The organism is Salmonella sp. 2020_1395, assembly GCF_043848115.1.
Lineage (GTDB): Bacteria > Pseudomonadota > Gammaproteobacteria > Enterobacterales > Enterobacteriaceae > Salmonella > Salmonella enterica.
Map to the genome: position 1 here is coordinate 1 of NZ_JBCMFH010000008.1, position 113,840 is coordinate 113,840.

111 protein-coding genes, 1 tRNA gene, 3 pseudogenes and 1 riboswitch (1 of these 116 running past the window's edge) are annotated in these 113,840 nt (G+C 50.8%); of the genes and pseudogenes, 67 read left to right on the forward strand and 48 right to left on the reverse strand.

The genetic code is table 11. From position 1 onward, the window contains the following. Positions 1–776 (forward strand): cytochrome c-type biogenesis protein CcmH (locus ACH0WD_RS14165; protein ID WP_109183567.1); only part of this gene is annotated, 776 nt, incomplete at its 5' end. A 43-nt stretch (positions 777–819) separates the two neighbouring features. Here ACH0WD_RS14165 and narP read toward each other — a convergent pair. Beyond that, positions 820–1,467, reverse strand: coding sequence for a nitrate/nitrite response regulator protein NarP (gene narP, locus ACH0WD_RS14170; RefSeq protein ID WP_001115500.1), 648 nt, complete (start codon positions 1,465–1,467; stop codon positions 820–822). An 818-nt stretch (positions 1,468–2,285) separates the two neighbouring features. On the opposite strand from narP, the gene pagL reads away from it, so the two are divergent. After that, a complete protein-coding gene (gene pagL / locus ACH0WD_RS14175; RefSeq protein WP_000281870.1) occupies positions 2,286–2,849 on the forward strand; it encodes a lipid A 3-O-deacylase PagL in 564 nt (187 codons plus the stop codon). Between the two features lie 184 nt (positions 2,850–3,033). Here the strand turns inward: pagL and ACH0WD_RS14180 are convergent, their stop codons facing one another. From ACH0WD_RS14180 to ACH0WD_RS14200, 5 genes and pseudogenes are all read right to left on the reverse strand, one after another. After that, a complete protein-coding gene (locus ACH0WD_RS14180; protein WP_001110926.1) occupies positions 3,034–3,189 on the reverse strand; it encodes a hypothetical protein in 156 nt (51 codons plus the stop codon). After that, positions 3,183–3,275: pseudogene (locus tag ACH0WD_RS14185) on the reverse strand (hypothetical protein); the annotation flags it as partial. The pseudogene ACH0WD_RS14185 and the gene ACH0WD_RS14180, both read right to left, overlap by 7 nt. Next, a tRNA-Pro gene (locus ACH0WD_RS14190) sits at positions 3,231–3,307 on the reverse strand. The gene ACH0WD_RS14190 and the pseudogene ACH0WD_RS14185, both read right to left, overlap by 45 nt. 73 nt (positions 3,308–3,380) lie before the next feature. Next, the gene (gene yejM / locus ACH0WD_RS14195) at positions 3,381–5,141 is read right to left on the reverse strand and encodes an LPS biosynthesis-modulating metalloenzyme YejM (protein ID WP_000256147.1); all 1,761 of its coding nucleotides are present in this window, start codon (positions 5,139–5,141) and stop codon (positions 3,381–3,383) included. Positions 5,142–5,172: 31 nt separating this feature from the next. Then, positions 5,173–5,400, reverse strand: coding sequence for a YejL family protein (locus tag ACH0WD_RS14200; RefSeq protein ID WP_001135904.1), 228 nt, complete (start codon positions 5,398–5,400; stop codon positions 5,173–5,175). A gap of 179 nt (positions 5,401–5,579) precedes the next feature. Here ACH0WD_RS14200 and yejK point away from each other — a divergent pair, with 179 nt between their 5' ends. Beyond that, on the forward strand, positions 5,580–6,587 hold the full coding sequence (gene yejK / locus ACH0WD_RS14205) for a nucleoid-associated protein YejK (protein WP_000050806.1): 1,008 nt from the start codon (positions 5,580–5,582) through the stop codon (positions 6,585–6,587). 27 nt (positions 6,588–6,614) lie between these two features. Further along, entirely contained in the window at positions 6,615–7,235 is a 621-nt protein-coding gene (locus tag ACH0WD_RS14210) for a hypothetical protein (RefSeq protein WP_000033435.1), read from the forward strand. Positions 7,236–7,343: 108 nt separating this feature from the next. Here ACH0WD_RS14210 and rplY read toward each other — a convergent pair whose 3' ends face one another. Both rplY and ACH0WD_RS14220 read right to left on the reverse strand, forming a co-directional pair. Continuing rightward, positions 7,344–7,628: a 50S ribosomal protein L25 gene (gene rplY / locus ACH0WD_RS14215; RefSeq protein ID WP_000494192.1), complete on the reverse strand. Its 285-nt coding sequence runs from the start codon at positions 7,626–7,628 to the stop codon at positions 7,344–7,346. Positions 7,629–7,752: 124 nt separating this feature from the next. After that, positions 7,753–9,513 carry a DEAD/DEAH box helicase gene (locus ACH0WD_RS14220; RefSeq protein ID WP_000578126.1) on the reverse strand — a complete coding sequence of 587 codons (1,761 nt, stop codon included), beginning with the start codon at positions 9,511–9,513 and terminating at the stop codon, positions 7,753–7,755. A 151-nt stretch (positions 9,514–9,664) separates the two neighbouring features. On the opposite strand from ACH0WD_RS14220, the gene rsuA reads away from it, so the two are divergent. The 3 genes from rsuA (at position 9,665) to ACH0WD_RS14235 (ending at position 12,313) form a co-directional block, all read left to right on the forward strand. Continuing rightward, positions 9,665–10,360 carry a 16S rRNA pseudouridine(516) synthase RsuA gene (gene rsuA, locus ACH0WD_RS14225; protein WP_001234836.1) on the forward strand — a complete coding sequence of 232 codons (696 nt, stop codon included), beginning with the start codon at positions 9,665–9,667 and terminating at the stop codon, positions 10,358–10,360. 27 nt (positions 10,361–10,387) lie between these two features. Then, positions 10,388–11,578 (forward strand): Bcr/CflA family multidrug efflux MFS transporter, encoded by a 1,191-nt coding sequence (locus ACH0WD_RS14230; protein WP_000213348.1) that lies wholly within the window; start codon positions 10,388–10,390, stop codon positions 11,576–11,578. Positions 11,579–11,968: 390 nt separating this feature from the next. Then, a complete protein-coding gene (locus ACH0WD_RS14235) occupies positions 11,969–12,313 on the forward strand; it encodes a YejG family protein (protein ID WP_001094639.1) in 345 nt (114 codons plus the stop codon). 3 nt (positions 12,314–12,316) lie between these two features. Here ACH0WD_RS14235 and yejF read toward each other — a convergent pair whose 3' ends face one another. The 9 genes from yejF to yeiP form a co-directional block, all read right to left on the reverse strand. Next, positions 12,317–13,906 carry a microcin C ABC transporter ATP-binding protein YejF gene (gene yejF / locus ACH0WD_RS14240; protein ID WP_000203619.1) on the reverse strand — a complete coding sequence of 530 codons (1,590 nt, stop codon included), beginning with the start codon at positions 13,904–13,906 and terminating at the stop codon, positions 12,317–12,319. Position 13,907: 1 nt separating this feature from the next. Beyond that, positions 13,908–14,933 (reverse strand): ABC transporter permease, encoded by a 1,026-nt coding sequence (locus ACH0WD_RS14245; RefSeq protein ID WP_001137754.1) that lies wholly within the window; start codon positions 14,931–14,933, stop codon positions 13,908–13,910. Beyond that, the gene (locus ACH0WD_RS14250) at positions 14,933–16,027 is read right to left on the reverse strand and encodes a microcin C ABC transporter permease YejB (RefSeq protein ID WP_000501623.1); all 1,095 of its coding nucleotides are present in this window, start codon (positions 16,025–16,027) and stop codon (positions 14,933–14,935) included. Before ACH0WD_RS14250 ends, ACH0WD_RS14245 begins: the two co-directional genes overlap by 1 nt. Positions 16,028–16,036: 9 nt before the next feature. Next, the gene (locus ACH0WD_RS14255) at positions 16,037–17,842 is read right to left on the reverse strand and encodes an extracellular solute-binding protein (RefSeq protein WP_000561743.1); all 1,806 of its coding nucleotides are present in this window, start codon (positions 17,840–17,842) and stop codon (positions 16,037–16,039) included. 106 nt (positions 17,843–17,948) lie between these two features. Beyond that, a complete protein-coding gene (locus ACH0WD_RS14260) occupies positions 17,949–19,505 on the reverse strand; it encodes a cyclic di-GMP phosphodiesterase (RefSeq protein WP_000957763.1) in 1,557 nt (518 codons plus the stop codon). Between the two features lie 325 nt (positions 19,506–19,830). After that, positions 19,831–20,403, reverse strand: coding sequence for a bifunctional murein DD-endopeptidase/murein LD-carboxypeptidase (mepS, locus tag ACH0WD_RS14265; RefSeq protein WP_000241015.1), 573 nt, complete (start codon positions 20,401–20,403; stop codon positions 19,831–19,833). Between the two features lie 413 nt (positions 20,404–20,816). After that, positions 20,817–21,536, reverse strand: a complete 720-nt coding sequence (locus ACH0WD_RS14270) for a phosphatase PAP2 family protein (RefSeq protein WP_000178091.1) — start codon at positions 21,534–21,536, stop codon at positions 20,817–20,819. A 29-nt stretch (positions 21,537–21,565) separates the two neighbouring features. Further along, positions 21,566–22,552, reverse strand: coding sequence for a GTP-binding protein (locus ACH0WD_RS14275; RefSeq protein WP_000169353.1), 987 nt, complete (start codon positions 22,550–22,552; stop codon positions 21,566–21,568). 211 nt (positions 22,553–22,763) lie between these two features. After that, the gene (gene yeiP, locus ACH0WD_RS14280; protein ID WP_001136822.1) at positions 22,764–23,336 is read right to left on the reverse strand and encodes an elongation factor P-like protein YeiP; all 573 of its coding nucleotides are present in this window, start codon (positions 23,334–23,336) and stop codon (positions 22,764–22,766) included. A 323-nt stretch (positions 23,337–23,659) separates the two neighbouring features. Here yeiP and ACH0WD_RS14285 point away from each other — a divergent pair, with 323 nt between their 5' ends. From ACH0WD_RS14285 to ACH0WD_RS14295, 3 genes are all read left to right on the forward strand, one after another. Then, positions 23,660–23,914 (forward strand): YkgJ family cysteine cluster protein, encoded by a 255-nt coding sequence (locus tag ACH0WD_RS14285; RefSeq protein ID WP_001523448.1) that lies wholly within the window; start codon positions 23,660–23,662, stop codon positions 23,912–23,914. Positions 23,915–24,301: 387 nt separating this feature from the next. Then, entirely contained in the window at positions 24,302–24,424 is a 123-nt protein-coding gene (locus tag ACH0WD_RS14290) for a membrane protein (protein WP_001519564.1), read from the forward strand. Between the two features lies 1 nt (position 24,425). Continuing rightward, complete coding sequence (locus tag ACH0WD_RS14295) at positions 24,426–25,091, forward strand: GNVR domain-containing protein (RefSeq protein WP_001213884.1); 666 nt, start codon at positions 24,426–24,428, stop codon at positions 25,089–25,091. A 64-nt stretch (positions 25,092–25,155) separates the two neighbouring features. Here ACH0WD_RS14295 and setB read toward each other — a convergent pair whose 3' ends face one another. Then, entirely contained in the window at positions 25,156–26,337 is a 1,182-nt protein-coding gene (gene setB / locus ACH0WD_RS14300; protein ID WP_000551926.1) for a sugar efflux transporter SetB, read from the reverse strand. 369 nt (positions 26,338–26,706) lie between these two features. Here setB and fruB point away from each other — a divergent pair, with 369 nt between their 5' ends. The 3 genes from fruB to fruA are packed head-to-tail and all read left to right on the forward strand — an operon-like array spanning position 26,707 to position 30,480. Further along, complete coding sequence (gene fruB, locus ACH0WD_RS14305; protein WP_000487291.1) at positions 26,707–27,837, forward strand: fused PTS fructose transporter subunit IIA/HPr protein; 1,131 nt, start codon at positions 26,707–26,709, stop codon at positions 27,835–27,837. Further along, the gene (fruK, locus tag ACH0WD_RS14310) at positions 27,837–28,775 is read left to right on the forward strand and encodes a 1-phosphofructokinase (RefSeq protein ID WP_000091249.1); all 939 of its coding nucleotides are present in this window, start codon (positions 27,837–27,839) and stop codon (positions 28,773–28,775) included. The genes fruB and fruK overlap by 1 nt, the downstream gene beginning before the upstream one ends. A 16-nt stretch (positions 28,776–28,791) precedes the next feature. After that, positions 28,792–30,480, forward strand: coding sequence for a PTS fructose transporter subunit IIBC (gene fruA, locus ACH0WD_RS14315; protein WP_000854412.1), 1,689 nt, complete (start codon positions 28,792–28,794; stop codon positions 30,478–30,480). A gap of 64 nt (positions 30,481–30,544) precedes the next feature. Here the strand turns inward: fruA and nfo are convergent, their stop codons facing one another. Continuing rightward, positions 30,545–31,402 carry a deoxyribonuclease IV gene (gene nfo, locus ACH0WD_RS14320; protein WP_000873914.1) on the reverse strand — a complete coding sequence of 286 codons (858 nt, stop codon included), beginning with the start codon at positions 31,400–31,402 and terminating at the stop codon, positions 30,545–30,547. Positions 31,403–31,480: 78 nt separating this feature from the next. Next, positions 31,481–32,530 carry a YeiH family protein gene (locus ACH0WD_RS14325; RefSeq protein WP_000137966.1) on the reverse strand — a complete coding sequence of 350 codons (1,050 nt, stop codon included), beginning with the start codon at positions 32,528–32,530 and terminating at the stop codon, positions 31,481–31,483. Between the two features lie 120 nt (positions 32,531–32,650). On the opposite strand from ACH0WD_RS14325, the gene yieE reads away from it, so the two are divergent. From yieE to cirA, 3 genes are all read left to right on the forward strand, one after another. Next, the gene (yieE, locus tag ACH0WD_RS14330) at positions 32,651–33,514 is read left to right on the forward strand and encodes a DNA-binding transcriptional regulator YeiE (protein ID WP_000548316.1); all 864 of its coding nucleotides are present in this window, start codon (positions 32,651–32,653) and stop codon (positions 33,512–33,514) included. A 189-nt stretch (positions 33,515–33,703) separates the two neighbouring features. Beyond that, positions 33,704–35,173: a lysine-specific permease gene (gene lysP, locus ACH0WD_RS14335; protein ID WP_000535000.1), complete on the forward strand. Its 1,470-nt coding sequence runs from the start codon at positions 33,704–33,706 to the stop codon at positions 35,171–35,173. A gap of 345 nt (positions 35,174–35,518) precedes the next feature. Continuing rightward, positions 35,519–37,510 (forward strand): catecholate siderophore receptor CirA, encoded by a 1,992-nt coding sequence (gene cirA / locus ACH0WD_RS14340; RefSeq protein ID WP_000488251.1) that lies wholly within the window; start codon positions 35,519–35,521, stop codon positions 37,508–37,510. Between the two features lie 43 nt (positions 37,511–37,553). Here cirA and ACH0WD_RS14345 read toward each other — a convergent pair whose 3' ends face one another. After that, positions 37,554–38,876, reverse strand: a complete 1,323-nt coding sequence (locus tag ACH0WD_RS14345; protein ID WP_000023806.1) for an MFS transporter — start codon at positions 38,874–38,876, stop codon at positions 37,554–37,556. 32 nt (positions 38,877–38,908) lie between these two features. After that, complete coding sequence (gene serB, locus ACH0WD_RS14350; protein WP_000022914.1) at positions 38,909–39,796, reverse strand: phosphoserine phosphatase SerB; 888 nt, start codon at positions 39,794–39,796, stop codon at positions 38,909–38,911. A 216-nt stretch (positions 39,797–40,012) separates the two neighbouring features. Here serB and ACH0WD_RS14355 point away from each other — a divergent pair, with 216 nt between their 5' ends. Both ACH0WD_RS14355 and ACH0WD_RS14360 read left to right on the forward strand, forming a co-directional pair. Then, positions 40,013–41,380, forward strand: coding sequence for an L-serine ammonia-lyase (locus tag ACH0WD_RS14355; protein ID WP_001518989.1), 1,368 nt, complete (start codon positions 40,013–40,015; stop codon positions 41,378–41,380). Positions 41,381–41,384: 4 nt separating this feature from the next. Continuing rightward, complete coding sequence (locus ACH0WD_RS14360; RefSeq protein ID WP_000876817.1) at positions 41,385–41,774, forward strand: helix-turn-helix domain-containing protein; 390 nt, start codon at positions 41,385–41,387, stop codon at positions 41,772–41,774. On the opposite strand, the gene fghA is transcribed toward ACH0WD_RS14360, so the two are convergent. Next, a complete protein-coding gene (gene fghA, locus ACH0WD_RS14365) occupies positions 41,763–42,620 on the reverse strand; it encodes an S-formylglutathione hydrolase (RefSeq protein WP_000425488.1) in 858 nt (285 codons plus the stop codon). The genes ACH0WD_RS14360 and fghA overlap by 12 nt on opposite strands. Before the next feature lie 329 nt (positions 42,621–42,949). Between fghA and folE the strand changes: the two genes are divergently transcribed. The 6 genes from folE (at position 42,950) to mglC (ending at position 50,124) form a co-directional block, all read left to right on the forward strand. After that, positions 42,950–43,618: a GTP cyclohydrolase I FolE gene (gene folE, locus ACH0WD_RS14370; protein ID WP_001139611.1), complete on the forward strand. Its 669-nt coding sequence runs from the start codon at positions 42,950–42,952 to the stop codon at positions 43,616–43,618. Between the two features lie 14 nt (positions 43,619–43,632). Then, on the forward strand, positions 43,633–44,775 hold the full coding sequence (yeiB, locus tag ACH0WD_RS14375) for a DUF418 domain-containing protein YeiB (protein WP_001518079.1): 1,143 nt from the start codon (positions 43,633–43,635) through the stop codon (positions 44,773–44,775). A gap of 149 nt (positions 44,776–44,924) precedes the next feature. After that, entirely contained in the window at positions 44,925–45,947 is a 1,023-nt protein-coding gene (gene galS, locus ACH0WD_RS14380) for an HTH-type transcriptional regulator GalS (protein WP_000628624.1), read from the forward strand. 498 nt (positions 45,948–46,445) lie between these two features. Beyond that, positions 46,446–47,444, forward strand: coding sequence for a galactose/glucose ABC transporter substrate-binding protein MglB (mglB, locus tag ACH0WD_RS14385; protein ID WP_001036943.1), 999 nt, complete (start codon positions 46,446–46,448; stop codon positions 47,442–47,444). 133 nt (positions 47,445–47,577) lie between these two features. After that, positions 47,578–49,098: a galactose/methyl galactoside ABC transporter ATP-binding protein MglA gene (mglA, locus tag ACH0WD_RS14390; protein ID WP_000535907.1), complete on the forward strand. Its 1,521-nt coding sequence runs from the start codon at positions 47,578–47,580 to the stop codon at positions 49,096–49,098. Between the two features lie 15 nt (positions 49,099–49,113). After that, the gene (gene mglC / locus ACH0WD_RS14395) at positions 49,114–50,124 is read left to right on the forward strand and encodes a galactose/methyl galactoside ABC transporter permease MglC (RefSeq protein WP_001275101.1); all 1,011 of its coding nucleotides are present in this window, start codon (positions 49,114–49,116) and stop codon (positions 50,122–50,124) included. A 74-nt stretch (positions 50,125–50,198) separates the two neighbouring features. Here mglC and preA read toward each other — a convergent pair whose 3' ends face one another. From preA to ACH0WD_RS14435, 8 genes are all read right to left on the reverse strand, one after another. Beyond that, complete coding sequence (gene preA / locus ACH0WD_RS14400) at positions 50,199–51,434, reverse strand: NAD-dependent dihydropyrimidine dehydrogenase subunit PreA (RefSeq protein WP_000956095.1); 1,236 nt, start codon at positions 51,432–51,434, stop codon at positions 50,199–50,201. Continuing rightward, positions 51,428–52,669, reverse strand: a complete 1,242-nt coding sequence (locus ACH0WD_RS14405; RefSeq protein ID WP_001136401.1) for an NAD(P)-dependent oxidoreductase — start codon at positions 52,667–52,669, stop codon at positions 51,428–51,430. Before ACH0WD_RS14405 ends, preA begins: the two co-directional genes overlap by 7 nt. A 204-nt stretch (positions 52,670–52,873) precedes the next feature. Next, the gene (locus ACH0WD_RS14410; RefSeq protein ID WP_000605187.1) at positions 52,874–53,119 is read right to left on the reverse strand and encodes a DUF2542 family protein; all 246 of its coding nucleotides are present in this window, start codon (positions 53,117–53,119) and stop codon (positions 52,874–52,876) included. Continuing rightward, entirely contained in the window at positions 53,116–53,835 is a 720-nt protein-coding gene (sanA, locus tag ACH0WD_RS14415; protein WP_000920081.1) for an outer membrane permeability protein SanA, read from the reverse strand. Before sanA ends, ACH0WD_RS14410 begins: the two co-directional genes overlap by 4 nt. Before the next feature lie 176 nt (positions 53,836–54,011). Next, positions 54,012–54,896 carry a cytidine deaminase gene (gene cdd, locus ACH0WD_RS14420; protein WP_000553527.1) on the reverse strand — a complete coding sequence of 295 codons (885 nt, stop codon included), beginning with the start codon at positions 54,894–54,896 and terminating at the stop codon, positions 54,012–54,014. A 153-nt stretch (positions 54,897–55,049) separates the two neighbouring features. Then, the gene (locus tag ACH0WD_RS14425; RefSeq protein ID WP_000989296.1) at positions 55,050–55,745 is read right to left on the reverse strand and encodes a CidB/LrgB family autolysis modulator; all 696 of its coding nucleotides are present in this window, start codon (positions 55,743–55,745) and stop codon (positions 55,050–55,052) included. Beyond that, complete coding sequence (locus ACH0WD_RS14430) at positions 55,742–56,140, reverse strand: CidA/LrgA family protein (RefSeq protein ID WP_000045719.1); 399 nt, start codon at positions 56,138–56,140, stop codon at positions 55,742–55,744. The genes ACH0WD_RS14425 and ACH0WD_RS14430 overlap by 4 nt, the downstream gene beginning before the upstream one ends. Positions 56,141–56,271: 131 nt before the next feature. After that, complete coding sequence (locus tag ACH0WD_RS14435) at positions 56,272–57,180, reverse strand: LysR substrate-binding domain-containing protein (protein ID WP_000024658.1); 909 nt, start codon at positions 57,178–57,180, stop codon at positions 56,272–56,274. Between the two features lie 125 nt (positions 57,181–57,305). Here ACH0WD_RS14435 and ACH0WD_RS14440 point away from each other — a divergent pair, with 125 nt between their 5' ends. The 6 genes from ACH0WD_RS14440 (at position 57,306) to dusC (ending at position 63,338) form a co-directional block, all read left to right on the forward strand. Next, positions 57,306–58,664, forward strand: a complete 1,359-nt coding sequence (locus ACH0WD_RS14440; RefSeq protein WP_000194222.1) for an aromatic acid/H+ symport family MFS transporter — start codon at positions 57,306–57,308, stop codon at positions 58,662–58,664. Between the two features lie 11 nt (positions 58,665–58,675). Continuing rightward, on the forward strand, positions 58,676–59,713 hold the full coding sequence (gene gtdA / locus ACH0WD_RS14445) for a gentisate 1,2-dioxygenase (RefSeq protein WP_001289857.1): 1,038 nt from the start codon (positions 58,676–58,678) through the stop codon (positions 59,711–59,713). Positions 59,714–59,728: 15 nt separating this feature from the next. Beyond that, the gene (locus tag ACH0WD_RS14450; protein ID WP_000170621.1) at positions 59,729–60,430 is read left to right on the forward strand and encodes a fumarylacetoacetate hydrolase family protein; all 702 of its coding nucleotides are present in this window, start codon (positions 59,729–59,731) and stop codon (positions 60,428–60,430) included. An 8-nt stretch (positions 60,431–60,438) separates the two neighbouring features. Next, a complete protein-coding gene (gene maiA / locus ACH0WD_RS14455; RefSeq protein WP_000781183.1) occupies positions 60,439–61,083 on the forward strand; it encodes a maleylacetoacetate isomerase in 645 nt (214 codons plus the stop codon). Positions 61,084–61,097: 14 nt separating this feature from the next. Continuing rightward, positions 61,098–62,291, forward strand: a complete 1,194-nt coding sequence (locus ACH0WD_RS14460) for a 3-hydroxybenzoate 6-monooxygenase (RefSeq protein ID WP_000150103.1) — start codon at positions 61,098–61,100, stop codon at positions 62,289–62,291. A 108-nt stretch (positions 62,292–62,399) separates the two neighbouring features. After that, on the forward strand, positions 62,400–63,338 hold the full coding sequence (gene dusC / locus ACH0WD_RS14465) for a tRNA dihydrouridine(16) synthase DusC (protein WP_001264843.1): 939 nt from the start codon (positions 62,400–62,402) through the stop codon (positions 63,336–63,338). Positions 63,339–63,395: 57 nt separating this feature from the next. Here the strand turns inward: dusC and yohP are convergent, their stop codons facing one another. Beyond that, on the reverse strand, positions 63,396–63,479 hold the full coding sequence (gene yohP / locus ACH0WD_RS14470; RefSeq protein ID WP_000698460.1) for a small membrane protein YohP: 84 nt from the start codon (positions 63,477–63,479) through the stop codon (positions 63,396–63,398). A 317-nt stretch (positions 63,480–63,796) separates the two neighbouring features. Between yohP and mdtQ the strand changes: the two genes are divergently transcribed. Both mdtQ and ACH0WD_RS14480 read left to right on the forward strand, forming a co-directional pair. Then, positions 63,797–65,233: a multidrug resistance outer membrane protein MdtQ gene (mdtQ, locus tag ACH0WD_RS14475; RefSeq protein ID WP_172480761.1), complete on the forward strand. Its 1,437-nt coding sequence runs from the start codon at positions 63,797–63,799 to the stop codon at positions 65,231–65,233. Positions 65,234–65,298: 65 nt separating this feature from the next. Further along, positions 65,299–66,060: an SDR family oxidoreductase gene (locus tag ACH0WD_RS14480; protein ID WP_000169608.1), complete on the forward strand. Its 762-nt coding sequence runs from the start codon at positions 65,299–65,301 to the stop codon at positions 66,058–66,060. 48 nt (positions 66,061–66,108) lie between these two features. On the opposite strand, the gene ACH0WD_RS14485 is transcribed toward ACH0WD_RS14480, so the two are convergent. Further along, positions 66,109–66,678 (reverse strand): DedA family protein, encoded by a 570-nt coding sequence (locus ACH0WD_RS14485; protein WP_001523476.1) that lies wholly within the window; start codon positions 66,676–66,678, stop codon positions 66,109–66,111. Positions 66,679–66,836: 158 nt separating this feature from the next. Here ACH0WD_RS14485 and ACH0WD_RS14490 point away from each other — a divergent pair, with 158 nt between their 5' ends. Both ACH0WD_RS14490 and pbpG read left to right on the forward strand, forming a co-directional pair. Next, positions 66,837–67,424 (forward strand): Yip1 family protein, encoded by a 588-nt coding sequence (locus ACH0WD_RS14490; RefSeq protein WP_001017057.1) that lies wholly within the window; start codon positions 66,837–66,839, stop codon positions 67,422–67,424. A 165-nt stretch (positions 67,425–67,589) separates the two neighbouring features. Then, complete coding sequence (gene pbpG / locus ACH0WD_RS14495; protein WP_000911555.1) at positions 67,590–68,537, forward strand: D-alanyl-D-alanine endopeptidase; 948 nt, start codon at positions 67,590–67,592, stop codon at positions 68,535–68,537. 58 nt (positions 68,538–68,595) lie between these two features. Here the strand turns inward: pbpG and dld are convergent, their stop codons facing one another. Next, complete coding sequence (gene dld, locus ACH0WD_RS14500) at positions 68,596–70,326, reverse strand: D-lactate dehydrogenase (RefSeq protein WP_000095234.1); 1,731 nt, start codon at positions 70,324–70,326, stop codon at positions 68,596–68,598. Between the two features lie 266 nt (positions 70,327–70,592). Here dld and bglX point away from each other — a divergent pair, with 266 nt between their 5' ends. The 5 genes from bglX (at position 70,593) to ACH0WD_RS14525 (ending at position 76,816) form a co-directional block, all read left to right on the forward strand. Then, on the forward strand, positions 70,593–72,890 hold the full coding sequence (gene bglX / locus ACH0WD_RS14505) for a beta-glucosidase BglX (RefSeq protein ID WP_000871527.1): 2,298 nt from the start codon (positions 70,593–70,595) through the stop codon (positions 72,888–72,890). Positions 72,891–73,070: 180 nt separating this feature from the next. Beyond that, a complete protein-coding gene (locus ACH0WD_RS14510) occupies positions 73,071–73,988 on the forward strand; it encodes an ABC transporter substrate-binding protein (RefSeq protein ID WP_000155876.1) in 918 nt (305 codons plus the stop codon). Between the two features lie 3 nt (positions 73,989–73,991). Beyond that, positions 73,992–75,161 carry an ABC transporter permease gene (locus tag ACH0WD_RS14515; RefSeq protein ID WP_001278109.1) on the forward strand — a complete coding sequence of 390 codons (1,170 nt, stop codon included), beginning with the start codon at positions 73,992–73,994 and terminating at the stop codon, positions 75,159–75,161. Beyond that, positions 75,154–76,101: an ABC transporter ATP-binding protein gene (locus ACH0WD_RS14520; RefSeq protein ID WP_000569166.1), complete on the forward strand. Its 948-nt coding sequence runs from the start codon at positions 75,154–75,156 to the stop codon at positions 76,099–76,101. The genes ACH0WD_RS14515 and ACH0WD_RS14520 overlap by 8 nt, the downstream gene beginning before the upstream one ends. Continuing rightward, a complete protein-coding gene (locus ACH0WD_RS14525) occupies positions 76,085–76,816 on the forward strand; it encodes an ABC transporter permease (protein WP_000824850.1) in 732 nt (243 codons plus the stop codon). The genes ACH0WD_RS14520 and ACH0WD_RS14525 overlap by 17 nt, the downstream gene beginning before the upstream one ends. Here ACH0WD_RS14525 and ACH0WD_RS14530 read toward each other — a convergent pair. After that, positions 76,797–76,904, reverse strand: a complete 108-nt coding sequence (locus ACH0WD_RS14530) for a protein YohO (protein ID WP_001261696.1) — start codon at positions 76,902–76,904, stop codon at positions 76,797–76,799. The two genes, ACH0WD_RS14525 and ACH0WD_RS14530, sit on opposite strands and share 20 nt — an antisense overlap. A 59-nt stretch (positions 76,905–76,963) precedes the next feature. Beyond that, entirely contained in the window at positions 76,964–77,695 is a 732-nt protein-coding gene (gene mlrA, locus ACH0WD_RS14535; RefSeq protein WP_001240418.1) for an HTH-type transcriptional regulator MlrA, read from the reverse strand. A 222-nt stretch (positions 77,696–77,917) separates the two neighbouring features. On the opposite strand from mlrA, the gene ACH0WD_RS14540 reads away from it, so the two are divergent. Genes ACH0WD_RS14540 through ACH0WD_RS14550 form a run of 3 tightly spaced genes read left to right on the forward strand, consistent with a single transcriptional unit; the run spans position 77,918 to position 80,833 of the window. After that, positions 77,918–79,603, forward strand: coding sequence for a sensor histidine kinase (locus ACH0WD_RS14540; protein WP_000272851.1), 1,686 nt, complete (start codon positions 77,918–77,920; stop codon positions 79,601–79,603). Further along, on the forward strand, positions 79,600–80,319 hold the full coding sequence (btsR, locus tag ACH0WD_RS14545; protein WP_000598637.1) for a two-component system response regulator BtsR: 720 nt from the start codon (positions 79,600–79,602) through the stop codon (positions 80,317–80,319). The genes ACH0WD_RS14540 and btsR overlap by 4 nt, the downstream gene beginning before the upstream one ends. Positions 80,320–80,365: 46 nt before the next feature. Next, entirely contained in the window at positions 80,366–80,833 is a 468-nt protein-coding gene (locus tag ACH0WD_RS14550) for a DUF1456 family protein (protein WP_000950413.1), read from the forward strand. 56 nt (positions 80,834–80,889) lie between these two features. Here ACH0WD_RS14550 and ACH0WD_RS14555 read toward each other — a convergent pair whose 3' ends face one another. The 3 genes from ACH0WD_RS14555 to metG all read right to left on the reverse strand — a co-directional run bounded on the left by ACH0WD_RS14555 (position 80,890) and on the right by metG (position 84,324). After that, entirely contained in the window at positions 80,890–81,420 is a 531-nt protein-coding gene (locus tag ACH0WD_RS14555; protein WP_001197951.1) for a YehR family lipoprotein, read from the reverse strand. Between the two features lie 171 nt (positions 81,421–81,591). Next, complete coding sequence (locus tag ACH0WD_RS14560) at positions 81,592–82,050, reverse strand: YehR family lipoprotein (RefSeq protein ID WP_000703143.1); 459 nt, start codon at positions 82,048–82,050, stop codon at positions 81,592–81,594. A gap of 240 nt (positions 82,051–82,290) precedes the next feature. Further along, the gene (gene metG, locus ACH0WD_RS14565) at positions 82,291–84,324 is read right to left on the reverse strand and encodes a methionine--tRNA ligase (protein ID WP_000195330.1); all 2,034 of its coding nucleotides are present in this window, start codon (positions 84,322–84,324) and stop codon (positions 82,291–82,293) included. Positions 84,325–84,488: 164 nt separating this feature from the next. On the opposite strand from metG, the gene apbC reads away from it, so the two are divergent. The 6 genes and pseudogenes from apbC (at position 84,489) to ACH0WD_RS14595 (ending at position 91,231) form a co-directional block, all read left to right on the forward strand. Then, positions 84,489–85,598, forward strand: coding sequence for an iron-sulfur cluster carrier protein ApbC (apbC, locus tag ACH0WD_RS14570; protein ID WP_001005424.1), 1,110 nt, complete (start codon positions 84,489–84,491; stop codon positions 85,596–85,598). Positions 85,599–85,875: 277 nt separating this feature from the next. Further along, a pseudogene (locus tag ACH0WD_RS14575) lies at positions 85,876–86,157 on the forward strand (DUF2574 family protein). Positions 86,158–86,435: 278 nt separating this feature from the next. After that, complete coding sequence (gene yehD / locus ACH0WD_RS14580) at positions 86,436–86,966, forward strand: fimbrial protein YehD (RefSeq protein WP_000830688.1); 531 nt, start codon at positions 86,436–86,438, stop codon at positions 86,964–86,966. 55 nt (positions 86,967–87,021) lie between these two features. Next, the gene (gene stcB / locus ACH0WD_RS14585) at positions 87,022–87,705 is read left to right on the forward strand and encodes a fimbrial biogenesis chaperone StcB (RefSeq protein WP_000698775.1); all 684 of its coding nucleotides are present in this window, start codon (positions 87,022–87,024) and stop codon (positions 87,703–87,705) included. Between the two features lie 13 nt (positions 87,706–87,718). After that, positions 87,719–90,208 carry a fimbrial biogenesis outer membrane usher protein gene (locus tag ACH0WD_RS14590; protein ID WP_001137793.1) on the forward strand — a complete coding sequence of 830 codons (2,490 nt, stop codon included), beginning with the start codon at positions 87,719–87,721 and terminating at the stop codon, positions 90,206–90,208. A gap of 15 nt (positions 90,209–90,223) precedes the next feature. Next, positions 90,224–91,231 (forward strand): putative fimbrial-like adhesin protein, encoded by a 1,008-nt coding sequence (locus tag ACH0WD_RS14595; RefSeq protein WP_000765278.1) that lies wholly within the window; start codon positions 90,224–90,226, stop codon positions 91,229–91,231. Between the two features lie 261 nt (positions 91,232–91,492). Here the strand turns inward: ACH0WD_RS14595 and rcnB are convergent, their stop codons facing one another. After that, entirely contained in the window at positions 91,493–91,807 is a 315-nt protein-coding gene (gene rcnB / locus ACH0WD_RS14600; protein ID WP_000837534.1) for a Ni(II)/Co(II) efflux transporter accessory subunit RcnB, read from the reverse strand. Positions 91,808–92,088: 281 nt separating this feature from the next. Then, positions 92,089–92,185: riboswitch (TPP riboswitch) on the forward strand. A gap of 31 nt (positions 92,186–92,216) precedes the next feature. Here rcnB and thiM point away from each other — a divergent pair. The 3 genes from thiM to ACH0WD_RS14615 are packed head-to-tail and all read left to right on the forward strand — an operon-like array spanning position 92,217 to position 94,583. Beyond that, entirely contained in the window at positions 92,217–93,014 is a 798-nt protein-coding gene (gene thiM / locus ACH0WD_RS14605; RefSeq protein ID WP_001182167.1) for a hydroxyethylthiazole kinase, read from the forward strand. Further along, the gene (gene thiD, locus ACH0WD_RS14610) at positions 93,001–93,801 is read left to right on the forward strand and encodes a bifunctional hydroxymethylpyrimidine kinase/phosphomethylpyrimidine kinase (protein WP_001188955.1); all 801 of its coding nucleotides are present in this window, start codon (positions 93,001–93,003) and stop codon (positions 93,799–93,801) included. The genes thiM and thiD overlap by 14 nt, the downstream gene beginning before the upstream one ends. A 35-nt stretch (positions 93,802–93,836) precedes the next feature. Beyond that, positions 93,837–94,583 (forward strand): GntR family transcriptional regulator, encoded by a 747-nt coding sequence (locus tag ACH0WD_RS14615; RefSeq protein ID WP_000434062.1) that lies wholly within the window; start codon positions 93,837–93,839, stop codon positions 94,581–94,583. On the opposite strand, the gene ACH0WD_RS14620 is transcribed toward ACH0WD_RS14615, so the two are convergent. From ACH0WD_RS14620 to ACH0WD_RS14630, 3 genes are read right to left on the reverse strand one after another with little or no spacing between them, the layout of a single operon-like run. Beyond that, complete coding sequence (locus ACH0WD_RS14620; RefSeq protein ID WP_001012650.1) at positions 94,557–95,522, reverse strand: PfkB family carbohydrate kinase; 966 nt, start codon at positions 95,520–95,522, stop codon at positions 94,557–94,559. The two genes, ACH0WD_RS14615 and ACH0WD_RS14620, sit on opposite strands and share 27 nt — an antisense overlap. Beyond that, on the reverse strand, positions 95,519–96,523 hold the full coding sequence (locus tag ACH0WD_RS14625; RefSeq protein WP_000642799.1) for an ADP-ribosylglycohydrolase family protein: 1,005 nt from the start codon (positions 96,521–96,523) through the stop codon (positions 95,519–95,521). The genes ACH0WD_RS14620 and ACH0WD_RS14625 overlap by 4 nt, the downstream gene beginning before the upstream one ends. Then, positions 96,520–97,791, reverse strand: a complete 1,272-nt coding sequence (locus ACH0WD_RS14630; protein WP_000858692.1) for a nucleoside permease — start codon at positions 97,789–97,791, stop codon at positions 96,520–96,522. Before ACH0WD_RS14630 ends, ACH0WD_RS14625 begins: the two co-directional genes overlap by 4 nt. Positions 97,792–98,044: 253 nt before the next feature. On the opposite strand from ACH0WD_RS14630, the gene fbaB reads away from it, so the two are divergent. Then, positions 98,045–99,097 carry a class I fructose-bisphosphate aldolase gene (gene fbaB / locus ACH0WD_RS14635; RefSeq protein WP_000129590.1) on the forward strand — a complete coding sequence of 351 codons (1,053 nt, stop codon included), beginning with the start codon at positions 98,045–98,047 and terminating at the stop codon, positions 99,095–99,097. A gap of 52 nt (positions 99,098–99,149) precedes the next feature. On the opposite strand, the gene yegS is transcribed toward fbaB, so the two are convergent. Next, a complete protein-coding gene (gene yegS, locus ACH0WD_RS14640) occupies positions 99,150–100,049 on the reverse strand; it encodes a lipid kinase YegS (RefSeq protein WP_001273393.1) in 900 nt (299 codons plus the stop codon). Between the two features lie 564 nt (positions 100,050–100,613). On the opposite strand from yegS, the gene steD reads away from it, so the two are divergent. Both steD and ACH0WD_RS14650 read left to right on the forward strand, forming a co-directional pair. Further along, positions 100,614–100,949: a type III secretion system effector SteD gene (steD, locus tag ACH0WD_RS14645; protein WP_006497691.1), complete on the forward strand. Its 336-nt coding sequence runs from the start codon at positions 100,614–100,616 to the stop codon at positions 100,947–100,949. Positions 100,950–101,070: 121 nt separating this feature from the next. Continuing rightward, positions 101,071–101,487: a CesT family type III secretion system chaperone gene (locus ACH0WD_RS14650; RefSeq protein WP_001747580.1), complete on the forward strand. Its 417-nt coding sequence runs from the start codon at positions 101,071–101,073 to the stop codon at positions 101,485–101,487. A 9-nt stretch (positions 101,488–101,496) separates the two neighbouring features. Here ACH0WD_RS14650 and ACH0WD_RS14655 read toward each other — a convergent pair. Further along, positions 101,497–101,676 (reverse strand): annotated as a pseudogene (locus ACH0WD_RS14655) (non-LEE encoded effector protein NleB); the annotation flags it as partial. Between the two features lie 451 nt (positions 101,677–102,127). After that, the gene (yegQ, locus tag ACH0WD_RS14660) at positions 102,128–103,489 is read right to left on the reverse strand and encodes a tRNA 5-hydroxyuridine modification protein YegQ (RefSeq protein ID WP_001517981.1); all 1,362 of its coding nucleotides are present in this window, start codon (positions 103,487–103,489) and stop codon (positions 102,128–102,130) included. 163 nt (positions 103,490–103,652) lie between these two features. Between yegQ and ACH0WD_RS14665 the strand changes: the two genes are divergently transcribed. From ACH0WD_RS14665 to ACH0WD_RS14725, 13 genes are all read left to right on the forward strand, one after another. Next, complete coding sequence (locus ACH0WD_RS14665) at positions 103,653–104,270, forward strand: hypothetical protein (RefSeq protein WP_000977169.1); 618 nt, start codon at positions 103,653–103,655, stop codon at positions 104,268–104,270. A gap of 24 nt (positions 104,271–104,294) precedes the next feature. After that, a complete protein-coding gene (locus ACH0WD_RS14670) occupies positions 104,295–104,492 on the forward strand; it encodes a hypothetical protein (protein WP_006497696.1) in 198 nt (65 codons plus the stop codon). Between the two features lie 428 nt (positions 104,493–104,920). After that, complete coding sequence (locus ACH0WD_RS14675) at positions 104,921–105,340, forward strand: hypothetical protein (protein ID WP_000502174.1); 420 nt, start codon at positions 104,921–104,923, stop codon at positions 105,338–105,340. 435 nt (positions 105,341–105,775) lie between these two features. Further along, positions 105,776–106,138, forward strand: coding sequence for a DUF4329 domain-containing protein (locus ACH0WD_RS14680; protein WP_001747579.1), 363 nt, complete (start codon positions 105,776–105,778; stop codon positions 106,136–106,138). A 9-nt stretch (positions 106,139–106,147) separates the two neighbouring features. Then, positions 106,148–106,450, forward strand: a complete 303-nt coding sequence (locus ACH0WD_RS14685) for a hypothetical protein (RefSeq protein ID WP_000873939.1) — start codon at positions 106,148–106,150, stop codon at positions 106,448–106,450. Between the two features lie 130 nt (positions 106,451–106,580). Continuing rightward, entirely contained in the window at positions 106,581–107,081 is a 501-nt protein-coding gene (locus tag ACH0WD_RS14690) for a contact-dependent growth inhibition system immunity protein (protein ID WP_395201934.1), read from the forward strand. A 73-nt stretch (positions 107,082–107,154) separates the two neighbouring features. Further along, positions 107,155–107,691 (forward strand): hypothetical protein, encoded by a 537-nt coding sequence (locus ACH0WD_RS14695; RefSeq protein WP_395201936.1) that lies wholly within the window; start codon positions 107,155–107,157, stop codon positions 107,689–107,691. A 67-nt stretch (positions 107,692–107,758) separates the two neighbouring features. Then, positions 107,759–108,187, forward strand: coding sequence for a hypothetical protein (locus tag ACH0WD_RS14700; protein WP_000701949.1), 429 nt, complete (start codon positions 107,759–107,761; stop codon positions 108,185–108,187). Positions 108,188–108,255: 68 nt separating this feature from the next. Further along, the gene (locus tag ACH0WD_RS14705) at positions 108,256–108,858 is read left to right on the forward strand and encodes a hypothetical protein (protein ID WP_000277020.1); all 603 of its coding nucleotides are present in this window, start codon (positions 108,256–108,258) and stop codon (positions 108,856–108,858) included. 118 nt (positions 108,859–108,976) lie between these two features. After that, positions 108,977–109,447 carry an XAC2610-related protein gene (locus ACH0WD_RS14710; protein WP_000680122.1) on the forward strand — a complete coding sequence of 157 codons (471 nt, stop codon included), beginning with the start codon at positions 108,977–108,979 and terminating at the stop codon, positions 109,445–109,447. Positions 109,448–109,514: 67 nt separating this feature from the next. Continuing rightward, on the forward strand, positions 109,515–109,979 hold the full coding sequence (locus tag ACH0WD_RS14715; protein ID WP_077905769.1) for a hypothetical protein: 465 nt from the start codon (positions 109,515–109,517) through the stop codon (positions 109,977–109,979). Positions 109,980–110,079: 100 nt separating this feature from the next. After that, entirely contained in the window at positions 110,080–110,523 is a 444-nt protein-coding gene (locus ACH0WD_RS14720) for a hypothetical protein (RefSeq protein WP_000871135.1), read from the forward strand. Positions 110,524–110,624: 101 nt separating this feature from the next. Continuing rightward, positions 110,625–111,362, forward strand: a complete 738-nt coding sequence (locus tag ACH0WD_RS14725; RefSeq protein WP_006497704.1) for a hypothetical protein — start codon at positions 110,625–110,627, stop codon at positions 111,360–111,362. Between the two features lie 130 nt (positions 111,363–111,492). Here the strand turns inward: ACH0WD_RS14725 and ACH0WD_RS14730 are convergent, their stop codons facing one another. Both ACH0WD_RS14730 and ACH0WD_RS14735 read right to left on the reverse strand, forming a co-directional pair. Further along, complete coding sequence (locus tag ACH0WD_RS14730; RefSeq protein ID WP_000586675.1) at positions 111,493–112,212, reverse strand: tetratricopeptide repeat protein; 720 nt, start codon at positions 112,210–112,212, stop codon at positions 111,493–111,495. A gap of 4 nt (positions 112,213–112,216) precedes the next feature. Further along, positions 112,217–113,840 carry the 3' portion of a DUF4034 domain-containing protein gene (locus ACH0WD_RS14735; protein WP_000434225.1) on the reverse strand. Its footprint extends 488 nt past the window's final position, so the window shows 1,624 of its 2,112 coding nt (coding positions 489–2,112); the start codon falls outside the window, past its right edge; its stop codon occupies positions 112,217–112,219.

A 113,840-nucleotide genomic window follows, 5' to 3' on the forward strand; every position in this document is an offset into this window, starting at 1 on the left:
GCTACGGCAACTTTGTCACCTACGACCCGCCGCTGACCCCGCTGACGGTGCTGCTGTGGGTGCTGCCGCTGGCCGCCATCGTGGCGGGCGGGTGGATAATCGTCGCCCGCACGCGCCGGCGGGTGCGCCTGCGCCGGGAGCCGCTGCCGGCGGACACTCCGGTTTGCGGCGCGCGCGCCGGGTGGGGCGTTTACGTGCCGGGCGTGGTTATTGCGCTGGTCGTGGCCGCCATCAGTTACTCACAGACCGGCAGCTATCAGCAGGTCAGGGCCTGGCAGCAGGCAACGGCGCAGACGCCGGGGCTGCTGGCGCGGGCGCTGGACCCGCAGGCGCAGCCGCTGAATGAAGAGGAGATGGCGCGGCTGGCGCTGGGGCTGCGTACCCGCCTGCAGAATGATGCCGGCAATGTTGAGGGCTGGCTCATGCTGGGGCGCACCGGTATGGTACTGGGTAATGCCGGTACCGCCACCGGGGCGTATGCGAACGCTTACCGTCTGGACCCGAAAAACAGCGATGCGGCGCTGGGCTACGCGGAGGCGCTGACGCGCTCGTCCGACCCGGAGGATAACCGCCGCGGCGGGGAGCTGCTGCGCCGGCTGGTGAGCCGTGACCACACGGATATCCGGGTGTTAAGCCTGTATGCGTTTAACGCCTTTGAGCAGCAGCGTTTCGGCGAGGCGGTGGCGGCCTGGGAGATGATGCTGAAACTGTTGCCGGCGGGTGACGCCCGGCGGGCGGTGATAGAGCGCAGTATCCGGCTGGCGCAGGAGAAATAAGACCCTGACGGCCCGGTGGCGTGGCGCCATCGGGCCTGGCTTGTTACTGCATTCCGCGTGTTTGTAAAAATAGAATGGTCGCCGCGACGCGCGAGCGCACGTTTAGCTTGCGAAGTAGATTACGAATGTGCACCTTAACCGTCTGCTCAGAAATATTCAGTACTGACGCAATCTGTTTGTTAGAAAGCCCCTGCGCCAGCTCATGCAAGACATCTAACTCTCGTTCGGTCAGGATACTAAAGGGATCTTCCTGCGCGCCAAACCGTTCGCGCTCACGCAAATATTCATTGACCCGATCGCTAAAGACTTTACCGCCGTTAGCGCCTTTGCGAATGGCCTCCAGCAGCACTTCCGGATCGCTATCTTTGAGCAGATAACCGTCGGCGCCGGCGTCGATCAGCGCGTAGATGTCGCTGGCGGAATCCGAGACGGTAAGAATAATAATTTGCGCCGTCACACCATCCCGGCGTAGCGCGTTCAGGGTATCTAACCCGCTCAGACCTTTCATATTCAGATCCAGCAGGATCAGATCGGGCTCAATGCGATTCGCCAGATCGATCGCACTCGCCCCGTCACCCGCTTCGGCAACGACATAAAAAGCCGGGTCCAGTTCCAGTAATTGACGAATACCTCGCCGCATAAGTGGATGGTCGTCCACAATAAGCACCTGAAAAGGTGTTACTTCAGGCATGCTATATCTCCTGAGTTTTATTAGAATGATTATTGTTTTCAGCGCGGAAATCGTCCAGATTTGCCACATTGTCAAGCGCGTAAATTTTACCCTAATTAGTGCATGGGTAAGTAGTAAAACCTGTGACAGGCGAGTCATTAGCTGAACGATAGAAAGGATAAAACAACCCGTTGTGAGAGAAAACAGAATACTCCCTGAAGTTGAATACTGGTCTGGACGCTTTTTTCGGACAATGTGACATAACAGAAGTGTGGCATATGTAGCTGCGCCCTTGCCCCCGTAAGTCCAGACTATCTTTACTGGCAGGAAATTCCTTATTAAAAGTCATAGCGTCTAAAGATTTTCATTATTAACAAATTATTTTAATTGAATTTATTTATGGTTTTATTAATGCCAATGAAATACATCTGAGCAGAACGAATAAACCGCGACATCTGTTAAATTAAATATTAAGTCAATAGCAGAGGTATTTTTATGCGATAAAGAGATTCTGACGATATTCTTATCATAAATGAAAATGTGGTCAGGAATGAGAGTCATTCACTTATAACTTATCCTGGATGTGCCTGAACAACACTCGCGGCGTTTTGAGCACCCGTTGGGGCGACTCAAGGGGAAAGCGTAGTGAGTATGTTTTGATTTCTGCACACAGTCCATGTCCAGCCTGTTTGCATCAAAAATGCTGGTTGGAGTAATTATGAAAATAATATTAATACTGGATGCTATATCAGCCGTTTCTGTGAGCGTAAGCGTGGCGTAGAAAATTTTAAATATGTTAGCCGGTTAAAAATAACTATTGACATTGAAATGGTGGTGGAGTGTATATGAAGAGAATATTTATATATATATTATTACCTTGTGCATTCGCATGTTCTGCTAATGATAATGTTTTTTTTGGCAAGGGCAACAAGCATCAGATCTCTTTTGCTGCGGGAGAAAGTATAAGAAGAGGAGGGGTTGAGCACTTATATACGGCATTTCTGACATACAGTGAACCCAGCGATTTTTTCTTTTTACAGGCAAGAAATAATCTGGAGTTAGGAGGATTTAAGGCTAAGGGTATCGATGATTGCAGTAAACATTCTGGCAGCGTTCCCTGCAATAAATATAACCAGGGCGTATTGGGTATCTCGAAGGATGTGGCGCTGGTTCATTTCGCTGGTATCTATACCGGTATTGGTCTGGGGGCTTATATAAAATCTAAGTCGCGAGATGATATGCGTGTCAATTCTGCATTTACCTTTGGAGAAAAAGCGTTTCTTGGCTGGAACTTTGGGGCTTTTTCTACAGAAGCTTATATCCGGCATTTTTCGAATGGATCACTCACGGATAAAAATTCAGGGCATAATTTTGTAGGTGCTTCAATTAGTTATAATTTCTGAAGTTGAATAACAATTAGCGAGTTGCTGGCTGAAGGAGTAATCATCACCGTCTACAAAAACGTGTTGTGACTAGCCGATCGTTATCGACCCTATGGCGACAGGGAGGCTAATTGTTAGTGACAAAGAAGTGGTAGGCCGTTTACCTTACCAGAACGTTTTATTATTGCTGCGACAGATTGCTTACTCATTTACCTGCCACTGCAAACATTTCTTCCAGCATAGGGTGTAGATGCGCTTTTTCTGTTTTAGTACAAACATGGTTTACGCCGATCAGCTCATGCAAAATCAGTTCATGCAAAATAACGCCTCTGGCATCAGCTAACTTTTTAATTGCAGGCATAAAAAAACCAGCCCTGAGAGGCTGGTTTTTAAGGGGAATTTTGGTCGGCACGAGAGGATTTGAACCTCCGACCCCCGACACCCCATGACGGTGCGCTACCAGGCTGCGCTACGTGCCGACTTGTGGGTGCTAATACTACCTCTTTCCAACTCGAATGCAAGGGAAAACGGTGCTAACTGATTTATAATTAATCAGTTAGCGATAAAACGTTTCTCTTCTGTTAGCACTTGCAGCAGCAGACTGAGCTGCGGCTTCTGATCTTTGATCTTCTCGCCGTGTAAGTCATAGGTCTGATAATGACCGTTATTATTGAGCACCAGGGTCATTTGCGGCGTCGTGATTGCCAGCGTACTGCCGTCTGCCGCCGTTACCCAGTTATGACGACGTGGAACGGTAAAGATGTCCTGGCCCTGTGAATATTCGTTCGCTGGCGTGCTGACATGTAACAGGCGTTGCATCAACGTGGTCATCACATCGGTATGATCGGTAAGCACGTTAATACGCTGCGCAGGCGTCCCCGGCCAGTGGATCACCAGCGGTACTTGCAGATGACCTTGCGACCAGTCGAAGCGATTTTCTTCCGGCGTCAACGGTATGCCGCGTCCTGCGGTAATGATCACGACGGTATTGTCGAATTTACCGGCCTCTCGCAGCGCGTTCAGAACCCGATTGATTTGCGCATCCACGTCGCTGGCGGCGCTGGCGTAACGCTTAACAAAATTCTTCTGATTACTGTCATCAATGTTAGTACCGTTAAACGATACCCATGAGAACCAGCGGTTATCTTCCTGTGCGTAGCGTCCAAGCCAGTCTATCCACTGGCTGGCCGTTTGCGCATCAGACTGCGTCTGCGCTGTCGGCATCGAGAAATCGGACAGTAATGCCTGACGGTAAAGCGGGCTGGCGAAGCCATCCGAAGAAAACAGTCCCAGTTGGTAGCCTTGCTGATTCAACGCGGTAATGAGCGCCGCAGGGGTTCTGGTGGATAACACGCCATCCATATAGCCTGGCGATATGCCATAGAACAGGCCGAAAATACCGTTATCAGTGGTATTCCCTGAACTCATATGACGGGTGAAGTCGATGTTTTGCTCGGCAAATGTAGCCAGCTCCGGCATCTGCTTCTCAAAGCGAGAATAGTTCAGGCCGTCTACGGTAATGAGCAGCACATTCTGACCGGTGCCCATATCGCGATAGTGCAAATTGCTGAGCGGGTACTGAACGGAGACCGCTTCCGGATTGCCTTGCTCTACCAGACGGCGCTGATATTCCTGCGCATCCAGCAGACCGTGTTTTTCAAGAAAACGTCGCGCCGTCATCGGATAAGAGAGCGGCAGGTTTGCCCGCTGCATGGTAATCGGCCGGTAAAAATTAGCGTCTGCCCAGATGTAGATAAGATGCGATGCGATAAAGGAGACGAAAAAGAATGCCGCAAGCGGCCTTGCGAAATGGCGACGGCGCGTGAGACTGCGCAGCTTTTGCCAACTCCATGTCGCAAATAGCATCTCAATCAATAAGATAACCGGCACGCTAATAAACATAAGCTGCCAGTCGCGCGCTATTTCGTTCTGGTCAGGGTTGATGACCAGCTCCCAGACAATGGGATTAAGATGCAGGTGAAAACGGGTAAAGACTTCGCTGTCGATAAGCAACAACGTCATACCCGCGGTCGCCAGAATGGCTGATAAAAACCGCATCAGCCGCTGGGACATCACGATAAACGTGAGCGGAAAAAGAATAAGCAAATAGGTGGCGAACACCAGAAAGCTAAAGTGCCCGACAATGCTCAGGTAGGAGTATATGCGACCCGCAAGCGTTGTCGGCCAGTCGGCGACAAACAGGTAACGGCTGCCGAGCAACGTAGCCAACAGTATATTGAACAGAGCGAACCAGTGCCCCCAGCTAACCATCTGGGAGACTTTTTCACGGTAGCGCTGACGATGAGTTACCATACCTGTCGCTTGTTTCTCCGGAGTCGGCTTTTTAGTGCGCGTTGTCTTCGCTAATCGAAGACTGCAAGGCGCGGGCAAAAGAGTTCGCAATCGCCTGGCGTTGAGCCGGCGCCACGCTGGTGTTGATAAGGTTGGTGACCATATTTCCCAGCACCATCAGGGAAAGATCGGTCGGCGCCTTATGTTTTTCCAGTACACTGAGCAGTTCGCTCAGCAGTTGTTCAACATGTTCATCACTATAGCGGGAGAGTTGTGGCATAAATCAAAATCTGTTTGTTCATGAAAGGGCAACATATTACCGTAGCAACAGTTTTTTTTCTGCATTTTTATCCCCTAAATCATTCGCGTTACGGATAACGCCTGAAATGACAGGGCGATTGCTTGCGTCTTCCGGCAGGCGGTGGTTGAATACCGCCCGGTCTTAAAGGAGAGTTTATCATGAGTCTGGATATCAACCAGATTGCCCTGCACCAGCTTATCAAGCGCGATGAGCAAAATCTTGAGCTGGTCTTGCGCGATTCATTGCTGGAGCCGACAACCACCGTTGTCGAGATGGTGGCTGAACTGCATCGGGTCTATAGCGCCAAGAATAAGGCGTATGGCCTGTTTAATGAAGAGAGTGAACTGGCGCAAGCGCTGCGGTTGCAACGTCAGGGGGAAGAAGATTTTCTTGCCTTTAGCCGGGCGGCGACCGGACGCCTGCGTGACGAACTGGCGAAATATCCCTTTGCGGACGGCGGCATTGTATTGTTCTGCCATTATCGTTACCTGGCGGTGGAGTATCTGCTGGTTACGGTACTGAACAACCTGAGTAGTATGCGGGTCAATGAAAATCTGGACATTAACCCGACGCATTATCTTGATATCAACCATGCGGATATCGTGGCGCGTATCGATCTTACCGAGTGGGAAACTAATCCGCAATCGACCCGCTATCTGACGTTCCTGAAAGGTCGGGTAGGGCGCAAGGTTGCTGACTTCTTTATGGATTTCCTCGGCGCCAGCGAAGGGTTGAACGCCAAAGCGCAGAATCGCGGCCTGTTGCAGGCAGTGGATGATTTCACCGCAGAAGCGCAGTTGGATAAAGCGGAACGTCAGAACGTGCGTCAGCAGGTGTACAGCTACTGCAACGAGCAGTTACAAGCCGGGGAAGAGATTGAGCTGGAATCGCTGTCTAAAGAGCTTTCCGGCGTCAGTGAAGTCAGCTTCAGCGAATTTACCGCCGAAAAAGGCTATGAGCTGGAAGAGAGCTTTCCGGCGGATCGCAGTACGCTGCGCCAGCTAACCAAATATGCCGGCAGCGGCGGTGGGTTAACGATTAACTTTGATGCGATGCTGCTGGGTGAGCGGATTTTCTGGGACCCGGCGACCGATACCCTGACTATCAAAGGGACGCCGCCGAATCTGCGCGACCAGTTGCAGCGACGCACGTCGGGCGGGAAATAAAGGCATACGACATAAAAGGACGCCGTAGTGAGTAAAGGAATACGTCAGAGGCCGCCTGTTAATTTCAGTTTATTTCGGCAGGTTTTGTATGCGCACATTGTCGCATTTTTGATGATGTTGATGCTCGGCATGGTGTTCACCGTTCTCTCGTTGGTACTGTTTTATACTTATGGCGCCAACTGGTTACTGAGCTTGTTCATATGCCCGCTGTTCTTGTTAAGTGGTTTATTCATTACTGGATTTGCTTTTAAATCAACCTGGTCCAGCATACGTTACTATTACGACAAGGGGCAGTTGAAACGGTATGGACTCAATCTTGATGCAACTTTGACGCATAAAGAGAAGGTGGAAATACGCATCGATAATGCAAAGCGTCAAGTGCGTGTAGATGAACTGGAGCTCCATGTCTTATTTGATTTTCAGTTTGATAGCAAGACATGGAGCTGCGGCGACTTACTGACCAATGAAAAGGTATTTGATGCGTTGAATGACGGGCAAACGATACCAATACGAATTTTGCCATGGAAACCGGAAAGTGCCAGCGTTCGTCAACGGGCATTATTCAATCGGCTTAAAGGTATGAATACCGCGGCGGAAACTACAGATCCTCGATTAGGGGAGGCGCTAATTGAATATGGCGAGGTGTAAGAAAGCAGAAAAGCAAAGTGGGTTCTCGTTGCTCTGCATGTCGTCAAATTCAATTAAACGCATAAAAAAACCCCGCCGGGGCGGGGTTTTTCTTCAACTTCCAGGCGATTACGCGCGAACGAAGTCGATGTGAGTCAGCTTCGGTTTGTAAGCGTGACGCTGTACAGCCTGAGCTTTAACTTTTACTTCTTTACCGTCAACAACGAGGGTCAGAACTTCGCTGTAGAATTCAGCTTTAGCTTGCATGTTCATCACCTGGTCGTGGTCCAGTTCGATAGCAATCGGGGCTTCAGAACCGCCGTAGATGATTGCCGGGAACTTGTTAGCGGCGCGCAGGCGGCGGCTCGCACCCTTACCCTGCTCTTTACGTACTTCTGCGTTGATAGTAAACATTTAAATCTCTCTTTAATAATTCCTGCTACAGGCGACCCAGCAACAGGTAAGTGATCTGCTTTGCGTATGCAAAGGCGGGCGGGATTCTATACTCAAATCGCCGTTACATCAATGAAAAGTACAATTAACCACGTAATTCGTGCGCCCGGCGGAAGCGGCCTTCATAGTCGAACACTTTTTCACGCACCTGCCAGTACTGGCCTTTCATCCGCGCGACCACAAAATCGGGATGCCGCAACAGCGCCTGCTGCGCGACAATATCCGCCGCCGTGATCCAGCGTAAAGGAACGCCGGGCGTGCGCGTATGCGGGCGAATAAATAGCTGTTCGAAAGCGGTACGCTGGGCGGGCGTGTGCAAGCGGAAGCGCTCACTGACATCCGCGCCGTCCTCGTCATAGTAAGTGATTTTCAGCCATTCGCCTTTCTCATCCTGCCCATGCTGCATCGTCATTCCGCTACAGCGCAGGACTAACGCATCCTTGAGCCTGAGCGCCGCTTTTAACATATCGTCCGGGTCGACCAGAATAGCGTCACATTCCCGGCAGCGTCGGGCGGCAATATCGTTTTCGGCATTACACTGCGGGCAGTTTTTGAAGCGAAAGCGAAAATCGCACTGCTCGCGATGGCCATCGTCATCGTCAAACCAGCCCTGGCAGCGACGGCCAAAGTGTTCAATCAGCGTGCCGTCGGCAGTGGTTTTCCCCCAGAAGGTGTTGGCAAAGCCGCAGGCCGGGCAAAATACCTGGACAGGAACGTTATCGCTTTTTCCCTTCGGGCTACCGACCTCCGGGGCATACAGGTCGTGCGGGTTGCCAGCGTAATCAAGAATCAGGCAATCGGTCTTTCCCGGCGCAAGGCGCAGACCACGCCCGACAATTTGTTGGTAAAGACTAACTGACTCCGTGGGACGTAGAATCGCGATGAGATCAACGTGTGGGGCGTCAAAGCCGGTGGTCAGCACCGAGACGTTAACCAGATAGCGAAAACGCTGCGCCTTGAAATTATCAATCAGCGCGTCGCGCTCGGGCCCTGGCGTATCGCCGGTAATCAGCGCCGCGTCGTCCACCGGAAGCAGACCGACAATCTCTTTCGCATGTTCGACCGTGGCGGCGAAAATCATCACGCCTTTGCGCGTTTGCGCAAATTCCATAATCTGGCTGATGATGTGCGGCGTAATCCGCTGCTGCTTTTTCAGCTCGCGGTTCAGGTCGGCTTCGCTGAACAGCCCATTGCTTTGGGCCTGCAGGCGGCTGAAATCGTATTGGACCACTGGCATATCAAGCCGCTCAGGCGGCGTCAGATAGCCGTGTTTAATCATATAGCGCAGCGGCAGTTCATAAATACAGTCGCGAAACAGAGCGTTGTCGTTGCCGCGCACCATACCGTGATAATGAAATTGATAAATCCAGCCTTTTCCGAGGCGGAAGGGCGTGGCGGTGAGCCCAAGCAGACGTAAGTGAGGATTAACTTTACTCAGGTGAGTGAGGATTTGCTGATACTGACTATCTTCATCGTCACCGATGCGGTGGCATTCATCGACAATCAACAGCGAAAACTCCTCCTGGAAGGCGTCAAGATTACGCGCCACCGATTGTACGCTGCCGAACACGACTTTGCCCTGACTCTCTTTACGTTTGAGTCCGGCGGCGAAAATATCCGCTTCCAGCCCCAGCGCGCAATATTTGGCGTGGTTCTGCGCGACCAGCTCTTTCACATGCGCCAGCACCAGTACCCGTCCGCGGGCGACGCGCGCCAGTTCGGCGATCACCAGGCTTTTACCTGCGCCGGTCGGCAGAACAATCACGGCGGGCGTACGGTGGCGGCGAAAGTGGCTGAGCGTGGCGTCTACGGCTTCTTGCTGGTAGGGGCGGAGTGTAAAAATCATGGTCTCACTACGTTAAACGGTTCCGGGAATAGTATGCCATGAATCATTTCCCTTGAGGGATATAGTTAGCCCGCTATACTGAGCGGATAGCAATTCCCTTTTTTCGGGTAGAATGCCCGATTTCCGTATTATTACAGGCTAAATCACACACATGCGACTTGATAAATTTATCGCTCAGCAGCTTGGCGTCAGCCGCGCTATTGCCGGGCGTGAAATTCGTGGTAACCGCGTTACCGTCGATGGCGACATCATTAAAAATGCGGCCTTCAAACTGCTCCCGGAACATGCGGTTGCGTATGACGGCAATCCCTTAGCGCAGCAACACGGGCCACGCTATTTTATGCTTAACAAGCCGCAGGGATACGTTTGTTCAACCGATGATCCCGATCATCCAACGGTACTGTATTTCCTGGATGAGCCGGTGGCGTATAAGCTGCATGCCGCAGGACGTCTGGATATCGATACTACCGGTCTGGTGTTAATGACAGATGACGGTCAGTGGTCGCACCGCATTACGTCGCCGCGCCATCACTGTGAAAAAACCTATCTGGTGACCCTGGAGTCGCCGGTGGCCGACGATACGGCAGCGCAATTTGCGAAAGGCGTGCAGTTGCATAATGAAAAAGATCTCACTAAACCCGCTACGCTGGAGGTGATAACGCCTGTGCAGGTCCGTCTGACCATCAGCGAAGGCCGTTATCATCAGGTGAAGCGGATGTTTGCCGCAGTAGGCAATCGCGTTGTGGAACTGCACCGCGAACGGATTGGCGCCATTACGCTGGATGAGAATCTGGCTCCCGGCGAGTACCGCCCGTTGACTGAAGAAGAAATCGCCAGCGTCGGCTAACTATCTCGTTAAATTCAGGAGTTCGATGTGACCACCCGGCAGCACTCTTCCTTTGCCATTGTCTTTATCCTTGGCCTGTTGGCCATGTTAATGCCGCTGTCGATTGATATGTATCTTCCAGCGCTGCCGGTGATTTCTGCGCAATTCGGCGTGCCTGCCGGTAGCGCGCAGATGACGCTCAGCACCTATATTCTGGGGTTTGCGCTGGGGCAGCTTATCTATGGACCGATGGCGGATAGCCTCGGGCGTAAGCCGGTCATCCTGGGCGGGACGCTGGTATTTGCCGCTGCGGCGGTCGCCTGTGCGTTGGCGCAGACTATCGATCAACTGATCGTGATGCGTTTTTTCCACGGTTTAGCGGCCGCGGCGGCAAGCGTCGTCATCAATGCGCTGATGCGGGATATTTATCCAAAGGAAGAGTTTTCGCGCATGATGTCATTTGTCATGCTGGTCACTACGATAGCTCCGTTAATGGCGCCCATTGTCGGCGGCTGGGTGTTGGTATGGTTAAGCTGGCACTATATCTTCTGGATACTGGCCATTGCGGCGATTCTGGCGTCAGTCATGATCTTTGCTTTGATTAAAGAGACGCTGCCCGTTGAGCGGCGTCAGCCTTTTCATATTCGTACCACAATAGGTAACTTTGCGGCGTTGTTTCGCCACAAACGCGTACTGAGCTATATGCTGGCGAGCGGGTTTAGTTTTGCCGGTATGTTCTCTTTTCTGAGCGCGGGGCCGTTTGTCTATATCGAAATTAATCATGTTCCGCCGCAGGATTTCGGCTACTACTTCGCGTTGAACATCGTATTTCTGTTTGTGATGACGATTATCAACAGCCGTTTTGTCAGACGGGTAGGGGCGCTAAACATGTTTCGGGCCGGGCTATGGATTCAGTTTGCGATGGCGGTGTGGATGGTTTTCAGCGCGCTGATGGGCATTGGATTCTGGGCGCTGGTGGTCGGCGTTGCGGCGTTTGTCGGCTGTGTGTCGATGGTTTCGTCCAATGCGATGGCGGTCATTTTGGATGAGTTTCCGCATATGGCCGGAACGGCGTCTTCGTTGGCGGGCACTTTCCGCTTTGGTATTGGCGCTATCGTCGGCGCGTTGCTGTCGCTGGCTACCTTTACCAGTGCGTGGCCGATGATTTGGTCGATTGCGATTTGCGCCGCCTGTTCCATTCTGTTTTATCTCTACGCCAGCCGTCCCAAAAAACGGTGACGGGCGCGCTGTCCCTCAATGGCGCCGAAGAATGCGCAGGCGGCGTTGGGGGACGCTATCCGCTACACGATGGCAAAGCCAAACGACTTTCATAGTTGATGTATATCAATTACCAATTCATCATTTTCCTCCTTTATGTTTATTTTATGTAAAATCCATTTATGTAAAAAGTCACATCATTGTAGTTAAAAAGGTTGAGTTAGATCGCAGAAACGGGTACATATAGCCCGCCGCTATCTCCGCGTCGGTAAAACTATTTTAACTCCCGCTTGCGGTAGAGCCACTGACGGAGAGAAGGGCGTTAGCAATCTGTTTAAGGACGGGTTGTCAATGATGTGTTAATATAAATGTAAGTAAATTGTGAAGTAATTGTGCTTCCGGGGAAAGAAAGTGAATACATTACAGCTCTCAATTGTTCACCGTCTGCCGCAAAACTATCGCTGGTCGGCGGGTTTTGCGGGGTCAAAGGTTGAACCGATTCCGCAAAACGGGCAGAGCACCGAGAATAGTCTGGTGGCGCTTAAACTGTTGAGTCCGGCAGGCGATAGCGCGTGGTCAGTGATGCATAAGCTCAGCCAGGCGCTAAGCGATATTGAAGTTCCTTGCTCCGTGCTGGAGTGCGAAGGGGAGCCATGCCTGTTCGTTAATCGTCAGGATGAGTTTGCCGCCACCTGTCGGCTGAAAAATTTCGGCGTGGCGATAGCGGAACCTTTTTCTAACAATAATCCTTTTTAGGCGTCAGCTTAACGCGAGTAGCTGACGCGTATAGGCCTGTTGCGGTGCGGTAAACACGCGCTCGCATTGCCCCTGTTCAACCACCTCCCCCTGCCGCAGCACGATAACCTGATGGCACAGCGCGCGTACTACATGCAGATCGTGGCTAATGAAGATATAGGCCAGACGGTGCTTTTGCTGGAGCGATTTCAGGAGGGCAAGAATCTGCGCCTGAACGGTTTTATCCAGCGATGAGGTCGGTTCATCCAGAATAATAAGCGACGGTTTTAAAATCAGCGCCCTGGCGACGGCGATACGTTGACGCTGGCCGCCGGAAAACTCAGCGGGGTAACGATGCCGCGTTTCCGGGTCCAGGCCGACTTCCATCATGACCGCTTTCACCTGCTGTTCGCGCTGCGCGCCTGAAAGCGTAGGCTGGTGGACGCGCAGGCCTTCTTCGATAATTTGCAACACGTTTAAACGCGGGTTTAGCGATGAGTTCGGATCCTGGAATACGACCTGGATACGGTGGCGAACAGGTAAAAGCTGGCGGCGGTTTAACGTATCCAGCGATTGACCGTCAAATACGATGCGGCCTTCGGAGCGGATAAGCCGTAACAGCGCCAGACCGGTGGTGCTTTTTCCCGATCCTGACTCGCCGACCAGACCCAGCGTTTCGCCTGGATGCAGGGTGAAACTGATATTGTTAACCACCACATTATGATCCACGACGCGCTTCAGAATGCCTTTGCGGATCGGGAAGGCGACGCGCAGCCTGTCCACTTCCAGCAACGGCGTCTGCCCGGCGGGGAGCGGAACCGGATCGCCTGTGGGTTCGCTGTTGAGTAGTTTTTGCGTGTACGGATGGGTCGGCGCGGAGAGCAGCGTGTCGGCGCGTTGGTTCTCTACGCACTTGCCGTGTTGCATTACCGCCACTGAATCCGCCAGTTTTTTTACAATGCTGAGGTTATGGGTGATAAACAGCAATCCCATATTGAGCTCGCGCTGGAGTTCCCGCAGTAGAGATAAAATCTGCGCCTGTACGGAGACGTCGAGGGCGGTGGTCGGCTCATCGGCGATCAGTAATTCCGGCCGTGTTAACAGCGCCATGGCTATCATGACGCGCTGGCGTTCGCCGCCGGAAAGCTGATGCGGATAATCGCGCAGACGCTGGCTCGCCTGGCGGATACCGACCCGATCCAGACAACCGATCATCTCCGCCCTTGCCGCCTCCCGACGCATTCCCCGATGGAGCGACAGCACTTCATAGAGCTGTTTTTCCAGCGTATGCAGCGGGTTAAGTGAAACCATCGGTTCCTGAAAAATCATGGCGATTTTATTGCCGCGCACGCCGCGTAGCGTCTGCTCGCTGGCATGAAGCAATGATTCGCCGTGAAAGCGAATATCGCCGGAGAGGTAGACGGCGGGAGGGGTAGGCAAAAGACGCAGAATGGAAAGCGCCGTCACGCTTTTTCCTGACCCGGACTCGCCGACCAGCGCCAGCGTTTCCCCGGCGTTCACCTGTAACGAAATGGCGTTAACGACAGGGCGCACGTGCTGTTGCTGACGGAAACCTACCGATAAATTTTCAATCGCAAGCAATGGAGATGTCATCTTATACCGCCTTAGCAGGATCAAAGGCGTCGCGTACCGCTTCGCCGATAAAAATCAGCAGCGATAGCAGAATGGCGACAGACAGAAAGGCGGTGATCCCCAGCCAGGGAGCCTGTAAGTTGTTTTTCCCCTGTAAAAGAAGTTCGCCGAGAGAAGGGGAGCCAAGCGGCAGACCAAATCCCAGAAAATCCAGCGACGTCAGGGTGGTGATGGAGCTACATAAAATGAACGGTAAAAATGTCAGGGTAGCGACCATCGCATTAGGCAACATATGGCGCAGGATAATGTCACGATCGCTGACGCCAAGCGCCTGCGCGGCGCGGATATAGTCAAAATTGCGGGTCCGTAAAAACTCGGCGCGCACCACGCCCACCAGACTCATCCAGCCAAACAGTACGGTTATGGCCAGCAGCCACCAGAAGTTAGGCTGCACTACGCTGGAAAGTAAAATAATCAGAAACAGGGTCGGCATCCCCGACCAGACTTCGATGAGACGTTGCCCCCATAAATCGACTTTGCCGCCATAATAGCCCTGTAGCGCGCCCGCCAGTACGCCCATGACGCTGGAGCAAATTGTTAACATCAGGCCGAATAAAATAGAAATGCGGGTGCCGTACAGGATGCGGGCGAAAACGTCGCCGCCATTCGCATCGGTGCCCAGCCAGTTTTTCGCCGAAGGCGGGGAGGGGAAAGGCTGCGTGGTGGCAAAATTAATGGTATTGGCGCCAAAGCGTACGGGGGCCCACAACACCCAGCCCCGATTCTCAAGCTGCCGTTGTAGCCAGGGGTCCTGATAATCTGCCGTTGTCGCCAGCGGGCCGCCGAAATCGCGCTCGCTGTAATTTTTTACCAGCGGAAAATACCACTGGCCTTCATAGCGCACCAGCAATGGCTTATCGTTAGCAATCAGTTCCGCACATAAGCTCAGGCTGAACATGACCAGGAAAATCCATAGTGACCAATAGCCCCGGCGATTATGGCGGAAACGCGCCCAGCGGGCCTGATTGACCGGGCTTAATCGCGGCATTATCGTCCCTCAAAATCAATGCGTGGATCGACCAGCGTATAGCTGATATCGCTCAGGATATTCAGTAATAAGCCAATCAGGGTAAAGATATAAAGCGTGCCGAACATCACCGGATAGTCGCGCGAAACGGTTGCTTCATAACCCAGCAGCCCCAGGCCGTTGAGCGAGAACATGACTTCAATTAGCAACGAGCCGGTGAAAAACATACTGATAAAAGTGGCGGGAAACCCGGCGATCACCAGCAGCATGGCGTTACGAAAAACATGTTTCCAGAGAATGTTTTTTTCACTCACGCCTTTAGCGCGAGCGGTAACGACATACTGTTTACGCACCTCGTCGAGAAACGAATTTTTCGTCAGCATCGTCAGGGCGGCAAAACCGCCGATGACGGTCGCCAACACCGGTAGCGTAATATGCCACAAATAATCGGTGATTTTCTGGTACCACGGTAACGTGTCAAAGTTGGCGGAGACCAGGCCACGTAGCGGAAAGATATCGTAGTAGCTGCCGCCGGCAAAAAAGACGATTAATAAAATAGCGAACAGAAAGGCGGGGATCGCATAACCAATAATGATAAACGCGCTGCTCCACACATCAAAGCGACTGCCGTTATGGACGGCTTTGCGGATCCCCAGCGGGATAGACACCAGGTAAATAATCAGCGTGCTCCATAATCCCAGGGTAATGGAGACGGGAAGGCTGTCTTTGATTAGCGTCAGTACGGATGCGCTGCGAAACAGACTGTCGCCGAAGTCAAAAGAGAGATAGTCCCGTAGCATCTTGAAATAACGCTCATGCAGCGGTTTGTCGAAGCCGTAGCGATGGGTGATCTCCGCGATCACCTCCGGATCGAGTCCCCGGCCGCCGCGATAATGGCTGTCGCTGATATTGCCGACGCCGGTTTGCGCATGACTGGCGCGAACGCCTTCGCCGCTGGCGCCGGGCAACGCGCCGCCCTGACCAAATTCAATCGCGGCAATAGCCTGATCGACAGGGCCGCCGGGAGCGATCTGCACGATAAAAAAGTTAATGGTAATAATGGCCCATAGCGTGGGGATCACCAGTAACAGACGGCGGATGAGATAGGCACCCATTGATTCTTACTACCTCCTGGCTGCCGGTAGCTTGGCGGCTTTGTTGACATCATACCACCAAGTATCTAACCCGATGGTATATACCGGGCGAATCGCCGGATGGGAGAATTTATCCCACCAGGCGAGCCTGTCTTGCGCCATATACCACATCGGCAGCATGTAATAGTTCCAGGTCAGCACGCGATCCAGCGCCCGTCCCAGCGGCACCAGTTTCGCTTTATCACCCTGCGCTGCGATAATTTGCGCGATCAGTTTATCCACCACCGAGCTTTGTACGCCGGGAGCGTTATAACTGGAGTCAATGTATTCCGACGCCCATGAGATTTGTAGATCGGAGCTGGGCCAGGGCATCGCCCGCCATAGCCTCGGCATCATGTCATAGTCGCGGCTGCGCATCCGGTTGGTGAGCTGAGAATTATCAACCTGACGGATAGTCATCGTAATGCCCAGACGCTGAAGATTATGCTGGAAGGGCAGAACCCACTGGCTATTACTGCTGGCAGGAAGGAGAAGTTCAAACGTCAGAGGCTTACCGGTGACGCTATTGACCCGTTGCTGTCCGTTGATCACCCATCCGGCCTGCGTCAACAAGGCGTCAGCTTTAAGAAGATTTTCGCGATCGTAGCCGTCGCCGTTAGAGACCGGCGGCTGATAGATCTGAGTGAAGACTTCAGGAGGAAGATCTTTTTTCATCGGCGCGAGTAATACCAGCTCATCGGCGTCAGGGTAATTTCTGGCGGCGTACTCGGTATTCTGGAAGTAACTGTTGGTTCGGCTCCAGGCATTATAGAACAGCGCTTTATTCATCCACTCAAAATCGAAGGCCAGGGTGACAGCTTCACGTACCCGCCGGTCTTTAAATACCGGGCGCTGAATATTAAAGGCCAGCCAGCGTGTGTCCTGCGCCGACTCGTTTTTCTGTTCTTCTTTAATGATGTAATGATTATCGAAATTTTTACCGATATAGCGCGTTGCCCAGTTTTTAGCGTCGTTTTCCAGCCGTAGATCAAATGCGCCCGCTTTAAACGCCTCGAAAGCGACATTGTCATCAAGGTAGTAATCGTAGCGGATAGTGTCGAGGTTAAAACGTCCACGATTGACCGGCAGATTAGCCGCCCAGTAGTTTTTGACGCGTGAATAGACAATGTACTGGCCCATTTTCCACTGAGTAATCCGGTATGGGCCGCTGGCTAAGGGCGGCGTTGAAAGCGGATCGCTGAGCTTGTGATTTTTCCAGAATTTTTCGGGCATGATCGGTAATGAAAACAGACTAAGCATGTCTTCTTTACCAGGCTTCGCCAGCTCAATTCGCACGGTTAAAGGCGCAATCGCCTTCACGGTAGTACCTTTATAGACCAGACGGAACTGCGGTACGCCTTCGGTCATAAACTTATGAAAGGTAAAGGCTACATCGCGGGCGGTAATGGGCGTGCCATCGTGAAAACGAGCGCGGGGATTAATCGAGATTTCCACCCAGGAATAGTCGGCGGCATAGCGGGCATGGTCGGCAATCAGCGGATAATAGCTTCCGGGTTCATCATCCGAGGTGGTAAAAAGCGTATCGTAAAGGGCTTCGGTACGTACGCCGGGATTGCCGCGCAGCGAATAGCGATTGAAATTATCGAACGTACCAATGGCGGAAAGCGTCATCTGACCGCCTTTCGGCGCAGCAGGATTCACATAATCAAAGTGATCAAAGTTAAAAGCATACTTAGGTTCGCCGAGTACGGCGAAAGCGTAGCTTTCTTTGATTTCCTGGGCCTGGGCGCCAGCGCTAACCAGTGCGACAAGCAGAAGCATTACGCGCGCAATCATCTGAAGGCGGTTTCCTTATCGTATTGCCCGCTGCAAACCGGCAGGCGTTTCGCTGAATAATAAGTGACGTTGCGTCTGATGTGAATCCGTTAAAACCGTAAGGGGACTACCATTCAGGCACGGAAGGCGCCGACATCCACAGCACGAAATCTTTTAGGGGTAAAGGACGGCTAATCCAGTACCCCTGCAAGTAATTAACACCGTGATCGCGTAGCCAACGGGCCTGCTCCGGCGTTTCAACGCCCTCGGCCACTGTCAGCATATTCAGGCGTCTGGAGAGCGTCAGCACGGTATCCAGAACCGGAGACGTGACGGTTTCCGTGCCGATCGCCTGGATAAAACCGCGATCGATTTTCAGATAATCTAAAGTAAATCGCTCCAGATAAATCAGGGCGCTATGGCCTGTACCGAAATCATCTATAGCGATTTCAAACCCGGCGGAATGCAGCCATTCGAACAGTTTGGCCGCTTCATACTGCTGGAGCATATCGCGTTCAGTGATTTCCAGCACGATATGAAAATGGTGCGCGGGCAGGGCGTCCCTGAGCCGGTGCATATCCTCTTTAAAACTGTCGCTGTGCAGATGTTCCGGCGCGATGTTAATGCCAAATTTGGCACCGACGGGCATCACCTTCTGTAGCGTGGGAGCGTCGCGGGCGATCAGCTCGAACAGATGCTGCGTTAACGGTACGATAAGTTGCTGCGCTTCGGCATAGTGGATAAAGGCATCCGGCGGAATCTCGCCTGCCGTAGGGTGACGCCAGCGCAGTAAGACTTCAAGCCCGGTGACGCTTAGCGTACGAGTATCGACGACGGGCTGATAAACCACATAAAACTGCTCGTGTTTGATCGCCGTTAAAATCTCTTTGCCCGGTCGCGTCCGGAGGGCATAGATAAAGTAACAGATAAACCCTGCTACGATGCCGCTAATGCAGCCCAGCATCAACGCATACCACAAGTCATTGTAGGTCCAGCTATCGGCATAAAGCTGTATTTTAAGCGGCAGGCCGTTGATAGTTGCCTGTCGTGATGGCGTGCCCGGCAGCTCCGCGACGGTCAGCAGACGCGAAGAAAAGGTCGACAGCGCGGTATTGCCGACAATCAGCGCGATGCCGTTAAAATCGTCCTGGCGCGTGGTATAGAGTAAGTAGGGCGTCAGGTTAATATTCAGCGATGTGAATACGCCGCTGTCATTTAGTAATGGGTTCCGATACCAAATCACCATTGTCGGTTTGTTGGGCATCATTGGCGTGCCGGGCAGAATCGCCATAGCAACGTCTTTGCGGATATCTATATCCGGCACCAATTGCTGAAGCGGCATATTCATGGCGCCAGTGGCGGAAGAGCAGAACACTTTTTTATCTTTAATCAATAAGAAGGCGCGGACATTAAGGCTAAAAGCGGCTCTTGAGGTGAGTTCTGCGCCAACCTGCTGACAGGTGTTGATCGTCAACGGTTGAAGAATATCGGTGGTGGCTTTCAGGTCGGCGAAATAGCTGGCCAGGTAATGTTGTACATCAGAAAGGAGCGTATTGTATTTAACATCCCGTTTATGCCACGACAGGAAAAATTGCAGGCTACCAATAAGTAATGCTGCCGCCATCCCCGTAATGATACAGGTAAGCAGGATTTTCCGACCGGAAGAGGAGTCGCGTGTTAGCATAATTCCTGGTGTGACCTGAAAAGGCGGATGCCGGTTAAACTGGTTGATTTATAAGACTATAGCCTGGATTACCCCGGATAGTCATGCTTTTCTGTGATGCGCAGGAAAGCGTATTGTCGCAGTAGTCGTTGGCGGAAACGACCTGAATGTCTGATGGCGCTATGTTTATCAGGCCTATGTTCGTGTGTTGTAGGCTGGATAAGAGGCGACACGTCGCTATTCGGTAAAACGGGTTCAGAAGGGATAATAAGCAAAAGCACTGCCGAAGCAGTGCTTTTTATGCCGTCTCATCAGGTAAGCCAAGGGAGGTGCTGCCTGATGAAGATTAACTGCGGCTCAGAACTCGACGCGCTTCATTGTAGCGTTTTTTCCAGTACGGTTCGTTCATACTGGAGATAATGACGCCGCTACTGGTAGACGCATGGACAAACTGGTTATTGCCGATATAAATACCGACATGGCGACCAGTGGAACCGGCGCGGAACAGAACCAGATCGCCCGTACGCAGGTTATTGCGTGAAACTGCTTTGCCCATTTCCTGCTGTTCATAGGTTGAACGCGGAAGCTCTAAACCAAACTGTTCACGGAAGGTGCGCTGTACAAAGCTGGAACAGTCGACGCCTTTCTTAGTGCTGCCGCCCAGGCGGTAACGCACGCCTTTCCAGTCAGCATACTGATCCATAATCCGCGACTTAACGTCGAGGTTACGCACCATATTTTCAAATTCATCCTGAGAGGCTTGCAGTGAAGAGCTATCGCTATTGCCCACAGCATGCGTCTCAGAATGCATATTCTTTGCGGTATTGGTGGTTGTGCTACAAGCAGAAAGCAGAACCGCAACTGCAATCGCAGGAATCCCGCGCAAAATATATCTCAAAATCGGTTGAGATTTGACCATGTTGTTTGTTTTCCCTTGAAGTCCTTAACGATAAATATCGTTATAAAAATGCCAAACGTGATGAGACTAATTACCTGCACAGCTTGAGACAATTCTTTGTGCACAAATCTGTGGCGGAACGCACAAATTTATTCGCAATGAGAATAATTATCTGGCGAGGCAAAACGAGTTTGAGATTACCCGATTGTTGCTGTCATTGCGAGCGATTTCGCGTGATTTTTTATAAGAATTTATGATACGAAAAGTGAGCTATCAGCACGGGTCAAATTAAGCGCAAATCGTTTAAAAATCGTGCAACCTGTTCATTTTGCAGAGGAATAATATGATCGAAAAATGATGGGCTGGGGAAATATCATCATAAATTACCTTCAACGATGTAAAACTATCGCTGAAGGTAATGTTAATTACATGGATTATTTGTTTAAAATTTGTTTATTTCCGCCCGGAAGATAATTCTCAAAAAGCGCTATCGCTCGGTCGCTGAGCGGGGTCATCAGCCACCAGGGGAGGCCAATCAAAATAACCGTGAGCGACCCGACCACAATATCGGTGAACCAGTGAGCGCCAATCATAACGCGCGGAAACGCGAAAACCACAAATATAATAAGGGCGATAATCCCCGCCGTTTTGCCGAAATAACGCAGCATAAAGGCGGAAAATATCAGCAGCATCATACCGTGATCGCCTGGGAAACTGTCTTTTGACGCGTCTTTTGTCGGGATGTGCAGCAACTCGCTGACGCGATAAATATGCTCAAAAGAGAGCGTTGGGCTGGCGCGCTTGACGGGGATCAGCGCCTGACCGAGTTGGTTAAGCACCACCGCTGTTAGCAGCATGACCAATCCGATTATCACAATGCGCCGCCGGCCCGACGCGTCTTCTTTTAGCCAGAAACTGAGCATCAGTCCGCCCATCGCCAGCAGCGAACAGCCGTCAAACGCCCGATTATTGGTAATAGCGACCCACCAGAGGAACGCGTGGCTTTCCACCAGTTTCTGGTTAAAGAAGTGGAATATGCCGGAATCAATGGTGAACCAGAAGCCGTGATTGACGGGAAGATACCATGACAAAAACAGCGCCAGACCGGCGGCATTAAGCAGAATTATCAAGGAATAGCGGGTTTTCATCGTCATTTCGCCATAGTTTTTAAACGGTGGCAACCTTACGCGTGCGTCGCTAAACGAAGCTTCAACAAGGCCGTCTGTAACGTATTCCAGTCGGTTTCTGTGTTTGAGATAAGTTCAACCCGGCTATCCGGCGGCGCGACACTCTGTGTTTCGATGTGCAGGTCATCGCCCTGGCGATTGATGCGTACCAGCCCCTCTTGTATGCGCATAACGCCTTTCACCCGGCCCACCGGCGCCAGACGAGCCCATTCGAGTAGGCCAATGGTGTCAAACACGGTATCGGCATCGAAAATCCAGCCGCAGGCCTGATGACCTTGTCCGCTATTGAGGCTGCGTCGCCAGCGCTGCTGGGCGGGCAGATTTAGCGCGGCGAGTCCTTTTTTACTGGTATGAGTGTGAGAATGCGCGGCGCTGGCCGGCAGTTCCGCCAGATTTTGTCGCGGTAAATCCAGAAGCTTACCGTCTATCTGTCCATGTTCGGCATGAATCAGTTGACGATCGCCGCCGTACTGTCGCCACCACTGTTGCAGGGCGGCATCGCTCTGCGCCGTGGCGCGATCGGTCTTATTGGCGATGATAATATCGGCTGAGGCGAGCTGATCGCGGAAATTTTCATTGGCGACGCTCTGTTGGTCCAGTAGCAGGCGAGGGTCCAGGATGCAGAGCGTGGCGCGTAAATCAATCCACGGCTCATAAACCGGCGCAGTTAATAAATCCAGAATCTGTTTTGGGTGTCCCAGTCCGGTTGGTTCAATCAGCAACCGGTCAGGTTTGCCCTGGCGCAGCAGCGTGTTGAGCCCCACCTGCATAGGCAATCCGTTGACGCAGCACATGCAGCCGCCGGGGATCTCTTTTAGCAGTGCGCCGCTGTCGGCAAGCAGCGCGCCGTCAATACCCACTTCGCCAAATTCATTGACCAGGACGGCCCACTTTTCAGCCGGATCTTTATGGGCTAATAAATGAAGGATAGAGGTGGTTTTTCCGCTACCGAGAAATCCAGTAATAAGATTGGTTTTGGTCACGTCAGCTCCAGAATATTGATACAACATAACAACTTTAATAATCCTGGCGAATAAACGTGAAAAAGAGAAGCGCTGAGTTGACGAAGTCGTGCTTCTGCCATCTTAAGAGCAGAAAATGTTAAATTTTTAACGTTTCTCTTTCCGGGCGCAGAACAGTCAATAAAGAAAAGGGTCAGGCTGCGCCCTGGGGCGCAGCCGAAAAATGCGAAACTTAATCCGCGCGCCCCATATAACGGCGCTCTTCGATATGAATGCGGATTTTCTCACCTGCGCTCAGGTATTCGGGAACCTGAATCACCAGACCGGTGCTTAATGTCGCGGGTTTGTTACGTGCGCTGGCGGACGCTCCTTTAATACCCGGCGCGGTTTCGACGATTTCCAGATCCACGGTCTGCGGAAGCTCTAGCGCCAGCAGTTGGCCGTCCCAGGTCAGAACCTGCATATCCGGCATTCCGCCTTCAGGCATAAACAGCAACTCTTCTTCAATCTGATCTTTGGTGAAGGTATACGGCGTATAGTCTTCTTTATCCATGAACACATATTCGTTGCCATCGACATAAGAAAAGTCAACGCCGCGACGGCTCAGGGTGACGGTATCAACGATATCGTCGCCTTTGAAACGTTCTTCCACTTTCAGACCGGTGCGGACATCGGAAAAACGCATTTTATACAGTGTGGCGGCGCCACGGGCGGTAGGTGACTGAATGTCGATATCTTTCACAATCAGCAATTTGCCGTTGTAGTTCAGTACCATACCTTTTTTGATTTCGTTCGCTCTTGGCATCGAGGAGATCCTGTTGTAGAGATTATCTAAAATATCGCGTAAAACTACTCGCGCCGGGCCGTCCAGGCAAGTGGAATTGTCACTTTAGCTGGTGCAAAAAAGGTGATACTGTTCGCCCGCTTTCCGCTCCGCGTTCAACGAGAATACGCGATGGCATGTCGCCCGGAGGGGGGAAGTGTGCTGTGTTGTCCCTTCTGTTTCCAGCCTTGTCTTCGGAATGTCTGAGGGCAGGACTGATCATGATGACGTCCACATTTTAAATCTGGATTTTTCTTTGGACAAATTCTGTTATCTTTCATTTGGTTATAAATAGAGGGCTGAGCATGGACTGTCGTAGCGGTTGTGGCGCTTGCTGTATTGCGCCTTCAATTTCGTCGCCGATACCCGGAATGCCGAATGGCAAGCCGATGAATACCAGATGCGTGCAGCTTTCGGAAGATAACTTGTGCCTTATCTTTGGCTCGCCTTTACGCCCAAAAGTGTGCTCTGGTTTGCAACCGACAGGGGACATGTGTTTAACGACCCGGGAAGAGGCCATTATTTATTTGCTGGAACTCGAACAGAAAACATTACCATGAGCTATGCCGTTTTTGATAAACGTGCAGGGGCTTACGTTATATCCCGAAATAGTCTGCAAAAGCTGCGCCTCAAATTACCTCCTTTTACCATTAAATAGCGTAATACATGATTCCCTTATTTCGTGGCTTCTGAAGCGGTAGATGTCGCCGCTCAATCCCGTTGGTGCCTGAACGTGTACCGAATGAACCGTCACATAAAACAAAAACGATCAATTTTATTTATATGATAGTTTTTATCTATTAAAAAGAGGAATTTTGATCGATTTTAATTATTTATAACGATCGATATCATGAATTTGATAGTTTATATCTATCATTGATGTATTTACCGATCGATATAACCAGTGTGAATGTATTGTTATTTTCCTTTAAAATACTCGAATTCTTATGTGTGGGTTTTATCTTATGAAGAAATATACGTTCGCAGCCAGGGCGTTTATTTTTACGCTGGTGTTGCTTTTTGTTATTTCAGTATTCGGGTTGACTATTAGCGTTTTAAAAGGGATGTGAAATGCGGGGAGAAAATAGTGAAATTGATTTAGTCGACGTTTCCTTATTCCTTATAAGAAAATGGCTAAGTATCATGATCGCTACCTTTATTTTTGTTGCCATTGGCTATGTTTTTGTGAGCGTGCAGCATGATACAAAGGTTGTGAGTATGACAATCAAACCTAATCTGGATACGCCTGCTACCTATGCGTTATGTGGCTATACTAATGATATTCAATGTAAAACAACGGTTATCCTTAACCAGTTTAGCCGTTTCTTGCCTACGGAATATAAAAATAAAATAAGTTTTGACGCGAAAAAACAGCTTGTTCTTTTTAAGGCGCAGGGGAGGGAAGAAAGTGTCAATAATATTATTTCCACCCTGAAAAATAGTGTCGATAAAATGGCAGCATGGTATATCGATGACGGTGACATTAAACGTTATAGCGTGCATAAAAATATGTTACAAACGGAAACATATGCAAAGCTATCATTGTTGTCGGAGGCGGTTAAAAATAATGCTAACATTGAAGTGATAGATGTTGCTGTAACACCAAAATATAAGATGCGGCTGGTGTTGGTCCTCTGCGGGCTGATGGGCGTAATTTTCTCAATAACCGGTCTTTTATGTAGGAGGGCGCTTACAGAATATCGTATTGAGAAAAAGACAATGAATGACCGTGCATGAACGTTGCGCAGAGATAAACTCTGCGCTGAAATGTGTCGAAGAGTAAAAGTATCAGGCTTGCAAGTTAAACATCTTTAATACGCGCCAGGCAGAACATGGTGGCGACAATCATAACTAACGCAAACCAGAAGACCGCATGATAATTCCAGATTTCTGCGGCGATTCCCGCCAACGAACCGGCAATGATCCAGCCGACGCGAATGGTATTGGTATACAGCGTGGTGGCTGAACCCGCCTGGCCTGGCATGAGATCCTGAAAATAGAGCATGCCAATCCCGCCAAGAATGCCGATGTAAATCGCGTTCAGCAACTGCAAGCCGAGCAACGTCGCCGGTGCGTGCGCCAGCAACATCCCCGCATAAAAGCACAGTCCGGCGACAACGGCGATGCACATTAACAGGCGTTTTCCCAACCGTTTGGCGAAGTAACCTGCAATCAGCATTGTGGGAATCTCCAGCCCGGCGGCGGTGCCCATCATCACGCCTGCAAGTTTTTCCGGAAGATGCAGCTCATTGATGATAAACAGCGGCATATTAATGATATACAGGCTGTTAGTTCCCCACATTAACGTACAGATGACAAACAGCAACAGCGTATCGCGGCGATTACGACGCGGTGCTTCCAGCGTGCCGGTCGCCAGCGGCGCATCTTTGCGCATTGACGGTAAAAAGAACCACACTATGACGCCGCAGACGATAAAAGCTACCGCCGCGCTCAAATACATCACCGTAAAGCTAAAACCCATCGCCAGCGCATAGGCCAGCGGCGGCCCAATGACCCAGGCCAATGAGACCTGGGCGCGGAGGATTGAGCTGAACATCACCGCTTCACGACCTGTACGATCGGCATGTTCACGGGCGAGCGCAAACATCTGCGGGTTGGCGGTAGAGCCGAAGCTACTGAGAAAGACGCCGATAAACAGCAAAATAAAGTAGTTGCGGTTCCAGGCAAACAGCACGCAGGCCAACATGCCCAGCACGCAACAGAAAACGATCAGTTTTTTGCGATCGCCTTTTTTATCTGAGCGACCCGCCAGAAACTGGCTCACGATAATGCCGATAACCGCGCTGCCGGTAAAAAAGAATCCCACCATGCCGGGACGGGCGTGAACCTCATCCGTCAGAAAAATACTGAGCGTCGGCGCCTGTAGCGCACCGGCAATACCGGTGAGAAAAGCGACGATCAAAAAGGCGGTAGACGCCAGGTCAAACGATTTAGGCGCAGCGGCGGCGGGACTGTTATGCATGTTTCTATATCAGTGGTGTGAAGAGAGGCGGAGTTTACGCTGCCCGTCAGAAAATAAACAGGCGTCTGAATCAAAATCGACACGAAAAATCAAAATAGCATTCCAGTTTGTTACCAGGGGGGTGCTGACGCAAGCTGAAAGAAAAAAGCTGAAGCCTTTTATGCGTCAGCTATTGAGGGTCTGTTGGAGAAAAAATGTGCTTCACCTCAAAAAATTGCTACAAAACCGGTAACTTTTCTTGCGTGCTGAAGCAGAAAGATCCAGACTTCTTGAAACGTTTCAGCGCGATCTGGTTTTTTTGATAACTCAGATTGGCGCTTTTTTTCTCATAGTGGCTGAATCGTTTCAATTCAGCAGGAGAGGAGACACATGTTCCAGTTATCGGTTCAGGACATTCATCCGGGCGAGCAGGCCGGAAATAAAGAAGAGGCCATTCGGCAAATCGCCACCGCGTTAGAGCAGGCGGGGAATGTGGCGGGCGGCTATGTTGACGGTATGCTGGCGCGCGAACAGCAAACCTCGACCTTTCTTGGCAATGGTATTGCGATTCCCCATGGCACAACAGACACGCGCGATCAGGTGCTGAAAACCGGCGTCCAGGTCTTTCAATTTCCGCAGGGCGTTACCTGGGGAGAAGGCCAGGTCGCCTACGTGGCGATTGGTATTGCCGCCAGTTCGGATGAACACCTTGGCCTGCTGCGTCAGCTGACGCATGTGCTGAGCGATGACTCCGTGGCTGAACAGCTGAAATCCGCGACAACGGCGGAAGAGCTGCGCGCATTGCTGATGGGCGAGAAGCAAAGTGAACAATTAAAACTTGATAATGAGACGATGACGCTGGATGTCATCGCCAGCTCGCTGGTCACATTGCAGGCGCTAAATGCGGCGCGTCTGAAAGAGGCGGGAGCGGTTGATGCGGCGTTCGTCGCAAAAACGATTAACGATAGTCCGATGAATCTGGGGCAAGGCATCTGGCTGAACGACAGCGCGGAAGGCAATTTGCGCAGCGCTGTTGCGGTAAGCCGTGCGACCCAGGCGTTTGACGTAGAGGGTGAAAAAGCAGCCTTATTAGTCACTGTCGCGATGAACGACGAGCAGCCGATTGCCGTGCTAAAACGCCTCGGCGACCTGTTGCTGAACAATAAAGCCGATCGTCTGCTGAGCGCCGACGCCGCGACGCTGCTGGCGTTGCTGACCAGTGATGATGCGCTGACGGATGACGTACTGAGCGCGGAATTTGTAGTGCGTAATGAGCATGGTCTCCATGCCCGTCCGGGCACCATGCTGGTGAATACGATTAAACAATTTAACAGTGAAATTACCGTGACAAACCTTGATGGAACCGGCAAACCGGCAAACGGACGTAGTCTGATGAAAGTGGTGGCATTAGGCGTGAAGAAAGGCCATCGTCTGCGCTTTACCGCGCAGGGTGAAGATGCTGAACAGGCGCTGAAAGCGATTGGCGATGCGATCGCCGCCGGTCTCGGGGAGGGCGCATAATGAGCAGGCGTGTTGCCACCATTACCCTTAATCCGGCTTACGATCTGGTTGGGTTTTGCCCTGAAATCGAACGCGGCGAAGTGAACCTGGTGAAAACCACGGGTCTGCACGCGGCGGGCAAAGGCATTAATGTTGCCAAAGTGCTGAAAGACTTAGGCATCGACGTCACCGTCGGCGGTTTTCTCGGTAAAGATAACCAGGACGGTTTTCAGCAATTATTCAGCGAACTGGGCATCGCTAACCGCTTTCAGGTGGTTCAGGGCCGGACCCGCATCAACGTGAAGCTGACGGAAAAAGATGGCGAAGTGACCGACTTCAACTTTTCCGGCTTTGACGTGACCCCCGCAGACTGGGAACGCTTTGTTAACGACTCCCTGAGCTGGCTGGGCCAGTTCGATATGGTCTGCGTCAGCGGTAGCTTACCGGCTGGCGTGAGTCCGGAAGCGTTCACCGACTGGATGACGCGTCTGCGCAGCCAGTGTCCATGCATTATCTTTGATAGTAGCCGTGAAGCGTTAGTCGCCGGTCTTAAAGCTGCGCCGTGGCTGGTGAAACCGAATCGCCGCGAACTGGAAATTTGGGCGGGTCGTAAGCTCCCGGAAATGAAAGATGTGATTGATGCGGCGCACGCGTTACGCGAACAGGGGATCGCTCATGTGGTGATTTCGCTGGGGGCGGAAGGCGCGCTGTGGGTTAACGCCTCAGGAGAATGGATCGCTAAACCACCGGCAGTTGACGTGGTAAGTACCGTCGGCGCAGGCGATTCCATGGTTGGCGGATTGATTTACGGCCTGCTGATGCGCGAGTCCAGCGAACATACGCTGCGTCTGGCGACGGCGGTTGCCGCGCTGGCGGTCAGCCAGAGCAATGTGGGTATTACCGATCGTCCTCAGTTGGCCGCAATGATGGCGCGTGTCGACTTACAACCGTTTAACTGACAGCAGGAGAGGCATAATGAAAACGCTGCTGATAATTGACGCTAATCTCGGCCAGGCTCGCGCTTACATGGCGAAAACCCTGCTTGGAGCGGCGGCGCATAAAGCAAATCTGGAAATTATCGACAATCCGAATGATGCTGAGCTGGCGATCGTGCTGGGCGAATCTCTGCCGAACGACAATGCTCTGAACGGCAAAAAGGTTTGGCTGGGGGATATTGGTCGCGCCGTCGCGCATCCGGAACTGTTTCTGAGTGAAGCCAAAAGCCATGCGACCCCTTACAGCGCCCCTGCTGCGGCTGTTCCTGCGGCGAGCGGCGGTCCGAAACGCGTGGTCGCGGTAACGGCCTGCCCGACCGGTGTCGCTCATACTTTTATGGCGGCTGAAGCCATTGAAACGGAAGCGAAAAAACGCGGCTGGTGGGTAAAAGTCGAAACGCGCGGCTCCGTGGGGGCCGGCAATGCCATCACCCCGGAAGAGGTGGCGGAAGCGGATTTAGTGATTGTGGCGGCGGATATCGAAGTGGATCTGGCGAAGTTTGCCGGTCTCCCGATGTACCGCACGTCGACCGGCCTGGCGCTGAAAAAGACGGCGCAGGAGCTGGATAAAGCCGTAGCGGAAGCAACGCCGTATCAACCGGCGGGTAAGGCATCGCAAGCGGCGACCGAAGGGAAGAAAGAGAGCGCTGGCGCATACCGGCATCTGTTGACGGGCGTTTCTTACATGCTGCCTATGGTGGTTGCCGGGGGACTGTGTATTGCGCTTTCCTTCGCCTTTGGTATTGAAGCCTTTAAGGTGCCGGACACGCTGGCGGCGGCGCTGATGCAGATTGGCGGCGGTTCGGCGTTTGCGCTGATGGTGCCGGTACTGGCGGGTTATATCGCTTTCTCCATCGCGGATCGCCCAGGCCTTACGCCAGGTCTGATTGGCGGTATGCTGGCGGTTAGCACCGGTTCCGGTTTTATCGGCGGGATCATTGCCGGCTTCCTTGCCGGGTATATGGCGAAGCTTATCAGTACCAAACTGAAACTTCCGCAAAGTATGGAAGCGCTGAAGCCAATCCTGATCATCCCGTTAATTTCCAGTCTGGTGGTGGGGCTGGCGATGATTTACCTGATCGGTAAACCGGTTGCCGGGATTCTGGAAGGGCTCACCCACTGGCTGCAAACCATGGGGACGGCAAACGCGGTGCTGCTGGGCGCGATTCTCGGCGGGATGATGTGTACCGACATGGGTGGCCCGGTGAACAAAGCGGCGTATGCGTTTGGCGTTGGTCTGCTGAGTACGCAAACTTACGCGCCGATGGCGGCGATCATGGCCGCAGGTATGGTACCGCCGTTAGCGCTGGGTCTGGCAACGATGGTGGCGCGTCGTAAGTTCGACAAAGCGCAGCAGGAAGGCGGTAAAGCGGCGTTGGTGCTGGGGCTGTGCTTTATCACTGAAGGCGCTATTCCGTTTGCGGCGCGCGACCCGATGCGTGTACTGCCGTGCTGTATCGTTGGCGGCGCGTTGACCGGGGCCATTTCTATGGCGGTAGGCGCAAAATTGATGGCGCCGCATGGCGGTCTGTTTGTTCTGCTTATCCCAGGCGCAATTACGCCGGTATTGGGATACCTGCTGGCAATTGTGGCCGGTACGCTGGTGGCAGGACTGGCTTATGCCGTCCTGAAACGTCCGGAGACGGAAGTCGCGGCAAAAGCGGCGTAAGAGAAACACGCTAAAAAAGGCAGAGCGCGCTCTGCCTTTTTTATTGCCTGAAGAACATTGAGCGTCAGGCCACCGCTTCGGCAATTTGCTGGGCTTTTAACCACGCAATCTCTTCCGCCCAGATATCAGGATTGATGGTCTCCAGTATCAGCGGAATACCGTCAAAACGCCCATCCTGCATAATCCAACGAAACGCATCGTGGCCGATATTGCCTTCACCCAGACTGTGATGGCGGTCAACGCGGCTACCGAAGGCGCTTTTGGCGTCGTTCAGGTGCATTCCGCGCAAATACTGAAATCCGACAATTTTCCCGAATCCGGCGAACGTTTTTTCGCACGCCTCTGGCGTACGCAGATCGTATCCGGCGGCAAAGGCATGGCAGGTATCGATACAGACGCCAACGCGCGACTTATCTTCCACGCCGTCGATGATGGCGGCTAACTGTTCAAACTCAAACCCCAGATTACTGCCCTGACCGGCTGTATTTTCGATAACCGCCGTAACGCCCTCGGTCTGCGCGAGGGCAATATTGATGGATTCCGCGATCCGCGCCAGGCAATCCTCCTGTGCAATCTGCATCAGATGGCTACCGGGATGAAAATTAAGCAAGGTTAAGCCGAGTTGTTCACAGCGCTGCATTTCATCGAGAAAGGCATCGCGTGATTTTTCCAGCGCTTCACTGACCGGATGGCCCAGATTAATCAGGTAACTATCGTGGGGAAGAATTTGCGCCGCCGAGAAATGATACTTTTCACAGGCGATTTTAAAGTCATCAATGACCTGGGGAGTAAGGGGGGCGGCACGCCACTGACGCTGGTTTTTGGTGAAAAGCGCAAAGGCCGTTGCGCCAATTTCAGCCGCGCGGGCAGGGGCGTTAGCCAGACCGCCAGCAGCGCTGACGTGCGCTCCGATGTATTTCATAAAAGACTCCTGTTAAACCCGCTAACGGTTCATTACGAACGCTATGATAACGGGTTAACAGGCGTGAAACGTAATAATTTATGCGATAAGGCTATGGATTAGGACGTTAATGGCGCCACCGCCAATAATCAGCCAGGCGAATAATGCCAGCGCCATCAGCAGCGGTTTCGCCCCCGCTTTTTTCAATGCGCTAACGTGAGTGGTCAGACCCAACGCCGCCATCGCCATCGCCAGCAGCACCGTGTCCAGCGTCACCAGCATATCCACCACGGCTTTCGGCAGCAGGTGGAAAGAGTTGAAGATCGCCACTACGATGAAGAAAATAGCAAACCACGGAATGGTAATTTTGCTTTTTTCCGCGCCGGTCGCCGGTGAAAGCTGTTTAACGCGTGCCGCCAGAATGATCAGGAACGGCGCCAGCATCATGACACGCAGCATCTTAGCGATAACTGCCGCATTTTCCGCATCCGGGCTAACGGCGTGACCCGCGGCGACCACTTGCGCGACTTCATGCATGGTTGAGCCGATATAGATGCCGTAAGTTTCCGGGCTGAACCAGTGCGCCAGCAGCGGATACATTGCCGGGTAAAGGAAAATAGCGATGGTGCCGAAAATAACGACAGTCGCGACGGCTACAGTAACCTTACTGGCTTCCGCTTTTACCACCGGTTCTGTCGCCAGTACCGCCGCCGCGCCGCAGATACTGCTACCGGCGCCAATCAGCCAGCTGGTGTGCCTGTCCAGACCAAAGACTTTTTGGCCTAAGAAGCAGGCCAGCATGAACGTGCTGGAAAGCGTTAATACGTCAATCACAATACCGCTAATGCCCACGTCGGCGATTTGTGAAAAGGTAAGGCGGAAGCCGTAAAGGATAATCCCTAAACGCAGTAAATGTTGTTTTGCAAACAGCACGCCACCGTCGCATTGTTTCCATATTTGTGGATAGACGGTATTCCCGATAACCATACCCAGCAGGATAGCCAGGGTCAGGGCGCTGAACCCCGCGCCTGCAACGGCAGGGATAGCGCCGCCCCACAGAGCGACTCCTGTAATGACGGCGCTCAGAGCGAGCCCCGGTATAAAATGCCACATTGTACGACGATGATTCTGCAAGGTGAGTTCTGTCATAACCTTCTCCTGTATATGGACAATAAGGTTACGGTGATCTGGTTTAAAAATAAAATTGATTATATATTTATAATTAATCTTTATAAGTGGTAAGTGAAACGCTATCGGTGGGATACGACTATGCATATTACGCTACGACAACTTGAAGTGTTTGCTGAAGTACTGAAAAGCGGTTCAACAACCCAGGCGTCGGTCATGCTGTCATTATCGCAGTCCGCCGTTAGCGCCGCGCTCACCGATCTGGAAGGTCAGCTCGGCGTACAGTTGTTTGATCGGGTGGGGAAACGGCTGGTGGTCAACGAACATGGGCGCTTGTTATATCCGCGCGCGCTGGCATTGCTGGAGCAAGCGGTAGAAATTGAGCAGCTATTTCGTGAAGATAACGGCGCGATACGGGTTTATGCCAGTAGCACCATCGGCAATTACATTTTACCCGCCATGATTGCCCGCTATCGCCAGCATTATCCGGCCTTACCGCTGGAACTCAGCGTGGGAAACAGCCAGGACGTGATTAACGCGGTGCTGGATTTTCGGGTTGATATCGGCCTGATTGAAGGACCATGTCACAGTACAGAGATTATTTCTGAGCCGTGGCTGGAAGATGAGCTGGTGGTCTTTGCCGCGCCGTCCTCGCCGCTGACGCAGGGGCCGGTGACGCTGGAACAGCTTGCGGCATCCCCATGGATTTTACGCGAGCGCGGTTCCGGTACGCGGGAAATTGTCGATTATTTGCTGTTGTCGCATTTGCCGCGCTTTCATATGGCGATGGAGTTGGGGAATTCAGAAGCGATCAAACATGCGGTGCGTCATGGACTGGGGATAAGCTGTTTATCGCGCCGGGTGATTGCTGAACAACTCCAGGCGGGAACCCTGGGCGAAGTCGCGGTGCCGTTACCGCGCCTGGTGCGCACGTTGTGGCGTGTTCATCATCGGCAGAAACATCTTTCTAACGCGTTGCAGCGTTTTTTGAGTTACTGTGAATAAAGGTGAAGAGGAGGGCTGCCCGGGTGGCATCGCCATTTTTAGTATCCGCTTACGTATACGTTATTCTCTGCTTTACTTATAATCCGTGGCCGGTCATGAAGGTCTCTTATAACCGCGCATTTGTGTCGGAAGGATAGTATTTCGTCTGTTACAATCGCGCCTCATTTTTTGGATGGATAGCATTTTCACATGGGTTCCAAAACTAAAACCACAGAAGCGCCCGCGCTACGTCGCGAATTAAAGGCGCGTCACCTGACGATGATTGCCATTGGCGGCTCCATCGGGACAGGTCTTTTCGTTGCATCTGGTGCGACAATTTCTCAGGCGGGGCCAGGCGGCGCGCTGTTTTCTTATATTCTGATTGGTTTGATGGTCTACTTCCTGATGACCAGTCTTGGCGAGCTGGCGGCCTATATGCCGGTATCTGGCTCGTTTGCGACATATGGTCAGAACTATGTGGAAGAAGGCTTTGGTTTCGCACTGGGCTGGAACTACTGGTACAACTGGGCGGTGACTATCGCTGTTGACCTGGTTGCCGCGCAATTGGTGATGGGCTGGTGGTTCCCGGACACGCCGGGCTGGATCTGGAGCGCGCTATTCCTCTGCGTCATTTTCTTGCTGAACTACATTTCTGTACGCGGTTTTGGCGAGGCGGAGTACTGGTTCTCGTTAATTAAAGTCGCGACCGTTATTATCTTCATCATCGTTGGCGTAGCGATGATTATCGGCATCTTTAAAGGTGTCGAGCCGGTTGGCTGGAGCAACTGGACGACGGGCGATGCGCCTTTTGCTGGCGGTTTTGCGGCAATGATTGGCGTCGCGATGATCGTGGGCTTCTCTTTCCAGGGAACTGAGCTGATTGGTATTGCCGCCGGGGAATCTGAAAACCCGGAGAAGAATATTCCGCGCGCGGTGCGTCAGGTGTTCTGGCGTATTCTGCTGTTTTATGTTTTCGCGATTTTGATTATCAGCCTGATCATTCCTTATACCGATCCAAACCTGCTGCGTAACGACGTCAAAGACATTAGCGTCAGTCCGTTTACCTTAGTGTTCCAGCATGCGGGCTTGTTGTCTGCGGCGGCGATAATGAATGCGGTTATCCTGACGGCGGTACTGTCTGCGGGTAACTCCGGGATGTATGCCTCGACCCGTATGCTCTACACCCTGGCCTGTGACGGTAAGGCCCCGCGTATTTTTGCGAAATTGTCCCGCGGCGGCGTACCGCGCAATGCGCTTTATGCCACCACCGTGATTGCCGGTCTTTGCTTTTTGACCTCAATGTTCGGCAACCAGACGGTCTATCTGTGGCTGTTGAACACCTCCGGTATGACGGGCTTCATCGCCTGGCTGGGGATTGCCATTAGCCATTATCGCTTCCGTCGCGGTTACGTGTTACAAGGGTATGATGTGAATGATTTGCCGTACCGTTCCGGGTTCTTCCCGCTGGGGCCGATTTTCGCCTTTGTACTGTGCCTGATTATTACGTTGGGGCAGAACTATGAAGCGTTCCTGAAAGATACCATCGACTGGGGCGGTGTCGCGGCGACCTATATCGGTATTCCGCTGTTCCTGCTTATCTGGTTCGGCTACAAGCTGATAAAAGGTACGCATTTCGTGCGCTATAGTGAAATGCACTTCCCGGAACGCGTTAAAAAGTAACGCGGTATTCTCGTCATAGGCCGGATAGGCTTTATGCCGCCATCCGGCACGGACTGCCTGAACCTGACCCTTCTAACCCTCTCATTCGAGAGGGTTTTTTGTTTTTTCTTTATGATTGGTTCAAATGACATAATTATTAACAATTAAATTGATAATTATTATCGTTTGCTTTATCGTTACGCTCGAAATCAGAAAGGATGAAGATTCGGGCGCGACCGTCACTCATGAGCCCGACTCGCCTGCATAAAAAGAGTTCGCCGTGATAACCGTTATCGCAGGCGAAACGTAATGCGTTGTGAGCGATAACCGATTTTTTTTGTCGTATTTACCTCATGGAGAAATGGAATGTTTAGGTTTAACCCTTTCGTTCGGGTAGGGCTTTGTATGTCCGCAGTTACGTTGGCCTGGCCGGTTGCCGCGGCAACGGATGATGGTGAAACCATGGTCGTTACCGCGTCCGCCATCGAACAAAATCTGAAAGATGCGCCAGCAAGTATCAGCGTCATTACCCAGCAAGATTTACAGCGCAGGCCCGTGCAAAACCTGAAAGATGTCCTGAAAGAGGTGCCGGGCGTACAGCTCACTAACGAAGGGGATAACCGTAAAGGCGTGAGTATTCGTGGTCTGGACAGCAGTTATACGCTGATCCTGATCGACGGTAAGCGCGTTAACTCCCGTAACGCGGTCTTCCGCCATAATGATTTTGATCTGAACTGGATACCGGTTGACGCTATCGAACGTATTGAAGTGGTGCGTGGCCCCATGTCCTCGCTGTATGGCTCCGATGCGCTGGGCGGCGTGGTCAACATTATCACCAAAAAAATTGGTCAGAAATGGCACGGCAGCGTCACGGTTGACTCCACTATTCAGGAACATCGCGACCGTGGCGATACTTATAACGGTCAGTTCTTTACCAGCGGTCCGCTGATCGACGGCGTGCTGGGAATGAAAGCCTACGGTAGCCTGGCGAAACGCGAAAAAGACGAGCAGCAGAGTTCCGCCACCACCGCTACGGGTGAAACGCCGCGCATTGAAGGATTTACCAGCCGGGATGGAAACGTCGAGTTTGCCTGGACACCAAACGAAAATCATGACGTTACCGCAGGCTACGGTTTTGATCGCCAGGACCGGGACTCCGACTCGCTGGATAAAAACCGTCTGGAACGGCAAAACTATGCGTTGAGCCATAACGGACGTTGGGATCTCGGCAATAGTGAGCTCAAATTCTACGGCGAAAAAGTGGAAAACAAAAACCCCGGCAACAGTAGCCCTATCACGTCAGAAAGCAATTCGATTGACGGGAAATACGTTCTGCCGTTAGCGTCTGTCAACCAGTTCCTCACCTTCGGCGGCGAATGGCGTCACGATAAACTGAGCGATGCGGTGAACCTGACCGGCGGTTCCAGTACTAAAACCTCCGCCAGCCAGTACGCTCTGTTCCTTGAAGATGAGTGGCGCATCTTCGAACCGCTGGCGCTGACCACCGGTATTCGTATGGATGACCATGAAACCTATGGCGATCACTGGAGCCCGCGTGCTTATCTGGTCTATAACGCAACGGATACCCTGACGGTGAAAGGTGGGTGGGCCACGGCCTTTAAAGCGCCGTCGCTATTGCAATTAAGTCCGGACTGGGCGACCAACTCCTGCCGTGGCGGATGCCGCATTATCGGTAGCCCGGATCTGAAACCTGAAACCAGTGAAAGCTGGGAGCTCGGCCTTTATTACCGTGGCGAAGAAGGCATACTGGAGGGCGTGGAAGCGAGCGTTACCACGTTCCGTAACGATGTGGACAATCGCATCAGCATTAGCCGTACTCCTGACGTTAACGCCGCGCCCGGCTATTCCAACTTTGTCGGTTTCGAAACCAACAGTCGGGGACAGCGCGTTCCGGTCTTCCGTTATTACAACGTGAATAAAGCGCGTATTCAGGGCGTGGAAACCGAGTTGAAAGTTCCGTTTAACGAGGCGTGGAAACTGTCGTTGAATTACACCTATAACGACGGACGCGACGTCAGTAATGGCGGGAACAAACCGCTTTCCGATCTGCCGTTCCACACCGCGAACGGTACGCTGGACTGGAAACCGGCGCAGCTCGAAGACTGGTCATTCTACGTATCAGGGAATTATACCGGGCGTAAGCGGGCCGACAGCGCAACGGCGAAAACGCCGGGCGGGTACGTGGTCTGGGATACCGGCGCGGCATGGCAGGCGACGAAAAACGTTAAACTGCGTGCGGGCGTTCTGAACGTGGGCGATAAAGATCTCAAACGCGACGACTACGGTTATACCGAAGACGGACGTCGTTACTTTATGGCGGTGGATTACCGTTTCTGACAGAGACTGGCGACAGCCGCGTTTTGCCGCTGTCGCCAGAATGTTATAACCGATGCAGCCTGGAGAGCAGCGCCAGCGACAGAGTCGTTAGCAGAATGGCGATTAACGCATAGATATAAACGCCCGACCACGCCCAGCTATTTTTCACCATAATTACCGGCACACCGGCCATTGCCGCGCCGACATAGCTGAACAATCCCCGAAAGCCGGTAATCGATCCCGCCGCATCCTTATGGGTCACATCCAGACAGCCGACGGCAAAAAGCATATGCGGTCCGTATAAGGCGAAGCCCATGATGGTGAACAGAATCGCGGTGAGGGTGTAAGAGGTATCCTGAACCAGCGGCACCAGCACGATGCATATGCACAGCGCTAACGCGAAGATTAATCCGGTCATCCAGCGGTTACTTTTGAACATAAAGTCAGACAAGTAGCCTGCCAGCAACCCACCTGCCAGTCCGCCCGCCTCAAACCAGGAAATAATCGAGTTCGCTTTTATCAGGCTCCAGCCGTGAACCTGCGAATAGTAAATCTGCGGCCAGTCGTTAAGAATAGTGCGCGCAATATAAACCGACATATCACCGATAATAATGATCCATACCAGTGGATTGGTCAGGATATATTTCACAAAAATCTGCCAGAAGCTCAGGTTGACCGGGCTGGCCTTGACCTGGGCCAGTTCCGTCGGGTCGTTACGCCACTGCCCCACGTTGGGCAAACCTAACGTACCGGGACGATCTTTAATGGTAAATAGCGCCACTATCCCCATCAGCAGCGAAATGGCGCCGGGAACATAAAATCCCATTTTCCAGCTACCGCTAAAGGCGATAGCAAAACTGGTCAGCAGCGGCGCGAGGCTGCCGCCGATATTGTGCGCCGCTTCAACGATAGCCCACCAGCGTCCCCGTTCGTTTTTCGAAAACCACGAGGCCATAATTTTCGCCATCGGCGGAAAGCTGGTGCCCTGTAAGATCGCGTTGAGACTGTACAGCACGTAGAATGCCGCCACGCTGTCGGAAAAGCCGAACAGAATATTTACAATCCCCACGCCAATCAGCACTGGGCCGGTCATGGCTTTCGGGTTAATTTTATCGACCAGCATCCCGCCGACAAACTTCATCGCGCCATAAAGAATGTAAAAAATAGAAGACATAATGGCGAAGTCTTCTGCGGTCAGCGACGTTTCCGTCAGCATGGCCGGCATCGCGGCGGAGAAGTTTTTACGGGTAAGATAAAAGACGGCATAAGAGATAAAGACCGAGGCGATAATCTCAAAACGAAATTTTTTATAGGTCTGGTCTATCTCTTTTTTCTCTTTTACAATCGGCTTATCGGGCTGGCTGAAAATAAATGTTTTTATACTCATTTTAAAATTCCCTTCCGGCGAGGTGAGTCGCGTTATAATTCATCTTCAATAAGAAAAAGAAGCAATTCGAAACCGTGATAATTAATCTGATGGTGGATTTTTTCCCGTACAACCGGCTTCGCTTTCCAGGCAATACCGGTGCCAGCATGTTCTAACATCGGCAGATCGTTGGCGCCATCACCGCAGGCAATAATATTCTCCGTGGCAATATTTAACCGGGCAGCCAGGTCAACCAGCGTCTGTTTTTTGTTTGCGGCATTCATAATCGGCAAGGTAATGTTATCCGTCAGAACGTTATCGCGTATTTCAACCGTATTCGAAAAGGCATAATCCAGTTGATACCGTTCTTTTAGACGCTGGGTGAATATATCCAGTCCCCCGGAGATAATCGCGGTTTTAAATCCTTTGGCCTTGATGACTGGCAGAATAGTTAACAGGCCTGGCGAAAGGGTCATGCGATCGCATACGGCGTTCAGCACTGCTTTCGGTGTGCCTTTCAACATTCCGATACGTCGGGTAAAACTGGCGTTAAAATCAAGCTTGCCCTCCATCGCCTGTTGGGTAATGGCGGTGATTTGCGTCGACATGCCAAGCTCGCGGGCAATTTCATCCACGCCTTCTTCCGCAATAAATGTCGAGTCCATATCAAACGCGATAATACCGTTAGCAGGCAGTGGCTGCGGCTTAATAAAAAAATCAAACTGCCATTGCAATGAGAGTTCGCGTAAATAGCGATAAAATTCAGGCGTCAGACATTCCGCTGGCAGCGTAAGCTTTAAATAAGCGGTATTGATAAGCGCGGCATAACGTTTATCAAATAATAGCGGAAACGGCATGGTGACGGCATTAAATAACGTTTCCTGTAATTTTTTCTGAAACGTATCGATATCCTGTGTAGTAATAAAATAAATAATGCTCATATGATAACTCCCTTAATTTACGGGTATTATAATGGCTCTTTTGCGGCGTGGAATCTCGTGCTATCACAGATATCACAGCCAGAAAAGGGCTAAAAAAGCGTTGTTTTTGATACCAGGTAAAGTTCAGACACAAAAGGTATCACTTTTGATATGCCAACTGTGCGAGGATGTTATTTATTACTAAACGCGAATGACACTGAAAGGATTGATATAACGATGGAGAGTTGCCTTGATATATTCAAAATAGTAATAGGTCCATCCAGCTCACGTACCGTAGGGCCGATGCGCGCCGCCTGTCACTTTATTTCATTGCTCAGAGAACAAGAGACGTTGCCGCTAATTCGGGAAATTGAAATCGAGCTGTATGGCGCGTTATCGTTAAGCCGCAAGTGCCACAATGTGGATACCGCCCTTTATCTTGGGCTGCTGGGTTGCCAGCCGGAGAATGTCGATCTCCGTTCGCATATGGCGGTGATTAAGCGTGCGGAAAATGAAAACAAAATCGAACTCCCGCTCTCCGACGCGGGCGGAATCACGATAAAAGTCAAGATTATCGCCAATCACCAGGCGCATCCAGGCCATCCTTATGCCATGACGTTTCGCGCCAGAGATGATTATTTCACGGTGTATGAAGAGACCTGGTTTTCGACCGGCGCCGGACAGGTTCGCAAACATGGCGAGCCGCTGACGCCATCGCTTCCTTTGCGTACAGTGTCGCCCTTTGAATTTAGTCATGCCGCGCAGTTGCTGGCGCTGTGCCGACGTAATGGCCTGTCCGTGGCGGCGCTGATGATGAAAAATGAGCTGTGCCGCCACTCGCCACAGACGTTGCAGAATTATCTGGCGCAAATATGGGACGTGATGCAGCAGGCGGTTTATCGCGGCCTGCATACTGAGGGGGTATTACCCGGCCCCTATCAGGTACCGCGGCGCGCCTGTGCGTTACATAAGACGTTACAGGCGAACCGTTCCGCCAGCGATTTTTTAACCGCGCTGAATTGGGTCAATGCCTTCGCGATTGCGGTAAGCGAAGAAAATGCCAGCGGCGGACAGATTGTTACCGCGCCAACCAATGGTGCGTGCGGCATCATTCCGGCAGCGCTCTGCTGGTATGATAAATTTGTCACGCCGCTGGAGCCCGGTGCTCTGACCCGTTTCTTCCTGACCGCCGCCGCTATCGCGATATTGTTTAAACAAAACGCCTCTATTCTGGGATCTGAAGTTGGCTGTCAGGGGGAAGTCGGCGTGGCGTGCTCAATGGCGGCGGCGGGCCTGGCTGAACTGATGGGCGCATCCGTGGAGCAAACGCTGAGCGCCGCTGAAATTGCCATGGAACATCATCTGGGATTGACCTGCGATCCGCTGGGCGGGCAGGTACAAATTCCCTGCATAGAGAGAAACGCCATCTCTGCCGTGAAAGCGATAAACGCGGCGACGATGGCGATGAGTCGCGTAAGCGAACCCTGTATTTCGCTCGATGAGATCATTGCTGCGATGTACGAGACCGGTAAAGACATGAGCGCTAAATACCGTGAAACGTATCATGGTTCGCTGGGGAAAATTCAGCCGCGCAAGAGAGGGTAACAGCGTGAAATACAATACGATGAATAACGACGAGATTATCCTGTCGTTGTGCGCCCGCTTAAAGGAGACGCGTCTGTCTCTTTCGATGACCCAGCAGCAGCTTGCCGATCGCGCGCACGTTGGCATCGCTACCATCAAGCGTATCGAGAAGGGGGGAGGGCTCAATCTTGATACGTTAATTTCTCTCCTGCGGGCGCTGGATAAGTTGCATAATCTCGATGCGGTGCTGTTTGAATCCGAGCTGCGTAATTTTCACGAAAGTTATGAAGGCGGAGAGGGCAGCGGCCGCCTTCAGGTACGCCAGCAGGCCGCGGATTTAAATAATAAATCTTCCGCGCCGCAGTCGGAGGAGGTGAATTACAGCGCGGCGCTGGAAAATTCATTATGTTGGTGACGTCTCACGCTCGTCCCGTAAATACCGGGCATGAAAGCGCAGATGGTCCTCGATGAAGGACGCAATAAAATAATAGCTATGATCGTAGCCAGGCTGGATTCGTAGCGTCATCGGCCAGGCGGTTTGCCGCGCGGCTTCCGCCAGTACGGCGGGCTGAAGCTGATCGGCGAGGAATTGATCGCTGTCGCCCTGATCGATGAGCACAGGAATGGCGTCCTGCGGCTGGCTGGCCAGCATTAATTCGCAGCTATCCCACTCAGTCCAGGCTGATTCATCTTCGCCGAGATAAGCGGTAAGCGCTTTGATTCCCCACGGCACGCGGCTGGGGTTGACGATAGGCGCAAAAGCAGAGACGCTGGTGTATTTACCCGGATTTTTCAGCGCCATGATTAATGCGCCGTGGCCGCCCATCGAGTGCCCGCTGATGGCGCAACGGTCGCTGACGTTAAACTGTGTCTGGATAAGCGCCGGAAGCTCATCGCGCAGGTAATCGTACATGCGATAATGGCTGGCCCAGGGCGGCTGTGTGGCATTGAGATAAAACCCGGCGCCGTGGCCTAAATCGTATCCGCTATCGTCGGCGACCTGTTCACCGCGTGGACTGGTATCCGGCATCACCAATACAATGCCCAGTTCTGCTGCGATACGCTGCGCGCCTGCTTTGGTGGTAAAATTCTCATCATTGCAGGTCAACCCGGACAACCAGTACAGTACCGGAGGCGGTTCATTATCCTGAGTCGGCGGAAGAAAAATGCTGAATGTCATGGCGCAGTTTAGCGTGGCGGCATGATGACGCCAGCGCTGCTGCCAGCCGCCAAAACATCGGTGCTCTTCGAGCATTTCCATGCGGGGGCTCCTTTTATGGTGAACCTGATAAGGTATGCAGATTCTTCATAATACAGATTATTCACCGCGTTGTGAGTAACTTTCACTTCCGTAATACATAAACATGCTTCATCATTTAAATAACGTTGCGTTAACAAATATGCCCTTTGTCCTGCCAGCATTCTCGCACCGGAAAAGATGTCATGAAAGGCAGCGACAATTTCAACAATTATGGGCGTGAATACTGGATTATGTGCGCTACCTCACGCACAATAATCACACTGTCACAATATTGACAAACTTTGCCCCATGCAGGGCAGAGGCGCCACACCTGCAGGAGAACACGATTAATGCCATCACTCAGTAAAGAAGCGGCCCTGGTTCATGACGCGCTGGTTGCCCGGGGGCTGGAAACGCCGCTGCGCCCGCCTATGGATGAACTGGATAATGAAACGCGAAAAAGTCTTATCGCAGGGCATATGACTGAGATTATGCAGTTGCTGAATCTCGATTTGAGCGATGACAGTCTGATGGAAACGCCGCATCGTATCGCTAAGATGTACGTTGACGAGATTTTCGCCGGCCTCGACTATGCCAATTTCCCGAAAATTACCCTCATTGAAAATAAAATGAAGGTGGATGAAATGGTCACCGTCCGCGATATCACGCTGACCAGCACCTGTGAACATCACTTCGTGACCATTGATGGCAAAGCGACCGTCGCGTATATCCCCAAAGATTCCGTGATCGGCCTGTCGAAAATTAACCGCATCGTGCAATTCTTCGCCCAGCGTCCGCAGGTTCAGGAACGTTTGACCCAACAAATTCTGACGGCGCTGCAAACCTTGCTCGGCACCAATAATGTAGCGGTATCGATTGATGCGGTGCATTACTGCGTGAAAGCGCGCGGTATTCGTGACGCAACCAGCGCCACGACGACGACGTCGCTGGGTGGATTGTTTAAGTCCAGCCAGAATACGCGCCAGGAGTTTCTGCGTGCCGTTCGCCATCATCCATGATTAAGGCGGAGACGATGGAGCGTAATGTCACGCTGGATTTTGTACGTGGCGTCGCTATCCTCGGTATCCTGCTTCTTAACATTAGCGCCTTTGGATTGCCGAAGGCGGCTTATCTCAATCCCGCCTGGTACGGCGCGATCGTTCCCGAAGACGCCTGGTCCTGGGCGATTCTCGATATTGTGGCGCAGGCTAAGTTTCTTACGCTGTTCGCGTTGTTGTTTGGCGCGGGGCTACAAATGCTGCTTCCGCGTGGTAAACAGTGGATTCAGTCGCGCTTAACGCTATTGGTACTGTTAGGTTTTATCCATGCGTTATTCTTTTGGGACGGCGACATTCTGCTGGCCTACGGTCTGGTCGGGTTAATTTGCTGGCGACTGGTACGCGACGCGCCTTCGGTAAAAAGCCTGTTCAATACCGGCATACTCCTTTATCTGGTCGGGATTGGCGTGCTACTGCTGCTGGGCGTGGTATCGAGTAGCGAAACCAGCCGCGCCTGGACGCCGGATGCGTCGGCAATATTGTATGAAAAATACTGGAAGCTGAACGGCGGCATGGAGGCTATCAGCAACCGGGCAGAGATGCTGTCAAATAGTTTACTGGCGCTCGGCGCGCAGTATGGCTGGCAACTGGCAGGTATGATGCTGCTGGGCGCCGCGCTAATGCGTAGCGGCTGGCTGAAAGGTCAGTACAGTCTGCGGCACTATCGCCGTACCGGGGTTCTGCTGGTGGCGTTAGGGCTAATGATCAACCTGCCTGCGGTCATTTTACAATGGCGGCTGGACTGGGCGTACCGCTGGTGCGCCTTCTTATTGCAGGCGCCGCGTGAACTGAGCGCGCCGTTGCAAACGCTGGGCTATGCCGCGCTGATGTTTGGCTTCTGGCCGCAGCTTAGCCGATGCAGACTGACGCTTGCCATTGCCTGCGTAGGGCGAATGGCGCTGACCAATTATTTGCTGCAGACGATCATCTGTACCACGCTCTTTTATCAGTTTGGCTTATTTATGAAATTCAATCGACTGGAACTCTTGTTCTTTGTCGTTCCGGTATGGGCAATAAACCTTCTCTTTTCCGTCATCTGGCTACGTTTCTGGCGACAGGGACCGGTCGAGTGGTTATGGCGTCAACTCACGTTGCGCGCGTCAGGATCGCTCAGATAACGATCTGAATCACATTCATTAACAAAATCGCTGTAACCGTTTCCATCCCTGTGATGTTTCTCACGTAGTCCTGTGCAGGGTGCTGACAAAATAGCCGCCTGCTAACGGGGCATTTGTGAGCATTTTTGAACTCAAACAGGGCAGTGAATATGATCACCATTCGTGATGTAGCGCGCCAGGCTGGCGTGTCTGTAGCGACCGTTTCCCGCGTACTGAATAACAGCGCGTTGGTCAGTCCCGACACCCGTGACGCCGTTATGCAGGCCGTCACCCTGCTGGGATATCGGCCAAATGCGAATGCGCAAGCGCTGGCCACCCAGATGAGCGATACCATCGGTGTCGTGGTCATGGATGTTTCCGATGCCTTTTTCGGCGCTCTGGTGAAAGCCGTAGATCTGGTCGCGCAGCAGCACCAGAAATATGTTCTCATTGGCAACAGTTATCATGAGGCGGAAAAAGAGCGCCATGCGATTGAAGTCTTGATCCGTCAGCGTTGTAACGCATTGATTGTTCACTCAAAAGCCTTAACCGATCGCGAGCTGAGCGACTTTATGGATCAGATCCCCGGTATGGTGCTGATTAACCGTATCGTGCCGGGTTATGCGCATCGTTGTGTCTGTCTCGACAATGTGAGCGGCGCCAGAATGGCGACCCGAATGTTGCTGAATAATGGACATCAACGCATCGGCTACCTGGCCTCCAGCCACCGTATTGAAGATGACGCGATGCGCAGAGAAGGGTGGTTATACGCGCTGCAAGAGCAGGGGGTTGCTGCGTCGGAGAGCTGGATTGGCACCGGCACGCCGGATATGCAGGGCGGCGAGTCGGCAATGGTTGAGTTGCTGGGACGCAATCTGCAACTGACGGCGGTATTTGCCTATAACGATAACATGGCGGCGGGCGCGCTGACGGCGTTAAAAGATAACGGCATCGCTATTCCCTTGCATCTGTCTGTCATCGGTTTCGATGATATCCCTATTGCTCGTTATACCGATCCTCAGTTGACTACCGTGCGCTATCCTATTGCTTCTATGGCGAAAATCGCGACCGAGCTGGCGTTACAGGGGGCCGCAGGCACGCTGGATATCACGGCGACGCACTGCTTCATGCCGACGCTGGTACGGCGCCATTCGGTGGCGTGGCGACAGAATGCGGTACTGATCACTAACTGATTATGCCCCGCATGTAACCGTTTTCAATCTGTGAGTAAATTCACAGTTTATTAACATTGTGATAGCTATGATGACAACGTTTGTCGCATTGTAACTAATGTGTAACAGTTAGTTGTCAGTTTTGCTGGGGTATTTCGCTTATAAAAACCGTTATCACAATATCCCGCGACTACCGGACAAAAATAAAGAGTTGAATAAGAGCTTATCCCATTAGGGCTATTTTACTTGCCATTTTGGACCTGGGCAGTGCTCGCCAAAACGCGTTAGCGTTTTGAACGCCGCTAGCGGCGGCCCGAAGGGCGAGCGTAGCGAGTCAAACCTCACGTACTACGTGTACGCTCCGGTTTTTGCGCGCTGTCCGTGTCCAAACTGGCTGCGCCAATAACGCCTGGTGGGATAGGCTCTAAATACGCTTCGGCGTTCAGTAACACGCGTTAACGTGCTGAACAGCCGGGCATTTTTTTACGCTATACCCTACATAATAAAACCGGAGCTACCATGAATAAGAAGGTACTGACCCTTTCTGCCGTGATGGCAAGTCTGTTATTCGGCGCGCACGCGCACGCGGCTGATACTCGTATTGGCGTGACGATTTATAAATATGACGATAACTTTATGTCCGTGGTGCGTAAGGCTATTGAAAAAGATGGCAAATCCGCGCCGGATGTTCAGCTACTGATGAATGACTCGCAAAACGATCAGTCCAAACAGAATGATCAAATTGACGTTTTATTGGCGAAAGGGGTTAAAGCTCTGGCGATTAACCTGGTCGACCCGGCAGCCGCCGGTACGGTGATTGAGAAAGCGCGCGGGCAAAATGTGCCGGTGGTGTTCTTTAACAAAGAGCCTTCCCGCAAAGCGCTGGACAGCTATGACAAGGCGTATTATGTCGGGACTGACTCTAAAGAATCCGGTGTGATTCAGGGCGACTTGATTGCCAAACACTGGCAGGCGAATCAGGGTTGGGATCTGAATAAAGACGGTAAAATTCAGTATGTTCTGCTGAAAGGCGAGCCGGGGCACCCGGATGCTGAAGCCCGTACGACGTATGTGGTGAAAGAGTTAAATGATAAAGGTATTCAGACCGAGCAACTGGCGTTAGACACCGCCATGTGGGATACCGCGCAGGCAAAAGATAAGATGGATGCCTGGCTGTCTGGCCCGAACGCTAACAAGATTGAAGTGGTTATCGCGAATAACGATGCGATGGCGATGGGCGCGGTAGAGGCGCTGAAAGCGCATAATAAATCGTCGATTCCGGTCTTTGGCGTCGATGCGTTACCGGAAGCTTTGGCGCTGGTGAAATCGGGCGCGATGGCCGGTACGGTACTGAATGACGCCAACAATCAGGCGAAAGCGACATTCGATCTGGCGAAAAACCTCGCCGAAGGCAAGGGCGCGGCTGACGGCACCAGCTGGAAGATTGAGAACAAAATCGTGCGCGTGCCTTATGTCGGCGTGGACAAAGACAATCTGAGCGAATTTACCCAAAAATAACTTTTCCGTCTGTGGGCGCAATTTTGTTGCGCCCTGAAACCGTGGAAGGATGACGTGCCGCAGACCGGATAACGTATTTCTTTTGCCATCCGGCGCGGATAGTCATAATTAAAAAGGCCGACAGGGTATCATTATGGGCAGCACGATTTCTCCGCCGTCGGGTGAATATTTGTTGGAAATGCGTGGCATTAACAAATCATTTCCCGGCGTGAAAGCGCTTGATAATGTCAACTTAAACGTTCGTCCGCACTCTATTCATGCATTAATGGGCGAAAACGGCGCAGGCAAATCAACATTATTAAAATGTCTTTTTGGTATTTACCAAAAAGATTCCGGCAGCATTGTATTTCAGGGAAAAGAAGTGGACTTCCATTCGGCGAAAGAAGCGCTGGAGAATGGGATTTCGATGGTACACCAGGAGTTAAACCTGGTATTACAACGTTCGGTCATGGATAACATGTGGCTGGGACGTTATCCCACCAAAGGTATGTTTGTCGACCAGGATAAAATGTACCAGGATACCAAAGCGATATTTGATGAACTGGATATCGATATTGACCCGCGCGCGCGCGTAGGAACGTTATCCGTTTCGCAAATGCAGATGATCGAAATTGCGAAGGCGTTTTCCTATAACGCTAAGATCGTTATTATGGATGAACCGACCTCATCGTTAACTGAGAAAGAGGTTAATCATCTGTTCACCATTATTCGCAAGCTGAAAGAACGCGGCTGCGGCATTGTTTATATCTCGCATAAAATGGAAGAAATTTTTCAATTGTGCGATGAAATTACTATCTTGCGCGACGGTCAGTGGATTGCCACCCAGCCGCTGGAAGGGCTGGATATGGATAAGATCATTGCGATGATGGTCGGGCGTTCCCTGAACCAGCGCTTTCCGGATAAAGAAAATAAGCCGGGCGACGTGATTCTGGAGGTTCGTCACCTGACCTCGCTGCGCCAGCCTTCCATTCGCGATGTCTCCTTTGATTTGCACAAGGGCGAAATTCTGGGCATTGCCGGTCTGGTTGGGGCAAAGCGTACCGATATCGTCGAAACGCTGTTTGGCATTCGTGAGAAGTCGTCCGGGACAATCACTTTACATGGCAAGAAAATTAATAATCACACTGCGAACGAAGCGATTAACCACGGTTTTGCGCTGGTGACAGAAGAGCGTCGTTCTACCGGAATTTATGCCTATCTGGATATCGGGTTTAACTCATTAATTTCGAATATCCGTAATTATAAAAATAAAGTGGGGTTACTGGATAATTCCCGGATGAAAAGCGACACCCAATGGGTCATTGATTCCATGCGGGTAAAAACGCCGGGGCATCGCACGCAAATTGGTTCACTTTCCGGCGGCAATCAGCAAAAGGTGATCATTGGTCGTTGGCTATTGACGCAGCCGGAAATATTAATGCTGGACGAACCGACCCGCGGCATTGATGTCGGCGCAAAATTTGAAATTTATCAGCTTATTGCGGAACTGGCGAAAAAAGGCAAGGGGATCATCATTATCTCTTCTGAAATGCCGGAGCTGTTAGGGATTACCGATCGTATCCTGGTGATGAGTAACGGTCTCGTTTCCGGCATTGTCGATACTAAAACAACAACGCAAAACGAAATTTTGCGTCTTGCTTCTTTGCACCTTTAAGATCAGGGGCTCCTTATGAGTGCGTTAAACAAGAAAAGCTTTTTGACCTGGCTGAAAGAGGGCGGAATTTACGTCGTTCTTTTAGTGCTGCTGGCGATTATTATTTTCCAGGATCCGACTTTTTTAAGTTTGCTGAATTTAAGTAATATTCTGACGCAATCTTCGGTACGTATTATTATCGCGCTGGGCGTGGCGGGACTCATCGTCACCCAGGGGACAGACCTGTCGGCGGGGCGTCAGGTAGGGCTGGCGGCGGTCGTGGCGGCAACATTACTGCAATCAATGGAAAACGCCAATAAAGTGTTTCCGGAAATGGCGACCATGCCGATTGCGCTGGTCATCCTGATTGTCTGCGCGATTGGCGCGGTGATTGGCCTGGTGAACGGTATCATCATTGCTTACCTGAACGTGACGCCGTTTATTACCACGCTTGGCACGATGATTATCGTTTATGGGATCAACTCCCTTTACTATGACTTTGTCGGCGCTTCGCCCATTTCCGGCTTTGACAGCGGCTTTTCCACCTTTGCGCAGGGCTTTGTGGCGATGGGCAGTTTCCGGCTCTCATACATCACCTTTTACGCCCTGATTGCGGTAGCGTTTGTCTGGGTGCTGTGGAATAAGACCCGCTTTGGTAAAAACATTTTTGCTATTGGCGGCAACCCGGAAGCGGCGAAAGTTTCTGGCGTAAACGTGGCGCTGAACCTGCTGATGATCTATGCGCTCTCCGGCGTGTTTTATGCCTTCGGCGGCTTACTGGAAGCAGGGCGTATTGGTTCTGCCACCAACAACCTCGGCTTTATGTATGAACTGGATGCGATTGCCGCGTGCGTGGTCGGGGGCGTATCGTTTAGCGGCGGAGTGGGGACGGTCTTCGGCGTGGTGACCGGCGTCATTATCTTTACCGTCATCAACTATGGCCTGACCTATATCGGGGTAAACCCGTACTGGCAGTACATTATCAAAGGCGGCATTATCATTTTCGCCGTGGCGCTGGACTCGCTGAAATACGCGCGTAAGAAGTAGTTATCCAGACCTATTACCTTGCTTATCAGATAACCCGGCGCAGCGAAACTGCGCGCCGGGCTTCATACCGCGAGCTACAGCGTTAACGCGTGTTCTTTTTCGCCTTTTTTAAATTTGACCTCGCCTAAATCAATACAGGCGACCGGGCAGACATGACCGCACAGCAGACAACCGACGCATTTTTCCGTATTGCAATGCGGCGTGCGGCTGTGTTCATCCCACTCCATCGCCTGATGACCGCCGTCATAGCAGGAGATATAGCAACGTCCGCAGCCGACGCATTTCTCCTGATTAATCCGCGGATAGACGATATAGCTGCGATCCAGATCTTCCGCCGGGATAATATTGCCATTCGCCAGCCCGATCATCTCCTGTAATGAGGCAAATCCCTGATCGGCCAGATAGTGGCTGAGGCCGCTCGCCATATCTTCTACAATGCGGTAACCGTATTGCATAATGCCTGTCGTCACCTGTAGGGTCGCCGCGCCCAGCAGCAGAAATTCGGCAGCGTCTTCCCAGGTTTCAATGCCGCCGATACCGCTAATCGGGAAATCGCGCAGTTCAGGGTGCATTCGCAACTGCTGGATAAAACGCAGCGCAATGGGTTTCACCGCTTTTCCTGAATAACCGGAGATACTGGATTTACCGTTAACCACCGGCATCCCGATTTTGCGATTCAGGTCGATGTTAGTAATGGATTTCACGGTGTTGATGGTGGCGATACCGTCGGCTCCGCCGCGTTTGGCGGCCAGCGCGACTTCGCACATATCGCCAATATTCGGCGTCATTTTCGCCAGCATTGGCAAAGATGAACCGCGTTTTACGGCGCGGCAGTATTTTTCAACCAGCTCCGGGCTTTGCCCTACATCGCTTCCCATGGCGTGCGAGGTCATCTGCGGGCAAGAGAAGTTACACTCAATCATATCCGCGCCGGCTTCTTCAACCAGACGCGCCAGTTCCTGCCACTGCTGTTCATTTTCTCCCATGATGGAAGCAATCAGCACCTTATCCGGATAATCCTGTTTTAGCCGTCGAATGGCGGCCAGATTCTCTTCCAGCGGATGCTCAGCAATTTGCTCCATGTTTTTGAAACCAATAAAACCGGTATCTTCTTTCGTCAGGTGATCAAAACGTGGAGAGACTTCGTTGGCAATAAAAAAACCAATGGTTTTAAAAACGATCCCGCCCCAGCCGGTATCATAGGCTTTGGCGCACATCTCATAACAATTGCCTACCGGAGAAGAAGAAAGGCAAAACGGATTGGGAAACTTAACGCCGCAAAAGGTAACAGACAAATCTTTTGTTAACATGAGCAGGCCTCCTCTAAATAATGATGAATAGCCTGAGCGGCTTCTTTTCCGGTTTTTACCGCATAAACGACGGTCTTATCGCCTTTAACAATATCGCCAGCGGCAAAGATCGCCGGGTCGTCGGTTTGATAATTGTGCGTGTCGATAATATTATGCTGCGCTTTTATCTCCGCAAAGGCATCCAGTCGTGCGTGCTGCCCCACGGCCAAAATAATATTTTCCGCTTCCAGCGTCAGTTCTCCTGAATGGCGTACATGGTGGAAGGTCACTTTATTTCCGTTGACGGCGACAGGCGTAAAACCATCAATAATCGATACGCCTAATGCCTGCGTGCTGGTAAATTCTTTTTCGCTGGCGGGGAGTTCGGCTAATTCTTCCCGCGCCACGCAGGTGACGGAAGGACAGCCGAGAATTTTTAACGTACTGGCGACATCCATCGCTACGTCGCCGCCGCCAATAATTAATGCGCTACGCGGAACGCTAATATCGCCGTCGGCCTGACGGGCGCGCTGTAAAAAATCAACGGCAATCTCTACGTGACTGGCTTGCTCAAATAACGGTAAATCAGATCCACAGGACATCCCGACGGTCATTAGCACGGCGCGATATTCGGCTTTGAGTTGCGCAAGCGATAGCGACCCGCCCACGTCACAATTACATTTAATATTGACGCCCATTTCTACAATACGGGCAATTTCCTGATCGAGTACGCTTTGCGGCAGGCGAAATGCCGGGATGCCGTGACGCAGCCATCCGCCGGGCTGCGGCTGTTTTTCGTAAATGGTGACGTCATAGCCTAAATGCGTGAGCGTCACGCTTGCCTGCAAACCTGCCGGACCCGCGCCAATAATCGCGACTTTCCCGCGTGTTTTACTCCCGGGCTGATAAATCTGCATGGCAGTCTGCTGTTCAAAATCGGTAATAAAACGTTGCAGGCGTGCAATATCAATAGGTTTATCTATTCCGGAACGTGTACATCCGCGCTGGCATAATTTTTCCGTCGGACAGACTCTGGCGCAGACAGCGCCAAGCGCGTTATTTTCCCGGATAGTTTCCGCTGCGCCTTTAAAATTGCGAAAGTAAATAGAACGAATAAATTTCCCCGGATCGGTTTGCGCCGGGCAAGCCTGACTACAGGGCGCATCGTGACATAATAAACAACGTGAAGCCTCTTTTATTGCCAGTAATGGCGTAAAACCAGGCGTGAGTTCATCCAGATAATTTTGTTGCGGCATATAATCTTCCTTAATGCTTGAATAAATTAAGGCGAAACGCAAATAACGCGTTTTAATGATCTAAAATCTACCGCCAGCCTAAGCATTGAAAGAAGGGTATTCTGTGAAAGAATTCACAAAAAAATGAAACCAGAATGCAAAACAGCATTTGTTCCTTATATCATAATAATAACTATTCTCAATTTTAAAGGGATAATAAATAGATTAACGATAAAAAAGAAGATAAATAATCATTCCAGTAAATAAAAAACCGCAACCGGTATAAAGAAAAAGATAAGACCAATATTGTACGGGATCGGCATGGCGATAGACATAAACCGGTTTTCGCGCATTTTTGACAACTTTATCTACCGCGCCGGTTCGCCAGCCTTTCCAGGCCTCACGGAAGCAAAAAAGCGGGAGTAGCAGAAAGGCTAATATGACAAATATCGTCTGTACATCCATGATCATTTCCCTTTTTTCTTTTCCAGTTCAAGCAATTGTTCCGGCGTAACGGCCGGATACCCCTGGGCGTCATTCGGCACCTGATGCTGCGTGGGAATAGGTACCAGCGGGCCTAAAAAACGCGGTTCGCGTTTAAAAATATAGAGATCCGCCAGCGCGCTAAAGCGGGCGCCAAATTCGCGCAGGCGCACTGTCAGCATATTTTTGGGCGAAGGTACCGCGTAACACTGCGCCTGAATGCCCATATGCAACGCAATAAACAAGGCGCGTTCGCAGTGGAAGCGCTGAGTGATGATAATAAAGTCGTTGGTATCAAACACTTTGCGGGTACGCACAATGGAGTCAAGCGTACGGAAGCCAGCGTAATCAAGCACAATGTCCGCAGGATCGACGCCCGCCGCGATAAGGTCTTTGCGCATGGTCATCGGTTCGTTATAGCTTTGCAGGGCATTGTCGCCGCTGAGCAGCAGGTAATTGACTTTACCGCTATTGTAAGCGTTTAACGCGCCCTGGATACGATAACGATAGTACTGATTAATGACACCCTTGCGATAGTATTTGGCTGTCCCTAACACGACGCCAACCTGGCGGTAGGGGAGATCCTGTAGCTCGTCATAGATATAGGGCGCTGTTTTCCAGCTCATCCACCGATCGAGGCCAAGCACCGTCAACAGCAGCAAGCCTACCAGGACCAACAGGCTGTAAAACACGCGCTTTAACATGCAGGAAACTCGATACCAGGATGAAAGTACGATCAGGCTACTGTACCCGAAGACGTAGCGCAAGAAACCGCCGTCTGATTGCGGAGATTTTCAGCATGATTTCCCTTGTATCGGGTCGCGGGAGAGGAGAGTCAGGCCGGATAAGACGCCAGTGCGTCGCTATCCGGCACATTTGCTTAGCCGAGAAGCACGCGGTCAATATTATGGCAACCTAACGCTTTCAGCGTTGCGGCGGTGGCATCCCATTGAATTAATGCCGCATCGCCTTTTTCCGCCAGAATCGCACGCTGAATATCCGCATAGTTATAGCCATTGAGACTCAGCAGGTTTAGCGCGCCTTGCAGCGGGGGAAGCGTAGGGTTAAAGGCGGCGTTTTCCGCATAGCTGCCGGTGAAAATACGGCCATCTTTACATTCCAGCGCCACGCCGCTCGGTGAGTGGCTATAAGGCATATGGCTCTTATTGGCTGCCGTAATCGCCGCTTGCGTTAGCGTATCGCCCGTTAACGTAAAGCCATGATCCTGCTCGTCCATCAGCAGCGTTTTGATCTCCAGATCTTTTGGCCCGAAAGCGTCAGGCAGATAATCGCGTAACGTATGCGGCGCGCGGCCCGGCAGATGAATGCGCAGATCCAGACCGCTGTTCAGCTCGTTCATAAACTGGCGACAGTGGCCGCAAGGCGTGTAGTTAACGGTGACGGCGGCGAGCCCTTTTTCGCCGCGTAGCCAGGCGTGGCTAATCGCGCTTTGTTCAGCATGCACAGTTTGTTGCATGGTGGCGCCCAGGAACTCCATATTCGCGCCGAAATACCAGTTGCCGCTAACGCCGCGCGCAATCGCGCCGACGTTAAAATGGGACAAATCGGTACGGGCGCAGGCCGCCGCCAGAGGTAACAGTGCGAAAGCCAGCGCGTCTTCGTCCAGTCCCGCCGTATTTTTAAGCGTCGAGACCTGCTCTGCGGTCAGCATGGCGGGAAAATGGTGGTCCGCCAGGATAGGGGCCAGCGCTGATTGCAAATTATCCGCAAGCTGGGCAAAAGCAGTTTGAAAACGTGGATGCATGGCGTTGCCTCATAACAATGTAATGGAACCGTAGTTTACGGGCCTGCTATGTCTTAATATGTGATCTAAATCTCATTGCTTATGCAACTTGTGAAACTTCAATGAAAAATGCGCGACGTATCGCAAATTTTAACCCGGTCTTTTGTCCCGTCGTTAGCGCATTACCGCCAGAATGAGCGGAAACAAAAAGGGCGCTACCAGCGAGGTAATAATGCCGCAGATCACCAGCGCCAGGGAGCTAAACGCGCCTTCCTGGTAATCCAGCTCGGCACAGCGCGCAGTACCGAGCGCATGTGAGGCGGTCCCCATTGCCAGCCCGCGTGCGGCTTTAGTACGGATGTGCATCGCGTTTAACAGCGTGTGGCCAAACACCGCGCCCAGAATACCGACAAAAATTACGCATACCGCGCTGATCGCGGGGATGCCGCCGATGCTGCCGCCCACCGCCATCGCGATAGGCGTAGTCACGGATTTAGGCAGTACCGATGCCGCGATTTCAGGCGTTGCGCCCATCAGCAAGGCAACGGATGTTCCGGTAATCATCGCTACCAGACTGCCGACAAAACAGATGCTAATAATGGATTTCCAACGCGCGCGAATCTGGTGCAACTGTTCATAAAGGGGATAGGCCAGTGCCACTACCGCCGGTTGCAGCAGATCGTTAAGTACTTCGCTGCCTTTGAAGTAGTGCTCGTAGGGAATACCGGTCAGCAACAGAAAAGGAATAATGACTACCATTGCCACCAGCAGCGGATTCAGCAACGGCATTTTAAAATGCGCCGCCAGTCGGCGGGCGGCGAAAAATACCGCCAGCGTCAGCGGTAACGACCACCAGATATATGTCATCATTTTTTCGTTCCCTTCTGCCCAACCACTTTACGCTCACCGTGTATCAGATGTGAACTCCAGCTTACGACCACAAAAACGACCAGCGTACTGATAGCGCAAGAGACCACCACCGGGCCGAATTGCGCGCGCAGTAAATCAAAATATTGCATGACCCCAACGCCAATCGGCACAAACAGCAACGCCATATAACGAATCAGCACATAGCAGCCGGGGTTAACCCACTTTGCCGGCAGAATTTGCAGCGCCAGCAACACAAACAGAATTAACATCCCGATAATGCTGCCGGGAATAGTGATAGGAAGCAGTGATGCAAGAAAAATGCCTGCGTACAAACAGGCATAAATCAATACAAAAGCGCGTATATATTGCCAGATAATATTCAGTGACTTACTCATGTTTAAAGCCCTTGATGAGATGGATTCATCATACAATTAAACGTTAAAACGTGCTACCGATCACATCATGAATTCTTAGCATAGTGGGTATAGACAGCAGGAACATCGGGCAATGCCCCTGGTCGGCGGCGTTAAACCTGGGCTAAAAAATACAAAAAGCGACTCAGGGCCAAAGACGGCGTCTCATTCTTACGCCAGAACATCCCTACGCTGCCTTTTTGCTCAATTTTTGGCAAGTTTAAAATCGCCAGTTGCCCCTGGCTGGCATAGCGTTGCGCCAGCCGTAAAGAAAGAATAGAGATCATATCGCTGCTTTGCAGCAAATTGGTGCTGACGTTCATTGACGCCGATTCAATGGTGTTTTCCGGGAGCATGACGCCATTATCGACGAGGGCATTATCAATACTGATGCGAATAGGAGTGCCGGTTGGCCAGACTATCCATCGCCAGTGCGCCAGATCGCTCCAGGCGATCTGCGCTCGCGCGGCCAGCGGATGGTGCGGACGCGCCACAAAGCAGACCGGCTCGGTATAAAGTACCTGATAATTAAGCGGCAGTTGCAGGGCGCGGCCGCCGACACGCCCTACCACCACATCCACCTGACCGGCAAGCAAATCGTGCAGCAGCGGCGTCATTACCTTTTCTTCAATATTCAGATGCAGCGTCGGCATTTCGTTAAGCAGGCTCAGAATCGCCTGTGATACGCAGTCAGTCGCCACGGGCGAACAGCCGATCTTCAGGCTGCCAACCAGGCCGCCCTGCTTGAAACGGGCGATTTCATACTGTGAACGCTCCAGATCGTTAATTAGGCGCTGGGCGTGCTGGAGCAGTAATTTACCGCCTTCCGAGGGCCGTAGCCCTTTACTGTGGCGCTCAAAAAGCGTGATGCCTATCTCATCTTCGAGTTGAGATAACCACTTCGATAGCGCCGGCTGGGAGATATTCATCATCCGGGCGACGTGCGTCAGGTTGCCCTGTTCGCCCAGCGCAACCAGCGTTTGCAGGTGATGTAATTTCAATTTCTGCGCCCAGTTCGCCATTCGCTATAACCTCCAGGTTATGTCTCTGCCTGAAAAGCCATTGTACATTTTATCGCTCACTCTACAAACTCGTAACATAGCAAACATAAAAACAACATCTATCTCCCTGCACTGAGGCATTAGCTATGACTCAACGACGTGATCTACAAGCCCTTATTGATGCCGCGCCCGTCGGCAAAATGCAGTGGCGCGTTATCATCTGCTGTTTTCTGGTGGTTATGCTCGACGGTTTTGACACCGCCGCGATTGGCTTCATCGCCCCGGATATTCGTACTCACTGGCAGCTAAGCGCCAGCGAACTTGCGCCGCTGTTTGGCGCAGGGCTGCTGGGGCTTACAGCCGGCGCGCTGCTATGCGGGCCGCTGGCGGATCGCTTTGGCCGCAAGCGGGTCATTGAGCTTTGCGTGGCGCTATTCGGCGCATTGAGCCTGCTTTCCGCTTTCTCGCCGGATATAGAAACCCTGGTGTTGCTGCGCTTCTTAACCGGTCTGGGACTGGGCGGAGCGATGCCGAATACCATCACCATGACGTCGGAATACCTTCCCGCTCGTCGACGCGGAGCGCTGGTCACGCTGATGTTCTGTGGTTTTACCCTGGGGTCGGCGATGGGCGGGATTGTGAGCGCGCAACTGGTGCCGCTGATTGGCTGGCACGGAATTCTGGCGTTAGGCGGCATCTTGCCTTTGATGCTGTTTTTCGGCTTGCTGTTCGCGCTGCCGGAATCTCCCCGCTGGCAGGTACGTCGCCAACTACCGCAAGCCGTTGTCGCCCGGACGGTCAGCGCCATTACCGGCGAGCGCTATCACGATACGCAATTCTTTCTGCATGAGACGGCAGCCGTCGCCAAAGGCAGTATTCGCCAGCTTTTTGCCGGGCGACAGCTTGTTATTACCCTGATGTTATGGGTGGTGTTCTTTATGAGCCTGCTCATTATCTATCTGCTTTCCAGCTGGATGCCGACGTTACTTAACCATCGCGGTATTGATCTGCAACAGGCGTCGTGGGTGACTGCCGCATTCCAGGTTGGCGGCACGCTTGGCGCGCTGTTACTCGGCGTGTTGATGGACCGGCTTAACCCGTTCCGGGTACTGGCGGTGAGCTATGCGCTGGGCGCAGTTTGCATTGTCATGATAGGCCTGAGCGAAAACGGCCTTTGGCTGATGGCGCTGGCGATTTTTGGTACCGGCATCGGTATTAGCGGTTCCCAGGTTGGGCTGAATGCTCTGACGGCGACGCTGTACCCCACCCAAAGCCGGGCGACGGGCGTGAGCTGGTCGAACGCCATTGGACGCTGCGGGGCGATTGTCGGTTCGCTCTCCGGCGGCATGATGATGGCCCTCAATTTCTCTTTCGATACGTTGTTTTTTGTCATTGCTATTCCGGCGGCTATCAGCGCGGTAATGCTTACCCTGCTGACGGTGGTTGTCCGCCTTTCGATTTCTGTACCTGACGACCTGCCGCGTGCCAGCGTCGTAAACGAATAAGGAGAATCTCCATGTCTGAAATAAATCAGAACGTAAAAGATAGCCGTCAGCAGTATTACCAGCATATTTCCGGGCAGAATCTGACGCCGCTGTGGGAATCGTTACATCACCTGGTACCGCAGACGCCAAACGCCAACTGCGCGCCGGCCTACTGGAATTATCAGGAAATTCGTCCGCTACTGATGGAAAGCGGCAATGTCATTGGCGCGAAAGAGGCGATCCGCCGGGTGCTGGTGCTGGAAAATCCGGCATTGCGCGGTCAGTCGTCGATCACGGCGACCTTATACGCTGGTTTACAGCTGATCCTGCCCGGCGAAGTCGCGCCGAGTCATCGCCATAACCAGTCGGCGCTGCGTTTTATCGTCGAAGGTAAAGGCGCATTTACCGCGGTGGACGGCGAGCGCACGCCAATGCATACCGGCGATTTTATCCTGACGCCGCAGTGGCGCTGGCACGATCATGGTAATCCGGGATCAGAGCCGGTGGTATGGCTGGATGGTCTGGATCTGCCGTTAGTCAATCTCCTGGGCTGTGGTTTTGCGGAAGACTATCCCGAAGATCAGCAGCCGGTGACGCGAAAAGAGGGCGATTATCTGCCGCGCTATGCAGCGAATATGCTGCCGCTGCGCCACCAGCGCGGGAACTCGTCGCCGATTTTCAACTACCGTTACGACCGCAGTCGCGAGGCGCTGCACGATCTGACCCGTATGGGCGATCCGGATGAGTGGGAAGGTTACAAGCTGCGTTACGTTAATCCCGTCACCGGCGGTTATCCGATGCCGTCGATGGGCGCGTTCCTGCAATTGCTGCCAAAAGGCTTTGCCTCGCGTGTGGCGCGGAGCACCGACAGCACTATCTACCACGTCGTTGAAGGGGCTGGGCAGGTCACTATCGGCAACGAAACTTTTCATTTTTCCGCAAAAGACATTTTTGTGGCGCCGACCTGGCATGAGGTGTCGTTTCGCAGCAGCGAAGACACGGTGTTATTCAGCTTTTCGGACAAGCCGGTTCAGGAAGCCCTGGGGCTGTTCCGCGAAGCACGTTATTAATTAGGGAGAGAGAACATGACCAAATATGTATTCCAGCCGCAGGCCCCGGTGACAGTACCCGTGGCGGGCAGTGATGAGCAGTTTCCGGTACGTCGCGTTTACTGCGTGGGTCGCAACTATGCCGCCCATGCCCGTGAAATGGGTTTTGATCCCGATCGCGAACCGCCGTTCTTCTTTTGTAAACCAGCGGACGCTGTCGTCCCGGTAGCGGCAGGGGATACCCTGGAACTGCCGTATCCGGCGCAGACCGATAACTACCATTATGAAATTGAGCTGGTGGTGGCGATTGGTAAAAAGGGGAGCGATATTCCGCTGGAAAAAGCCCATGAATATGTCTGGGGATACGCCACCGGTCTGGACATGACGCGTCGCGATCGTCAGATGGAAATGCGTCAGATGGGACGCCCGTGGGAAATCGGCAAAGCGTTCGATCTCTCCGCGCCCATTGCGCCATTACACAAAGCTGCTGAAACGCATAATGTGGATAACGCCCCTATTTGGCTACAGGTTAACGGCGAAGACCATCAGCGCAGCGATATTCGTCATCTGATTTGGTCGGTGAATGAAACCATCAGCTATTTGTCCGGCTTCTTTGAATTGCAGCCAGGTGATTTGATTTTCACCGGTACGCCAGAGGGGGTGGGCGCCGTGGTGAAAGGGGATGTCATCACCGGGAACGTAGAAGGTCTGACGCCGATTGCTGTGAAAATTGTCTGAGGTGAACGATGAAGCTGTACAGTTTCTTTAATAGTTCGGCGTCTTATCGTGTACGTATTGCGCTGGCGTTAAAGGGGATTGATTACCAGACGGTGGGCGTCAATATTCGTATCGGCCAGCAGAATGCGCTGGCCTACCGACGGATGAATCCGGTAGGCCTGGTGCCGACGCTGGTCACTGATGACGGCGAATCGTTGGGGCAATCGCTGGCCATCGTCGACTGGCTGGACCGACATTTTCCGCAAACGCCGCTGCTGCCGACGAGCGACCCGGCGCGCAGCCAGGCGCTGGAAATTGTCTACGCTATCGCCTGCGATATACACCCAATCAATAACATGCGCGTGTTGCGCTACCTGACCGATGAGCTGAAAGTTAGCGAAGAGGATAAAAAACGCTGGTACGCCCACTGGATACAGCAAGGGTTAAGCGCGGTAGAGCAGCTATTGCGTAAAAGTCAGTCCGGACGATTCTGCGTGGGCGACGCGCCAGGCCTTGCGGACTGCTGCCTGATTCCTCAGTGGGCGAATGCGCTCAGGATGGGCTGCGATTTATCAGGCTATCCGCGCTGTAAAGCCGTTTATGACGCCTGCGTACAGCTACCGGCGTTTATTGCCGCCGCGCCGGAAAATCAACAAGATAAAATCCCGGCCTGAAAAGGAGAATGACCATGACTCACGTGACAAGCGCAATTATTGTAGGTGGCGGAATCGGCGGCGCGGCGACCGCGCTGTCGCTGGCGCGCCAGGGAATAAAAGTCATGCTGTTGGAAAAAGCGCACGAAATTGGCGAGATTGGCGCGGGTATTCAGCTTGGGCCGAACGCTTTTTCGGCGCTGGATAGTCTCGGTGTGGGCGATGTTGCCCGCCAGCGTGCGGTGTTTACCGATCACATTACCATGATGGATGCCGTGAATGCCGAAGAAGTGGTATGCATTGAAACCGGACAGGCGTTCCGCGACCATTTTGGCGGGCCGTATGCGGTAATTCACCGGGTAGATATTCATGCAACGGTATGGGAAGCGGTGCTGACGCACCCTGGCGTGGAGTATCGTACCTCGACCCATATTGTCGATATCCGCCAGACGCCGGATGACGTTACGGTGTTTGATGAGCAGGGAAATAGCTGGACGGCGGATATTCTCGTGGGCTGCGACGGCGTTAAATCGGTCGTGCGGCAAAGTTTACTCGGCGACGCGCCGCGCGTAACGGGGCATGTAGTCTATCGGGCGGTGATTGATTGCGACGATATGCCGGACGATTTACGTATTAACGCACCGGTGCTGTGGGCAGGCCCGCATTGCCACCTGGTCCATTATCCGCTGCGCGGAGGCCAACAGTACAATCTGGTGGTGACATTCCACAGCCGCCAGCAAGAAGAGTGGGGCGTGAAAGACGGCAGTAAAGAAGAGGTGCTCTCTTATTTTGCCGGTATTCATCCCCGCCCGCGTCAGATGCTGGACAAGCCGACCTCCTGGCGCCGCTGGTCGACCGCCGATCGCGAGCCGGTCGCGAAATGGGGAACCGAGCGTATCACTCTGGTGGGCGACGCCGCGCATCCGGTGGCGCAATATATGGCCCAGGGCGCCTGTATGGCGCTGGAAGACGCCGTCACGCTAGGCAAAGCGCTGGAACGCTGCGACGGCGACGCGCAGCAGGCATTTGCGCTGTATGAGTCGGTGCGTATTCCCCGCACGGCGCGTATCGTCTGGTCTACCCGCGAGATGGGGCGTCTCTATCACGCCGCCGGGGTGGAGCGTCAGGTGCGTAATCTGCTGTGGAAAGGGAAATCGCAGGAGGCGTTTTATCGCGGTATCGAATGGCTGTACGGCTGGAAAGAAGATAACTGTCTTGAGCCGCGTTGAGCACTTTATGTGACGTAGCGTGGCGTTTGCGCCGCCACCCGGCAAAAAGTTTTGCTCATCGCAGAGAGGCGTTATGATAGCGCCTCTTTTTTTGCTGTGGATACCGATATGCGTGTTTTACTGGCGCCGATGGAAGGCGTGCTCGACGCGTTAGTGCGCGAGCTGCTGACCGAAGTGAATGATTACGATCTCTGCATCACCGAATTTGTGCGCGTGGTGGATCAGCTGCTGCCGGTAAAAGTGTTTCATCGCATCTGCCCGGAGTTGCATCACGCCAGCCGCACGCCGTCCGGCACGCCGGTGCGTATTCAGCTTCTGGGCCAGTATCCGCAGTGGCTGGCGGAAAACGCCGCGCGGGCGACGGCGTTGGGATCGTATGGCGTGGACCTGAACTGCGGCTGTCCGTCAAAAGTGGTGAACGGCAGCGGCGGCGGCGCGACATTGCTCAAAGATCCCGAACTCATCTATCAGGGCGCGAAAGCGATGCGGGCCGCGGTACCGTCGCATCTGCCGGTGACGGTAAAAGTGCGTCTCGGCTGGGATAGCGGCGATAGAAAATTTGAAATCGCCGATGCGGTGCAGCAGGCCGGCGCCAGTGAACTGGTGGTGCATGGCCGTACTAAAGCGCAGGGCTACCGCGCCGAGCATATCGACTGGCAGGCGATCGGCGAAATACGCCAGCGTCTGACTATTCCGGTTATCGCGAATGGCGAAATCTGGGACTGGCAGAGCGCGCAGGCATGTATGGCGACCAGCGGCTGCGATGCGGTGATGATTGGCCGTGGGGCGTTAAATATTCCTAACCTGAGCCGGGTGGTGAAGTATAACGAACCGCGTATGCCGTGGCCGGAAGTGGTGACGTTATTACAAAAATATACCCGGCTGGAAAAGCAGGGCGATACCGGTTTATACCATGTCGCGCGTATTAAACAGTGGTTGGGATATTTACGTAAGGAATATATTGAGGCGACGGAACTCTTTCAGTCGATTCGGGCGTTAAACCGTTCGTCCGAGATTGCGCGGGCGATTCAGGCTATTAAAATCTAATCTCTACAGCGTCCAGAACGTGTGCCGGGCAGATACTATCGCTGCCCGGCGCAGGAATCAGAAAATCATCTTAAACACGCCCGTTACCACCAACAGCCCAATCAGAAAAATAATTAAGATTGCCCATAGAAGAATTTTCATTGTTTGTCCCTTTATTGGTAAATACAAACAAAGTATAGGAAAGTATTAAGCCATCTGCTGCTTTGTTGGGCGCGGCGACGTTTAACTCATGAAGGCTGCTGGCGGGTATTGCAGCAAAATCGTTCATTTATGAACGGGTTAGTGGGACTTTTCATTGAAGTATTACATCAAAAAATGTATCAGATGAAATTATTTGCTAATCATATAAATTTCAAAATATGTCTTTTGTTGTCTGATGATGTATTGCCACGCGTAACTAAAAAATAGATCGCCGTAAGACGTACTCTCTGCGCACCTTTTTTTATCAGAACACCTCCATGAATCGTAATTCTTTCCTTGCCGCGACAGCGAGCTTACCGCTTTTTATTTTGCTGGCGGGTTGCGCCCCCATGCACGATACCCGCCAGTCGCTGACCCAGCAGACGCCCTCTTCTCATGTTGATTCCAGCCTGCCGGCGGCATTGAAAAACGGTTGGCCGGATAGCCAGTGGTGGAAGGCGTATCACGATGCGCAGCTTGACGCGCTGATTGATAATGCCATACAGCATTCGCCGGATATGCAGGTGGCTGAACAGCGTATTCAACTGGCGGAAGCGCAGGCGAAAGCGGTTGAGGCGCAGGACGGCCCGCAGCTCGACTTTTCTGCCGACATTGAGCGCCAGCGAATGTCCGCGGAAGGGCTGATGGGGCCATTCGCGATTACCGACCCCGCGGCGGGCACGACCGGGCCGTGGTATACCAACGGTACATTCGGCCTGACGGCGGGCTGGGATCTGGATTTATGGGGGAAAAACCGCGCTGAAGTTACCGCGCGGATCGGGGCGGTCAAAGCGCGCGAAGCGGAGCAGGAGCAGACCCGACAATTGCTGGCAAGCGGCGTGGCGCGACTCTACTGGGAGTGGCAGACGCAGGCGGCGCTGAAAAATGTGCTGATGCAAATCGAGCATGAGCAGCAAAATGTGGTGACGGTAAACCGGGATCTGTATCAACACGGCATTACTTCTTCTGTTGAAGGGGTCGAGACCGATATCGACGCCAGCAAAACCCAGCAGCAGCTGAATGACGTTAACGGTAAAATGAAGGTGATTGAAGCGCGGCTCAGCGCGTTAACCAATACGCAATCGGCGGCGCTCAAGCTGCGTCAGGTGAGTCTCCCCGCCGTTGAAAGCCAGTTACCGTCGCAACTGGGCTATTCTTTGCTGGCGCGCCGGGCGGATCTACAGGCCGCGCACTGGTACATTGAATCCTCGTTGAGCAGCATTGACGCCGCGAAGGCCGCGTTTTATCCCGATATCAATCTGATGGCTTTTTTACAGCAGGATGCGTTACATCTTAGCGATCTGTTCCGCCATTCCGCACAGCAATATGGCATTACCGGCGGGCTGACGCTGCCGATTTTCGACAGCGGCAGGCTGAATGCCAACCTCGATATCGCCAAAGCGCAAAGCAACCTTTCTATCGCCAACTACAACAAAGCGGTGGTAGATGCGGTTAATGATGTGGCGCGCGCCGCCAGTCAGGTAGAGACGCTGGCGCAGAAAAATCAGCATCAGCAGCAGATTGAGCATGACGCGCAGCGTGTGGTCGGTCTGGCGCAAGCGCGCTTTAATGCCGGTATTATTGCGGGTTCCCGCGTGAGCGAGGCCAAAATCCCGGCACTGCGCGAGCAGTGTAACGGCTTGCTGTTGCAGGGCCAGTGGCTGGATGCCTCTATTCAGCTTACCAGCGCGCTGGGCGGCGGTTATCATTCCTGATTTTTCCGGATGATTCAGACAGGGTTCCTATACTTAGGCTGTGTATGATTCATCCGGAGAGGAATATGACCAAAGTCGCAATTGTAACGGCATCAGATTCGGGAATTGGCAAAGCGTGTGCGTTGTTATTAGCACAAAACGGTTTTGATATTGGTATCACCTGGCATTCCGATGAACGCGGCGCGCAGGAGACGGCGAAAAAAGCAGCGCAGTTTGGTGTGCGGGCAGAGACCATTCATCTTGACCTGAGCCAGTTACCCGAGGGCGCGCAGGCCATTGAACATCTTATCCAGCGCCTGGGGCGCGTTGACGTGCTGGTCAATAATGCCGGGGCGATGACCAAATCCGCGTTTATTGATATGCCGTTTACGCAGTGGCGGCAAATTTTTACCGTGGATGTCGATGGCGCGTTTCTCTGCGCGCAGATCGCCGCCCGGCATATGATTAAACAAGGAGAGGGAGGGCGTATTATCAACATCACCTCCGTCCATGAGCATACGCCGCTTCCGCAAGCCAGCGCCTATACCGCGGCGAAACATGCGCTGGGGGGATTGACTAAATCCATGGCGCTGGAACTGATTGAACATCATATTTTGGTCAACGCCGTCGCGCCAGGCGCTATCGCCACGCCGATGAATGATATGGATGACAGCGACATTGAGCCGGGATCGGAACCCTCGATCCCTATTGCCCGACCGGGTTCTACGCATGAAATAGCCAGCCTCGTCGCCTGGCTGTGTTCGGAAGGAGCAAGCTATACCACCGGTCAGTCGCTGATTGTCGACGGCGGATTTATGCTGGCGAATCCGCAATTCAACGCCAAATAAACGCCGGGTGCCGGATGGCGGCGTTATGCCATCCGGATACCATCGGGTTTAACGGGCCTCCGCTTTGCCGCGTCTTTTCAGCCACCAGCGCACGCCCACTACCAGGACGATGGCCAGAATCAGCCAGACCCCGTGCCTGAGATGCTGATCGAGGTCGTGCAGCCATGGCGCGATCACCTCGCCGCCAAGATATCCCAGCGTGGTAAACAGCAGCGCCCAGATCAGCGCGCCTACAATATTCAGCGGCAGAAAAATTTTAGGCGGCAGGCGGCTGGCGCCAATCAGCAGCGGGCCAACCACCCGGAAGCCGTACATAAAACGCGTGCCGATCACAAACAGATACGGATGGCGTTGGATCATTTTCTGTGCGCGACGAATCTTCGTATGATAACGCGGGAAACGACGCAGGATCTTCCCGCCATAGCATCGTCCTAACAGGTAAAGTAGCTGATCGCCCATCATCCCTCCCAGCGCGACGGCCGCCGCCACCAGCGGAAACTTGAGCAATCCCTGATGCGCCGCGACGCCCCCCAACAGGGTAACGGTTTCACCTTCGGCCATACTGCCGATAACCAGCGCCGCATATCCATAATGCGTAATAAGCGTGTTGATATCCATGCGTAAACCACCTCCGGCATTAAGCATACACCCTGGCAAGAGGCGTGCGCGGCAAAGCCGACGTTTTGCCGGAGACTATTTTGCCATTGCTCATAAAATAACCAGAAACTGAATTATACTTGAACATACTGGCATCTGAGGCAGCAGAAGGGGGCAGTATGAACCATGTATGGGGGCTTTTTTCCCATCCCGATCGGGAAATGCAGGTGATCAAAAGCGAAAACGAAACCGTTTCGCATCATTATACGCACCATGTTTTGCTGATGGCGGCGATTCCCGTCGTCTGCGCCTTTATCGGCACGACGCAAATCGGCTGGAATTTTGGCGACGGCAACGTGTTACAACTCTCGCTGTTTACCGCTTTTGCGCTGGCGGTCTTGTTCTACGGCGTGATGCTGGCGGGCGTCGCGGTGATGGGACGCGTCATCTGGTGGATGGCGCGAAACTATCCGCAACGGCCATCGCTTGCGCGCTGTATGGTTTTTGCCGGCTATGTCGCGACGCCGCTGTTTTTAAGTGGTCTGGTGGCGCTCTATCCCCTGGTATGGCTATGCGCTTTGGTCGGCGCTGTCGCGCTTTTTTACACCGGCTATTTGCTGTATTTGGGTATTCCGACTTTCCTTAACATTAATAGAGAGGAGGGATTAAGCTTCTCCAGTTCGACGCTCGCTATCGGCGTACTGGTCCTGGAGGTGCTGCTGGCGATCACCGTGATCCTGTGGGGATATGGCTACCGCCTGTTCTGATGCGAAAAAGGGCTGGCGCAAAAGCCAGCAATGCAGCATTTGCTGACGATTCTTCTGTAGCGGCAACGCTGGCGTGCCGCTATGATGCCACTGCTAGCTTGAGTATAATCTTAGCTCAGGCGGTGTGCGTTACGACGCGCGTGAATCATTATCAGAAATCTCATCATGCTGAAATTCCGAGCTTCATTCCTGAGCCTTGCTCTGATGTTGGCCGTACCTTTTGCCCCGCAGGCCGTGGCGAAAACGGCAGCGACAACCGCGGCGTCTCAACCTGAGATTGCCTCCGGTAGCGCAATGATTGTTGATCTCAACACCAATAAAGTGATCTATTCGAACCACCCGGATCTGGTGCGTCCGATTGCCTCGATAACCAAATTAATGACGGCGATGGTCGTGCTCGACGCGCGATTGCCGCTGGATGAAATACTGAAGGTCGATATCAGCCAGACGCCGGAAATGAAAGGGGTTTACTCCCGCGTGCGCCTGAACAGCGAAATTAGCCGCAAAAATATGTTGCTGCTGGCGTTGATGTCATCCGAAAACCGTGCGGCGGCAAGCCTGGCGCACTATTATCCTGGCGGTTATAACGCATTTATTAAAGCGATGAATGCGAAGGCGAAAGCGCTGGGCATGACGCATACCCGCTTCGTTGAGCCGACGGGGCTGTCGATTCATAACGTCTCGACCGCGCGGGATTTAACAAAATTGCTGATTGCCACGAAGCAATACCCGCTGATTGGCCAGCTAAGCACCACGCGCGAAGACATGGCGACATTCTCGCATCCGGCGTATACGCTGCCGTTTCGCAATACCAACCATTTGGTCTACCGTGATAACTGGAATATCCAGTTAACGAAAACCGGCTTTACCAATGCGGCGGGGCATTGCCTGGTGATGCGTACCGTGATCAATAACAAACCGGTCGCGCTGGTGGTCATGGACGCGTTCGGCAAATATACCCACTTTGCGGACGCCAGCCGCCTGCGTACATGGATTGAAACCGGTAAAGTCATGCCCGTTCCGGCTGCCGCGCTGAGCTATAAAAAGCAAAAAGCCGCGCAAATGGCGGCAGCCAGCGCCAGCGCCGGAGCGCAAACCGCACAGAACGATTAAGTCGCCGCAGGCCCGGCAGGCATCGCGCCGCCGGGCATTCACGGTAAACCACTCGGTGTTAATGCGTTTCGTCGGGCGTATTTTCCTGCCAGAATTTCCGCTTACTCGTTTTGCCGATACCGGGGTTCATACTGTTGGTTGGGTCATTTTGCCGATAAAAACGCGTCAGCGTTTCCGGCGCTTTATACAGATGTCCAACGTTGTGCTCCGCCGGGTATTGTGCCCCGCGCGCCTGCAACAGCTCCAGCATTTGCGCTTTCAGCGCATGGACGTCGACGCCTTTCTTCACGATATAGTCCTGATGAAAAACGTGGCACATAAAGTGGCCGTAATAGAGTTTATGTACCAGTTGGCTGTCGATTTCCGGCGGCAGATGCTCGAACCAGTCGGTATCGTTGCGGCGCAGGGCGATATCCAGCGCCAGGATATCTTCCACTTCATCAGCGTGTACGGCCTGATAACGAATCGCTGCGCCAGCAGCGGCGAAGCGGTGCAGGAAGGCTTTGCTGCCTTCTTCCGGCGTACAGGTGAAGAAACCGCCCTCAGCGGATTTAAAAAATTCATTCAGCCAGCGTTGCGCTTCTGCGACGCCGTCTCCCGCCATTTTTAACAGCAGATGATGCTCATATTTATCGCGCCAGTTTTTCATTCGCGGCGGCAGATGGCTGGGAAACAGGTGGCCGAATTTCTGCATCGCGCGGTCGGTGAAATGCGGACGGAAAAATTTTACTTTTTCCAGCATCGCATCGGTTCGGCCTTTTAGCGTGAAAAAGAATGGCATCTTGTCGGTGCCGAGTTTATCGATCATCAGAAAGGTATCTTTACCGTACTGCTCCGCAATATCGTAGATATCGCGATGCATATATTCTCCCGCCACTGGCAGATTGTCGAAGTTCGCCAGAATATGCCGACGGATTTCAGTCAGTACCGCGGGCTGATTGGTGCCGATATAGAAAACCTGCTGATTTTTTTCCGCTGCAAAGGTATCAAGGCGAACGGCAAAAACCGCCAGTTTTCCGGCGCAGCCGGAAGATTCAAACAAACGGTCCGGGTCGGCGTTATAGCGGGCGGGCGTATCGGCGTTGATATCTCGTACCCGCGTCACGTAGTCGTGATCGTGCGCATGACGACCATCGTGACGCACATCCTCATCTTTAATCCGTTCATCATCCAGCTTGCTCAGGATCTGCTCCGGGGTATGCCCAAGATCGATACCCAGATGATTGACCAGTTGCAGTTTGCCTTGCTCGTCAATACGGGCAAAGAGCGACATCTCGGTATAGGCCGGGCCGCGCTGCACCAGCGAGCCGCCGGAGTTATTACAGATGCCGCCGATGACCGACGCGCCGATACACGACGAACCAATCACCGAGTGCGGTTCACGGCCCAGCGGTTTAAGCGCTTTTTCCAGCGCATAGAGCGTCGTACCGGGCCAGGCCAGAACCTGTTGGCCGTTATCCAGTAAGTGCAGCTTATCCAGGCGCTGGGTGCTGATAATCACAATATCGCGATCGTAGTCGTTGCCGTTCGGCGTGGAGCCTTCCGTCAGACCGGTGTTGGCGGCCTGCATCAGAATAATTTTGTCAGCGTTAACGCAGGCGTTGAGCACACGCCACAGTTCCAGTAATGAACCCGGGAAAACAACGGCCAGCGCGTCGCCCTGACCGGAACGGAAACCCTTGCGATAGCGGGCGGTTTTGGCGGGGTCTGTCAGCAGGTGAGAATGGCCTACCAGGCGGGCCAGCTCATTCAGGAACGTTTTATTATCAGTCATTGTTATGGAAGACATTCTCCACTCCTTGTGGTGGGACAAAATATCAGCGTTAAGCATAGCGCTTTGTATGACAATACGCTTTCTCATTCAAATTGTCTCTGTGTTGGTGGTATTCATTTGCCGCCTTGATACCATTTGCTGGCGGTTGCGTATTCGACTGTGCGGAAAATTAGGAGAATAACCTTCGCTTTCTTCTCCTCTCGCGTTTAGGCTTATGGCAAACTGCGGTTTTTATTCTGTTTTTACCGCCTCGTCGGGATAAAGATAAAGAGAGACTCAACATGAAATGGTTATGTTCAGTAGGTATTGCTGTGAGTCTGGCGATGCAGCCAGCATTGGCGGAAAACCTGTTTGGCAATCACCCGCTGACGCCCGAAGCGCGCGACGCGTTCGTCACCGATTTACTCAAGAAAATGACTGTCGATGAAAAAATTGGTCAGTTACGTCTGATTAGCGTCGGCCCTGATAACCCGAAAGAAGCGATTCGCGAGATGATCAAAGACGGGCAGGTAGGGGCGATTTTCAATACCGTCACCCGCCAGGATATCCGTCAAATGCAGGATCAGGTGATGGCGTTGAGCCGCCTGAAAATTCCTCTCTTTTTTGCCTATGACGTGGTACACGGCCAGCGAACCGTCTTCCCAATAAGCCTCGGTCTGGCTTCTTCTTTTAATCTGGATGCGGTAAGAACCGTAGGACGCGTATCGGCGTATGAAGCGGCGGACGACGGTCTGAATATGACCTGGGCGCCGATGGTGGATGTCTCCCGCGATCCGCGTTGGGGACGCGCCTCCGAAGGCTTTGGCGAAGATACATATTTAACCTCCATCATGGGCGAAACCATGGTGAAAGCGATGCAGGGCAAAAGTCCGGCGGATCGCTATTCGGTGATGACCAGCGTGAAACATTTTGCCGCCTATGGCGCCGTTGAAGGCGGTAAAGAATACAACACCGTGGATATGAGTTCCCAGCGTCTGTTTAATGACTACATGCCGCCGTACAAAGCGGGGCTGGATGCGGGGAGCGGCGCGGTGATGGTGGCGCTGAACTCGCTGAACGGCACGCCTGCGACGTCAGATTCCTGGCTATTGAAAGATGTCCTGCGCGATGAGTGGGGCTTTAAGGGAATTACCGTTTCCGACCACGGCGCTATTAAAGAACTGATTAAACACGGTACCGCGGCCGACCCGGAAGATGCGGTGCGCGTGGCGCTAAAGGCAGGGGTGGATATGAGCATGGCGGATGAGTATTACAGCAAATATCTGCCGGGTCTGATTAAATCGGGCAAAGTGACGATGGCGGAACTGGACGACGCGACGCGCCATGTGCTCAACGTAAAATATGACATGGGATTGTTTAACGACCCCTATAGCCATCTGGGGCCGAAAGAGAGCGACCCGGCGGACACCAATGCCGAAAGCCGCCTGCATCGTAAAGAGGCGCGGGAAGTGGCGCGGGAAAGTGTGGTACTGCTGAAAAACCGGCTGGAAACGCTGCCGCTGAAAAAATCGGGCACCATTGCCGTTGTTGGGCCGCTGGCCGACAGTCAACGTGATGTCATGGGGAGCTGGTCTGCTGCTGGGGTCGCGAATCAGTCGGTGACGGTGCTGGCGGGTATTCAAAATGCCGTCGGCGACGGGGCGAAGATCCTCTATGCCAAAGGGGCGAATATCACTAACGATAAAGATATCGTCGATTTCTTAAACCTGTATGAAGAGGCGGTGAAAATCGATCCGCGTTCACCGCAGGCGATGATTGATGAGGCGGTGCAGGCGGCGAAACAGGCCGATGTAGTGGTCGCAGTGGTAGGCGAGTCGCAGGGGATGGCGCATGAAGCCTCCAGCCGTACCAATATCACCATTCCGCAGAGTCAGCGCGACTTAATCACCGCTCTGAAAGCCACCGGTAAGCCGCTGGTACTGGTATTAATGAACGGCAGACCGCTGGCGCTGGTAAAAGAAGATCAACAGGCCGATGCGATTCTGGAGACCTGGTTTGCCGGGACGGAAGGCGGCAACGCCATTGCCGATGTGCTGTTTGGCGATTACAACCCGTCAGGCAAACTGCCGATCTCCTTCCCGCGTTCGGTGGGACAAATTCCGGTCTATTACAGCCATCTCAATACGGGACGCCCGTATAATCCTGAAAAGCCAAACAAATACACCTCACGTTATTTTGACGAAGCAAATGGCCCGCTCTATCCGTTTGGTTACGGTCTGAGCTACACCACATTTACGGTGTCTGACGTCACGCTCTCCTCACCGACAATGCAACGCGACGGCAAAGTCACGGCCAGCGTAGAGGTCACGAACACCGGTAAACGCGAAGGGGCAACGGTCATCCAGATGTACTTACAGGATGTCACGGCGTCAATGAGCCGCCCGGTGAAGCAATTAAAAGGCTTTGAAAAAATCACCCTCAAGCCCGGCGAAAGTAAAACCGTGAGTTTCCCGATTGATATCGAGGCGTTGAAGTTCTGGAATCAGCAGATGAAATATGACGCGGAACCCGGCAAGTTCAACGTCTTTATCGGCGTGGATTCCGCTCGCGTTAAACAAGGATCGTTCGAGCTACTGTAAGCCTGCCGTCAACAGGGCGCGATAGCAGCGCCCTGTCTGGCAATGACTTTTCCTGTCCCCCCTTTTATTGCCTGCCACGTCACTTAAACTGCCGGAAAATCCCAGGTTAAACGCAGACTTTTCAACTATGCTTTTTTCTCAAGTCTCTGAAAAAGGCCGTAAAAGGATGAGGAAAGCATCATGACGATCTCAAAGCTATGGGTAAGTTCGCTGGCGTTGCTGGCGACGGTGAGTTTACCTCTACAGGCGGCATCACCCGTGACGGTCGGGTCAAAGATTGATACCGAAGGCGCGCTGCTCGGCAACATGATTTTGCAGGTACTGGAAAGCCACGGCGTTAAAACGGTCAATAAAATTCAGCTCGGGACGACGCCAGTCGTTCGTGGCGCGATTACCGCCGGAGAGCTGGATATCTATCCGGAATACACCGGTAACGGGGCGTTCTTTTTTAAAGATGAAAACGATCCGGCATGGAAAAATGCAAAGCAAGGCTTTGAGAAAGTCAAAAAACTGGATGCGGAGCAGAATAAGCTGGTCTGGTTGACGCCTGCGCCGGCCAACAACACCTGGACCATCGCGGTACGCCAGGACATCGCGGAAAAAAATAAACTCTCCTCGCTTGCCGATCTCAGCCGTTATCTGAAAGAGGGCGGCACTTTTAAACTGGCGGCGTCTGCGGAATTTATCGAACGGGCGGATGCGCTGCCGGCATTTGAAAAAGCCTATGATTTTACCTTGAATCAGAACCAGCTCTTGTCGCTGGCGGGCGGCGATACGGCGGTCACGATCAAAGCCGCCGCGCAACAAACATCCGGCGTTAACGCCGCGATGGCGTATGGCACCGACGGCCCTGTCGCCGCGCTGGGTTTGCAAACCCTGAGCGACCCGAAAGGCGTCCAGCCTATCTATGCCCCCGCGCCGGTAGTGCGTGAATCGGTGTTACAGGCCTATCCGCAGATAGCCGACTGGCTGCAGCCCGTTTTCGCCAGCCTTGATGAGAAAACGCTGCAACAGTTGAACGCCAGAATCGCCGTAGAAGGGCTGGATGCGAAAAAAGTCGCCGCAGATTACCTCCGACAAAAAGGGTGGGTGAAGTAATCTGTGAGTGATGCTGCCAAAAAAATCACGGTTAATCGTGTGCTGTTGCTGTTGGTTGTTCTGACCCTGCTTGCTGTCGCGCTGCCTTTCATTAATTACGCCCCGAATCGTCTGGTGAGCGGCGAGGGGCGCCAGTTATGGGAGATCTGGCCGGCGACCATCTGGATGCTGACTGGCGCGGGATGCGCGCTGTTTACGTTGTGCTTTGTACCCGGTAAACGCGGTAGCGTACTGACGCTGATGATGGCGCAGACGTTTTTTATTGTCATGCTGTGGGGAGTCGGCAGGGCGGCGACCCAGTTGGCGCAGGAGGGCAGCCCGCTGGCGCGTACCAGTCTGGGAAGTGGATTGTGGCTGGGCCTCGGTCTGATGCTGCTGGCCTGTAGCGATGCGATCCGCCGTATTACCACTGGGCCGCTGTGGCGCTGGTTGCTGCACGCGCAAATTGTCATTGTCCCGCTGGCGCTGCTGTTTTCAGGCACGTTCGACAACCTCTCGCTTCTGAAAGAGTATACCAACCGCCAGGATGTTTTCGATGCCGCGCTGGTGCAACATTTGATGTTACTGGCAGGCACGGTGCTGCCGGCGCTGGCGATCGGACTACCGTTGGGCGTCTGGTGTTATTTTTCCGCCTCACGCCAGGGGCCGGTGTTTACCGTGCTGAATGTGATCCAGACTATTCCTTCCGTCGCGCTGTTTGGCCTGCTGATTGCGCCGTTGGCCGGGCTGGTGAAACAGTTTCCGTGGCTTGCCGAATTCGGCGTCGCGGGAACCGGCATGACGCCTGCACTGATAGCGCTGGTGCTCTATGCGTTATTGCCGCTGGTGCGCGGCGTGGTCGCCGGGCTCAATCAGGTGCCGCGCGATGTGCTGGAGAGCGCAAGAGCAATGGGAATGAGTAGCGGCCAGCGCTTCAGGCATGTGCAACTGCCGCTGGCGCTGCCGGTCTTTTTACGTAGCCTGCGGGTAGTAATGGTTCAGACAGTGGGAATGGCCGTCGTCGCCGCGCTGATTGGCGCGGGAGGTTTCGGCGCGCTGGTGTTTCAGGGGCTATTGAGCAGCGCCATTGATTTAGTCCTGTTGGGCGTCATTCCGGTGATTGCGCTGGCGGTAGTGATCGACGCGCTGTTTGATTTATGGATCGCGTTTTTGAAGGGAGCAACCGATGATTGAATTTAACCATGTCAGTAAAACCTTCGGCGATCAACAGGCTGTTAGCGACCTCAATTTGCACTTTAGCGAAGGCAGCTTTTCGGTGTTAATTGGCACCTCCGGCTCGGGAAAATCGACCACTCTGAAGATGATTAACCGGCTGGTAGAGCATGATAGCGGAACGATCCGTTTTGCCGGGGAAGAGATCCGCAGCCTGCCGGTGCTTGAACTGCGCCGTCGCATGGGCTATGCCATTCAGTCTATCGGTCTTTTTCCCCACTGGACGGTGGCGCAAAATATCGCCACCGTACCGCAACTACAAAAGTGGTCGCGTGCGCGGATTAACGATCGTATTGACGAACTGATGGCATTATTGGGTCTGGAAAGCGCGCTGCGCGATCGCTATCCGCATCAGCTTTCCGGCGGGCAACAGCAGCGGGTCGGCGTTGCGCGGGCGCTGGCTGCCGATCCGCAGGTATTGCTGATGGACGAGCCTTTCGGCGCGCTTGATCCGGTAACGCGCGGCGCATTGCAGCAGGAGATGACCCGCATTCATCAGCTACTGGGACGCACTATCGTACTGGTGACGCACGACATCGACGAGGCGCTACGCCTCGCCGACCATCTGGTGCTGATGGACGGGGGCCACGTTATCCAACAGGGATCGCCGCTTTCTATGCTGACCTCGCCGGAAAATGATTTCGTGCAGGCGTTTTTTGGCCGCAGCGAGCTGGGCGTAAGGCTGCTTTCGTTACGTAGCGTAGGCGATTATGTACGTCGGCATGAACAGCTCAGCGGCGACGCGCTGGTGGAAGAGATGACGCTACGCGATGCGCTATCGATGTTTGTCGCCCGTCGGTGCGACGTCCTGCCGGTGGCGAATCAGCAGGGCGAGCCCTGCGGTACGCTCCATTTCCGCGATCTGCTTTCGGAGACGTCTCCCCGTGAAACGACTGTGTGATCCGCTTCTCTGGCTTATTGTTCTGTTCTTGCTTCTGCTGTTTGGATTGCCTTATAGCCAGCCGTTCTTTGCCGCGCTGTTTCCCGATTTACCGCGCCCGGTCTACCAACAGGAGAGTTTTGCCGCCCTCGCGCTCGCCCATTTCTGGTTGGTGGGCATCTCAAGTTTGTTTGCCGTCGTGGTGGGCGTCGGCGCAGGGATTGCGGTCACGCGAGAAAGTGGGAAAGAGTTTCGTCCCCTGGTGGAGACTATCGCCGCCGTCGGGCAGACCTTTCCGCCGGTCGCGGTACTGGCGATCGCGGTACCCGTCATGGGTTTTGGTCAGCAACCGGCCATTATCGCCTTGATCCTGTATGGGGTGTTGCCCATCCTGCAGGCGACCCTGGCCGGGCTGGGCGCGGTGCCTGCCAGCGTGATGAGCGTTGCCTGCGGTATGGGAATGAGCCGTCGCCAACAGTTGTATCAGGTTGAGCTGCCGCTGGCCGCGCCGGTGATTCTGGCGGGCATCCGAACCTCGGTGATTATCAATATTGGTACGGCGACCATCGCTTCAACGGTGGGGGCCAGTACGTTAGGCACGCCGATCATTATCGGGCTTAGCGGCTTTAATACGGCCTATGTTATCCAGGGGGCGCTGCTGGTGGCGCTGGCGGCGATCATTATCGATCGCCTGTTTGAAAGGCTGACGCGCGCGCTTACCCGGCACGCAAAATAAAACTGTAACCTGCCAGCATCACGCCGCCGATACCGCCAATAGCCATCAGCAGGAAAAGGGCGATCACCCCGATTTTCGCTACGCGCATTATGTACTCCTTATGTTAATAAAAGGAGTATACATTAAAGCGAATTTGTTAGCTGCTGTTTAAACGCCAAGGGGATGAATGTCGCGTCCCTGGGCGCGCCAGGCCAAAAGTTGCTGCTGCTGCGCCAGCGTCTGGTTTTCTCCGCACCATACCAGTAACGTCTTGCCGTCAAACAGTTCCGGACGGAACTGGCTAAGCGAGTGCGCCAGCACGTCGATTCGCCATCCCTGTTGGCTGGCGACCCAACCTTCCAGCCACAGGCGGGTGGTATCATGGATATTCCAGCCGATCACCAACGCATCTTTTCCCTGTTTCTTACGCGCAGACGCCAGGCAGAGCGCAATATAGTTGATCAGGATACCGTCAAGAATGCCGAGCAGCGCCTGAAGGGCGGGTTGTTGGCATTGTAATCGTCGCCGCAGCGGGACGAACAGGTTAGTGGTCAATGTTTGGGCTGGATAATCCTGACCGCGTTCTTTGACCCATAACCGTAAACTGTGCAGATTACTGCTTTGCAGGTAGTGCAGCAGGATCTCCTGCTGTTCGCGCCAGCCGTTAGGTTGTTCGCTACTGTCGCTACTGAGCAGCACTTTGACTTTGCTGACCTGGACGCCGTTATCTATCCAGCGCTTGATTTCGCGGATTCTGTCGATATCGGCATCGTTAAACAGACGATGACCGCCATCCGTTCGCTGTGGTTTTAAAAGTCCATAACGTCTCTGCCACGCGCGCAACGTGACAGGATTGATATCACAAAGCAAAGCCACTTCACCAATTGTGTAAAGCGCCATCGTTTCACCCTTGCTCGCGAGGTCCCGGTTTAACTTTAGACGCTCTTTTAGGAACCAGGAAGTTTTGCCTGTTTTTTATGCATTAAAACGCGAAGTAGCGGGTTGCGGCGCGGCGTTTAAGTGATCGTATTCACGAATTCATATTTTTATGCAACAGTTCAAAGAAAGTTAATCGTACTCAATGTATGTTACGCGCTTTTAATTGAAGTGTGGTTTGCGGGTATGTACGAGTTTAATCTGGTGTTGCTGCTGCTTCAGCAGATGTGCGTGTTTCTGGTCATTGCGTGGCTAATGAGTAAAACGCGCCTGTTCATCCCGCTTATGCAGGTCACGGTTCGTCTGCCGCACAAGCTTCTGTGTTACGTCACGTTTTCTATCTTCTGCATTATGGGCACTTATTTTGGGCTGCATATCGAAGATTCGATTGCCAATACCCGTGCGATTGGCGCGGTGATGGGCGGCCTACTCGGCGGGCCGGTCGTCGGCGGGCTGGTCGGTCTGACCGGTGGGTTACATCGGTATTCTATGGGCGGCATGACGGCGCTGAGCTGTATGATTTCCACCATCGTCGAAGGGCTGCTGGGCGGGTTGGTACACAGCGTTCTCATACGTCGCGGACGCCCGGACAAAGTGTTTAGCCCGCTGACGGCGGGAGCAATTACGTGTGTTGCCGAACTGGTGCAGATGCTGATCATTTTACTGATAGCCAGGCCGTTTGACGATGCCCTGCATCTGGTCAGTAATATTGCCGCGCCGATGATGGTGACGAATACCGTTGGCGCCGCGCTGTTCATGCGTATTTTGCTCGATAAGCGCGCCATGTTCGAAAAATATACTTCGGCATTTTCTGCTACCGCGCTGAAGGTCGCCGCGTCAACGGAGGGGATTCTGCGTCAGGGATTTAACGAAGTGAACAGTATGAAGGTGGCGCAGGTGTTATATCAGGAGCTGGATATCGGCGCCGTCGCCATCACCGATCGCGAAAAACTGCTGGCTTTTACTGGTATTGGCGACGATCACCATCTACCGGGCAAACCCATTTCATCAGGTTATACGCTGAAAGCAATTGAAACCGGAGAGGTGGTTTATGCCGATGGCAACGAAGTGCCGTACCGCTGTTCGCTACACCCGCAGTGTAAACTCGGTTCGACGCTGGTGATTCCGCTGCGTGGCGAAAATCAGCGAGTCATGGGCACCATTAAATTGTACGAAGCGAAAAACCGACTGTTCAGCTCAATTAACCGCACCCTAGGAGAGGGTATTGCGCAGCTTTTATCCGCGCAGATCCTGGCCGGACAGTATGAACGGCAGAAGGCGTTGCTGACGCAGTCAGAGATCAAGCTGTTGCACGCGCAGGTGAATCCGCATTTTCTGTTTAACGCGCTCAATACCATTAAAGCGGTGATTCGCCGCGACAGCGAACAGGCCAGCCAACTGGTGCAGTACTTGTCGACCTTTTTTCGCAAAAATTTAAAACGCCCGTCGGAAATCGTCACGCTGGCGGATGAAATTGAACACGTGAACGCTTATCTGCAAATTGAAAAAGCGCGTTTTCAGTCGCGTCTGCAGGTACAGCTTGATGTTCCATCGACGCTTTCACGTCAGAAATTGCCTGCGTTTACGTTACAGCCGATTGTTGAGAACGCCATTAAACATGGCACGTCGCAACTGCTTGATACCGGCAACGTCGCTATTCGCGCCCGGCGCGAAGGGCAGCATTTGATGTTAGATATTGAAGATAATGCGGGACTGTATCAGCCTTCCGCCGGCAGTAGCGGGCTGGGGATGAGTCTGGTGGATAAACGTCTGCGCGAACACTTTGGCGATGATTATGGTATTAGCGTGGCCTGCGAGCCGGACTGCTTTACCCGAATTACATTACGACTTCCACTGGAGGGGGACGCATGATTAAAGTGCTGATTGTGGATGATGAGCCGTTAGCGCGGGAAAATCTGCGGATTTTGCTCCAGGGGCAGGATGACATTGAGATTGTGGGAGAGTGCGCGAACGCGGTAGAAGCGATTGGCGCGGTACATAAGCTGCGACCTGATGTGCTGTTTCTGGATATTCAGATGCCGCGTATCAGTGGACTGGAGATGGTAGGAATGCTTGACCCGGAACACCGCCCGTATATCGTTTTTTTAACCGCGTTTGACGAATACGCCATCAAAGCCTTTGAAGAACACGCTTTTGATTATCTGCTCAAGCCGATAGAGGAGAAACGGCTGGAGAAAACGTTACATCGTCTGCGTCAGGAGCGCAGTAAACAGGATGTTTCGTTGCTGCCGGAAAACCAGCAGGCGCTTAAATTCATTCCCTGTACCGGACACAGCCGGATCTATTTGTTGCAAATGGATGATGTCGCCTTTGTCAGTAGCCGTATGAGCGGCGTTTATGTGACCAGCAGTGAAGGTAAAGAGGGGTTTACCGAGCTGACGCTGCGCACGCTGGAAAGCCGGACGCCGCTACTGCGTTGTCATCGTCAGTTTCTGGTGAATATGGCCCATTTGCAGGAAATTCGGCTGGAGGATAATGGGCAGGCAGAGCTGATTTTACGCAACGGCCTGACGGTGCCGGTAAGCCGTCGCTATCTGAAAAGTTTAAAAGAGGCGATTGGCCTGTAAAAGACTGTTAGAATATCGTTTTGCCATAGAAACGACCGAAGGCCTCATGCTGAGTAACGATATTCTGCGTAGCGTGCGCTACATTTTAAAAGCTAATAATACCGATCTGGCGCGTATCCTGGCGCTGGGTAACGTTGATGCTACGCCGGAGCAGATAGCAATCTGGTTGCGCAAAGAAGAGGAAGAGGGGTTTCAGCGTTGCCCGGATATCGTGTTGTCCTCATTTCTCAATGGCCTCATTTATGAAAAACGCGGCAAAGATGAGGCGGCGCCTGCATTGACGGCGGAACGTCGTATCAACAACAATATTGTGCTGAAAAAGCTGCGTATCGCCTTTTCGCTAAAAACAGATGATATCCTGGCGATACTTACCGGTCAGTTGTTTCGTGTCTCAATGCCAGAGATCACCGCGATGATGCGCGCGCCGGACCATAAGAACTTCCGCGAATGCGGCGATCAGTTTATGCGTTATTTTCTGCGCGGTCTGGCGGCCCGTGAACACGCGGCGAAGTAATTCTGCGGTATTGTTCCCGGCAGCGTCCTGTCTGACCGGGAAAACGCATTATTATACTAATTGATTCTATGATACCCGCTCTCTTCCAACAGTTTCTGCGAGCGAATCATTGACAGATAGTACGCGGAACAGTTGTCAATTGATGATCCTGGCAATTTACAGAGGTCGCTTATTTTTGCCTGGGTAAAATCAATATCCACATATTCCGTAGCATAGCTATCATAATAGTCGATTCGTTCAGTCAAACCCGGCATACCCTGATAAGCTTCGCCGACTTGACTCAGCATTTTTTGTGCTTCTTCTTTATTATTGGCTTTCAGGGTCTTATAAAGTAGTTTATGTTCAGATATTTGACGTAAAACGATATCCCCTTTGTAGTAATAGGTTAACTTGATTTCAATACCGTTGAGATTACCTACATAGCGTTGTGTTTCCTCTGACTCTTTGCTAGCGGCTATCTTCTTGATAAACGCTGTCATGTTATTTTGCTTTCCCTGGAGAGTATCGTTTTTCTGATCGCAGCCAGTTATGCTAACCGATAGAGAGAGCGCGAATAGTGGCAGTGCCATAAGACGTAGAACCTGCATAACAATTCCTTGTCGTTAAGTATTGGTGTGGCCAGGAATTCAGGGATTATAGGCTTTGGCGAGGGGACTTACAGCGAGGCTGTCTTTTTTCGGAATTCATAAAGAAAAGACGCTGCCGAAGCAGCGCCCTGAGCGACTTTACCAGTCGATGCAATACATTATGCCTGCCAGTTATTTCGCTTCTTTAAAACCAGCAGCTTCCAGCAGCGTCTGGGTTTGTTTCATGCTGATACCTTTGCTGGTATCGCCGGACACCATCGTCCCTGAGATTTGCTGTAACGCTTTAAAGTCCACTTTTTCCATATCCACAGAGACGTTTTCCTGGGCATAGGTATCTTCATAGGTTAATTTTTCTTCCACTCCGGCGATATTTTTATATTTCGCGCTCAGCGGATCGAGAATTTTGGCGGCATCTTCTTTCGTTTTAGCGCCTACAGTGGCATAGCTGATTTTACTTTCAGACGTCTGCTTAATGATTTTGTCACCTTTATAGGTGTAAGTAATTGAAATTTCTGTCCCCGCCAGGTTTGCGTTAAAGGTCTTTGATTCTTCTTTATCGCCACAGCCAGTAAGAGAGAACACCAGTACGGAAGCCAAAGCCGCGGACAATAACTTGCCAGAAATTTTCATCTAAAACTCCATTTTATATAATGATTGGGTTTTTAAAATAATTTCAATGAATTAATTTAACCCAGTAATAGCAATGTATCAGGGAGAGATAGAATATGACTTTTAGCCGTTATTTAGCAGTCCGGATATGGAGTCTTAACGCTATTGCTTATTAAGGAAAAAGTTAAAACACGCGGATGGGGTGATATGCCAGTCAGGATTAAGCGGTTAAAAAAGCCGGAGCATGCTCCGGCTTGTTGCTTATTTCACCTGTTGGCCAGGCTTCGCGCCGTCATCAGGGCTTAACAGGAAGATATCTTTCCCGCCAGGTCCTGCGGCCATCACCATTCCCTCGGAGACGCCAAAGCGCATTTTGCGCGGCGCGAGGTTGGCGACCATTACCGTCTGGCGGCCAATCAGCGCCTGCGGGTCCGGGTAGGCGGAACGAATGCCGGAGAAGACGTTACGCTTCTCGCCGCCCAGATCCAGCGTCAGGCGCAGCAATTTGTCAGAACCGTCTACGAACTCAGCGTTTTCAATCAATGCTACGCGCAGGTCAATTTTGGCGAAATCGTCAAAGGTGATGGTTTCCTGAATCGGGAAGTCGGCTAACGGGCCGGTAACCGGCGCAGCTGCGGCTTTCACCTCTTCTTTAGACGCTTCAACCAGCGCTTCAACTTGCTTCATGTCGATGCGATTGTAGAGCGCCTTAAAGGTGTTGACCTTGTGACCGAGCAGCGGCTGTTCGATGGCATCCCAGTTCAGTTCGCTGTTCAGGAAGGCTTCAACGCGTTCAGAAAGCGTCGGCAGTACCGGTTTCAGATACGTCATCAGCACGCGGAACAGGTTGATGCCCATTGAGCAAATGGCCTGCAGGTCCGCGTCGCGGCCTTCTTGTTTAGCCACCACCCACGGCGCTTGCTCGTCAACATAACGGTTAGCGATGTCGGCCAGCGCCATAATCTCACGGATAGCTTTGCCGAATTCACGGCTTTCCCATGCTTCGCCAATCACCGCAGCGGCGTCAGTAAAGGTTTTGTACAATTGCGGATCGGCCAGTTCAGCCGCAAGCACGCCGTCGAAACGCTTATTGATAAAACCGGCGTTACGCGAGGCCAGGTTGACTACTTTATTGACGATATCGGCATTGACGCGCTGGACAAAGTCTTCCAGGTTCAGGTCGATGTCGTCAATGCGTGAAGAAAGCTTCGCGGTGTAGTAGTAGCGCAGGCTGTCGGCGTCAAAGTGTTTCAACCAGGTGCTGGCCTTAATAAAGGTGCCGCGAGACTTAGACATCTTCGCGCCGTTCACCGTCACGTAACCGTGAACGAACAGGTTGGTCGGCTTACGGAAGTGGCTGCCTTCCAGCATGGCAGGCCAGAACAGGCTGTGGAAATAGACGATGTCTTTGCCGATAAAGTGGTACAGCTCGGCGTCGGAGTCTTTTTTCCAGTACTCATCAAAACTGGTCGTGTCACCGCGCTTATCGCACAGATTTTTGAAGGAGCCCATATAGCCAATCGGCGCGTCCAGCCAGACGTAGAAATATTTGCCCGGCGCGTTCGGGATTTCGAAACCAAAATACGGCGCATCGCGGGAAATGTCCCACTGCTGGAGGCCGGATTCAAACCACTCCTGCATTTTGTTCGCCACCTGCTCCTGCAGCGCGCCGCTGCGGGTCCACGCCTGCAGCATTTCGCTGAATGACGGCAGATCAAAGAAAAAGTGCTCGGAGTCACGCATCACTGGTGTAGCGCCGGACACCACGGATTTCGGCTCAATAAGTTCGGTCGGGCTGTAAGTTGCGCCGCAGACTTCACAGTTATCGCCGTACTGGTCTGCGGATTTACATTTCGGGCAGGTGCCTTTCACAAATCGGTCCGGCAGGAACATGCCTTTTTCCGGATCGTAGAGTTGAGAGATGGTGCGGTTCTTAATAAAACCGTTCTCTTTCAGGCGCGTATAAATCAGCTCGGACAGCTCGCGATTCTCGTCGCTGTGCGTTGAGTGGTAGTTGTCGTAGCTAATATTAAAACCGGCGAAATCGGTCTGGTGCTCCTGGCTCATTTCACCGATCATTTGCTCCGGCGTAATACCAAGCTGCTGCGCTTTCAGCATGATCGGCGTGCCATGAGCGTCATCGGCACAGATGAAGTTAACCTCATGGCCGCGCATTCGCTGGTAACGGACCCAGACATCAGCCTGGATGTGCTCCAGCATATGGCCGAGGTGGATAGAGCCGTTGGCGTACGGCAGCGCGCACGTTACCAGAATTTTCTTCGCGACTTGAGTCATAGTGGGTATTACTTCTTCTGTTGTAAAAAAGGGCTTTGATAGTACCAAAATGGTAATTACTGCGCCAATCGATAAGGGCATTTATCCGTAAATGAATAATTGTTACCGCTGGAGTAAACTACAAAGTTACAATCGTACTTTTCAGAACTACAAAAGGAGTCGGGATGAACGAACAATCCCAGGCCAAATCACCAGATACCCTGCGAGCGATGGTCGCCGGGACGCTGGCGAATTTTCAGCACCCAACCCTGAAGCATAACCTCACCACGCTTAAGGCGTTGCACCACGTCGCCTGGATGGATGATACGCTGCACGTTGAGCTGGTCATGCCGTTCGTCTGGAACAGCGCGTTTGAGGTATTAAAAGAGCAATGCAGCGCCGATCTGTTACGTATTACGGGCGCAAAAGCGATCGACTGGAAACTGTCGTACAACATTGCGACGCTGAAACGCGTCAAAAATCAGCCTGGCATTAATGGCGTGAAAAACATCATTGCCGTGAGCTCCGGTAAAGGCGGGGTGGGTAAATCGTCCACGGCGGTAAACCTGGCGCTGGCGTTAGCGGCTGAAGGCGCAAAGGTCGGGGTTCTCGATGCCGATATTTACGGTCCGTCGATCCCAACCATGCTTGGCGCAGAAGATCAGCGCCCGACATCGCCAGACGGTACGCATATGGCGCCGATTATGTCTCACGGCCTGGCGACCAACTCGATCGGCTATCTGGTAACTGACGATAACGCAATGGTATGGCGCGGCCCAATGGCCAGTAAGGCGCTGATGCAGATGTTGCAGGAGACGCTGTGGCCGGATCTGGATTATCTGGTACTGGATATGCCGCCGGGAACCGGGGATATTCAGCTAACGCTGGCGCAGAACATTCCTGTTACCGGCGCGGTGGTGGTGACTACGCCGCAGGATATCGCGCTAATCGACGCCAAAAAAGGTATCGTGATGTTCGAGAAGGTGGAAGTGCCGGTGCTCGGCATTGTGGAAAATATGAGTATGCATATTTGTAGCAACTGCGGCCATCACGAACCGATCTTCGGCACGGGCGGCGCGCAGAAGCTGGCGGAAAAATACCATACTCAGCTTCTGGGTCAGATGCCGTTGCATATTAGTCTGCGCGAAGATCTCGATCGCGGTACGCCGACGGTGGTTAGCCGTCCGGAGAGCGAGTTTACCGCGATCTATCGCGAACTGGCCGATCGCGTTGCGGCACAGCTTTACTGGCAGGGTGAAGTGATTCCGGGAGAAATCGCCTTCCGCGCGGTGTAATCCTCCTGACGTATTCCAAAGAGAATATGACATTCACTGCATTAATATATATTGATGCAGTGAATGTATTAATAAAATAATAGCCCCCGCATTGTTAATTCCTGCTTAAACAGACAGGTGTTTATCTGAAATAATCGGCAAAAACATAATTTGAATTGATCATACCTATCCTACTGATTTATTTTTTCAATTGGTTTTAAGGTATCGATACGTTCATACTGCTCATCAGGACGGCCTGCATACTGTTTGACGTTCACCAGAGGAACAATTGCTCACTATGAAAAAATATTTGCTGATGGGAATTATAGTTTCGGCTTATGGGATAAGCGTACCCGTTTTTGCCTCCGACACCGCAACATAAACCATCAGTGGAAAAGTGACCGCGCCAACGTGCAGTACAGAAGTGGTAAACGCACAGTTGCAGCAGCGTTGCGGCAACACTATCCACGTTTCAACTCTGCAAACACCCGCCGCTACGCCGATGAGAGGTGTGACAACGCAGCTATACACGGTGCCTGGTGATAGCACCCGACAGATTATTGTTAATCATTACGACTAATTATTATTAATTCCGCAGGCCCATATCATTGATATCAATGATATGGGCTTTTTTATTTGTTGTGTTTATATTTAAGGGCAGTAAATTTCGGAAATTAATAAGTTTACAAAATAATGATAAGCAATGATTATTTGTTGCAATTATATTGCAATCTGTAAATTGTTTTAAATCAACAAAACATCGTGTTTACATTGCGATAACCTCCTGTCTATGAGAATTTTCTTTGCAAGGGTTAATAACTCTTAACAAATAGAAATTACTTCATTAAGGAAGAGATTATGAAACGTTCACTTATTGCTGCTTCTGTATTGTCTGCTGTATTTATGAGCGCAGGGGCTTTTGCTGTTGAAGAGTATGATTCAGGCGTTCTGAATATTAACGGAAAGGTGGTTGGTACTACCTGTCAATTTTTGGGTACGAACACCGCTGAAATTAGACTGAATGAAATTGGTGCGGATAAAATAATTAATTTAACCCCGGGTCAGATTTATGACGCAGTAACTAATCAAACTCAGATGCCGTTGAAAATAAAATGTCAACAGGGTGTAGCGCCGCGTATTACCTTCTCTTCAACGCAATTTGACAGCCGCGATATCACATTTAATAACGGGTCTGCCAAAGGTGTCGGTTTTGCGGTTTACTACGGAAGTACGGATAATCAGATTGATCCAGAGACGGGGGTGGCACTAGCTCCAAATAGCAGCGGTGAATACGACCTGACTTTTTTAGCACGCTATGCGCGTTTAGACGGTGATGTTGCTTCTGGTGATGTTAGCTCAACACTGACTTTAACGGTTGTTACTGACTAATTTATTCAACCGGCGGCGTTCGTCGCCGGTTTTTTATAAGCAAGGCCGTGTAAATATGAAAATATTATCTGCAGTATTATTATCTGCCATAATTTTGCCTGCGCATGCTGGTATTGTTATTTATGGTACGCGTGTGATTTACCCGGCAGAGAAGAAAGAAGTCGTTGTACAATTGGTGAATCAGGGCGAGCAAGCTTCGCTGGTACAGTCCTGGATTGATGACGGTAACACTTCATTACCGCCAGAAAAAATTCAGGTGCCATTTATGCTGACGCCGCCAGTGGCGCGCGTTGCCGCTGAGTCTGGTCAGCAGATCAAAATCAAGAAAATGCCTAATAGCTTACCGGACAACAAAGAAAGTCTGTTTTATCTGAATGTGCTTGATATTCCACCAAACAGCCAGGAAAACGCCGGTAAAAATGTGCTTAAATTCGCAATGCAGAATCGAATAAAATTAATATGGCGCCCCAGTCGAATTGCCGCCGTAACCAAAGACAGTTTTCAGCGGATTGGTTTATTTCGCAGTAATAAAACTGTCATCATGAAAAATGATACTGCAAACTGGATTACCGTGACGGATGTAAAAGCAGGAAATACTAAGATTAATGATCAAACTATCATGCTGCCACCGCTATCGACGCAAAATATTAACATGAAATATGCGTCAACAAGCCAGTATGAAGTAACGATTATTGATGATAATGGTAACTATATTAGTAGCAAAATCAATGTAAAATAAACAGGAGTTCATCATGCCAAGGATGACGCCCATCGCTTCGCTTGTTTTATTGACTCTGTTTACCTGGCAAACGCAGGCTATCGCGACGGAAACGTTTGATACCCATTTTATGGTGGGGGGAATGAGAGATCAAAAAATAACAAATTTCCATCTGGATGAGAATAAGCCAATTCCGGGACAGTACGAACTGGATATTTATGTCAACAATCAATGGCGAGGTAAATACGATATCATTGTTGCCGATGATCCCGGTAGCACGTGTATTTCAACTGAGTTGTTGAAAAATATTGGTGTGATAAGCGATGGTCTGCAACCGCAGGGAGCAACGGATTGTATTGCGTTAAAAGATGTCGTGAGAAGCGGTGGCTATACTTTTAATATTGGCGTTTTTCGGCTGGATTTGAGCGTTCCCCAGGCCTATGTAAATGAGGTCGAGGCGGGTTATGTATTGCCTGAAAACTGGGATCGCGGCATCAATGCATTTTATACTTCTTACTATGCCAGCCAGTATTACAGTGACTATAAGAATTCTGGCAGTAGTGAAAGTACTTACGCTCGGTTCAATAGCGGTTTCAATCTGTTGGGCTGGCAAGCGCATGCGGATACCACATTTAATAAAACCGATGGCAGCAGCGGTGAGTGGAAAAGCAACACATTGTATCTGGAGCGCGGTATCGCTGAGCTCCTCGGCACATTACGCGCCGGGGATCAGTATACCTCGTCAGAGATTTTTGATTCTGTGAGATTTACCGGCGTTCGCCTGTTCCGCGATATGCAAATGTTGCCAAACTCGAGACAGAATTTTACGCCGTTGGTGCAGGGGATTGCACAGACTAACGCTTTGGTAACCATCGAACAGAACGGATTCGTTGTTTATCAGAAAGAGGTTCCTCCTGGCCCCTTTTCCATTGCGGATCTGCAACTCGCGGGCGGTGGCGCGGATCTTGATGTCACCGTGCGTGAGGCGGATGGTTCGATAAATACCTGGCTGGTGCCTTACGCTTCCGTACCGAACATGTTGCAGCCTGGCGTCTCTAAGTATGATTTTTCCGCCGGCCGTAGTCATATTGAAGGCGCCGATAATCAGGCCGATTTTACACAAATCAGTTATCAGTATGGCCTTAATAACCTGTTGACGCTTTATGGCGGTACGATGCTATCGAACCATTATAATGCGTTTACCCTCGGCACGGGGTGGAATACCCGGATTGGCGCCATTTCGCTTGACGCTACGCGAGCGCACAGTAAACAGGATAATGGCGATGTATTTGATGGTCAGAGTTATCAGATTGCTTATAATAAATACCTGACCCAAACATTAACCCGGTTTGGTCTGGCTGCGTATCGGTATTCATCACAGGATTACCGCACATTTAACGATCATGTCTGGGCCAATAATAAAAATAACTATCGTCGCGATAAGAATGATGTATACGATATTGCTGATTATTATCAAAACGATTTTGGGCGTAAAAATACGTTTTCAGCTAATGTGAGCCAATCCTTGCCAGAAGGATGGGGCGCAGTATCACTGAGTGCATTATGGCGTGATTACTGGGGACGTAGCGGCACCAGTAAAGATTATCAAATAAGCTATTCCAATACGTTCCAGAAAATTAATTATACGTTATCCGCCAGTCAGACTTACGACGAGGATCATAATGAAGATAAACGTTTTAACCTGTTTATTTCAATTCCCTTTGACTGGGGGGACGGTATTACTACCCCGCGCCGTCATCTGAATGTGTCGAACTCGACGACCTTTGATGATGATGGATTTACCTCAAACAATATTGGTTTAACCGGTACGGCAGGCAGTCGCGATCAATTTAATTACGGCGTGAATGTTAGTCATCAGCGACAGGATAGTGAGACCACAGCGGGAACGAATTTAACCTGGAATACGCCCGTTGCAACGCTTAATGGTAGTTACAGCCAGTCGTCCAATTATACTCAGACCGGCGGAAGTATTTCCGGTGGGGTTGTAGCCTGGAGTGGCGGGTTGAATTTATCCAGCCGGCTTTCAGATACCTTTGCGATTATGCAGGCTCCGGGACTTGAAGGAGCCTACGTTAACGGCCAAAAATATCGGACCACCAATAAAAAAGGAACGGTGGTTTATGACAACCTTACGCCATATCGCGAAAACCATCTTATGCTTGATGTGTCGCAAAGTAGCAGTGAAACGGAATTACGCGGTAACCGTAAAGTTGCCGCCCCGTACCGAGGGGCCGTCGTGCTAGTGAATTTTGATACCGACCAGCGTAAACCATGGTTTATTAAAGCGCAGCGTCCTGATGGCTCACCTCTTATTTTTGGTTATGATGTAGTAGATCATCATGGTCATAATGTGGGCATTGTTGGACAAGGTAGTCAGCTATTTATTCGAACGAATGATATTCCGCCCGAAGTCAGTGTACCAGTAGATAAAGAGCAGGGGCTTTCATGTTCAATCACCTTTGGTAAAACGGTTGATGAAAGTAAAGTTTATATTTGTCGGTAGTGGTGAGGTGGTGAAATGAAACTCTTTCTTTTTATCGTGATGTTATTGATTTTACCTGAAACATACGCAGCCTGTACGGGAGAAATTACTTATCAGGATAATTTAATTATTCGTGAGGATTTTACGATTAACCCTAATCAGTCCGCAACTTATAGCCATAATTTTAACGATACAACTTGTTCAGGGACTTATAAGATAACGCGTATGGATCCTTCCGATATCATCGTGGGATTATACAATGATACAGTAAAACTGAAGTTAAAAATCGCCTGGGCAGATAATAATACTCTCACAATGCCGTTTACAACGGGCTATACGGTAACGGTTGAACCCGCTTCCTCTGGGGCGAATGTAAATATTTCTGCCGGTAGTGGGAACAGTGTCCTAATCAACGGGGTGGTATCAATAACAAGCGCTTCTTCTGCAACTCAGTTTACGGCCGGTTTGCGGTTTTTAGGGTGCCTGCTAGCAGGAAGAGGCTGGAATGCCTGTGCCGCAGATTATAATAGTTATCTTAGAGGTGCAGGGTTATATTCATTTGATCTGTTTGTGTCCTACGATCGCAAGCAGACAACCTGCAAACCTGAAGATCTGACGATCACGCTACCGAATATTGCGCTTTCTGAATTATATAACACAGGCAAGGTCAGTAATAAAAATGCCGCGGATAATATTCGACTCCAGTGTGATAATCTTTTTGGTAATGCTAAACAAGCATCGCGTAAAATGACGGTTTATCTCTCCAGCAGTGATTTAATACCAGATAGCTATTCTGTGTTGCGTGGTGCTGTGAATAATGGCGTCGGATTTATACTGGAGAGCGGTGGAAAAACGGTGAATATTTCAAATACAGCAGAGCAGGGTAATGCTTCAACGTTATGGAAAGTGGATCAAGTAGGCACGCCGCTCAACAGTGATATGATAACAATCCCTATTATCGCCAGTTATTATGTTTATGACCGAGACAATATAAAGCCAGGCGATCTAAAAGCGACTGCGCTGATCTATGTGAAATACGATTAATATATATGAAAAATATTTAAGATATATGGCGCGATAGGTGAATGAACTTCCGGTCACTTACAATAATAAGTGACCGGGATGACAATTTTTCTGCAATAAATTTTAATGTGGTATGCGGTAGTTTCAAAAGGGCGAGATCCAGAGAGAATCGGGTAGTGAAGGCAGTCAACAAAAAGGCAGTTTGAAGGGGATAGAGTGATTAAGGGCTAATAAAAAAGTAACATGGGGCTGTATTTCCCCCTCTGGATGAGGGGGCTTTTTTTATCGATGATAAAAAATCTCGCCATCATAGGCTTTGATGATTTTTCCATCGGTATCGTTAATCAGTACATACGCACCGCCCATATAGGTCCAGTGAGTTCCGGCATCTGGCGCGGGCAGATTACGTAATTTCCACTGTTTAATATTATACTCATCGGTGCGGTACATCTGCGGAACGGTATCGCCGGGCTTGAAGTGGGTGAAGTCGGCGATAAAACTTTTTAACTCATATTGATCAATGCCCGTTGTCGCGGGGGCGGCCCATGCAAAACTGGTTGCAAGCAACAGCGCGCAAGGCAGCAACTTACTTTTCATACTTTTACCCTCCACATATGCGGGTCAGTTAACATCGTGTGTATCATTTCTGCTGGTGGCGTATCTGACAAGCGCTATTTTGTTATCTCACGCCCCTTTTCGTAAAAAGTGTAAACGAAAGCGTCGTGCAGCAACATATCCGCCAGCAAGTTTGCCAGAACCGAATAGGTTTTGAGAACTATCTGATAACGCTGAAATTATCGTCCGCCGTTGGCTGTAAATTTACATTGTCTGGCGCAGACAGTATGCTTAATAGCGAAACCCCGCTTAACACGGCGGGGCTTGACGACTCGGGGTGCCCTTCTTTGTGAAGGCTGAGAAATACCCGTACCACCTGATCTGGATAATGCCAGCGTAGGGAAGTCTGACACTGCTCGTGTCCCTTCTTCACGCGGGCAGGAGCTGAACCATGCAGCCTGACCTGCACTGCCGCACGCTTGCGGCGCATACGTTAAAACACTTTCGCGCGCTCTCCCCGCTTACGCACTGTATGACGAATGACGTCGTACAAACGTTTACCGCCAATACGCTGCTGGCGCTGGGCGCTTCACCCGCCATGGTGATTGATCCTGTCGAGGCCAGACCGTTTGCCGCCATCGCCAACGCCTTGCTGGTTAATGTCGGAACATTAACCGCCTCACGCGCTGACGCGATGCGTGGGGCGGTAGAAAGCGCTTATGATGCCAAAACGCCGTGGACGCTTGATCCTGTCGCGGTGGGCGCGCTGGAATTTCGTCGGCGATTTTGCCTGGATCTCTTGTCCCTGCGCCCGGCGGCAATACGCGGCAACGCCTCGGAAATCCTGGCGTTATCCGGCATGGCGCTGGGCGGACGCGGCGTAGATACCACCGAGGCGGCGTTGGCCGCACTGCCTGCGGCGCAGGCGCTGGCGCGTCAGATAGACTGCATCGTTGTGGTTACCGGAGAGGTAGATTACGTCACTAACGGTCAGCGCACGCTGAGCATTCCCGGCGGCGATCCGTTAATGACTCGCATTGTAGGCACCGGCTGCGCGTTGTCGGCGGTCGTCGCCGCCAGCTGCGCGTTACCGGGCGCCGCGCTGGACAATGTCGCTTCGGCCTGCTGCTGGATGAAACTGGCTGGACAGGCCGCGGCAGAGCGTAGCGAAGGACCGGGCAGCTTCATCCCGGCTTTTCTTGATGCGCTCTATCATCTGGATGTGGAGGCGGCCAATGCAACGAATTAACGCGCTGACGATTGCCGGTACCGATCCCAGCGGCGGGGCCGGTATCCAGGCGGATCTTAAGACTTTTTCCGCGCTGGGCGCATATGGCTGTTCGGTCATCACCGCGCTGGTGGCGCAAAATACCTGTGGCGTACAGTCGGTGTACCGGATAGAGCCGGACTTTGTCGCCGCTCAACTTGATTCCGTGTTCAGCGATGTGCGCATTGATACCACGAAAATCGGGATGCTGGCGGAAACCGATATTGTCGAGGCCGTGGCGGAACGACTACAGCGCCATCATGTACGTAATGTGGTGCTGGATACGGTGATGCTGGCGAAAAGCGGCGATCCGTTGCTCTCGCCCTCTGCGATAGAAACATTACGCGTCCGGCTGTTGCCGCAGGTATCGCTGATTACGCCTAATTTGCCGGAAGCCGCAGCGTTGCTGGATGCGCCCCATGCGCGTACGGAACAGGAGATGCTGGCGCAGGGGCGGGCGTTACTGGCGATGGGGTGTGAAGCGGTATTAATGAAAGGCGGGCATTTAGAGGATGCGCAAAGCCCGGACTGGCTCTTTACCCGTGAGGGCGAGCAACGTTTTAGCGCGCCGCGTGTGAACACCAAAAATACGCATGGGACGGGCTGTACGCTGTCGGCGGCGTTGGCGGCGTTACGGCCCCGGCATCGCTGTTGGGGAGAGACGGTAAACGAGGCGAAGGCATGGCTTTCGGCGGCGCTGGCGCAGGCGGACACGCTGGAAGTGGGGAAGGGCATTGGTCCGGTACATCATTTCCACGCGTGGTGGTAGTATACTGCCTACAGACCCGTCGTCAGGAAAGATAAATGGAACAAGCGCATACCCGGCTCATCGCGCAACTGAATGAACGAATTTCAGCGGCGGATAATACGCCGCTATACATGAAATTCGCCCAGACGGTAAAGGATGCCGTGCGCAGCGGTATTCTTGAGCACGGTAATATTTTGCCTGGCGAACGCGATCTCAGCCAGCTTACCGGCGTCTCGCGCATCACGGTACGAAAAGCGATGCAGGCGCTGGAAGAAGAGGGTGTCGTCACGCGCGCCCGCGGCTACGGTACGCAAATCAATAATATCTTTGAATATTCCCTGAAAGAGGCGCGGGGATTTTCTCAGCAGGTTGTCTTGCGCGGCAAAAAACCGGATACGCTATGGGTTAACAAACGTGTGGTAAGTTGTCCGGATGAGGTCGCGCAGCATCTGGCGATCCCCGCAGGCAGCGACGTCTTTTTACTCAAACGCATTCGTTATGTTGATGAGGACGCGGTATCGATTGAAGAGTCCTGGGTGCCCGCGCATCTGATTCATGATGTCGACGCGATTGGCATTTCGCTGTATGACTATTTTCGTCGCCAGCACATTTACCCTCAGCGTACCCGATCCCGCGTCAGCGCCCGGATGCCGGATGATGAGTTTCAGTCGCATATTCAAATGGATGGTAAAGTGCCGGTGCTGGTGATTAAGCAGGTGGCGCTCGATCAGCAGCAGCGGCCTATTGAATACAGCATCAGTTATTGTCGTAGCGACCTATACGTTTTTGTGTGCGAGGAGTAGCGCCTCGCGCGTGGGCGCGCAGTCGCCGCCGCGATGCCCGACCACCCAGCTTGCCACCGCATTTCCCAGCAGTACGGCATCCGCGAGCGGCCAGCCTGACGCCAGTCCTGCCAGCACGCCGCCAGCATGGCTGTCGCCCGCGCCGATGGTATCCACCACGGTTGCCGGAAACGCTGGCACAACGCCGGAAGATTGCGCGCTAAAATACCACGCTCCGTCTTTATCGTGGCGCACCACCAGCGGCGCGGAAAAGCGGTTTACCCATGCTTCGCCGAAAGTGCGCGTATCGGTCGCAAGTCCGGCGCGTTCCGCGGCGATGATGGCTTCCTGGCGATTGAGGGAGACGATGGGTCGGCAGGCCATAATGCGCGCCATTACATCGTCTGTAATATCACCGATTCGTGGGCCAAAATCGATAAAAGGCGTGACATCGTCGACGGTTTCCAGCCACTGGATCATTGGTTCGCCACAGGACGAGGCCAGTTGATAGCCGGACAGGTAGACAAGACTGCCCCGCGGTGTCCTGAGCTGCGACAACCAGTCTGCATTCCACTGGTTTTCCACGCCGCTAAAAGACATAAACGTGCGTTCGCCATCCGGTTCGACTAACGCCAGACACCAGCCGTTATCTCCTTCAACCGCGTCAATCACGCTGGATAATCCCTCTTTTGCCAGACGGCGGCGAATCCTCTCCGCCCACACGCCCTGGCCCAGCGGCAGCGCATTGTTGGCGTCAATCCCCAGTCGTTTCAACGCCACGGCAATATTCAGCGCACAGCCGCCGACATTGACGCTCTGTTGTTGCAGTTCAATATCGCCTCCGCGACGCGGCAACGTCCAGGCGTCGGCAATGATATCGATCACTGCCGCGCCGATAACGGTGAGTGGACGCCGGGTATGCAGGGTCGGTAATAATGTCAGCAACCGTGCGCCGTTCATAGTGCCTCCCGCCGTTGACGATAGCTCGCCAGCGCAACGGCATAGCGCGCAAAATCCAGCTGATTAACCTCGTCCAGCGTTTGCTTTAACTGGGGGTTAATGGCGCTTACCCCGTGCAACGCGCCGCAAATGGCGGTAGCCATCGCGCCGATAGTGTCGGTATCGCCGCCGAGGTTAGCGCACAGCACGGCACAGCGGTTAGGATCGGTATTCGCCAGTTCCACCATGGCGATAGCGCAGGGAACCGATTCAATGGTGCTGGTTCCCGCGCCGATGATCTGATAGAGCTGTTCGCTGGCAGATTCGACGCCGTCGGCGTGGCGGACAATGTTTAGCGCCAGTTCCAGACGTGCCGATAGCGAGGCGCTAAACGTGGTAATACGCGCTGTCTGCGCCTGATGGGCGACGGCGGGGAGCGAGTCGGCAATACTTTGCCACGTGTCGCCGTTAACCGCTCGCGAGACGGCCCAGGCGACAACCACGGCGCCAGCCACCGCCAGATCGGATTTATGCGTCGGGCTGGAGGCTAACGCTACTTCTGCTATAAAGGCTGTCAGGTTAGTTGGCGGTAACAGGCAGCCCAACGGCGAAACGCGCATGGCCGCGCCGTTAGTCACGCCGTTATTTTCCAGCGCCGCGATGGGTTTGCCGTCGCGAATCGCATTCAGCGCAATTTTTGACGTCGGGCCGAGTACATTTTTATTGAACGCATCAAAGCGTTCCGCCCAGGCGAGGATGTTACGTCCAATAATCTCGGGATCAATACTGCCTTCGCATTCGAGTAGCGCGTCGGCCAGGCAGAGCGCCATTGCGGTATCGTCCGTAAACTCCGCGCGGTTAAAATAGCAGGCGGCATTATTTTCTTTTGGGCCGGGCAGAAAGCGGTCAATCCAGCCGAAATGCGCTTTGACGCGCGTTCTCGGCCACAGCTCAGAGGGCATTCCCATCGCATCCCCTAACGCTTGCCCGTAAAGAGCACCGAGAATACGTTCTGCTTTCATTTTACTTCCCCTTGTGTCAACGCAATATCGCGATCGTCAATAGCAGTGATCTCTTTGTCCGATTCGCGAAAGAAAATCATAAACAGTAGCGCGATGACGGCAATCATCACTGCGCCAAACGTCCACATGCCCGCCCAGTTGAATGTCAGACCGTTAACCGGTTGCGGATAAGCAAACATTTTTTCCATCATCACGCCGCCGAGGCGATAGCCCAGCAGGCTGCCGAATCCCTGACAGCAGAGGGTGATAAGCCCTTGCGCAGCGGTACGCATATGAACCGGCGCTTTTTTATCGACATAAATGTAGGCGGTGACGTAGTAGAAATCGTAACTTACGCCGTGCAGCAAAATACCGAGGAACAGCAGGGCGTAAGTGAAGTACGTTTCCGCGCCGCCATAGACAAAAAAGCCGTAGCGGATCGCGGCGGTAATAAGACCAAGTAATAATACCTTTTTAATACCAAAGCGTTTAGTGAAAAAGGGCAGGGCCAGCATAAAGAAGATTTCAGAGAACTGGCCGAGCGTCATCCAGCCGGTGGCGTTTTTCATTCCCACTTCTGTCAGATAGCCGTTAGCGAAGATGTAGTAGAAGGCCAGCGGCATCGCAAACAGGAAGGAACAGAAGAAGAAAACGAGAAAGTTTTTATCGCGCAGCAGGACCAGCGCATCCAGCCCCAGCATCACTTTAATATCCATCTTGCCGGTGCTTTTTGGCGGCGTGTCTGGCAGACAGAACGCAAATACGCCCAGCAACGCTGAACTTGCGGCGGTTATGAGCAGTGGAATGTTGGTGGGGGAAATATCGTTATAGCCTAACATTTGCGGCAGGAATCCACAGGCGAGGCCGGAGGCAATCCACCCAATGGTTCCCATAACGCGAATGCGTGGAAAATCGCGTTCAACGTCCGGTACGTTAGCGAAGGCAATGCTGTTTGTCAGCGCGATGGTCGGCATATAGGTCAATGAATAGGCCAGAAGCAGCGGAAAGAATCCGGCGAAGGTGGTTTGCTGCGCCGCGAAATACATCAGCACGGCGCCTGCAAACATCAGTACCGCCAGGACTTTTTGCGCTGAGAAAAAACGGTCGGTAACGGAGCCGACCAGAATCGGCGACAGGATCGCCGCAATGGCGGTACAGGCATAAGACCAGCCTATTTCACCGGCGGAAAACCCGCTTTTATTTAGCCATAGCCACAGGGGGACGAACCAGGCGCCCCAGATAAACCACTCCACGAACATCATGAACGACAGTTTAAAGGTCGTTTTCATTTTTGAATCCTTCATGACAGGTAAGGTACGCCATGACAATACCATTTAATAATACCTTTTAAATACCATTGAGCATTAATTTTGACCGATCTAACACTTTTTCGGACGTGAATCGAGTCAGCAGATAGCGCCGAAAAAATGCGCTAAAGTTGGCAAAAATGGTCGGTCAGTACCAGGCTTATTGCGACCCGCAATCTGCGGGGCAGGACTATTCACCTTCCGATACCCTATCGGAACTTACGGGAGCATAGCTATGACTGATATTGCGCAGTTGCTTGGCAAAGACGCCGACAGCCTTTTACAGCATCGTTGTATGACCATTCCTTCCGATCAGCTTTATCTACCCGGCAAGGATTACGTTGACCGGGTGATGATTGACAATAATCGTCCACCAGCCGTTCTGCGTAATATGCAGACGCTCTATAATACTGGTCGCCTGGCGGGAACAGGATACCTTTCGATACTGCCCGTCGATCAGGGGGTGGAGCACTCCGCCGGCGCTTCTTTTGCGGCCAACCCGCGCTACTTTGACCCAAAAAATATTGTTGAATTGGCGATTGAGGCCGGCTGTAACTGCGTGGCCTCTACCTACGGCGTACTGGCCTCGGTTTCACGGCGCTATGCGCACCGTATTCCGTTTTTGGTCAAACTGAATCACAACGAAACATTGAGCTATCCGACAGAGTACGATCAGACCCTGTACGCCAGCGTTGAGCAGGCGTTCAATATGGGCGCCGTGGCGGTAGGCGCGACGATCTATTTCGGTTCGGAACAGTCTCGTCGCCAGATTGAAGAGATCTCCGCCGCTTTTGAGCGTGCGCATGAGCTGGGTATGGTGACCGTATTGTGGGCTTACCTGCGTAATTCTTCCTTTAAAAAAGACGGCGTCGATTACCATGTATCCGCTGACCTGACGGGGCAAGCCAACCATCTGGCCGCTACGATTGGCGCGGATATTGTGAAACAGAAAATGGCCGAGAATAATGGCGGTTATAAAGCGGTCAACTTCGGCTATACCGACGACCGCGTGTACAGCAAACTGACCAGCGATAACCCGATTGATTTGGTACGTTACCAGTTGGCGAACTGCTATATGGGACGCGCCGGGCTTATCAACTCCGGCGGCGCGGACGGCGGCGACACTGATCTCGGCGACGCGGTTCGTACCGCGGTGATCAACAAACGAGCCGGTGGAATGGGGCTAATTCTGGGACGTAAAGCCTTTAAGAAATCGATGGCTGATGGCGTGAAGTTGATTAATGCCGTACAGGATGTCTATCTGGATAGCAAAGTCACCATCGCCTGAGTTCAACGAAGAAAAGCCGGATGTGAGCGCATCCGGCCAGCGACTGGTGTTATTAACGTAGCAACGGGCAGTCTGGCGGCAGCCGACAGCGTAATGCGCCAGGCAGCACCTCAATATGAAATTCTTGCCCGCTGAGTGGTTCGCCATCCAGATTAAACGTGATTTCATGCGGTGCATGAATATCAAACCACGCCGAGGCGCCGTCAATAATATTCGGATTGTCATCTGACTGCGTGAGCGTGGAAAACAGCGCCGGCAGCAGCTCTTCGCCGGTAAAAATCCGTAGCTGTAACAGTCCGTCGTTAATCAGCGCGGTGGGACATAATTGCTGCCCGCCGCCGGCCTGACGACCGTTGCCGATGCCGATCACCAGCGCATCTCCCTGCCAGTGAAAGTTTTCGCCACGTATTTCGCAGCGGTCAGGGGTCAGCGTATCCATTCTCATCAGACCGTGAATAAGATAGGAGACGCCGCCCAACGCGGCTTTAAGTTTTTCCGGCGTTTCGGTGGTAATGCGGGTGCCAAAACCGCCCGTCGCCATATTGATAAAACAGGTTTTATCATTGACCCTGGCCATATCAATTTCCATCGCGTTTCCGGCAATCGCCAGTTTCAGCGCTTTGTCCAGCGCTTCAGGAATACCGGCGCTGGTGGCAAAATCGTTGGCAGTGCCGAGCGGCAAAAGGCCCAGTGCAGGGGCTACGCCGTCGCGGATCTGGATGAGCGCGGTCGACACTTCATTAATGGTACCGTCTCCGCCGCCGGCAATCACCGTTTCAACGCCCAGTCTACGGGCTTCATCAACGTAACGCTGCGCGTCGCCTTTTTCCCAGGTTACCCGAACGTGAATCTGTATACCTTCGTCGCGAAGTAGAGTAATGGCCTCACGTAGCGGCTGATTATCAGCGCTTTTGCCATTGAGGATCAGTAAGCTGGCGGGAAAGTTAGCCATCCGTTATGCCTTAATAGGTTGAACAACAATCTCCAGAAAGTGTATAGCAGAAATGAAAAAGCGAGGTCAGAACAGGATGAAAATTGAAATGTTGCGCACTTATTGCTTTACCGTTTTTCTTCCTGCTGTACGCAGCGGTAAGCGAAGCATGGTTTAAGTCAAATGGCGACAAGAGAGATGCCGGTATGCGCATTGAGTAGCGCTTGTGAGAGTGCAGGGAAACCACAAGGTGTAGTCAGACGCTTTCCGATATAGCGCCTTTAATAACGAAACGGAGAATTAACAAGACGAACATACGTCAGTTATCAGTATTAATTTCAAACTTCATAATATCAGATAAAAACCTGATATTTATTACCAAACATACTTTTTAATAGCATAAAATCGAAATGTTCTTTAGACTGCTTTGGCAGGAACAAGGCGCACTATTAGCAGTACACTATTCTTGTTATCAAATAAAACCTATTTAGATGATGACTTAGCGCGGTGTCTTATAGTCGTACCGTTGCCTGAGGTATCGCTTTTCTCATAAACATAAACAGGCATGTGCATGAAGAGGTTTATATGAATGTTACTTCAGGCGTGAATGCGCAAACGCCATTGCTCTCCCCTTCTGAACGGTGTAATGAAGAAATTCCGGCAGCTGAAATCGTTGAGTTTAACGCTCACGGCAATAAACCCAGATGTTTAATATGCGTGGGAACCACGGCATTGTTTACAGGTATTTTCAGTGGGGTATGCTCAGGGGCTGTCGCCAGTGTCAGTAGTGGTGCTGCATATACTACCGCTCTGACGGTTTTAGGCGCATCGTTTGGCATGGGGGGAATTGGTATGATGGGAATATGCGCCGGACTATACCTTAGCGCAAATGGCGTCAGAACCCGGCCAGCCTGGCCATAAATGAGCAAACACAGCAAGTCATAGGGAAAAGACGAATTCTGACGATGACACGGGGTGTTAAGCGTCCAGACCAGAGGCTTATGACTTATATAGAAACGCTTTAAATAGAGTATGGGGTGTTATGTATTCAAGAGCCGATCGCTTATTAAGACAGTTTTCACTAAAATTAAATGCCGATTCAATTGCCTTTGACGAAAACAGATTATGCTCATTTATTATAGATAACCGTTACCGTATCTTACTAACAAGCACTAACAGCGAGTATATAATGATATACGGTTTTTGCGGAAGACCTCCGGATAATAATAATCTTGCTTTTGAATTTCTCAATGCTAATTTATGGTTTGCAGAGAATAATGGACCACATTTGTGTTATGATAATAACTCACAATCATTATTACTGGCTCTCAACTTCTCACTCAATGAAGGTTCTGTAGAGAAACTTGAATGTGAAATTGAGGTAGTTATTAGATCAATGGAGAATCTGTATCACATTTTACAGGATAAAGGAATAACTCTGGATACCGATTATACGTGACGGTGGGAAGGGCGTTTGGTGATCTGGTGGTAATAGAGGATAATCAACCCCAGCAAAACTTACATGGCCTGATGAAGGTGGACTGAGCGTAGGTGCGATGGTTTGAGTATTACTTTGACATGAAATCAAACCTCTAATCCGGGAAAACATTATTTTAATCCTTGTAAAAGCGGCATTAAAACGTGCCATATTTTTACACGCTTAAATTATCAGTTTTTAACCTTAATTTAATAACCTGGAAACTTTTTGTGTAAGTTCTCACAAAGCAGTTCTTGATTTAATTCACTGATTTTAAACGTTAACGTCACAATGCTAAGTCCTGAGTCCGACCGGATGCGGGGAGGATTGTGACTTGCTGGCTGGCAATGGATAGGGGAGGTCTGTAAACCAAAGCGCCCATTTGCGCTTTGGTTAGTGTGCTCAATTTTTGGATGTGGCGGGAAGTACCACTTTTTTATTGATTATACGCAAAAAATAAGCCTGCGTAAGGGAGATTACGCAGGCCAAGGAGGTGGTTCCTGGTACAGCTAGCATTTATGGGTTATGTTTTTCAGCGCGTTGAATAATACCCGCATTGAGCGAAGCGGTATGTGATCAATTTCTAAGAATCTTCCCGCCATGAAAAAATAACCGCAATTAACTACTTAGCATGGGGGTTACGCGTTGATTCGCCTGAGAAATTACGCATCAATAGTGCGTAATCCAGCGTAACGTCCTGCGGGACGGGCATCCAGACGGTATAGCCATCGCCAGGTGCCACCGGCATAGCGTCGCCTTTGGCGTTCTCCATCTGTTCCAGGGTGAAATTGATATTTCCCTGCGGTGTCATCAGCTCCAGACTATCGCCAACGGAGAATTTATTTTTCACCGCCACGGCCGCCAGTTGGCCTTTACGCTCGCCGGTGAACTCGCCGACAAATTGCTGGCGTTCGGAAACGGAGTACCCGTACTCGTAATTCTGGTAATCGTCGTGCGTATGGCGACGCAGGAAACCTTCGGTATAGCCGCGATGAGCCAGACCTTCCAGCGTTTCCAGCAGCGTAGGGTCGAAGGGTTTACCCGCGGCGGCGTCGTCGATGGCCTTACGGTAGACCTGCGCAGTACGGGCGCAGTAATAAAAGGATTTGGTGCGGCCTTCGATTTTCAGCGAGTGGACGCCCATTTTCGTCAGGCGCTCCACGTGGGCGATAGCGCGCAAATCTTTTGAGTTCATGATATAGGTGCCATGCTCGTCTTCGAACGCGGTCATGTATTCGCCCGGTCTTTGGGCCTCTTCTATCATAAACACTTTATCCGTCGGCGCGCCGATACCGAGCGTCGGCTCAACGTTCTGTACCGGAATCGGTTCGTGCTTATGCACGATGTTGCCGACAACGTCTTCTTTTCCTTCCTGCACGTTATATTCCCAACGGCAGGCATTGGTGCAGGTGCCCTGATTCGGATCGCGTTTATTGATGTAGCCGGAAAGCAGGCAGCGGCCGGAATAGGCCATGCATAGCGCGCCGTGGACGAAAATTTCTATTTCCATATCCGGCACCTGCTGGCGAATTTCCTCAATCTCTTCCAGCGACAGCTCGCGGGAGAGAATCACACGGGTCAGCCCCATCTGCTGCCAGAATTTTACCGTCGCCCAGTTTACGGCGTTAGCCTGTACCGACAGGTGAATCGGCATTGCCGGGAAGTGCTCGCGTACCAGCATAATCAACCCTGGATCGGACATGATCAGCGCATCCGGGCCCATCTCGACGACGGGTTTCAGGTCACGGATAAAGGTTTTGAGCTTGGCGTTATGCGGGGCGATGTTCACCACCACGTAGAATTTTTTTCCGAGCGCGTGGGCTTCGTTGATGCCAAGCTGCAAATTTTCGTGATTGAATTCGTTATTACGCACGCGTAAAGAGTAGCGCGGTTGGCCCGCATAGACGGCATCGGCACCGTAAGCGAAAGCGTAACGCATATTTTTCAGCGTTCCCGCCGGCGAAAGAAGTTCTGGTTTAAACATCATTTTCTCGTTCTGATGACAGGTCAGATCCGCCTCACCTGATGAGGCGGCTTGAGGAGAGTCCTCACTTTAAGGGCGGGCATTGTACGCTTACGGACAGGCCGAGTAAATATTGCGAGAGTATATTGGCGCTAATAGAACACCGGATGTTAATGGAGAGCCAATGATGAAAATGAGCCGCACGGCCATCGCGTTGAGTCTGCTGGGAATGGTCGCGCATCCCGTTTGTGCCGCTCCGTCGTTTGAAGAGACGGCAAGACAGGTGATTATTGCTTTTCAGCAGCGAGACAACGCGAAAATTAATGCCCTGATTGATAAAAAAGTTGGGATGTATGTGCTGTACCGAATTGGGGCTGGGGTTGATTATAAGTGGATGAAAAGTTTTGATATTAATAAGCCGATACCCGGTTTTAACTACCTGTTGGGGCAGGTAGGTTGGTTTTCAGAGCATATTCCTGTGGATAACGAATTTGATCACCACACGGAGGTTGAGTACGTTTGTGAAAAGGGATGGGATCACGCCGGTTTTTTTGTCAGCTATACCGGTTCTGATAATGCGCTGCTGACATTTAGCATGGTGAATGGAGCGGATAATGGGGATCAGGCGTCTGATACCCGTATAGCAAACGCCAGGCGGCTTGAGCTGCAATCAGAGCGAGTGGTGGCAGTGCCGAAAAAATGGGGTGATGGTTTGATTTTTCATCTGAGCGAGCTTCATGGCTTGGGCAAAGGGTGGAGTTTAACGCTGCTGGATTTGGTCACGGAAGATTGTAGTGCGTGAGGCATATATGTTTAATCAGGGTAAATGGCTGCTTATTTATATCTTTCTGCTATCAGGATGTTATGGCACCCCCTCAATATTCAGAATTTAAATAAAACATTTCCTGAATATGAAACTAATTCACTAAAAAATAAAGTTGAAATTACCTCGGCAACATGCATTAAAGAAAATACTAAAGGTCATTTGACTTATTATAGCGTCAGTGATTACGTCTTTAACTAATTTGGCTCACGTTATGTATCCACTATGGGGAATCTTTATATATTCCGAAAAAAAACACAATGATATTCTTAATGCAGATAAGAGAGTAATCTTAGGGTGTGCAGGTTTGTAAACCAGGGTATGGCGGTAGCGTTATTTTTTAACGAGATATCATCAGAGGTGGAATTAATGATCGTAGACGGTACTCAGTACTAAGAGGAAATCAGGTTGAGGTTGAACAGAAAATGATAATTACGTATTGATAAGATGGAATCTATTGAATCTACTTATTAGTAGATTTTATTATGAAAAATATATTTTTGTTTTTTACGCATTGCGCAATAGCAAATCCTTGCCGCCTTGATGCAACTTGAGTGATTTTGTGTATAGTGTGGCAATGCTGAATACTGAATTGATACCTTCTACATATTAAATCAGGGGTTAGTGGTATGGGCGATTTTATAAAATATCTATTTATTTTTCCTTGCTTATGGAGCGCAAATTCTTTTGCGATTACTCAAACTCAATGGGATGGTAACTTTAGAGTCGAGGAACTTGGCGAGGAGTTAAATGATGGGAGTCAGGTTTTTTTACAATATAATTTAAAGATAGATAGTAAAAATAATCGTGCTTCTTTATCCATGACAACCTGGCATGCGGGGATAACATGCATTGGTGACTACTCTTTAAAAATCAATTCTGGTGTTTTGGCATTATACTATAACGGCGACGAGGAAAATGCATGTCCATATCCATCACCGCAATTTGAGATAAGCAATAAAGGAAAAGCATATTATATAAAAGGAAAAATGTTTTCATATTCTCAGCCTGGTGAATGGTTGCCACTCAAACGTATTACACTAAAATAATTCTATATTTGATAAATTATGATGATGAAGTTAATGATGGTATGAAATATTAATTGGATATGTCGTGAACATATTTTTGTTATATGTTTTCAATGTGTATGACAAGAAAATTTGCATGAAAAGATTATATGAGACGGTTTGAAAAATGAATGAAGTTCACATAAAAGCAAGGTCATTCTGAAACGAATTTGTCAAATTTACTGAATTATATATCAATAATTCCTGACTATCGACAATAATGTAAAATCGAGTACAAACTCACGGATTCTCTTTTGCTGATGGTTTGTGCAGTAATTGGTAGGACTGAAGGTTAGGGGAGTATATAAAGAAAACAATATTGTCTTTTGTTCTGTGCTTTTTTGTGAATTTTTGTCTTGCAGATATGCGTATTTTAAAGATAAATAAATCACACTATATTCGCTTTTTGCCATAAAAATGTGTAATAGCACATCAATTATAAAGAATAGAGAATATGGCGGGTTAGTCTGTAAAACCTATAGTAATAAATGTATTGCAACTGAAGCTAAGCAGGGAAGCTTGGTTGGTTTTTCTCCGTCAAATAGCTCTTGTCCTTTTGGCTCGACTAAGGTTGGTGATTATCATACACATGGCTTTTACTCTGATCTAAAGGGGAATCCAGTATCACCTCAATATGAGGCATATGACTCTTTACATTTTTCACCGCAAGAAATTTCTGGGATTGCAAGTGATGGTATAGGTAATCCTGATTATACTGGCTTTTTGGGGACTCCAGATAATAAATATTATAAGTTTACCCCTGGAACTGGAAAAAACTGAGGGAATGAAATGAAATATATTATTTTTGCATTTATTTTTCTAATTCCGTTAAGATGTATGAGTGAAAAACTTGTTTTTTTAGATGAAGTACAAACAAAAACTATGAATGTTGCTTTTTCACATTTTAGAGAGCATACAAACTGGGGCTTATTTAATACCATGATACAGGATGATGATGAAAATATTAAAATCGCATTCTATTGTAAATCTCATCTGGAAGAAACCCGTGGTGGCGGTATGGAGCAAATTATTTATATAATTTCAAAAAAAGATTTTAAAATTGAAAAAATAAACAAAAATTATAGCAAATGAAATGATATAAATTTTTGAGTAATTGGTGAATATTCTCTGGTGTTACCCCCGAGCAAATGGAACAAGTATAGCGAGCTATTGACTATGGTTCAACGAAAGGTGTGACAGTAGTTGTTACAGGAGCAGGAAAATGACATTTATATTTGATGTAAATAAAGAGTATCACGCGGGTGCTAACCTGACAGATAAGTTTTTATCTTTAGAAACTTATTCAGGATTGGGTCGCTATTCTTCAGATCCTGATTGCCCTTGTAAGTTATTATCTATCGATTCGGATGATGTATGTATCGGTCATGAATTATTACAAGCATTAAAAAATAGCAGAACTTACACCTCAGAAGAGAGTGAAGAGTATCTTTCTTTAGAGAAAACACAGGTGGAGTATGATGAGTGGGTCACTGTATTGATGGCAAAATATAATTACAGAACCAGGCGTGCATTATTTAAAAACATGAAGTATTGCTCAATTATATGCGTGAATAATATTATTAAGATACAACCTACTCGACATACTAAACTTGAAGGGTGGAGCTGGGCCGGACATGACAAAGATGTAATTAGATTGCCTGTTACCAGCGAACCAGAGAAAATTGGAAGTGCATTGAGACAGGCATTTGAATGTTGTGATTAATAGCCTGATGATAGGTTATTTATGTTTGATAGAAATAAGACAATAAATTTACAATTGTTGTAAGGTCTGATTGATGTTAAAAATGGTTATGCTTTTTTTGATGTTTTTTCCCTGTTATTGCTTACCTATGGATATTAAAAATATAAAAGATTGTAAGTTGGAGGAAGGTAATAGAGTTAAATTAATTTCATTGAGCGCTGTTGATGGTAGTACGCCATACTTAATCTTTGACAATGTTATTGTTAGCGCATTTCTTGATGGTAGTATCTATTCTGGGGACATTATCCTCTCAAAATGTATCCATCATTCCCTCATTTTTGCGCTGAATTACGGCGCTCCTTATATGAAAGGCTGTTTGATAACGGGTTTGAGTGCCAGTGCTGAGAGAAGCTATAAACCCAATGGCTTTTGTTTTGCGGAAAGAAATATTCCAGAGTCTGTCTGGTTTGGTGAAGATCATACGTTAATTATTATTAAAAATAATAATAGTGTTGGGGAATGGCGTGGTAAGTATATTATCTATGATAGCCGTGGAGATGAGGCTCAAACATTTAATAAATTGCCTGACACTAAAAATTATAAAATTTATCGATTAGATTTGAGTAAATGAAGTTCTCGGATAATTGGTGCATAATGACTGTGTTGATAAATGTGTTATATCTCTGGGAAGTGAAACTATGAAAATTAGATTTATATTATTTCTCATGCTATTTTTTCTGGGATGGTCGTCAGGTTATGCGAATTCAGAAAAAAGCATTTCTAAAGAACTTCTTAGTGAGTATAAAAAATTTTCACTTGCTGAGTGTATTGAAAAAAATTATGAAAAAATGGGCGTTGTTTTTACTAAGCTACCTTTAAAAGATAATACAAGAGGATTTATCGATTTGGATATAGGTCTTGCTTTTTATCGGAATAAAGATAATGTTTTAGCTTTATTTATAGAAAATAAAACGGGGGATTTTTATAAGCCCAGACAGGCTTATGGTGATTTGGCATCTGTAAACATGGTTATATATGACTGTATCGATTTTTATCATTCAAAAGAATTGAATGTGTTTTTACGCAAAATAATTTCTGAAAGAAATATTGGAAATGATAATGATTAACTTAAATAAAATGTTTAATTAAGTCTCAAATCTATTCTATTTCACCCGAAATGAATGAGGTATATTAGATGTATAAAAAGATAGTAATATTAGTTATTATGCTTATTATTATATTTTTCGGCGGTGGGTGGTATATGCATAAATCACAACAACAAATGGCAATCCTTGTTATTTCTGATAGTGAAAATGACCTCGACTATCCGAATAAACGTAAATGGTTTGATGCCAGTAGATGGCTCAGCACATCACAATATATTAAAATAGATGATTTTTATCTTCTAAATCTTAAGCATCATCCAGTTAATAATATAAATGATGCAGGGATTATTGTAATATTACACTTTGCAATTCGAGATGCGATAAAGAAATTTCCAGAGTTATCAAAATTAAGTCAGATGGATAATAAGGAATTTTTTCATTTCATGCAGCATAAACTTTCTAACGAGTATCTTAGAACCAAATTCAATGAAGATACACTGGAACCTACTGATGACTATTTTTTATTCTTTTTTACTTATAATGAAATATCTTATGAGGTGGAATTATTACGGAAAGTTACTGAGCATGGTATGATGTTTGTGCCTTATGGATATCAAGTTAATAAAAAAGGGGATTGGCACAGAATGCATCCATCTACATATTCTTGTTTTAACGATAGTCAAAGTAATTAGTGAGACCTTACGAAAGCTTTTTAACACCATGGATGATGAGTCGTTTAATGTCGCTTTTGCAGCATGCAGTAGAGGAGTTAATAATCCTGTCTGATATGGGAGGGGTTAATTGAAATATATGAAGCATTTTTTTCTAATCCTTTTTGGGATTTCTTCTTCATTTATATGTTTGGCTACTTCTCTTGAATTTAATGTTACAAAGGGAATAAAAGCATCAATCACTTGGGTGGATAATAAAAAAGTTGAGTATGAAATTACAGGTAGTGATCGTGTGGCAAAGAGAGGATATTATGATGTCGATACGGAAAATAATATCCATGTTAAATATGGTGATTATAATTTTGATGGTAAAGAAGATTTTGTGATTTGGTATACAGATGATGGTATGGGAATTTATGATATATATAGGGTTTTTCTCTATTCTGAGAAAGTGGCTGACTTTAAAGAAATAAAACCATCGTGTGGCGATGATTTTATAAATCTAAATCTGAATAAGAAGAAAAGAGAGCTTATTAGTCTGTATTATTCTCATAATGAGGCGCAAAGATGTATTACTAATGTTTTTGTTGACGAGAATAAATTAAAGTGACAAGTGGTGGTCTTTTATTTCAGGAGATGATTAATTGAGAGTTATTTTATTCTTTTTGGGATGCTTATTGGTTAGTTCTACTTATGGTGAAGAAAATTATAAAAATATTCATTTTAAAAACGCAACGATAAATATTCCTGCCAGATGGGTAGCTAATAAAAAAGATGATTGTTTATTGATTAGTAAAAATCATATAAATTTGTTCAGTTATCTTTATGTATGCACAGATGCGGCAACGAATAAAAATTCTTTTTTTACAAAGAATGATGATGGAGAATGGGAGGCCGTTACTGATGGCGTCCCTGTTTTAGCTGATGTAAATATTACGCCAAAATTTACTGGCATGAGTGCAATCGTTTCATGTAGGTACAAAGATGATGCTGGGTATCATATAGACCAGTGCTTTCAGGCAGCGATAGTATTGCCAACAAAAATAATGTTTGTTTTCATTGGTAGAGGCGATTCATCCTTATTTAATAATTATAAAGAAATATATCGCTCATTCAAGGTTAAATGGCATGTGATTAATTGATTGGGGTTGGGTGAATGTTTTTCATTAATTACGGCTATGTGATGCTTCATAATGAGCAGACTGGATATGGAATTAATCAATCGATGAGAATGTACTTTAGATGAAGTGGATAATTATGGTTTTAGTTTTTTCTTTTTCTAATGTTTATGCTGAAGACTGTTCACAACAAGACTTTGATAAAGCGGATATGGCGTTAGACTCTCTTGCATCATGGAAAGCTGTCGATGACTTTTATTCCCGACATAGTCAATGTGATGTGGGCTACCTCCGGGAAGGCACGTCAGAAAAAATTATCAGATTGTTAGTGGATAGATGGGGAGAATTGAATGAGTTATCTGCGCTTGTCAAAAGAAAGCCAGCCCTTGGCGATTATGTTGTTGATCATATTGGAGAAATACTCGATGTGAAAGATGTTGAAATAGTGAGGGATTATTCAGCATCTCATTGCCACATTGATAGTAAAGATCTATGTAAGAAGCTGCACGATGCAGCTGTTTATATTTTACCGTACATGTCTTCTCAGTATCAATATCTTAATAATTGATGCTTATTTAGCAATCATATCATGAGTTTTTAATTGAAAAATACAATAATGCATGATGACAATATTTTATTATATAGTTTTTAACATATAACCCAATATTAATGCCGATTATGAATAATTATAGATTAACTTTTTCTTTATATTTCCTGCGTTCGGTAATGTTGCTTAGCATCATTTTAACAAGTGTTGGTTGTAATAATCAAAAGAGTAAAGAATTGGTTCTTCCTGTTGATTCCACGCAGTTTTCGCAATTGGCTTGTTATTATAAGGATATTAATTCCGATGATAATGTAATGGAGTTAAAATTACCAGGTGAATATAAAGAGAAAACTAACTTATTTAATCAACAGGAAATTAAGGTGCCGGTAAAAGGTGAGAGTTTTCTTTCTCCGTATATTGGTGATGGTGTCCGTTATTATGAATTAGGGTACTTTGAACATGATGGTAATACTTACAAATTGATAATTTATAATAAAATTGGAGAGTCTGATACGTCATTGCTTAATGTGCAAATAAATAGTTACGATGCAAAAGGAAACCTGGTGGATGCTTTATTGCTTAGTAGCTTTTTTGCTTATGAAGATATCGTGCGTTTTTCTGATTTTGTCATCCGCCAGAATTACACAATAAGCATTGATAGTTATGTTATATATAGGTGGTATGAGGACAGCAAAGATGGTCATCTTGTAACTATAAAGTTTAAAGATCAGGCGCCTCAGATTTATATAAAGGAACAATATCAAATGGAAAATGGTCGGTTCAAATTGATATCCAGAAATGAAGTATCACAGGATAAAAAAAAGAAGCGAGCGTTAAATATACCATGCTTACGACATTAATAATTGTAATGGAGGTGTTGAGGTAATATGGATAGCAGGAAAGAATGAGGAACGTTATGAGAATTATAAATAGATTGTTAATTTCAACCGATCTCAGGTTAATCATAAAATTTCAGTTTCCACGCCAGATTTATTCAACGCGCAGATAGTGCCCGTCGGCGCGGACATTTGCGCCAAAACCGCAGTCCACAAACGTATCGGTGCTGGCATCAATGGTTTCAGAAGAAAAAGCCAGCGAAATGTCGCAGTGAATATCATCGCCTTCCCGAAGCGCCACGATGGTTTTATCGTTTTCCAGCGTTACCGTTGCGGAGAACTCGCCGATATTGGGGCCGAAGTAGATCCCCATTAAACCGAACCAGTAACCCTGAAAATTAACCTGATAGCGCGATGGGGTGGGTAATGCCTTCACGCTAAGCACATTCCAGGAGGCGCGTCCGGCATAGCGCCAGTATTCCCCCGCCGCAAAAACCGGTGGCGGCAGGGCCGATAGCTTATCTTTGATAAGTTTCAGGTTGTAGATCGACTTGCTATCATTCGGCCTTAGCATCAGCCAGGCGCGGGCTTTACGCCACTCGCCTTCGCGTATCCAGGTTAGCGCCACGTTGTTGTAGGCCGTCGCGATGGCGCTGTCGTCAAGGGCGCAGCTTTCGCTCCATGCGGCCTGCTGTTCAAAAGCGTCGCGCGCTTTGGCATACTTTTGGGTCTTGTAAAGCTGTTCGCCCTGGCTGGCAAAAACTGGAATTTTTGCGCAGTCGGCCTCGATCTGCTGCTCCGTAATTTCAGCCCTGGCGGTGGCGCAGAGTAGAAGCAGGGCGCAAAGAAATAGAGATTTTCTTTGTATTATCACTCCATTACACCATTGAGTTGACCTGTCCCGGCAGCTCTGAATTCGGGATACGGACGGTATACCAGGCGAAACGAAAGCGTTTCCAGAAAGAATCGAAATGCAGGTGGTCCAGGCAGTCCATAACGATTTCATTATCCGGGTAAAGTGTGAAGGCAAAATGCGCCCAGCGTGCGCTTAGCTTCATATTAAACAGCGTTCGATCGTGTTTATTACCGTGCAGACGCGATAGGGTCACCATAGCATGTAGCGTGCCTTTGTTGGCCTCTTGTTGCACCAGCTCCAGATGCTTATGCGCCAGCGTAATATCCTTCACTTCAAAAATATTCAGCAGGAACAAGCCCCAGGCCTCTTTATGCCCGAACTGATGCGCCAGCCAGAGATTATCGAGCAGTTCTTTTTCATAAGCGGAACGTTTTTCGGTATCAGGTTCTTGTTTACTCAGACGCTGGTTGCAGATGCCAATGCTGAAATGAATATTTTGCAGGTCATTTTCATAGTCGGTATAGCCTCCGTTATCTATTAATTTGTACGGGGTGCTCTCGCGCAGCGCTAACTGCCGGTGCAAAATCTCCGCTGCGCGCTGAAAATACCCTAACGCGATGGCAGGATCGTAAGGTAGTAGGCCGTTGTTCTCTTTATTATTGTGTTCAAGGCCCAGCAGGTTTAGCGCGGCGGGTATATTTCTTTGCGCGCCCAGCTCTGCCAGCGGCACGAAATGTTCCGGGAGCCCGAACCAGTTGAAATTTTTAATCGCCGCCCGCCAGTTATGGTTATATTGAATGTCGGCGACGCTATCGAGCCAGGCGAGGCCTTGCGTCTCATCCTTTTCGAAACCCAATAACCCGGCGTACTGAAAGTAGCCACGACGGATTTTCGGCACTGCGAATTCCGTTTGCTGCGCATTCTGACAGAGAAAATTATACATCCACCAGGTGTCAGGAAAATCGCGCAGGGCGAACTTTATCGTGTCATCAGAGAAGTAATTGTTGAGCTTAACTTTTTCCACGATCGAACGCTGAAGGGTTCGCCAGAGCGCGTCGTTATCGTCCAGATCACTATAGCAGACCCGCAGCCACTCCAGCGCGTTGTGGCGAGATTCCTGGATATGCGCTCGCAGGCTAATCTCTTCGGCTTTGGCGATAATACGTTCCTGTTCTGCCGGGGAGTCAACCTCTTTGATGCGCAGATCGCGGTGATCGTCCCACCAGATCAATAGCTCCAGATGTTCACGTTCTGCGGCAGAAAGGTGATCGCATACGCTTGATTCCAGAAATTCGCGGATCTCCTCGTGAGACCCTCTCCAGCGTGGCATACGAAACGGGATATATTCATCCAGCACGTAAAATGCCGTCGGGAAAATAGCCAGGCAGACGGCGAGCCAGTATTTTTGCCCGGCATCGTCATTGCACTCCGGCAGCACGGACGGGCGCGGCAAATTTGGGCAAACCGCATCGGCAAACGACAGCCCGGAATGGGCCATCAGCGCGTCCACCTCCTGCGGTGAATGGCGATGATATTCAGCCAGATCTTCCATTAATGGCTGCCCGGCAACATCCGCGCCCACGAGGAACTCAACCAGCCAGCCGGGCTGGCCGAAGACTTTTGAGTTGGTGCTGGTCAGGGCCGCC

Excerpts from the sequence above, each read along its gene's own strand:
- yejM (WP_000256147.1), bottom strand. The coding sequence starts at position 5,141 with ATGGTAACTCATCGTCAGCGCTACCGTGAAAAAGTCTCCCAGATGGTT.
- ACH0WD_RS14450 (WP_000170621.1), top strand. The coding sequence starts at position 59,729 with ATGACCAAATATGTATTCCAGCCGCAGGCCCCGGTGACAGTACCCGTG.
- ACH0WD_RS14705 (WP_000277020.1), top strand. The coding sequence starts at position 108,256 with ATGTATAAAAAGATAGTAATATTAGTTATTATGCTTATTATTATATTT.
- gtdA (WP_001289857.1), top strand. The coding sequence starts at position 58,676 with ATGTCTGAAATAAATCAGAACGTAAAAGATAGCCGTCAGCAGTATTAC.
- ACH0WD_RS14405 (WP_001136401.1), bottom strand. The coding sequence starts at position 52,669 with ATGCCGCAACAAAATTATCTGGATGAACTCACGCCTGGTTTTACGCCA.
- dld (WP_000095234.1), bottom strand. The coding sequence starts at position 70,326 with ATGTCTTCCATAACAATGACTGATAATAAAACGTTCCTGAATGAGCTG.
- ACH0WD_RS14595 (WP_000765278.1), top strand. The coding sequence starts at position 90,224 with ATGAAACTCTTTCTTTTTATCGTGATGTTATTGATTTTACCTGAAACA.
- ACH0WD_RS14700 (WP_000701949.1), top strand. The coding sequence starts at position 107,759 with ATGAAAATTAGATTTATATTATTTCTCATGCTATTTTTTCTGGGATGG.
- ACH0WD_RS14260 (WP_000957763.1), bottom strand. The coding sequence starts at position 19,505 with ATGCTAACACGCGACTCCTCTTCCGGTCGGAAAATCCTGCTTACCTGT.
- cdd (WP_000553527.1), bottom strand. The coding sequence starts at position 54,896 with ATGCATCCACGTTTTCAAACTGCTTTTGCCCAGCTTGCGGATAATTTG.
- bglX (WP_000871527.1), top strand. The coding sequence starts at position 70,593 with ATGAAATGGTTATGTTCAGTAGGTATTGCTGTGAGTCTGGCGATGCAG.
- ACH0WD_RS14480 (WP_000169608.1), top strand. The coding sequence starts at position 65,299 with ATGACCAAAGTCGCAATTGTAACGGCATCAGATTCGGGAATTGGCAAA.
- fbaB (WP_000129590.1), top strand. The coding sequence starts at position 98,045 with ATGACTGATATTGCGCAGTTGCTTGGCAAAGACGCCGACAGCCTTTTA.
- cirA (WP_000488251.1), top strand. The coding sequence starts at position 35,519 with ATGTTTAGGTTTAACCCTTTCGTTCGGGTAGGGCTTTGTATGTCCGCA.
- ACH0WD_RS14245 (WP_001137754.1), bottom strand. The coding sequence starts at position 14,933 with ATGCCGCGATTAAGCCCGGTCAATCAGGCCCGCTGGGCGCGTTTCCGC.
- ACH0WD_RS14630 (WP_000858692.1), bottom strand. The coding sequence starts at position 97,791 with ATGAAAACGACCTTTAAACTGTCGTTCATGATGTTCGTGGAGTGGTTT.
- mepS (WP_000241015.1), bottom strand. The coding sequence starts at position 20,403 with ATGGTCAAATCTCAACCGATTTTGAGATATATTTTGCGCGGGATTCCT.
- yehD (WP_000830688.1), top strand. The coding sequence starts at position 86,436 with ATGAAACGTTCACTTATTGCTGCTTCTGTATTGTCTGCTGTATTTATG.
- ACH0WD_RS14550 (WP_000950413.1), top strand. The coding sequence starts at position 80,366 with ATGCTGAGTAACGATATTCTGCGTAGCGTGCGCTACATTTTAAAAGCT.
- stcB (WP_000698775.1), top strand. The coding sequence starts at position 87,022 with ATGAAAATATTATCTGCAGTATTATTATCTGCCATAATTTTGCCTGCG.
- ACH0WD_RS14710 (WP_000680122.1), top strand. The coding sequence starts at position 108,977 with ATGAAGCATTTTTTTCTAATCCTTTTTGGGATTTCTTCTTCATTTATA.
- serB (WP_000022914.1), bottom strand. The coding sequence starts at position 39,796 with ATGAGCATTATTTATTTTATTACTACACAGGATATCGATACGTTTCAG.
- fruB (WP_000487291.1), top strand. The coding sequence starts at position 26,707 with ATGTTCCAGTTATCGGTTCAGGACATTCATCCGGGCGAGCAGGCCGGA.
- folE (WP_001139611.1), top strand. The coding sequence starts at position 42,950 with ATGCCATCACTCAGTAAAGAAGCGGCCCTGGTTCATGACGCGCTGGTT.
- yejF (WP_000203619.1), bottom strand. The coding sequence starts at position 13,906 with ATGACATCTCCATTGCTTGCGATTGAAAATTTATCGGTAGGTTTCCGT.
- ACH0WD_RS14220 (WP_000578126.1), bottom strand. The coding sequence starts at position 9,513 with ATGATTTTTACACTCCGCCCCTACCAGCAAGAAGCCGTAGACGCCACG.
- ACH0WD_RS14725 (WP_006497704.1), top strand. The coding sequence starts at position 110,625 with ATGCCGATTATGAATAATTATAGATTAACTTTTTCTTTATATTTCCTG.
- fruK (WP_000091249.1), top strand. The coding sequence starts at position 27,837 with ATGAGCAGGCGTGTTGCCACCATTACCCTTAATCCGGCTTACGATCTG.
- ACH0WD_RS14295 (WP_001213884.1), top strand. The coding sequence starts at position 24,426 with ATGCGGGGAGAAAATAGTGAAATTGATTTAGTCGACGTTTCCTTATTC.
- ACH0WD_RS14200 (WP_001135904.1), bottom strand. The coding sequence starts at position 5,400 with ATGCCACAACTCTCCCGCTATAGTGATGAACATGTTGAACAACTGCTG.
- preA (WP_000956095.1), bottom strand. The coding sequence starts at position 51,434 with ATGTTAACAAAAGATTTGTCTGTTACCTTTTGCGGCGTTAAGTTTCCC.
- ACH0WD_RS14530 (WP_001261696.1), bottom strand. The coding sequence starts at position 76,904 with ATGCGCGTAGCGAAAATCGGGGTGATCGCCCTTTTCCTGCTGATGGCT.
- ACH0WD_RS14555 (WP_001197951.1), bottom strand. The coding sequence starts at position 81,420 with ATGCAGGTTCTACGTCTTATGGCACTGCCACTATTCGCGCTCTCTCTA.
- maiA (WP_000781183.1), top strand. The coding sequence starts at position 60,439 with ATGAAGCTGTACAGTTTCTTTAATAGTTCGGCGTCTTATCGTGTACGT.
- ACH0WD_RS14255 (WP_000561743.1), bottom strand. The coding sequence starts at position 17,842 with ATGATTGCGCGCGTAATGCTTCTGCTTGTCGCACTGGTTAGCGCTGGC.
- ACH0WD_RS14460 (WP_000150103.1), top strand. The coding sequence starts at position 61,098 with ATGACTCACGTGACAAGCGCAATTATTGTAGGTGGCGGAATCGGCGGC.
- ACH0WD_RS14540 (WP_000272851.1), top strand. The coding sequence starts at position 77,918 with ATGTACGAGTTTAATCTGGTGTTGCTGCTGCTTCAGCAGATGTGCGTG.
- yieE (WP_000548316.1), top strand. The coding sequence starts at position 32,651 with ATGCATATTACGCTACGACAACTTGAAGTGTTTGCTGAAGTACTGAAA.
- ACH0WD_RS14615 (WP_000434062.1), top strand. The coding sequence starts at position 93,837 with ATGGAACAAGCGCATACCCGGCTCATCGCGCAACTGAATGAACGAATT.
- fghA (WP_000425488.1), bottom strand. The coding sequence starts at position 42,620 with ATGGAAATGCTCGAAGAGCACCGATGTTTTGGCGGCTGGCAGCAGCGC.
- lysP (WP_000535000.1), top strand. The coding sequence starts at position 33,704 with ATGGGTTCCAAAACTAAAACCACAGAAGCGCCCGCGCTACGTCGCGAA.
- ACH0WD_RS14485 (WP_001523476.1), bottom strand. The coding sequence starts at position 66,678 with ATGGATATCAACACGCTTATTACGCATTATGGATATGCGGCGCTGGTT.
- ACH0WD_RS14620 (WP_001012650.1), bottom strand. The coding sequence starts at position 95,522 with ATGAACGGCGCACGGTTGCTGACATTATTACCGACCCTGCATACCCGG.
- thiD (WP_001188955.1), top strand. The coding sequence starts at position 93,001 with ATGCAACGAATTAACGCGCTGACGATTGCCGGTACCGATCCCAGCGGC.
- ACH0WD_RS14345 (WP_000023806.1), bottom strand. The coding sequence starts at position 38,876 with ATGAGTATAAAAACATTTATTTTCAGCCAGCCCGATAAGCCGATTGTA.
- pbpG (WP_000911555.1), top strand. The coding sequence starts at position 67,590 with ATGCTGAAATTCCGAGCTTCATTCCTGAGCCTTGCTCTGATGTTGGCC.
- yegQ (WP_001517981.1), bottom strand. The coding sequence starts at position 103,489 with ATGTTTAAACCAGAACTTCTTTCGCCGGCGGGAACGCTGAAAAATATG.
- ACH0WD_RS14430 (WP_000045719.1), bottom strand. The coding sequence starts at position 56,140 with ATGAGTAAGTCACTGAATATTATCTGGCAATATATACGCGCTTTTGTA.
- ACH0WD_RS14250 (WP_000501623.1), bottom strand. The coding sequence starts at position 16,027 with ATGGGTGCCTATCTCATCCGCCGTCTGTTACTGGTGATCCCCACGCTA.
- rplY (WP_000494192.1), bottom strand. The coding sequence starts at position 7,628 with ATGTTTACTATCAACGCAGAAGTACGTAAAGAGCAGGGTAAGGGTGCG.
- mlrA (WP_001240418.1), bottom strand. The coding sequence starts at position 77,695 with ATGGCGCTTTACACAATTGGTGAAGTGGCTTTGCTTTGTGATATCAAT.
- steD (WP_006497691.1), top strand. The coding sequence starts at position 100,614 with ATGAATGTTACTTCAGGCGTGAATGCGCAAACGCCATTGCTCTCCCCT.
- ACH0WD_RS14435 (WP_000024658.1), bottom strand. The coding sequence starts at position 57,180 with ATGGCGAACTGGGCGCAGAAATTGAAATTACATCACCTGCAAACGCTG.
- ACH0WD_RS14685 (WP_000873939.1), top strand. The coding sequence starts at position 106,148 with ATGAAATATATTATTTTTGCATTTATTTTTCTAATTCCGTTAAGATGT.
- setB (WP_000551926.1), bottom strand. The coding sequence starts at position 26,337 with ATGCATAACAGTCCCGCCGCCGCTGCGCCTAAATCGTTTGACCTGGCG.
- ACH0WD_RS14690 (WP_395201934.1), top strand. The coding sequence starts at position 106,581 with ATGACATTTATATTTGATGTAAATAAAGAGTATCACGCGGGTGCTAAC.
- yegS (WP_001273393.1), bottom strand. The coding sequence starts at position 100,049 with ATGGCTAACTTTCCCGCCAGCTTACTGATCCTCAATGGCAAAAGCGCT.
- galS (WP_000628624.1), top strand. The coding sequence starts at position 44,925 with ATGATCACCATTCGTGATGTAGCGCGCCAGGCTGGCGTGTCTGTAGCG.
- mglB (WP_001036943.1), top strand. The coding sequence starts at position 46,446 with ATGAATAAGAAGGTACTGACCCTTTCTGCCGTGATGGCAAGTCTGTTA.
- ACH0WD_RS14560 (WP_000703143.1), bottom strand. The coding sequence starts at position 82,050 with ATGAAAATTTCTGGCAAGTTATTGTCCGCGGCTTTGGCTTCCGTACTG.
- ACH0WD_RS14680 (WP_001747579.1), top strand. The coding sequence starts at position 105,776 with ATGTGTAATAGCACATCAATTATAAAGAATAGAGAATATGGCGGGTTA.
- ACH0WD_RS14695 (WP_395201936.1), top strand. The coding sequence starts at position 107,155 with ATGTTAAAAATGGTTATGCTTTTTTTGATGTTTTTTCCCTGTTATTGC.
- ACH0WD_RS14270 (WP_000178091.1), bottom strand. The coding sequence starts at position 21,536 with ATGACGATGAAAACCCGCTATTCCTTGATAATTCTGCTTAATGCCGCC.
- ACH0WD_RS14410 (WP_000605187.1), bottom strand. The coding sequence starts at position 53,119 with ATGATCATGGATGTACAGACGATATTTGTCATATTAGCCTTTCTGCTA.
- ACH0WD_RS14355 (WP_001518989.1), top strand. The coding sequence starts at position 40,013 with ATGGAGAGTTGCCTTGATATATTCAAAATAGTAATAGGTCCATCCAGC.
- yohP (WP_000698460.1), bottom strand. The coding sequence starts at position 63,479 with ATGAAAATTCTTCTATGGGCAATCTTAATTATTTTTCTGATTGGGCTG.
- ACH0WD_RS14670 (WP_006497696.1), top strand. The coding sequence starts at position 104,295 with ATGGCTGCTTATTTATATCTTTCTGCTATCAGGATGTTATGGCACCCC.
- ACH0WD_RS14180 (WP_001110926.1), bottom strand. The coding sequence starts at position 3,189 with ATGCCTGCAATTAAAAAGTTAGCTGATGCCAGAGGCGTTATTTTGCAT.
- ACH0WD_RS14665 (WP_000977169.1), top strand. The coding sequence starts at position 103,653 with ATGATGAAAATGAGCCGCACGGCCATCGCGTTGAGTCTGCTGGGAATG.
- ACH0WD_RS14625 (WP_000642799.1), bottom strand. The coding sequence starts at position 96,523 with ATGAAAGCAGAACGTATTCTCGGTGCTCTTTACGGGCAAGCGTTAGGG.
- yeiB (WP_001518079.1), top strand. The coding sequence starts at position 43,633 with ATGGAGCGTAATGTCACGCTGGATTTTGTACGTGGCGTCGCTATCCTC.
- mdtQ (WP_172480761.1), top strand. The coding sequence starts at position 63,797 with ATGAATCGTAATTCTTTCCTTGCCGCGACAGCGAGCTTACCGCTTTTT.
- rsuA (WP_001234836.1), top strand. The coding sequence starts at position 9,665 with ATGCGACTTGATAAATTTATCGCTCAGCAGCTTGGCGTCAGCCGCGCT.
- dusC (WP_001264843.1), top strand. The coding sequence starts at position 62,400 with ATGCGTGTTTTACTGGCGCCGATGGAAGGCGTGCTCGACGCGTTAGTG.
- yejK (WP_000050806.1), top strand. The coding sequence starts at position 5,580 with ATGAGTCTGGATATCAACCAGATTGCCCTGCACCAGCTTATCAAGCGC.
- ACH0WD_RS14520 (WP_000569166.1), top strand. The coding sequence starts at position 75,154 with ATGATTGAATTTAACCATGTCAGTAAAACCTTCGGCGATCAACAGGCT.
- apbC (WP_001005424.1), top strand. The coding sequence starts at position 84,489 with ATGAACGAACAATCCCAGGCCAAATCACCAGATACCCTGCGAGCGATG.
- rcnB (WP_000837534.1), bottom strand. The coding sequence starts at position 91,807 with ATGAAAAGTAAGTTGCTGCCTTGCGCGCTGTTGCTTGCAACCAGTTTT.
- nfo (WP_000873914.1), bottom strand. The coding sequence starts at position 31,402 with ATGAAATACATCGGAGCGCACGTCAGCGCTGCTGGCGGTCTGGCTAAC.
- ACH0WD_RS14425 (WP_000989296.1), bottom strand. The coding sequence starts at position 55,745 with ATGATGACATATATCTGGTGGTCGTTACCGCTGACGCTGGCGGTATTT.
- ACH0WD_RS14720 (WP_000871135.1), top strand. The coding sequence starts at position 110,080 with ATGAAGTGGATAATTATGGTTTTAGTTTTTTCTTTTTCTAATGTTTAT.
- ACH0WD_RS14490 (WP_001017057.1), top strand. The coding sequence starts at position 66,837 with ATGAACCATGTATGGGGGCTTTTTTCCCATCCCGATCGGGAAATGCAG.
- btsR (WP_000598637.1), top strand. The coding sequence starts at position 79,600 with ATGATTAAAGTGCTGATTGTGGATGATGAGCCGTTAGCGCGGGAAAAT.
- ACH0WD_RS14510 (WP_000155876.1), top strand. The coding sequence starts at position 73,071 with ATGACGATCTCAAAGCTATGGGTAAGTTCGCTGGCGTTGCTGGCGACG.
- mglC (WP_001275101.1), top strand. The coding sequence starts at position 49,114 with ATGAGTGCGTTAAACAAGAAAAGCTTTTTGACCTGGCTGAAAGAGGGC.
- mglA (WP_000535907.1), top strand. The coding sequence starts at position 47,578 with ATGGGCAGCACGATTTCTCCGCCGTCGGGTGAATATTTGTTGGAAATG.
- fruA (WP_000854412.1), top strand. The coding sequence starts at position 28,792 with ATGAAAACGCTGCTGATAATTGACGCTAATCTCGGCCAGGCTCGCGCT.
- ACH0WD_RS14650 (WP_001747580.1), top strand. The coding sequence starts at position 101,071 with ATGTATTCAAGAGCCGATCGCTTATTAAGACAGTTTTCACTAAAATTA.
- ACH0WD_RS14285 (WP_001523448.1), top strand. The coding sequence starts at position 23,660 with ATGGACTGTCGTAGCGGTTGTGGCGCTTGCTGTATTGCGCCTTCAATT.
- thiM (WP_001182167.1), top strand. The coding sequence starts at position 92,217 with ATGCAGCCTGACCTGCACTGCCGCACGCTTGCGGCGCATACGTTAAAA.
- ACH0WD_RS14290 (WP_001519564.1), top strand. The coding sequence starts at position 24,302 with ATGTGTGGGTTTTATCTTATGAAGAAATATACGTTCGCAGCCAGGGCG.
- yeiP (WP_001136822.1), bottom strand. The coding sequence starts at position 23,336 with ATGCCAAGAGCGAACGAAATCAAAAAAGGTATGGTACTGAACTACAAC.
- ACH0WD_RS14440 (WP_000194222.1), top strand. The coding sequence starts at position 57,306 with ATGACTCAACGACGTGATCTACAAGCCCTTATTGATGCCGCGCCCGTC.
- ACH0WD_RS14590 (WP_001137793.1), top strand. The coding sequence starts at position 87,719 with ATGCCAAGGATGACGCCCATCGCTTCGCTTGTTTTATTGACTCTGTTT.
- narP (WP_001115500.1), bottom strand. The coding sequence starts at position 1,467 with ATGCCTGAAGTAACACCTTTTCAGGTGCTTATTGTGGACGACCATCCA.
- ACH0WD_RS14325 (WP_000137966.1), bottom strand. The coding sequence starts at position 32,530 with ATGACAGAACTCACCTTGCAGAATCATCGTCGTACAATGTGGCATTTT.
- sanA (WP_000920081.1), bottom strand. The coding sequence starts at position 53,835 with ATGTTAAAGCGCGTGTTTTACAGCCTGTTGGTCCTGGTAGGCTTGCTG.
- metG (WP_000195330.1), bottom strand. The coding sequence starts at position 84,324 with ATGACTCAAGTCGCGAAGAAAATTCTGGTAACGTGCGCGCTGCCGTAC.
- ACH0WD_RS14675 (WP_000502174.1), top strand. The coding sequence starts at position 104,921 with ATGGGCGATTTTATAAAATATCTATTTATTTTTCCTTGCTTATGGAGC.